This is a genomic window from Ruegeria sp. CDSC054 (genome assembly GCF_059610645.1).
Map to the genome: position 1 here is coordinate 1 of NZ_JBXWOA010000016.1, position 84,190 is coordinate 84,190.

Below are 84,190 nucleotides of genomic sequence, written 5' to 3' on the forward strand. Positions count from 1 at the left end.
CTTCAACTGGGTAATGCCGTTCGCTACCCAGGCGCTAGCACCACAAAGGTCAATGGTCAAAAGTTTGCAACAGATCCTTCGAACTGGCCCCGCGTCTGAAGGCCATCGCCCGACAAAAGCTGGCCTTACCGAATTCCGCAATGCGGGGACAACTGCCCAACCTGCTACCGATCCTGTCCGGCACTGTTGACTGGGCCGAGATCGAAAGACAGTACGACGAAATGGTCAAATACGCTTCGGCCATGCAGCACGGCACGGCCGATCCGGAAGCTATCCTGCGTCGTTTCGCCCGCGCTGATGTGATGCATCCAACTTATAAGGCTCTCGCTGAGCTCGGGCGAGCGATCAAGACCATCTTTCTATGTCGTTATCTTCGATCCGAGGATTTCCGCCGCGAGATTCATGAAGGGCTGAATGTGGTGGAGAACTGGAACAGCGCCAATGGTTTCGTGTTCTTTGGCAAAGGCGGCGAGATTTCCAGCAACCGGATTGCCGATCAGGAAATCTCCGCCCATGCTTTGCATCTGCTTCAGGCATCCCTTGTCTATGTAAACACGCGCATGGTGCAATCCGTGTTGTCAGAACCGGGATGGGCAACCCGCCTGTCTGAGCGGGATTACCACGGTCTCACGCCACTGATCTATTCCCACATCAATCCCTATGGCCGGTTCGATGTTGACCTACACAAGCGGATCGACTTCGGAGCAATGGCCGCCTGATCCGTGCGTCACAAAAGGGTACACCCGCAGGAGACAGGGTGATGTGGCACGCCAAGATGTCACAAATGAGTAGTCAACAGCATATTGTTACATTATCAGAGTGGGAACCACCCTAATGTGACAATTTGCTATGCCCAAGATTGGATATGCTCGCGTCAGCTCATCAAGCCAGGATCTTGATATCCAGAAAGCCACGCTGAGAGCAGCAGGCTGTGAGATCGTTCGATCCGAAACAGTCTCTGGTGCTTCCCGTGATGACCGTTCTGAATTGGCTACAGTGATAGAATTTCTGCGCGAAGGGGATGAGCTGGTTGTGCATCGCCTAGATCGCCTCGGTCGTTCCACGCGTGACGTGCTGAACTTGGTATATGAGCTGGACGCCAAGGGCGCATCACTTCGTGTTCTTGAACCGGACGTAACCACCGCCGGAGATATGGGTCGCATGGTCATCACCGTTCTCGGTATGGTCGCCGATATGGAGCTGAAGTTTATCCGCGACCGTCAGCGTGCTGGGATCGACACCGCCAAAGGTAAAGGTGTCTACAAGGGGCGGCGGAAATCCGTAGATGATGAGGAAATCCGGCGATTGGCGAGCGAGGGCACCGCAAAAGCCCAGATCGCGCGTGAACTAGGGATTTCAAGAATGACCGTATACCGGGCGCTTGCTGATACAGACGTCTGAACCAGCCCTTCGCGTTTCGCGCGGTGGAAGTCTTCGGATCGAAGATACCGGCCAAGGAAGTTGGATTTGACGCAAGAGTTATACGATGCGGCAAACGAGATTTCGGAAGGGGTCAACTTGAGCGACAAAACCGTGTTCCTTCAGGGTGATTCAACAGACCTTTCTTTTCCCGACAGCCATTTCGATGGTGCGGTTCCAGTTCACGTCGCTATGAACGTCCCGGAAAAGGCTACGGTCTATGCCGAGGCGCGACGTTTTCTCAAATCCGGCGCAAGGTTTAGAATTTATGACATTTTGCAGGGAGAAGGCGGTGAGTTTTGTATCCGGCACCTTAGGCTTCAGAACCTTCGATCAGTCATCTCGCGACACCCGAGGAAATGTCCACGCATCTATTGGCCGCTGGTTTCAAAATTCTGAGTGAAGCGGACTGAACTTTGGAAAGTCACAGCTGGCTCAAGGAAAGAGCCGAAGCACCGAAGTCTGACAAACGACTTCTGGTGACGATCCAGCTATTGTTCGGAGCCGTTCGCGGGGAAATGACAAAGAACCAACTCCGGGGCTTCATGAATGCCGGATGCTAACCTGTTCCTTAATTTGTGAAGCCTAATCAACCGTTTCCGCATTGTCTGTTTCTCAGAAACTGAAAAACCTGCTGGTGAATATCCTGCGTGGATGGCTCCTGCATAGCCAGACATTGATCCACGTGGTCATTGCGTCCACGCTTCAATGGCGTAGTCTCTTTTCACCCGAATTGGCGTAGTTGTCCCATGATAGACAATCATCAAAGCCTGCCCCAAGAGCCCGCCGATAGAATAACAAAACCCTTCGCACGCTTCCTAGAGATCCAAGCGGCCGCGAGTGGGCTCCTGTTCCTGGCTGTTCTGCTGGCTTTGGCGCTGGCAAACTCGCCTTGGCAAGAAGGCTTCCTGGGCTTCTGGAAGACCCCTATTGGCCTGACATTCGGTTCGTTCGATTTCACCCGCTCGCTGCGACACTGGATCAACGACGGGCTGATGACCCTCTTCTTTTTCGTGCTTTCTCTGGAGCTCAAGCGCGAGATCGTACTGGGCGAATTGCAAAACCCGCGACAGGCCGCCCTGCCGTTCGCGGGCGCTTTGGGCGGCATGGTGGTGCCGGTCGCGCTCTATCATTTGTTGATGTCCGGGCAGCCCGGGGCGCACGGCTGGGGAACCGTGATGGCAACCGATACGGCGTTCGTGATTGGGTGCCTGGCGCTTTTCGGAAGGCGGATCCCGTCCACCTTGCGTCTGTTCCTTCTTTCTCTGGCCATTTTTGACGATATCGGCGCAATTCTCGTAGTCGCCTTCGGTTACGGGGAAGCGTTGAACTGGTCGGCGCTCGGTTTGGGTCTGCTGGGAATTGGTATCGTCGCAGGCGCCTCGCGCGTCGGGATCAGAAGTGTCCCGGTTTATTTTCTGCTCGGTGCGGCAGTCTGGCTATGCATCGACGCCTCCGGCGTTCACGCGACCATCGCAGGGGTCATTCTGGGCCTTATGACGCCGACGCGCATATGGGTAAGCGATGCCCGGCTGCATGCAATCCTTGGGCGCCTACGCGCCGTTCCGGCCGGCTATCGGCAGCAGGGAGGTACCGCAACCCGCCATAACCTGCGTCAAGCAAGCAGAGCGGTCACGGAGGCACTCTCGCCAGTCGAACGGCTCGAGACAATGCTGCACCCTTGGGTCGGCTTTGCAATCATGCCGATCTTCGCGCTGGCAAATGCCGGCATCACGGTTCAGGGTGCCGATTTCGAACAACCGGTCTCCTTAGCGATAATTGTCGGCCTGGTGTTAGGAAAACCGATCGGCGTCTTCGGGTTCAGCTGGCTAGCTGTCCGATTGGGCCTGGCAGTGTTAGCGCCGGGCCTGTCGGGGCCGTTAATTCTGGCCGGCTCGTTTCTAACTGGTATCGGTTTCACGATGTCGCTGTTCATAGCGGGTTTGGCCTTCGATCCGGCGACGCTGAATGCCGCAAAGCTTGGAATTCTCTCAGGATCAGCTATTGCCGCAACGGTCGGGATCCTCATGCTGCTCCTGCTGACAATTCATGCAGCGCGCGCAAAATGCGCTACAAGTACCGCAGATCAAGACCGGATACCCTAGAATGGGAAGAATACCGGGATCACCCCGACCACGGCTGCGCCGACGATAAGATTCATCGGAACGCCGATCCTGAGGAAGTCGGAAAACCTGTAGTTCCCTGCGCCATATACCAATGTGTTGGTCTGATAGCCGACCGGAGTGGCGAAACTTGCACTTGCGCCAAACATCACAGCGACGACGAACGGCTTTGCGTCGACACCGAGTTGTTCCGCAACACCGATCGCGAGAGGTGTAACGACGACGGCAACGGCGTTGTTGGTAACCGCCTCGGTGAGCGCCGAAGACAGTATGTAGATCGCAGCGAGCGTAACAATTAGGGGCAACTCTACGAGAGTCGGCACCAATGTCTCCACGATCAGGTTGACAGCTCCTGCATTCTGCATACCGCTTCCGACGATTAGCATGGAAAAGATCAGCACAAGGACGCTGGCGTCGATGGACGCCCAGGCTTCGCCGCTGTCGATGCACCGGAGCACGAGGATGGCAGCGACCGCGACAAGGGCAAGCACGCTGATCTCGGCGAACCCGGCTGCGGCGAGCGCCACAACCGCGAAAAGCGCGAACAGAGCTAGCGGCGCTTTCCCGCGGCGGAAGGCGCGCCCCCCGGCATCTGTGATCGCGGCAAGATCGCCCGCCTCGGTCATTCGGGCAAAGCCTTCAGGCGTTCCTTCCAAAAGCAGTGTATCGGCGGGGCGCAAAAGCGCCGTCGACAGGTCGGGTCCAAGCACTTCCCCATGTCGGTGGGCGCCAAGAACACGCATGCCGTATCGGTGCCCCATGGCAAGCTGGGCAATGCGCACTCCGCGGCTTCGGCGTGAAAGCGTCACGATAGCTTCGGCGACGATCAGCTCCGAGGTGTTTTCGGCCTCTGGCCCCTGGCGCAACCCGACTTCGATCCCTTCAAGTTTCCTGAGGGTGAGCAGTTCTGATGTCGCAACCTTGGCAATGATCCTGTCGCCCGGTTCGAGTATGTGTTCACTCAATCCCTCTCTCTTGACTCCAGACCGCGCACGGATGCCGACGATTTCAACACCTCTTCGGCTGAGGGCGGCGATTTCATGAATCGTTCGACCAATATTCGGGTAGTCCTCTTGCGGGCGTACCTCGGTCAAAAAAGTCGCTTTATCGTCGCCGCCCTGTTCCGCAATATCCTTTCGGTCCGGCAGTAGGACAGGTCCAAGCAGGAGGAGCGCCACACCGCCTGTGGCCGCGGCCACCAGACCGACCGGTGTGATCTCGAAAATTGAAAACGGTTCCAAGCCAGACGCCTGGGAAACGCCGTCCACCAGAAGGTTGGTCGACGTGCCGATCAGAGTACACGTCCCGCCCAGGACGGACATGTAGGATAGCGGAATCAACAGGCGTGTCGCGGCAAAGCCCAGGCTCTGCGCCAAACGAATGGCCACCGGTATGAGGACGATGACGACCGGCGTGTTGTTAATCAGACCCGAGGCGACTAGCGTCGCGATGAGAAACGCCGCTATACCGGCGACCGGGCGCTTGCTCCCTGCGGCGACAACCTTGTTCGCAAGTGCGTCGAGAAACCCGGTTCGGACCAGCGCGCCGCTGATTACGAACATCGCGGCGATCGTTATGGGTGCAGGGTTCGAAAACACTGCCAGAACTTCATTCGTGGGGACAAACCCCAATACGACAAACAGCGCGGCGGCCCCCGCAGCGGTTACGTCCGGTTCGAAGCGCTCGGAAAGAAATGCTGCGAACAGAAGGATGACAATTGCGAGCGCAAGATAGGGTTCATAGTCGGCCATGAGCTCAATCTGTCCGCCCTCCTTCATTCATACCTTTGCCGCTGACGATATGCCGGTCGCAGCATCCACCTTCCTGAATAGAGCGACAACTGAATAATCAGCCCAATTGTCCCGACAATACTGGCTCAGAAAGAAACCCTACTGACGCAGATGTGGCCGTCCGTGGAGCAACAAATGTCCTATTGAGGTGCTCCCAGTTTCCTATCCAACGCACCAATTCACTGACCAGTGGCAATATTACGCAAGGCTCAGGTGGGAAGTGCCCGGGCCTCTGCAAACGACAGCAATCTGCGGCTTTTCTCATCCCAAAGGTGCAGTCGCGCGCAGCGGAAGCTTTCCCAAAGCGTAATGCGTCTGGTCTGTGCCAGGACGTCGTGATCCTTGACCACGTCGTGTAAACGGTAAAACGGGATGCGGCTGGCCAGGTGATGCACATGGTGGACTCCGATGTTCCCGGTGATCCAGCGCAGGATGCCGGGCAGAGCGTAGTGCGAACTGCCGTGAAGGGACGCGTCCCGGATGTTCCAGTCTTCCTCGTGCCGCCAGCTGGTTTCCTCAAACTGATGCTGCACGTAGAAAAACCACATGCCGGCTATTGCGGCCAGAAGCATCGTCGGCAGGAAGACGAACAGCATTACCTCCCAACCGCCCAGCAAGACAATCACTGTCAGAGTGAGGCCTATGGCAACATTTGTCGCCATCGCACTCAACCAGTAGCGCCAGCCGGACCGCATCAGGTGTACTGGCAGCCGGTTGTGCAGGAAGAACGTGTAGAACGGCACCACCCCGAACAGGAAAACCGGATGGCGTAACAGGCGGTAAAGCGTACGATCGGGCCATCCCTTCCCGCGGTACTCCCTGACTGTCAGCACCGGCAGGTCTCCGATGCCCCGCCGGTCCAGGTTTCCGCTCGTGGCGTGGTGGATCGCGTGGGTCTTGCGCCAGACGTCGTAGGGTGTCAGCGTGATAACGCCGATCACGCGACCGATCCAATCGCACAGACGCCGGTCGCGGAACAGGGAACCATGCCCGCAGTCGTGCTGGATTATGAACAGCCGGAGCAGGAAGGCTGCATTCGCCAACGCGAGAGCCAGTGCCAACGCGGTGCTGATCGAGAGCACCCACCAGGCAACCGCCCATATTGCCACGAAAGGCGCGAGCGTGACCGTCAGTTCGAAAATACTGCGAGAGGGGATTGGCTGCCGGTACTTCATCAGGGTTCGTGTCCAGTCTGATGCGGTCAGCCGCGCCTCTTCCTGTCTTGGACCGGTTACACCGGAGGGGTATCCCGCGCTGGGTGCCCCGCCCGTGACGGGCAAGGGTCCTGGCTGGACCCGCGCTTGCCGCGCGGTCGAGGCAGATCCGGCAGTCTGCATGTCGGTTTGGATGCTACCGTCTTGGTGGCCCATGCTACCCGGCATGTCCTGCTGGTCGGGCTGTTGGCCCCGTGCGTTATTCGAGTTGGACGAAAACGGCATGGGCGATATCTATCTCGCTGAAATTATGTGTCATCCCGGCGGCCTCCGAACGGAGTTCCCGCTAGCAATGATCCGGTTGATGAGAACCGCCACGGACCGATGCGCCTCTATCTCTCCATCAGTTACAGCCGCGGTTTCATGCGTCTTTGCAGCATCGCGAAGGATACCCATGATCTCACGTTCTGCGAGAAGCTTGTGATCGTTCATCGCCAGCAGCATCGACTCGCAGATTGCGAGGGCCGCCATTCCCGAGAAGTCCTGTTCGCTACGCATTTTGTGACTTCCTTCCAGGTAACGGTTAAAGTAACGCGCGACCGGGCGGCCTCGCTTATCACAAGCATCTTCGCAGAAAAAAGGCTATGTTGGGCTAACCGAAAGCAGTCTCTGCACGATTGCGCCTGGAGCTTTTCCGGCTTGTGAGGCCCCGATGACAGATATCTTTGAAAGCCCGCTGACACGGAAGCTGCAAGTCTTCGTCGCCTTGTCTGACGATGAATTGGACGTTTTGAAGCGTTTGCATCTGCGCCGCCGTTCCTTCACCGCGGGGCGTGATCTTGTGCATCAGGGGCAGTCGGATCAGGCCGCTTACATTCTGGCCGCTGGTTGGGTGTGTTCCTACAAGCTTCAGCCGGATGGAACCCGACAGATCGTAGACTTCCAGATACCAGGGGATTTTCTTGGATTGCGCAGCGTCCTTCTGCGCACCTCCGACCACAGTTTCGAACCGGTCACGGACATTCAGGCGGTGGAGGTTCTGGGGGGCGACCTTCTGGAAGCATTCGAGAAAACGCCTCGCCTGGCGGCAGCCGTTCTCTGGGCAGCATCACGGGACGAAGCCATGGTCGTCGAACACCTCGTTGGGGTTGGCCGACGCGCCGCAGATTCGCGCATGGCGCATTTCTTCTTGGAACTGGCGGAACGGCTGAGGTTGGTCGGAATGGGGAGCAAGAAAGGATTCGCTTGCCCTTTGACGCAGTACCATCTTGCTGATGCACTCGGCTTAAGCGCCATCCATGTGAACCGTGTTTTGAGGCAGCTTCGCGAAAAACGGCTGCTGACCTTTCAGGACGGCCGCGTGACGTTCGACGACTATGACGGATTGGTGGCCATTTCAGGTTTCGATACGGCGTATCTGGATCAGACCGGCTCACTTTTGAAATGAAGGAGGCCGCCCTTCGCTAAACTTGGGCGGCCTGATTTTCTTCTAAGACGAGATAAGTCAGTAATAAGACGAGATAAGTCAGATAATCTCTTCTGCAGCCGCGTTGAGTTCCCTGTCCGTCTCGTCGTAGTTATTCGCCTCGTGCGCTTTCTCGGCAGCCTGGTAGTGTTCCAGCGCCCGATCCTTTCTGGGACCGGCAGGTGCTTTGTCACAAGCTGCTTTGACCGAGGTCATCTTCTCGGTGACATTGGTTTGTTCAGGCGTCATTAGAATGTCCTTTCCTGGACATTCCGAGAATAGGAAACGCTGGGCAATGCGGCTCGTTTCAAGAACCGCACGCTTCACGCGCTTCTATTTTGCTCGGAAATGAGTGCCGCCGGAGATTCGGCAGGCACGAAGCCATGTACTCATCTTCTCCGCCCCGCAATACTGACGCAGGTTAGCTTGGGATAAAGCCACACCGCGTGGGTAATGATCTGAGGGGGAAATCGGTGACGCTTGTAGCTGATGGATGTTGAATTCATCAATGTCACCTACGTCCAAATCATATCATCGGCAACCGAACGACGGTTAACGTGACGACACCGTTCAGACCTACCGGATTTTCATAATTTCTTGGGGTCAGACTTGACCTGTTCCGGGCCGATGAAGGCAGGTTTGAGTTTGGGTTCGACTTCTGAGTCTTCAGCAGCCTTCGAATTCAGCAACGCTGCCGCTCTGATCGTCAGATCCTTGAAAGACACGCTTTTTCCTTTGATTGCCAACAAGTATTTCGAACTCGCGATGGAACATAAAATTCACTTGTGGCTAGTGCACATATAGGTGTTGGAGACCCGATTTACTATGGGCTACCAAGAGATCGGTTCCTCTATCGTGATTTGATGCTGCCTCAATTTGAGCTCATCGGCCTATATCACCGTTGGATGCACACGATCCGGTTCTATCACAGCTCCGTTCCAAGTTGTTTCACTGACAAAGACCTTTTCGACATCGGTCGCGTTCATCGCCCTCATGAGCGCACCGTAGTTCAACTGACACCTGATTTCGGCCCCAACCTGCAAAGCGCATTTGGAGGTTTCAGTGACAGTGTGATCACTCGTCGCGCCGACAAATGTGATGTCCGTAGGAAAGCTCAGCCCGCCAACATTCGTGTCCTGCAGCCCGACAGCAAGAACCGAACGGGACTTGCTGGAACTATCCTGCACAAGACGCAACGCCAAAAGAGCCGGATCAATCAGACGCAAGGGAAAGGGCCTTGTCTTGAACTTTGTTTCGATCACCTCGACCACAAGAGTGAACGCATCTGTATGAAGCCCATCTATCTGCTCGCCGGAAACGGGATCGGTGCCCAACAGGATCGCCTCGCCCAGGCGCAGTTCGTTGATACGCCCCTTTGTCGGTAGATCCAAAGCCCAAGGTAAATTGGCGGAACTGCCTCCTGATACGGTCTCAAGAAATGGGCCGCAAGCGCCCTCGATTTCGTATGCGAGCGTCGTTACGACATCCATTGCATCAGCGTTTGGAGCAATGTTGCCCAGGCAGGCGAAGTTGGCACCAATACCTTTGAGAGCTACGCCAGGCATCTTCATCACCAATGTCGCGATACGCTCAAGATCTTCTGGCATTATCCCATCGCGCATATCTCCCATCTCAATCATCAAGATAACGCCATGCACCTCGCCATTGCGTAGCGCGACTGCGGAAAGTTCCGCGATAACGTCAATCTCTGTATTGTAACTGGTTTCACAGGTCTCGATGATTTGATCGATTTCGCTCAGCAAAGGAGAGCGGATCATGGATATTGGGCAGATGATGCCGGCGCAACGCATGCGCTTTACGTTCGCGACCCGGGCATCGGCCAACTGGGAAACGCCGCTTTCTAGCATGGCATGGGCGACGGCTGGGTCACCGCAAACAGCCTTTGTCACGCCTGTCACACTGATCCCGTGCGAAGCAAGACGGTCCACCAGAAAGCGCGTATTCTGGCGGATCTTGCACAAGTCGATTTCGATCCGCGGCGTCGTCATTCGGCAACCACACGCGGCAATGGCCGCAACTGGGGATAGGCAGAAAGAACCAACTCTGCCAAGTGCGCCGCTGGTCGGAGCAGAGCGTCAGTCACTGGGAGACAGAAGTTGCGTGAAAAGCCCCTGATGGCTGTTTCCACCTCGGTGTTCGTCATTCCTTCATGATTGAGCGTGACACCAATCACTTTCGTTTTGGCGAAAGCTTCGATAAGTTTTATCTCGAGGCGCGGATCGGGCATCGGCATGTTGGGAAAATCGCAACGGTGGGTCCGTTTGGGGGCGTGTTGCAGAATGACGGCGTGTGGCTGGCTACCGCGAAGAATGAATGCTGATGTGCAGAAAGCCGGATGGCTGAGCGCGCCTTGGCCTTCAATTAGGATGACATCTGGTTGTTCCTTTTCGGATGCCGCAACAATGACACGCTCAAGCTCGCCACAGCAGAACTGAGGCGGCACTGCATCCAAGGCAATACCATACTTGGCTCCCTGCATCACGCCGGTCTGACCGGTTCCGACCAAAACCGTCTTGATCCCCCGTTCATTCAGGGCATTCGCCAGCAAAGTTGCCGTGGTCCGCTTTCCGATTGCGCAATCAGTGCCCAACACAGCGATACGGATCGCTTCAACATCTGCAACGCAGCCGTCAAACAGACGCATGTTCTTGCTAGGTTGCGGCTTCCGAATGTCCCGAATGGTAACACATCCAAACTGGGCGGCTGAGCCAATTTCGAGATCGTCGCCGAGATATTCGTGTAGCCCACTGACGATATTCATGCCTGACGAAATCGCGTCCAGAACAACGCCTCTGTCTGCCGTGGACAATGTACCACTGGACGGTGCCATTCCATAGATCAGAGTGTCTGGGGCTACCGCTTCGTGAGCGATGGCCGCGCTAAGATCGCCATGCACTGGAATGCCGTTGTCGATACCATCGAGAACCTCGCCGCTGTCACGCCCTTCTAGAGTGCTGTCAATTACTGACAGAACACGAAAGACCTGCGAAAACCGGACTAGACCGTTTGCAGTCTTGCCGTCAGTCTTGCCGAAATTCCCTTCACAATAGACGGTGGCGGTTGGAGCGTCATAAGAGATTATCTTAGGAGGGTTATCTGGACAAATTGAGAGTTCCATCGGCGGCGCCTGTGCTGCTCTTGCGACCGGTCTCTTCATTTGCGCTAAATGATCTTCCGTTTTCATGTCTGTTCCTTTCTATGTCGAGCCAAACCCGGGACAATGAAGCCACCAGGGTCAACGAAGTGACGCCTGATTTGGGATCAGCAGGCTTCGCGTTAGTTGTTCAGAACGCAAACGCCCTTTGATCGCTGGAAATTTCGGTGGCACTCCCAGCGGTTTCCGGCCCTGTCCAAGTGGGCGTTGGCCGGTAAGTCTATGAAAACGCATCCACTGGCAGTTTCCGCATACCCGCGGTCACATTTCCAACCTTGTCCATGGGAGGCATCGTCAAAGTAAGCGTTCTCGGGAACAATAACCGGTTCACAAGCGCCAACTCGCTGGAAGTACCCGCGCTCGCATGTCCAGGGTTGCCCATAAGACGATCCATTCAGAAAGGCATTGGCTGGTACCATGATTGGGGCACAAATCTCACCTTCGGCCCGATAGCCCCGATTGCAAACCCAAACATCACCATAAGACTCGCCCGACAGGTACCCGTTGTCAGGTACTGCAACTTCCAGGCAAGTCTCGTCAATTTTCACGAAGCCGCGCAGGCACCGCCAACTTTTTCCTGAAGAGGCGAGATATCCGCCTTCGGGTACGGGTACTTCGACACAAGCCAGGCCATTTTCTTCTAGAAATCCATGCAAACAATCCCAGCCCCTGCCATAGGTCCTGTTTGTTGCGTAAGCATTCTGAGGGACTATAATGGCGACGCAAAGGTCGTCTTCGATCCGGTAGGATCGGTCGCATTCCCATCCGTCCCCGTAACTCCTGGAGTGTGCATTCTCAGGCATGAGGGCGTCTGCAGATTGTGCGAACACAGGGAATGCGAATGACGCGAAGATACCAGCCAGAATGTACATTCTTACCGAAAGCCGTTCTGACGGTTTCTTTTTGGGCAATTTTCTAGGTGTCATAACTGGCTCCCTTCTGACCTAATGGCATCGGCTTTTATTCTTGGGTTTCAGTTGCCCTGTTAAGGTCCTGTTGGGTGCGCCACGACTCAGGCCGTTCGTCTCGTAGTGGTGGCACGTCTTCGTTCTCGATAGTTTGGATAGGGTGTCCCGTCAGTTCCGCTGATTGAACGGCCATCGTCATCACAAAAGACAGCTTCTGCAGCGCCATTTCAGCCAACGGTTTTGGTGTGGCATGTTTCATCCCTTTTCCACCGTGTTTTCCGCGCGTTCCGGCGGCTTGTCGACGTCAAGGCCGGCAAGACAAGCTTGAGCGATGTCACGGTCCGGAACATCCGTGCCCGGAATGGTTGCCCAGCCTGTCTCCATGACGGCATCGCGGCGTTTGTAGGTTGTGGCTTTTCGAATAGTGTCAATATGTGCAACCCGATCCGGATCCACGCGTGCCATATCGAGGCAGACCGGCACCATCGCCGCTATGACTTGGTTTCGAGCCATCGCCGTCGCTCTGGTATCTGCGGTTCCGCCAGTCACCCAACCGCCCCATGAAAATCCAACCACACCGACAAAGACCGCACCGATCACGGCCCCATAGATGCTAGGTTTCAGCCATTCAGGAGTGTTCATTTCGAATCCTCCAGCGGAGAAAGCGCCGCCTCGCTATCATTTTTCAGTCTGGGTCAATGCGCCGGTCCCGGCGCAGCGCCGTTTCTAGGTCTTTCTCGGTAATTGGACGCTGTTCGGTGCGACCAATCTGGCTCCCTTTCCCATGGACGACCGAGTAGGTCGCAGTCCGGCGAAAGGCCTCAAAGCTGAGGCTTTGCAAAAGCTCTTCTTCGACGACGATTTCATATTCGCCTGCGGCCAGCTCGTCCGAGTAGCCCGGCAATACAAACGCATTGGCAAAAGTCACCATCGATCTCGACGATCGCGTGCTCATCCCCGACCTCCAGACTGTCTGCGGGTCTTTCCCGCGCCATTGTCACTCACCACCAGATTCCAGGGGCTACATGGTCGAACGAACTCCCTCCTTGTATCTCATGATCATTCGACGGGCGCTGACGCATGTTAGTCTCGGCCACCGGAATGCAATCTACCGAAGGCCCCTGGACCGCCAACTGGACTGACCTGTGTAAGGGCACCGCGACGAGCGATCGCGTAAAATTGGTTAAATCTGAAAATGCTCCACCTGTGTGCGTCCAGAACTTCGTTTTGCCCGGTGCGTACTGGTCAAGAGCTGACCGTCAATAAAAGAGGAGAATAAAGATGGCTGAAAACAAAGCACTGGGTACTCGCCCACCTGAATTCGAACGCTTTCTCTATGCACCTGTCGGCGAAGACCGGAACGGATATGTCGTGACGGTTCTCTCGGCGCTTGCACGTCTTGGCCTCGATCCCTGGAACGAAACCGCCGAACTCGTGAAGTTGCGGCGGGAAGAAGCCTGCGCGCGGCTTGAGATCCTCCTTTCGAAATTCAGGGACGTTCCCGAGCTAAAGCAGGACCACAATGCCGTCGCGCAGGAATTGAGCCTGTTGCTTCCGGAAAGCCCACGAGTAACTCCTCTGACGCGGGTGAGCTCGACAGTTGCCAATGGTCGCTTGGTGTCCAGCGGTGCAATCTGGACGATACTCGCGATCGTCTTCGTCCTGATACAAATGCTGTTCATCAATTCGCCAGGATCAGACGAATGACCTCTGCCCATCAAGCGCCCGTGGACCACCGGCGATCGATTGAGAGACCTGAGGTCACGTCGGCGATCGAAGACGCGTTCCTTTGGAGCCTTGAGGAGAGGTTCTGGACTAGTGGTCTAGATAGCGCGCGCGCGACGACTGCACAGAACGCCGTCATGATCTTTCCCTTTCCGCCCGGCATCCTTCAAGGCGAACAGGTCTGGGACCACTTGCAACGGAATACAGGCTGGCGATCTGTTGTGATGACCGACCGCAATACGACGCTTCGCGGCAGCATTGCAATGCTCGCGTATCGCGTTTCGGCCGAGAAGGCCGGCGTGCCGATCTATGAGGCACTCTGCGCGTCCACATATTTGCAAGATGAGGACAATTGGCTTAGGATTTCGCACCAGCAAACACCCGTGATCCCGACTGAATTGCTCACCAAATTCGTTTGGTCCTGATCCGTCCAATCCGCGGGCTGAAACAAGGTTTGCAGATCGGCGACAGTTGATAGAGATGAAGAAAATAACTGCTGGTACGACCTGTGCAGGTTTTAAATGCCTTGTCATGTTCGAGCACCGGCGCAGTGCAATCTGTGGGCGTCGATCTCGCAGATTTCGGGCATGTCCTCCTCCTTTCCTGAAGGAGTGTGTTTGCATCGGGTCCAAAGCACCAGCCACTGCGCATTGTGAAAGGAAAAACCAATATGTTGATACTCGATTTCCTTTCGGTCTTTCTGATAGCTGCCCAAATATTGGCTTTGTACCTAATCGCCTCAGATTTGATGATGAACAACACGCCGGTCGTCATTGTCTTAATCCCGGTGGCCATTCGATTGGCGCGAAGCCTCATTTTTTGCCGCAACACGCCTGCTGATCCCGCAATCATACATGGCGGTTCTTGGAGGAACTTGCACACTTATCGGGAATACAACCAATTTGCTGGTTGATGGTGTGCCGCAGGCATCGGGAATCGAGCCCCTTTCAATTTTCGAAATTATTCCGGTCGGTTTGGTTGCGGCAGCCACGGGCGGTTTGGCATTACTCATGCTCGGGCCTTTTCTTTTGCCCGATCGCGGGGATATTGCACGACTGGGCGCAGACAATGAAACAGCCTTCTTCACAGAGCTTCGTCCGTGGGAGGATTATCTGGGCGTGGGTCAGCGCATGGGCGGAATTTTTGACCTGAACCGGCGAGGCATGGAGATCATTGGTGTCCGGTCGCGATCCGGGGTAAAGCGCGATCGCCTGAATGAGCACGTTCTCGAGCCAAGTGACAAGATCATTGCCAAGGTGACGACATCGGAACTCCTCACCCTCCGTAGGATCGAAAGTAGCGAAGTTAGTTTGCGTCAAGGACCAGTCCCCGAGACCGTCATCGACCTGATAGTCGCTGAGGCTATCGTTACCCTTTCCCGTCGAAGTCGTGGTGTGCGAATTTGCCCAACTCGCTATGGCATGCGCGTTATTGGCGCCCACCGGCACGGGGAAACAATTGGACCTGACTTGTCAACGGCACTCCTGCGTCCGGCTGATACGCTGCTTTTGGAGGGAACACTTGAAGGCTTTGCGCAGATGACCGAGGCTGGCGATCTCGCAGCGATCACGGATGCCGGAGGCCGCGCTTTCCGCCGCGAGAAAGCGCCGCTCGCTCTCCTGGCGCGGTGTGTGGTCGTGGTCCTTGCAGCCGCTAGGATAGCCGAGGTCAGTGTGCTTGCTCTCATCGCCATTGCGACCATCCTCGTATTGCGGTGCATCGACAGCAACGAGGCCTGGAGTTCCATCGACGCAGGTGTTCTTGTCCTGATCTTCTCAATGTTGATTGTGGGGATAGGTCTTCAAAACTCTGGGGCCGTTGGCCTGATCGTCAAAAGCGTAACCCCGGCACTAGACGGAATGCCTCCAATTGTAACGCTTGCTGCGGTCTACCTATTGTCCTTGGTGCTGACCGAAGCAGTCACCAATAACGCTGTTGCCGTCGTGGTGACCCCGTTCGCAATCGGCCCTGCCGAATAGTACGGCATTGACCTGCGGCCCTTTGTTGTTGCGGTGATACTTGGGGCGAGTACAAACTTTGCTACGCCTGTTGGCTACCAGACTAATACCTTGGCATAGTGTTTCAATGTCGTCGCCTTTTTGGACCTTCAGGCGCTTTGTCCCAAGCGGCCTTGACGGAGGCCATGTGCTTGACGGTGTGGTTTTCCAGACTCTGGTCTTCATCATTCATTGGAATGTCCTTTCCTGGACGGTCCGAGAATAAGAAGCACGAGACTCATACAGCCCTTTTGGGGAGCTCCATGTTCCCCGCGCCCCTCAGGTACTCAAAAAAAATGCCAACCAAATACACAGCGGACACATGTCACCTAACGGATTTCAGAGCGCCTTCGTACTGACGCAGGTTAGCCCGCTTGAGCCAGATAAAAGATCCGCGCAAGCATCAGAGCGCCCATGAGTGCAATCAGCATCCAATAAATCGGGATCTGCCTCTTCCCAAGGTTCGAGTTCTAGCCTTGCAAGGGCCGAAAGTACCGTAACAGCATTGCCCTTCCGATCCTCACCAACGAAAGCTAGCAAAAACCGATCGAACTCAGGGCTATGCGGGTAAAGAATGCCACCTGCGGGCATCACCATTTCCTCCTTTTCAGTGCTTTCGGACCTTGGGAGCGAACGTGCCGACTGACCGAGGCCTCCTCTGGCAAGATCAAAATGTTTCGGATTGTTTCGATCATACCTGCATCGTCTGGAGCACGCGCTGACGCAGATCAGCCGGTGTCCAAACCTCTGAAGTCAAGCATCAGGGCAGCTCCAAGGTTCGCCGGCACGGCCCGGGTCCCAGCGGCGCTAACATGGGTCAGCGCGCATCGCCCGGTTCTGGGATAATGTATGATGACCGCAAATGCAGGCTACCTCTCTGCAATCAGGATACGGCAGCCCTTGCAGCGCGGAAGGCACGTATACATCGCGGAGACCGGGGATGGCGCTGCGTTCAATCAGATCCACCGTGACCTTCCCGCGCCCGTTTACCCTATCCGGATATTCGGACGAGCTGCCTGCCGGTGAATACGAAGTATTGGTTGAGGAAGAACTTATCGAGACGCTGAGTTTCACGGAATACCGCAGAACAGCGATTTTCCTGACTATAAACGGCAAGGGGCGTTCGCTGGGCCGAACAGAAATGCGGCCAATTACCTGGACCGACCTGGAAACGGCACTTAGCCGCGGCATTCAATATGACATCTGACGATAGCGAGGCGGCGCTTTGCCGCTGGAGGAACTACAATGAACACTCCCGAATGGCTTAAACCCGGCCTCTACGGCGCCGTCATCGGCGCGGTACTTGTTAGTGTAGCTGGATTTTCTTGGGGCGGCTGGGTAACCGGCCGAACCTCGAACGACAGGTCCGTGGCTATGGCCCGTGAACATGTTGCCACCGCATTGGTGCCTGTCTGTCTGGACATGGCCCGATCCGATCCGGAACGGGCTGCCAAGATGGCGGCGATCCGGGCAGCCTCTACCTTCCGGCAGCGAGAGGCCCTCATGACGGCTGGCTGGGCGACGGTACCAGGCACAGAGACCCCGAACCGGGACATCGCGCAAGCCTGCCTTGCAGCCCTTGACGTAAACAAGTCACCGGAGCGTCCGGAAAACACGATCAATGAAGGATGAGCAGCGCCATGTCACCACCTCTGCCTGAAACAACCGATCTTGAACGGCGCGTTCTAGCCCATGAACGGGTTCTCCAGTCGCTCATTGCTTACATGTCGCACACGGAACCGCGTTTTGTTGAGCACCTTAAGAAGCGTTTTGTTGAGCCGATGGCCATGGTGCGGCACGAGCATGACCACCGGAACGCGGATGATTACGCGGAGGAGTTTATTCGCGCCGTGATGGCCCTTGGAGAAACGCAATTGCCAAAGGCGGCGAGCTCCAGCGTACTCGTTAAGCCATTGCACCAACCGGAAAAGAGACAAACTTCGACACACCCCTATTATCCCACTGCGCAAGCTGATCGTGTCCGTGTCAGAGAGAGGAATGGGATCTGGGAGGTCAAGGTGGATGGCGTATTCCACGGGGACTACCACGACAAGGGCAATGCTCTGGCAGCCGCAGCCTTGGCCCGCTTGTCGCTTTGATGAGAGGACTTCTCCTATGAACGAGCTAGTCAGAAAGTCAATTGCGGTTTTCGCCCGGCCTTTCAGTGTGCCTGGCTTCGACGAGACGCTTCCGGCAGGAGAGTACGATATTGAAACGGAACTGTCTTCACCGCCCGACCATCTGCACCCGGAAGTCTGGAAAGCATCTGTAGCGGTGAGACTGCATTCTCGGTCATCCCACCCCGGCCTGGCGAGAACCTTGACCGTTTCACTGGCCGACCTCGATGACGCCCTGGCAAAGGACAAGCTGACCGGAAAAGATCTGGCAGAACTTTTCCTGGAAGAGATGCTCGCAGACCCGATGGTTCGGCTGGTGATGGAGGCCGACGGTGTTTCCGAGATGCAGCTTCGGCATCTCTACGCGGGCGGGCGCGCATCTCAGGCGGACAAAGAGGCACGGGATGCGGATACAACAGGTACATCGCCACAAGAAAACTCACAAATACAGGCTGCGGAGAACGAAGGAATGCCGACACAGAGGGAATAAGACACGTGGATCTACCCCGCCGACCGCCAGGGTCTGCGCCGGGTGCCGGTTCGCACGAGCAAGGGAGAAAACGATATGCCCGACCAGAACGGCGGCCCGGAAGACCGTGGGCCATGGCAAAGCAAACAGAAGAGCAATCCTCCCGAGATTGACGATCTTCTTCGTCAAGGCCGCGACCGCCTGAGCGGATTACTCCCTGAAGGGCGGCCGCCTCTGAGAGGGGTACTGGTTGCAGGAGCGATAGTCTTGGCGGCGGTTGCAGCCTGGTCTTCTTATTACACAGTCCCGAGCGACTCGGTCGCCGTTGTCCAGCGTTTTGGCAAATACACTGCTGAGGTTTCGCCTGGCCTGCATTTCAAATTCCCGTTTGGCATCGACGTTGCCACACTGGTGCCCGTGAAACGGCAACTGAAGCAGGAATTCGGATTCACCACGCCGGGCAGGAGTGATCCCTTCCAAAGCCCGTCAGACGGCCGACGTGAAACCGAAATGGTCACGGGAGATCTGAACGCCGCGCTTGTGGAATGGGTGGTGCAATACCGGATCTCGGATCCCCTGAAGTTTCTGTTCGAGGTACGCGAGCCAAGCGCGACTTTGCGTTACGTCTCTGAGTCGGTGATGCGCGAGGTCGTTGGAGACCGCACGGTTGACGAGGTCATCACCATCGGCCGGCAAGAGATCGAGAGCGAGGCACTTTTTAAGATGCAGGCTCTGTCCACGAAATACGCCATGGGCATCAGTATCGACCAGGTGCAGCTGAAGAACATCAACCCGCCGGGGCCTGTTCAGGCGTCATTCAATGAGGTCAACCAGGCACAGCAGGAAAAGGAACGCCTGATCAACGAGGCGCGCCGCGAGTACAACAAAGTCATTCCGCTGGCCGAGGGCGAGAAAGATCAGCGGATTCGAGAGGCTGACGGTTATCGCCTGAAACGCATCAACGAGGCGGAAGGCGACGCTGCGCGGTTCACCGCGCTTTTGGCCGAATACGTCAAGGCACCAGAGGTCACGAGGCGGCGGATATACATAGAAACCCTCCAGGATGTTCTGCCCACAATCCTGTCAAAAATCATTGTCGAAGGATCGACTACGAGCATCCTGCCGCTTTTGAACCTGGACAGGCTTCAGGAGGACCCGTCATGAGCATCAGACTGGGTCTCATTGCAGGGATTGCGGCTGCAGTTGGCGTGATTGCCTCCGGTTCCCTCTACACAGTTGGCGAAGTCGAACAGGCCATTATCACCCAATTCGGCAAACCCGTGGGAGAACCAGTTATAACGGCCGGCTTAAAGCTAAAGCTGCCCATCGTTCAGGAAGTCAACCGGATCGACCGCCGGGTTCTTGAGTGGGATGGCAATCCGTCCGACATGCCCACCAAGGACAAGCTCTACATTTCCGTCGATCTTTTCGCCCGCTGGAAAATCACCGACCCGTTGCAATATTTCCTGCGGCTGCGCGATGAGCGCAGCGCGCAATCCCGACTAGACGATATTCTCGGCAGCGAAACCCGCAATGCCGTCGCCAAACACGAGTTGATAGAGATTATCCGGACTACGAAAGGCCGGATCCCGCTGCGGGACACGCTTCTAACCGATGAGGAGCGTGCGCAGGACATAGGTTCTCTGGTTCCTATCCAGAAAGGCCGCGCACTTGTAGAACAGGAGATTTTCGCAGCCGCCTCAGAGAAGGTTCGTGTATTTGGGATCGAGCTTCTCGATATCCGTTTCAAGCGGATCAATTACAATGAGAGTGTGCGTCCGAAGATCTATGACCGCATGATCTCCGAGCGTCGCCAGATCGCTGAACGTTTTCTTTCCGAAGGCAATGGCGAAGCCGCGCGAATTCGCGGCAACCGGGTTCGCGATCTGAACAAGATACAATCCGAAGCGTATCGCGCCGTCGAGGAAATCCGCGGCGTGGCTGACGCCTCGGCGGCTGCGATCTACGCAAAAGCCTACAACATCGACGCCCAAGCAGCCGAATTCTATGCGTTTACCCGGACAATGCAGGCCTACAAGGACATGATTTCAGGCGGAACGACGCTGGTCCTGACAACCGATAGCGAACTTTTCAGGTTTCTGAGAGGAATGGAGGCCGGAGAGCCGTCTGGAAGTACATCTCCTCCCCCTCCCGGCCTGACGGCTGCGGCCGAACGCTGATGAATCGGAGGACAAAGAGATGACGGAAGAACCGGTGGATTTGGACGAAACGCGAAGCGCCGAACGCCAGATTGCGACCGACACCCGATGCCGCAAACGCGGTGTTTGGGAGCAAACGTCATCCACACCATCCGCGTTTAATAGGTTCAAAGTTTTGGGTTTTCGGCACGTGCATCCGCCGCAAACGCAAAAGTCCAGTTTGTCCGTTGAAATCACCTCGCGTCTTATCGGTACGCTTGGGGCACAACGAATGGCAACTGGTTTACATGTTCACTATTTGTTTTTCATGACGCCCAAATATGCACGCTCGGGTCGGTTGGGCCAATAAAGAAAAACGTTGCGCCTTGTGGCGGAATTTGACCGACTGTCCCGCGAATAGCGGATTGGCCCGCAAATCGTGAGTTCAGCCCGATTGATTAGACGTTTTGCACAGATAATCTCTGGTTACAGGAACAACCATCTGACCTCGGCTTAGCTGAAACTGAAATACAACCAAGCCCTGTTCCGAAAAGGCCATCTCGGATACGATCAGATAGTATCGCCACATTCGCAGAAACCGATCATCGTAGAGGTCGCGGATCGATTCCAGATTGGCCTCGAACTTTTCCTGCCAACATTGAAGCGTTCGCGCGTAGTGGCCGCGCCAGACTTCAACATCTGTGGTCACCAAGTCCTGCTTTTCAATCTCCTTCATGGCTTCGGACATTGATGGTGCATATCCGCCGGGAAAAATGTATTTGTGAATCCATGGCGACGTTCGACCGGGTGCGGTGGATCGACCGATTGTATGCACCAATGCGACGCCATCCGGTTTCAGATTCTCACGCAGTTTGCGAAAAAATGTTGGATATTGGGGCCGACCAACATGCTCCATCATTCCGACCACAACGATACGATCAAATTCTTCGTCGACCTCTCGATAGTCGATCAGGCGAAATTCGACCATATTCCCGACACCGGCCGCTTCGGCTCTGCTTTTTGCATATTCCAACTGCACTTTGGACAAGGTCACACCAACCACCTTCGCTCCATAGTCTCGCGCCATGGTAATTGACATGCCGCCCCAACCACAGCCGATATCCATCACTGTCATTCCTGGTTCGATTAAGAGCTTCTTGGCTATGTGCGCCTTCTTTGCTACCTGGGCCTCTTCGATGCTTTGCACCGGATCTGAGAAATAGGCGCAGGTATATTGAAGGTCTTGGTCAAGAAAAAGTTCATAGAGATCAGCGGAAAGGTCATAATGATGTTCGACATTTCTGCGCGCGATATGAACGGGATTATACTGTGCGATACGTCTAAGTGACTTGCGCAGCCCTGTGACCGACGTGCCGTAACGCCCACCACCATAGTTGTTCGCATTGCGCACAATTAGCGAAACAAAGCCGCGTAAATCGTTTTGCGAAATTGTGAGAGTCTCATCCATATAGGCTTCGCCCAAGGCGAGATCGCCGTTCATTACCAATTTGCGCGGAAGCGCTTTGTCGTGGAGGGTTATGGCTGAACTGGGCCCTTTTCCGCGGCCATAGGTGCTGCAACGCCCATCCGGCCAAGTCACCGCAAGCTCACCTTCTTGGATGATCTTGGTCAAAAGGCGGTCAAGCAATGACACCCACAATGTGACGTCCTCCAATGCTTCCACGATTAGACTACACTCCATGGCAATCGCACAAGTTGAAGGAGCAAGTTATGTCCGCTTAGTGTCCGCAGAGCGGTCGGTCGTGCGCGTAGATAACGCCACATTGAATAGGTAGGTTCCCAAATACTCGCCGATGATCGCCGCGCGAGCACAATCGAAAAGGCACCCTGTGCTGAATTCCTGGCGCATGGACCGGATTTAACTGCGTGTTCGCGGCAATTGGATGCGCCTTTATCGAACTGTCGATAAAGCAGGTGACAGGGAACACCCATGATTTCGTGCTGCCTGAGCGATGGAACGGTCTCGCAGCAACCAAGTTCTTTGCCAAAGCGTTGTAGTCAATCGGAAGCACTGGCAAAACCGTAATCGATAAGAGCGGAGCCAACGCAGCAGGTATTTCAAGAAGTGAACAGGAACTTGAGGCGATTTGGTTGCCCGGTTAAAGTACAGACAATAAGGTCGAAACTCCTGAATAGACTGATCGAGCAAGAACATCAGTTCAAAATACAGCGTGTTCGGCGCATGTGTGGGTTCAAATCTTTCGCATCTGCGTCCGCTAACTTGGATGGCATTGAAGTCGTCTATATGATCCGAATGAAGCAGCTCTCTAGCGCTACAACTTTGGGCTTTCGGTTGTTTGGTGTGATCGCTGGATAAATGTGTCCAGCATGTCGTTAACTCTGGCCGTTCTAAAAGTTTGCAACACAACCGTTCAGCACCCGAAAGAGCGACGATTGCAGATAGTTTTCGAGTGAGAGGTCTGTTTTCGATTGTTTTTATTGGGTCATCCAAGTGCGGCGAAAATTTCACGAGAAAATTCGACGCGAAGCTGCTTTCAATCAGTCCAACATGCAGAAAATTCTGCAACGATGGTTGAATTCATCGAGCCCACTTCTGGTCCTGATGAGTTAACGCGACAGGAACGGCCCATGATGTCTGACCCAACAGAGTTTGCAGGAATAGCGGCACTCTCGATCTATGAGGCACCATCGCTCTCCTTGAATAATCAAAAATTGCTTCCGGAACGCCAAGCCGCGAGGGAATTACGCGCCGCGGTGACGGCTCACGAAAACGCTCCAACAATAGGATTGGAAACAAAATGCCATCAGGCCGTTGCTGACTTGATTAACGCGATCATAGTCACCAAAAACACGGTTCGATGTTTGTGACACCGCGCGGTAGTGGTTTGACTCCCGACCTTTGAAGTGGACCCGAAAAAGAATCCGCCACCGCTCCCGCCCGAATGAAACTCGCCCGATCAGCACGCCTCCGTCCAGTGCTGTTCTGCTCGGCAAACCTTAAAAAGGAGTGCTTCGAAGCCGTTCACTTAGCGTCGCCTTTTCGACGAAGACGAAAAGACCATGGACCAGACGGTCTTTTCCGACGCAGCAGACCATCATCCAATCCTTGTCTCAGGGAGTTCCCGACATGTCCGCCAAAGACGTCAAATTCAGTGCTGATGCGCGCAGCCGAATGCTAACAGGGATCAACATGCTGGCGAACACCGTCAGGATCACTCTTGGTCCAAAAGGTCGAAACGTCATTTTGGACAGATCCCACGGTGCCCCGCGTATCACCAAGGACGGCGTTACTGTTGCCAAAGAATTCGAGCTTCCGGATCACTTTGAAAACATGGGAGCCCAGATGGTGAAGGAAGTCGCGTCCCGCACCAACGAAGAGGCTGGCGACGGCACAACCACTGCTACCGTACTGGCTCAGGCGATCGTCAAGGAAGGGATGAAGGCCGTTGCCGCTGGCATGAATCCGATGGATCTGAAGCGAGGTATTGAACAAGCCGTCCGGGTCGTCGCCGCAAAGATCAAGGACCTGTCCCGACCGGTTGGCGACAGTGTCGAAATTGCGAAGGTAGGGGCCATCTCCGCCAACGGAGATATAGCGATTGGCCGTCAGATCGCCCATGCGATGGCTGCGGTCGGCACTGAAGGCGTAATCACGGTTGAAGAGAGCAAGGGATTGGAGACCGAAACCGAAGTGGTCGAAGGTATGAATTTCGATCGCGGTTACCTTAGCCCATATTTCATAACAAATGTGGTCAAGATGAGCGTAGAGCTGGAAGACTGCGTTATACTGTTCCACGAGAGCAAGTTGTCGTCTCTTGCCGACATGGTGCCGTTCCTCGAAGCAGTCATGGAAGCCGAAAAGCAGCTTCTGGTTGTTGCCGAGGACGTGGAGGGCGATGCGCTGGCCATGCTTGTGGTCAACAAGCTTCGTGGTGGATTGAAAGTTGCCGCCGTGAAGGCGCCTGGGTTTGGGGATAGCCGCAGGGAGATGCTGGAGGATCTCGCGATCCTGACGGGCGGTCAAGTGATCTCGACCGATTTGGGGGCCAAGCTTGAAACCGTCACGCTGGACATGCTCGGTGCCGCAAAGAAAGTCGTCATCTCAAAGGACGATACGACCGTCATTGATGGCGCTGGCGACAAATCAGCAATCACTTCACGGGTCGCCCAGATTCGCTCCCAAATCGAAGATACGACGTCCGACTACGAACGGGAAAAGCTGCAGAGTCGTCTTGCTAAACTGACAGGCGGGGTCGCCATCATCCGGGTCGGAGGGGCCACGGAGATTGAGGTAACGGAACGCAAAGACCGGGTTGACGACGCGTTGAACGCCACTCGCGCGGCGGTTCAGGAAGGTGTTGTTCCAGGCGGTGGTGTTGCGCTGCTCCATTCAGACAAAGCGCTTGCGACCCTTAAAGGTGCCAACTCCGACCAGGATGCCGGCATCAGGATCGTCCGGCGATCAATCCAGGCACCGCTGCGCCAGATTGTCGAAAATGCCGGCGTGGACGGATCGGTCGTCGCGGCAAAGATCATCGAAAGCGAAAACCCATCCTTCGGGTTCGACGCTCAAACGGAAACTTATGTCGACATGCTGACAGCGGGGATCATTGACCCCACCAAAGTTGTCCGGGTTGCTCTGGAAGATGCGGCGTCGATTGCAAGCCTTCTGATCACAACCGAGGCGATGGTCGCACAAAAACCCAACAGGTCTGGAACTGCATCAGATTTGGGACCCTTGAGGGCGTGACGCAGGTCTTTTGACCCAACGACGGGACCACCTCAATGCAGTCGGTCGATTTGTAACATGCAAACGTATTGAGAGAAACCAACCTGAAAGGAATTTAGATGTCAAAAGGTGACAAGAGGCGCGGCAACCGCGAAGTTAAAAAGCCAAAGAAACCAAAGGAAAAAATCGTGGCGACGGCCGATTTCACAAAGGGTCAGAGGCCGGTCAGGATCGGGAATAAGAAAAAGTAATTTTCATAGTCGCAAGACGAAGATTGAACCACAGCAGTGCGTGCAGGATTCGCGTCGTTAGGAAGGGATGGAGACATGGGCAATAGCCGCAACTCCGGCCCATGGTGTCCGAAGGCCATTGGAGCGCCGCTTTGGCATGCTTCGCAATTTGGTTTCCGAAGTTTCTGATCTATACCCGGATTGATTCATAACTCACTATAACGATGCGTTCGGTTTCGTCCCAGAGCGCGAGGCTTGAGAAGCGCAAGCTATCGCGGAGAGTGATGCGCCGGGTGTTGGCAAGGACGTCATGACCTCGAAGGACCTCGGGAAGACGATAGAACGGGATACGGCTGGCCAGATTATGAACATGGTGAACTCCGGTATTCCCGGTGATCCAGCGCAGCATTCCGGGCAGTGCATAGTGTGAACTGCCTTCAAGCGCCGCATCCAGAATGCTCCAATCATTTTCCCGCTGCCAACTGGTATCCTCGAACTGGTGCTGCAGGTAAAAGAACCACATACCAGCAATTGCAGCGAGGAGCATCGTCGGTAGAAACACGAACAACAGGACGTCCAAGTATCCGGCCGCGTGATCTAAGATCGGCGCGAGAAGTTACCGCTGACAATAATCTCGTTGATCAATTTGGCGACTGCCGAATGGGTTTCTAGCTCTAATTCCGAACCATTGGCACACTCGTGGGTCACGGCAGCATCGCGCAAAACCCCGACGATCTCACGTTCCTGAAGAAGATTGAGATCGTTTAAGGCAAGTAGAAGAGCCTCGCAGATCGAGAGTGCAGCCATGCCTGCGGGATCTTGGTGGTCTGACATTGGGGTCATTCCTTTTAAAGTCATTGGATTCGTGACCAGGCGAGGTGGTGATGGTTTTTCTATTGTCATATGAGTTTTGGTATTTTGGACTGATCGAAAGTAGCCTCAATACCAAATTCTTCGTAGAGTCTTTGCAGGCTCGGGGAAATCCAACGATGAACACCAACACCAGCCCGCTAACACAGAAACTCTCGGCATTTGTTGCCTTGGCAGAGGCGGAACTGGCCGTTTTGGAACAATTGCACCAGCGGAGGAGAACCTTTGAGGCTGGCCGAGATCTTGTTCATCAGGGACAATCGGAACAGGCTGCCTATATCCTCGCCGCAGGCTGGGTTGTTTCATATAAGATTCAGCCTGACGGATCACGCCAAATCGTCGATTTCCAGATTCCTGGGGATTTCCTTGGGCTGCGCAGCGTTTTGTTGCACACTTCAGACCATGGCATTGAGCCGATTGTTGATATCGAAGCCGCCGAGGTTCTGGTGAGTGATCTTTTGCAAGCCTTCGCAGAGACACCTCGGCTGGCCACTGCAGTTTTATGGGCCGTGTCACGCGACGAAGCGATGGTTGTCGAACATCTTGTCGGGCTTGGGCGGCGTGATGCGGATGCGCGCATGGCACATTTCCTACTGGAACTGGGAGTCAGGCTGTCGCTTGTGGGGATGGGCAGCAAGAAAGGCTATGCCTGCCCGCTCACACAGTACCATCTTGCCGATGCACTGGGATTGAGCGCCATTCACGTCAACCGCGTCCTGCGCAAACTCAGGGAGGACGAGTTGGTTACATTTCGGGATGGGTTTGTGACGTTCAATAACTATGAGGGTCTGGTTAAACTGGCGGATTTCGATCCAGCGTATCTGGATCAGAAGCGGCCGCTTCTGGCCTGATTGGGTCCCACAATCTGGTTTTGGACGATCCTGCTTGCATCTCCAACGCGTGACGTTACATCAGCGCCCGACTGGCTTCCTTGAGTTTCTTGTGAGCCTCTTCGTCATTTTCGGCTTCATGGGCACTTTCAGCGGCCTGATAGTGTTTCAATGCCGTCGCCTTTTTGGGGCCTTCAGGCGCTTTGTCCCAGGCGGCCTTGACGGAGGCCATGTGCTTGACGGCGTGGTTTTCCTGACTCTGGTCTTCATCATTCATTGGAATGTCCTTTCCTGGACGGTCCGAGAATAAGAAGCACGAGACTCATACAGCCCTTTTGGGGAGCTCCATGTTCCCCGCGCCCCTCAGATACTCAAAAAAAATGCCAACCAAATACACAGCGGACACATGTTACCTAACGGGTTTCAGAGCGCCTTCGTACTGACGCAGGTTAGCCCGCTTGAGCGAGATAAAAGATCCGCGCAAGTATCAGAGCGCCCATGAGTTAAATCAGCATCCAATAGATCGGGACCCGGGGGCCGGTATACTTTATTGTCTCAGGCAATTTCGAAACGCGATGCGACACGCGCTTAGGTAACAAGGCCACCAACTTTGTCGCCACGCTGCCGCTCGCATGATCAAGCGTGGGTACATCTCTGACTGTCGAAAGATGTGCTTTCAGCCGGGCATGCGCTGCATCCCGGCCCAGAAGTGTAAGCTCACGAGCCTCGGTCCAAGGCTCGAGCCCGAGACGCGCAAGGGCTGACAAAACCGTGACTGTTGCACCGGTTTTGTCTTCACCCACTTCTGCAAGCAGGAAAGGGTCGTAGTCGGAGCCATCCGGGCGAAGAACATCTGATACAGACATGATTTTTCCTTTCGGGCTGGGGGAGCGGCGCTCGACAAAAATCGTTGGGACAAAGATACCGATCAACGCGTTGGATACCGCATTCAATATTGCTTGATTGCTGCAAGGCGCAAAGACTTGCATCTGCCTGGATGCGCCACCTTCTAGCCCCGATTGTCGGGGGTGAGGTAGTTGCACACATCCTGACAGTAAAGAACCTGATGGGTACTAACTTCGATCAGCATAAAGCCCGTGGGTTGGGAATAATATAGCCCTAAGTGCTGTGACTTGACGGGGCATCTGGACTGATGCGGCCGACCATGGTCGGTGCCGGAAATCCAGCGATCAATTCAACGGAGGTATGGGATGCTCACGCGTTCGATCAGGTCAAAGGTGACGTTCACCAATGCCTTCAGGTTGGGAAACAGCGACATCGTGTTTCCGGCTGGCGCGTATGAAATTCTCTTCGAGGAGGAGTTGCTGCAAGGCGTCAGCTTTGAGGCTTACCGACGCACCGCGACCTACTTAATGGTCAGGGGTCGAGGGAGTCATGTCGGTCAAACAACGATGCACATGACAACACAAAAGGATCTGGAGCACGCCATTGCCTGCGACTAGGCCCGTTGTGAAACAATTCAACATAGCGAAGCGGCGCTTTCTCCGCTGGAGGACTTGATATGACCAATCCTGAATGGCTGAAACCCGGTATGTATGGCGCACTGCTCGGCGCGGTGTTTGTCGGTGTCGTTGGATTCTCTTGGGGCGGCTGGATGACTGGCGGAAGCGCGAACAAGTTGGCAAGCGAAATGGCGCGGGACCAGGTGATCGCGGCGCTCGTGCCAATTTGCCACGACATGTCCCGCACGGATAATCAGCGTTTAGCAAAGCTCGCAACGATCCAGGCTGCCACGTCGTACAAGCGACGCGACGCCGTGATGGATGCGGGTTGGGCAACCATGCCTGGTTCCGATTCTCCGAACCGCGATCTCGCCAAAGCGTGCATAGAAGGGCTGAACCTTGATGCATCTTAATATGATTGCGTCAAGGCCGCCCTCGTCAATTCACACTGGTTTGCTACGGTAAGTGGGATGTTTGGATTGCAACTAGAAAGCGACCATGGAACCTATTCGACCCTTGATGTTAGAAAGTGGGATACCGATGCAAGCAGTCTGAAATTTCCCTCAAGTACAATCTACCGCGGCGCAACAAGCGATCACACCGGCTCAGCCAAACTCACCGGGCCCGTCAGGCGCGAAATGAAAATAGGCATGAACTACAACGCTCTTATTGGGGGCAATAAACGCGCCGGATGTCGCGAGAATTCGACTATGCAAGGAAAACTTGCCAAAACTAACGGGGATAGCGAAGCCTGCCTAAATTTGAAGTTGTTGTAACTTCTCAAATAGCGCTCCGCGGTCCGATACCGAGCGTCATGTGCTGATTTGCTTGGCAACGCGCCGTAGTAAATCGGCCCTTCAAACCCCATATACTGATAGGCTACGTGCGAATTTTCGGGTCTGACCGACGCACCGAGGTCTCAGTGGAAAATCCGAAATCGATTGGGATCATGTCTTTCAATGACCTGGCTATTAGGTCTGCCGTCCTGCTGAACCGTCGAATAAGGAAACCGACAATCAGGGCGGCAAAGGCCGGTTCAGCCAATCTCGAAAAACCCCGAGAGTCGCGCCGGAACGGGCTGGCGAGCCCTACCTGGCCCTTAATCGAAAGGACCACCGCAATGGATGACCAATTCAGCAAGACCATCGCAGTTTTCGACTGGCCATTCACAGTGCCCGGTTTCGCAGAAACGCTCCCCGCCGGCGAGTATGAAATCGAGACCGAACTCACCTCGCCTCCGGATCACCAAGACCCGGAAGCTTGGAAGGCCTCGGTTGTTGTCCACCTGCATCCACGCATTTCCCATCCGGGATTAACCCGGAGCCTAACCGTTTCATTGATTGATCTCGACAATGCCCGCGCGAAGGACAAGCTTTCAGGAAGAGAGCTGTCTGATGTTTTTCTGGAAGAAATGCTGGCAGACCCAATGGTGCAGCTTGTGATGCAGGCCGACGGGGTATCCGAGGCCCAATTGCGCCATCTTTACTCGGGATCGCGGACAACGCGGGAGAATATCGATCTCGTTGACCAAAGTCCCAAAGACGATACCCCGCAAGTTTTTTCGCAGGACAGCTCTGAAATTCAGAACGCCGAAAATGAAGGGATGCCATGCCAACAGTCCACTTCGCCTATGCCCGAATGAAGTTGAAGAAGCGAATGCCTGAATCAACGAAACGCGAGGAACTGATGCAAAAGAAGAAGGAATTCATCGTCTCGGACCCGCCAAAGCGTGCGCTTGCAGATGCGCCAAAGGAACGGTTCTGCTTGCGCTGCAAATCCTCTTTCTGGAGCGAAGGTTTTGGCGAACGCATCTGTTCCCGCTGCAAGGCCACCTCTGCTTGGCGCGCGGCCGTGCCGGAAGGCGTCAGTCAAGGTCGCCGCTCTGGCGGCCGGTCGTGATAGATCCCTTGATTGTTTTTAGGGCTGCCTGGCGTCGTTGTCCGAGATAATGCGAAAGCCCCCTTCGTCCGCGGTGCCTACCTATCACAACGCACGGATCTCGCCCGCGCAGCGAATGGCCGGTTTGATGGGCTGCGATGCAGCATTTAGGTCGGCTGACCGGCGGCAGCTATGGGCCGTCCATGACCGGCAAATTGGTGTCTTGGTTGGGAATGCTGTGACGCCTCCGATGTCGGTAGAGAGCCCATTTGGGGAGCGGATTTGTCGGCGCTGCAAAGGACTGAACGCTTGGCGAAACGGTGTGTCGGTTAGACCTGGGTTAGCTCGGCGTCGTTAATTTCTGACAACAGTGCAACCGCCCAAGCTTGATCATATTTCAGGCGATGTTATTGGTGTATAAGACCTCTTCACCCTGATTTTCCGTACCAGCCCATCGGTTAGCTTAATCTTTTCAAGATCGTGCAACTCTTCGGGGGATCAAGGCTTGTTTGATGCTCCCCAGCAGCCCATCTATACTGGGCTAACGTTTTTCTTTTTCGACCTGCTGTCTCCCAAAATCGGCGTTCAGTCTTTCGATTCAGACCGACCACGCCGAGCCGTCGCAATAGTGCGGGCGGCTGATATTAGGAGACTTACACCATGGCAAATGGCACCGTGAAATGGTTCAACTCAACCAAAGGTTTCGGCTTCATTGAACCGGAAAATGGCAAGAACGACGTATTCGTACATATTTCGGCGCTTGAGCGGTCCGGCATCAGTGAACTTCAGGATGGCCAGAAGGTCACTTTTGATTTGGAATCTGGTCGTGACGGGCGCGATAACGCCGCTAACTTGGCGCTGGCCTAAACGTTTTATGGGCACCCTTATGGGTGCCCGTTTGGACATTTAAGTCCGATGAGAGATCGGAGGGCCACCAGGTTGCAACCTCAGGATTGGACTAGAGTTCTCGCGCAATACCGCGCACCGAACACCGGACGCAGTGTCTTCGAATTGACAATCACTGTTATACCTTTTGTTGTGTTATGGGTCGCTGCGTGGCATGCATTGTCCATTAGCGTTTGGATCTCCACTTCGCTGGCAATATTGAATGCCGCCTTCCTGGTCCGCTTGTTCATAATCATGCACGATTGCGGTCATGGGGCGTTTTTCAAAAGCCGTGTACTTTGCAATTGGACAGGCCGGTTTCTGGGTGTTCTGGCGCTCACACCATATGATGTCTGGCGCCAAACCCATGCAATTCACCATTCTTCAACCGGTAATCTGGATCGGCGCGGTATCGGAGACTTACCGACCTTGACTGTCGACGAATATGTGAACCGGAAGTGGATCGGACGCGCCTTGTATCGATTGGTTCGACACCCATTGTTCATGTTTGGCGTCGTCCCAATCTATACGTTTTTTATCCTATATCGGCTGCCCGTCGGATTAATGCATGCTGGCTGGCAGTATTGGCTAAGCGCAATGGCGACAAACGTTGTGATAGCTACTGTTTTGGGTGGAGTCTATTGGGTCGGAGGTGTGGATGCACTGTTGTTTGTGTTTCTCCCCACAATGATTTTAGCTGCTTCAATCGGTGTCTGGCTTTTCTACATCCAGCATCAATTCGAGCACACAACCTGGGAACACGAAGAGCAGTGGAAACTACAGCATGCAGCATTCTATGGCAGCTCTCACTATGCCCTACCTGGTCCTCTACGCTGGTTCACTGCGAATATAGGTGTGCACCATGTTCATCACATGGCCAGCCGGATACCTTTTTACAGACTTGATGAAGTGCTGCGCGATCACGGTGAACTCGCCGATTGTCAGCGCATTACGCTCTATGAAAGCCTGCACTGTGCGCGGCTGCACCTTTGGGACGAAAGCCGTCAACGCCTGCTGACATTTTCTGAGGCGTTATCGCACGCCAAAACTGCATAACTTTCAATGTAGTCTGGCGCGCACGAGGTATGCTTCGATTGTATCCTCACTAAGTGCTCGAACGGCCTTTAGACGGTGGAGATCGGTCAGAGCCCTCATTACCTGTTCTTTGTGATGCAGCGAATGTCGGCTTCAGAGTGGCATGCTAATGAGGCTACATAAGTGGTCACGAATTTGCCGATACACAAGGCGAATGCCAGATTGAAACAATTTCTTTCATCGGCATCCTGGGACTTGGAAAAAGTGTTAGGCCGATGAACGTTGTAATACCGTCGCCAAGTGGTTATGTTAAGTCCACTAAAGTTCTGGTTTTCTGCGGCCTGGGCGTATCGCCTGCTAGAGTGAACTAAGTTCTTCCATCATGAAAATTCAGCTGTCACGTCCTCTACTTGGATCTGATGTTTGGGAAGGTTGCCGATGTTTTCGCGCACAACCACATCGCTTGTGACGTTTGTCGATCCGTTTGTGGTGATCAGACGCACCGAAGGCTTGCCAAAGAACCACAACGCAACTGTTGATCAATTGAAATTCCAGCAGCCCGAACTGCGCCTATCGGTCATCACGCCCTGGGTATGGCGCGGGCTCGAGATCAAGGTTGCGCAAAAAGACACAAAACAGCGAGGCGGCGCTTTCTCCGCCAGAGGATCTAAAATGACATTTCCAGAATGGACGAAACCAGGCATCTACGGTGCTTTGTGTGGTGCGATTGCGGTCTCAATCCTTGGCTTTACCTGGGGCGGGTGGACAACCAGCGGTGGCGCTCAAGAATTGGCGAAGGACCATGCAAGCGAAGAAGTGACGCTCGCGATGGTGCCGGTTTGCCTGAACAGGTCAGCTGCTGACCCCAAGCGCGAAGAAATAATCGTAACCCTCCAAGAGGCCTCTGGCTTCAGTCGCCGCAAGGCTATGATGGATACGGGTTGGGCTACGTTGCCGGGGTCGGAAACGCCAAGCCGTGACCTTGCAGATGCCTGTATCGCGGGGCTTGAGCTGGATGGATCATAACTCAAAGGCAATGCCGCAACTCTGTCAGGCGATCTGGGGAGCGCATCCGTCACCAGGCATTCAGATGATTGCGGCTCTGATTGTGCTCCCAATCTGTGCTCTGCTTCTGTTTTCAACGCCTGCATATGCTCAATCCACATCGCAACCTGTGCCTGAAAATGCCACTGCAAAGAGCTACGGTGACGGCTGGAAATGTAACGCCGGGTATAGGCTGAGTGGCGATGTCTGCGCCGTTGTCATAGTGCCAGCAAATGCGTATCCGACCAACCGCACCTATGGCTCTGGTTGGGAATGTCTTCATGGGTTTCGCAAGAAGGATGACACGGCCTGTGTTGCGGTGATTGTACCTGATGGCGGGTTTCTTGATCCATCAGGTGAGCGCTGGCATTGCTCTCGCGGTTTTCTCAAAATCGACGACACATGCCAAGAAATTGTCGTACCCGCAAACGCTTACCTGGCAGCTACTACCTATGGGCCAGCGTGGAAATGCAAACGGGGGTTCGAAGCATCGGACGACCTTTGCGTCGCTATTGAAGTCCCGGCCAACGCGTATCTGAATTCATCAGGATACGGTCGACCCTGGACATGCGAACGTGGGTACTTTGCACAAGATGGGTCGTGCGCGCCCGTTGTGATCCCTGAACATGCCTTCTTTGACGATGCAAGTTACGGAACGGGATGGAAGTGCGAGCGGGGATACGCTGCCTCAGGTGCGAGCTGTGACGTAATAGACCTTCCTGCGAATGCCCATCTCGACAGGTCCGGAAACCGGTGGGACTGCAACAAGAATTTCAAGTTATCTAAGGGACTTTGCATTCTCGATAACTGAGCGTGCGGCACGATATTCTCGACTTCATTACCCAATGGTGACGGCAGCGTTGCCTTCGGTGTCGACCACAAAAAGGAAACATCATGAAAACCGACTTTAGCGCGGCTAACACTATCCGTCGTCCCGTCAGCGGTGCACAAGCGCCGCCATTGACCAGCGATGAACCCATAAGATCAATCTCTACCACTAAGATCGTCTCGCCACCAACTGCGATTGTCTATTGCCAAGGTAACTTCGCCAACATTGATGGCAAAACTGCTAATGGCCTTGTTCGTCATTCAGAGGCCTACAGGATCCTGTCTGTCATCGATAGCAACCACGACGGCGAAGACAGCGGGCAGATTCTTGACGATGCAGTAAACCACATTCCGGTCTTTAGAAGTTTGGACGCTGCTGTCGCCCATGAAACCGTCATCCCAGATACCCTCATTTACGGAATGGCACCATCTACGGGGAGACTCTCATCGACAGATCGCGACGTTGTTCTCGATGCGATTTCACTTGGTATGAACATCGTCAGTGGATTGCATGAGTATTTGAGCGATGATCTCGAAATCGGGTCTTTTGCAGTCGAACGCAAAGTCACCATTCGAGATATTCGAAAACCTAAACCCAGCAAGGATATGCGCCTGTTCGACGGAAGTATTGCAGGAGTGAAGGCACTGCGCATAGCGGTTCTTGGAACCGATTGCGCCATTGGAAAACGGACAACAGCAACCGTATTGGCCCGCGCCTTGAACGCAAGGGGCATCAAGACTGTTCTTGTTGGTACGGGCCAGACGGGTTTGATGCAGGGCGCAAAATATGGAGTGGCAATGGATGCCGTGCCGCCGCAGTTCTGTTGCGGCGAGCTTGAAGGTGCGATTGTTGACGCTTCCGAGGCTGAACAACCCGATGTCATTTTGATTGAAGGTCAAGGAGCGTTGAGCCATCCGGCGTTCTGCACATCCGCCTTTATCCTGCGGGGCAGCCAGCCGGACGCCGTGATCCTTCAACACGCTCCAAAGCGCGCGCATCGCTGTGATTTTCCCAATATGCCAATGCCCAAGCCTGCAAGTGAGATTGCCCTCATCGAAGCGTTTGCTGACACAAAAGTCATCGGCGTCACGCTCAATCACGAGGGGATGTCTGAGGCCGAGATTACCGACACTATCGCCGCACAGTCACAAATGCTCGGGTTACCCGTAACGGATGTGCTCAGCCGGCCGGCATCGCATTTGCTTGCAATGGTTGTCGCCGCCTATCCTGGGTTGCATCAACCCACGCCTGTGGCTGCGATATGAGTACACCCCGCATTGAGGTGCATCTGAGCAAGATACGCCACAATGCAAAGACTGTGATCGGGCGCCTCAAGACACGCGGCATCAGCGTCACCGGTGTGACCAAAGCGGTGTGCGGGCATCCAACCATCGCTCGGGCCATGCTGGACGGTGGCGCTGTGGGACTTGCAGAAGCGCGTCTTAGCAACGTTCGGAAGTTACGCAATGCGGGCATGACATGCCCGATCACCTTGATCCGTACACCAATGCTGAGCCAGGTCGATCAGGTCGTCCAGTACTGTGAGGCAAGCTACAACACAGAAATCCTCGTGATTACCGCTCTAGCCGCCGCCGCGATCCGGAAGGACTGCATTCACGGCATTATCCTGATGGTTGAGATGGGCGATCTGCGCGAAGGGATCATGCCAAAGTACCTCGGCGCAATTGCGCAGCAAGTGGTGGATATGCCGGGTGTCGCGCTAAATGGCATCGGAGCGAACTTCGCATGCCTGAGTGGAATTGCCCCGAATGCAGCAGACATGGACGCCTTGTCTGTCTTGGCGAATGACACAGAGGGGCAGTGTGGCCCCTTCCTTCAGACGGTATCTGGCGGTAACTCGGCCAACCTTCCTTGGGCCTTCAGTGGGCACCCAGCTGGTCGCATCAACGATTTAAGGCTGGGGGAAGCAATACTTCTGGGCGTTGATCCGGTTTCCGGAGATCAGATAGGCGGGATGTATACGGATGCCTTTACGCTTGTCGCCGAGGTCATTGAAACAGGGTCCAAACCTTCATCTTACCCTCAGAGCATCTGCGACCCGGTATTCAAAAGACTTCACCTTGTTCCAAAAAGTAGACAGAGCACACAATTAGTTCTCGCCATTGGTCAGCAAGATACGGACGTTTTGGGGCTTTCTATGCCTCCCAGAAACAGACTCATCGGTGCAACAAGCGACCATCTTGTCATCGGCACACCCCATTCGACACAAAACGTAGGATCGGAAATGAGATTCCAAATGAACTATAGTGCGTTGATGAAAGCTATGTCCGCTCCTGACGTTCAGACAAAGCTGCTCCATCGCAGTCCTTTACGACACGCGCGTGTCCCTCAAGGACCAGGCAATCACCTGGCATCAATTTGAAATACTCAACTGACAAATGCGCCGTTGAAAACGGATAGGAGAGTAACCATTGGCAAAGCAGAAAAAAACAACTGCCTTCAATGCACACGTTCCCAAGGCGGAAACGCCGATGGACAAAACAACGCGGGTCGTTAGGGAAATGGTCAACGAAGAAGCAGAGCAAAGACAGATCAAGAACGCTCGGCTTCGCAAAACTCGGCTCGAAAGGGATGCGACGACTCCATCTGAAGCCTGTCCGCCGAAGCCCGCCAAAAAGCGGTGACAGGATCGTTGGACCTCCTCTCCGCGCGACTTGATTGAGCGAAACACAAACAAAGTGGCTAGCGAGCACTGTTTATCTCATGCATCAGTAGCGCCCGTACTCGTTTCAAGGATATTGCCATGACACTCTCAGATGAGAGCTCAGAAAAAGTTCACTACATCTGTCAAACATATGTGGAACGGAAGCCAGGACGCGGAGGGCAAGGAAGCTTGAAAATTGGCAAGCAATTTGAATACTCCACGGCAGCGGAAGCACAAAACAGAGCAGAAAGAGAAGCGCAATCCGACGATTGCGCTGGCGCCGATGCCTACATGGTCAGTGAAGATCCGAACAGTGGCGAAGTCGGGTCGCCAAGTTTCCTCATTAGGCTTGGCAACGTCCCGGAATTTGATGAGTTTTAGATATTTTGGACGTGGGTTTTGCAAAGAAACTGGGCCATGAATACCAGAAAAAACGGTCATTGGTGCAAGCGCAGCGAAAGCTACTTTTGTCCGCAATGTGTGAGTTCGAGCAGCGCCAAAATTTGCACTTGCAGCGAATGACCGGAATGTGGGCTGCGACCGCAGAATGCCAGCAGGGTGCCGAATGTCTCTTATGGGCCGTTCGTGAAGTGTCATATAGTCATACTGCACTCCTTGAGAGCGAGAACGACTTGCCAAGACCCATTCGACCCGCAAAAACTAGGTTGCGTAGGTGTCGACCTGGCAGCAGGGGCTGAGAAAATCCGACAGATGTAGGGCGCCGAGAGTTGGACACGTTGAACAGATTTGGGCATCTTAATGTGCCGCCGAACGGCCCTTTTCGCTTTATTGCGTTGGATGTCGAAACGGCGGGAAAGACTATTAGTAGCATCTGCCAGATCGGACTTTGTTTCGTCAGCGACGCTGGTTTTATGCAAACCTATTCTGTCCTGATTGACCCCGAGGGACCGTTTGAGGCTTTCAATACTGAGCTCCACGGGATTTCCGCCGAAACCGTGATTGGGGCTGGAACATTCCCAACGGTCTATGCGTCCTTGTTTGAAGTCCTGAACACGCACAACCTTGTGCAACACAGTACGTTTGATGAGAAGGCGATGACGGCTGCTTGCGCCCGGTATGGCCTGCCAATGATCACGTCGCATTGGACGAATAGCGTCACGATTGCCCGCCAAGCATGGCCTTCATTGAAGGGCGCCGGTGGGCACGGGCTGGTAAATCTTAAAAAACATCTCGGACTTGAGTTTCACCACCATGACGCTGGAGAGGACGCCCGTGCCTCGGCTTCTGTGATTCTAAAGGCGGAAGAGGTTTTAGGGGCGCCGCTGTCCTATCTCACGACCAACCGCCAGTTGACCTTCCCGTTCATAAATCGATCTGAGAGATAAGGGTTGGCGAAGCTGCGTTGCGACGAGTGAGGACATCGGCAAGGTCCGGATTACATAGGCTCAATCGTTAGATATTGCTCTTGCAACAGCGTTGGTACTGATCCCAATAAAGAGACTTCGCTACCGCGAACGAACGACGGCTCCCGTTTGAGGTCAACCAATTGATCCGTTTCTTGCGCTTTCAGCTCATGTAGCTCGACACCCGCAAGAACCGGGTCGCGCTTTACTCGCATCATTCCTTAGGTGATTGGCATGCAAATATTGAAAGGCATGACCATGGAACTAGAAAATAAAACCATCATCATTACCGGTGCGAGCAGCGGGATCGGCGCTGCTGCCGCACTTTTGTTTGCCTCGGAAGGGGCGAATGTTGTGTTGGGTGCCCGCCGGGAAGCTCAGCTGAACACACTTGTCGGGCAGATTACCCAGAGCAATGGGCGCGCTGTGTGTCTTGCGGGCGACGTGACGGACGAAACATACTCCAAGGATCTTGTTGATCTGGCGAAACGGCAATTTGGCGGCCTTGATGGCGCATTTAACAATGCGGGCATTATGGGTGAGATGGGTCCAGTTCACGAAATGGATTCACGCAACTGGCAGTCGGTTCTTGCAACAAACCTGACCAGTGCGTTCTTCGCGGCAAAAGCGCAGATTCCGGCAATGGAGGAACGCGGCGGCGGGTCTATTGTCTTCACTGGAACTTTTGTTGGTTTCAGCAATGGGGGCATGCCCGGCATGGGGGCCTATGCCGCATCAAAGGCTGGACTGATTGGGCTCGTACAGTCTTTGGCATCTGATCATGCGGCCAAGGGGGTCCGTATCAACACTATTTTGCCGGGTGGTACTAAAACCGACATGGCCGGCGATGATCCTGCGACGCACGATTTCATTGCCAGCTTACATCCCCTGAAACGCATGGCAGAGCCAAAGGAGATTGCCCAATCTGCTATGTTCTTGCTGTCAAACCGGGCAAGCTTCGTGACAGGTTCTCCGGTTGCCGTTGACGGCGGTATGGCAACTCGGCTGCTTTGAATATCTGCCGTTGGTTGCTGGGTAACTAACGGCGGTTGGGGAAGCTGCATCGCGGCGTGATGGAGCGTGATGATTTTCGGCTTTCGGCAGATCCATACTTCTCATCGACAGCAAGGCGACAGGGATGCCGCGCCGAATCTGAAGACCGCAAAGAGCCCAAATGGGTATTTAACGGTCGACTGCGATTTAGCGTAGCATCAGATAGGCACCGGCTAGAAGCAGGAAGGCTGCTGCAATCCGTGATGAATCGATGCTCCTGACAGAGGCATCAAATAAACCAAAATGATCAATAAGCAATCCCACTAGAAGCTGACCTACAACAACCAAAGCAATCGCTGACGTGGCTCCCAGTTTTGGAACAGTTTGACTTAGCGTCAGATACAGAACCACGCCGAATAGACCACTGCCCAACATATACCAAGGTAAGTGCTTCCATTCGCTAATGTTTTCTCCGCCGCGGGCGATCAACAATGCAAGTGACGCGACAGCCCCACCGAAGTGAACGATGAAACTTCCAGCAGCCCCGCCTATACGATTGCCCATGGAGCCAGCGATTTGAGCTTGCGCACCAACAGCGAAGCCACCTGCGAGACCTAATCCTACAATCAGTAGAGTTTCGAACATGAGCACCTCAATTTTTGGAGTTGGGGCGAACGTACTCACCTTCGCCAATATGCGCGAGTGTAAATCCCGACGGCGGCTTTGTCCGGAGGCTGTGTGAAAACTCTGGCCGTCCCGCGGAATAGGCCAAAAACACCCTTTATGTGCGTCTCTCGCGCTTCTGAAAGAGCTTTTGCACAGGTGTTGAAAACGAGCGCGACGAGAGAGATCATGGTCCGGAGTTTTTACACACCCTCTCAGCGGTCCCGACCTCCAAACTGATCGCGATATTGCGGGTGCAGCTAAAGTCCGGACTGCGGGCTGCGACCGCAGCATCTGAAGACCGTGCTCAAGGTCAGCTCCGGGCCGCCAGCGAGATCCGACTGAAGTGGGGCAGGGGAAATTCTGCTCTGCCTCCGAGGTTGGAAGTGAGCCCAAAAAGTAAGTTTGTTGCGACACCGTCAATGTTTGTCCTTGGCTTCAGTATCCGATGCAAAAGAGCCATTCACAGACCACTAGGACGCGTTTTCCGGAACTCCCAATGCTCGCAAATCGTCTAACCAGCGGTTGTGGAACTGTTTGTCGGTGAACGGAGCTGATTTCGCTTCTTCAATATCGTATTCGGGATTATCAGCTAGAAACTCGCCCATCATGGTGCGGGCTTCGTCATCCCGTCCCAACCGCAACAAGATCGGAGCAAGGGTACGTCTGAGGCGATCCGGAACCCCGTTCATCTTCTCGATTGAAGCCAGCGCGCCTTCGTAGTCCTCTGCAAAGTATTGGGCCCAACCCAAATTCCACAGATACCAGTCTGGATGATGTGGGTTGAGGCGTATTGCAGCCTTCATCCGGTCAACGGCTTCAGCTGCCTTTCCACTGTAAATCAGAGGATCAATGGAATCTGCCAGTACCTGAGCGGAGTTCGGGTTTAACGATATCGCCTTCTCGTAAAGTGATGCGGCCTTCTCAAGATCGCCACTTTGCACTGTAACACTTGCCAAAACCTGATGCGCTTTGAAATTGAATGGCTCCAGTTTTATCGCCTTTCTGGCCATTTCAAATGCGAGAGCCAAAGATTCTTCGCGAGAAGTAATTTCAGTCCACCCCCAGCGGTAGCCGAAGTTATGGGCCCATGCGAGTTCGATGTATGCGCTGGCAAAATTAGGGTCGAGCTCGATTGCCTTCTCGCTCAGCTCCATCGCAAGAATGTTACCTTCTTTCGTGAATGTGAACGCCTGTTCCTGCGCACGCTTAAAAAGCTCGTATGCATTCAAGTTGTCTGTGGGTTGGTGTTCTAACCGGTCATACTCAGCCAGATCTATGTTTTCGTTAAGGGTCAGAGCGATCGTTCGCGTGACTTCGTCCTGGACAGCAAATATATCCTCAAGGCTGCGGTCGTAGTTTTCTGCCCAAAGATGCTTGCCATTTGTTGCGTCTATCAATTGCGCTGTGACCCGCAACTTGTCCCCTAAAATTTGGACACTGCCTTCGACAACGTAGCGAACGCCTAGTTCTTCGGCCACTTGTTGGACCTTTACCGGTTGGTCCTTGTAGGTAAACGTCGAATTGCGTGAGATTACGAAAAAGTCGACAAACCGAGAGAGCGCGGTGATGATGTTTTCGCTGAAGCTGTCGCTGAGGTAATCATGTTCCGGGTCGCTGTTCAAATTGTCAAACGCCAGTACGGCAATAGACGGTTTGCCGGTTGGTGAGACAGTAGAGAGATCCGGCGATTGGTTCGAAGTGTTCCAAGTTTGCCAAAAGACCATCCCCCCGATCACGACTGCAGCCGCGACCACAACAGCGACCAACCATGAGCAACGTGCTGGTTCTACGGGTCGGGTAATAGTGGTAACGAGAGCCGTTGCTTTGTCATCAAGCAACAGGCTGAAAACACGTATAGGTTCTGCGATGTTCTTGACCTCGCGCAGTCCAAGGTCTTCGATGTTGAGGTCGAGTTTGTCCTTTACCTGGTCAAATACACTGGTCGTCAAAAAGATACCATCGGGCACAGCCAAACCTTCTAGCCGCGAAGCGACATTTACACCGTCCCCGTAGATGTCATCATCCTCCACGACGATATCGCCAACGTTGATCCCGATACGGTAGTGTATCTGGTTCTTTTCCAGGACGTCCTTGTTTTTCAACCCGATGAAATGTTGAAACTCTATCGCGCATTGTACCGCTTCAACGGCGCTGGCAAATTCGATCAATAAACCATCGCCCATCAATTTGACGATGCGCCCTTTGCGGGCTGAAACGATAGGTTCTATCAGATCTTCGCGATGTGCCTTAATGGACTCCAGCGTGCCTGTTTCATCTTCTCGGATGAGGCGGCTATATCCCACTACGTCTGCAGCAACTATCGCCGTGAGGCGTCGTTCCAATGCCAAACCTCCCTAGCTCAAACAACAAGTTAGCCAAAAAGGCGAATCTAATCCAGATTCGAGATGACTGGTTGCATCTCACCAGAGAAAGCCGTCACGGCTGATTTGGTCGGAAACGACTGGTTTGTGGATGTGTCGCAAACTCTGGGGTCTAGTTGACGAGTATGCCTGATCTAAGGTTTGTACGCGTCGAATTGTTTTCGAACAGGTTATTTGAGCATGATCTCATTGAAGGGCTGTCATTTTCCCAAGGATGCAGTTTTTTACGCTGTTTACTTCTATCTGCGGTACACGGTGTCTTATCGTGACTTGGAAGAGATCATGGCTGAGCGCGGTGTGCGAGTTGACCATGCCACATTGAATAGGTGGGTTGTGAAATACTCGCCGATCGTCGCAGCTCGTGCGCAATCAAAGAAGCGTCCAACGCTGAGTTCATGGCGCATGGACGAGACCTACATTCGTGTTCGCGGCAAATGGATGTACCTCTACCGGGCCGTCGACAAGGCCGGAAATACCCTTGATTTCATGCTGTCCGAACGCAGGAACCGTCCAGCAGCCGCCATGTTCTTCGCCAAAGCGCTGTCTTCAAATGGAATCCCGAGCAAGATCGTCATCGACAAAAGTGGCGCCAACGCGGCGGGCATTCGAGAAGTGAACAAAATCCTTAATCGGTTTGGCTGCCCAGCCAAAATCCAAACGGTCAGGTCCAAGTATCTGAATAACCTGATCGAACAGGATCATCGATTTATCAAGCGTCGCGTACGGCACATGTGTGGGTTCAAATCGTTCAGATCCGCATCAGCTACTTTGGACGGCATCGAGGTCGCCAACATGATCCGAAAACAGCAATTCCCCAGCACTACGACATCTGGCTTCCGGCTATTTGCAGAGATCGTAGGATAAGTTTGTCTGATAAGTCGCTGTCGCTGGCCGCTCCAAAAATTTGCGACACATCCGGATTTTCTCTTAGATCAGGCCGCCAACTGGCCCAAAACTTCTGGCGACGGAAATTGCCTCAGGCGAACCACTTTCAACCAGGCTAAGCCAATAACGTAGCTAAGCTAAGGTAAATAAAATGGTGCGGCTCTTTCAGTCGCTCCACTTCCGGTTCTATCTTCATTACCGAGTGTTGGCTTGCTTTGCTTTGAGTGTTTTGAAGAAGCGTCAGAAGAACTGCATTCAACGGTTCGATTGGATGGCTTCTCTGCAAAGAATTTTTTTGACTGGAACCGCTTTTGACCAAGGTTTTTTTGAAAGCCAAACAATCCTAGAACAAACTGGTGCGTACGAACGAATTTACTAGCGTTTGGGTCCTCTTTTGCGTCTTCTGTTTCGATTTTTTTCATTGAGACTGGCTCCTGTGTCAGACCGCCTTCCCGATGGTAACACCGTTTCGTTGCTCTGGTGCTTAAAAAAGTGCTCCTTTTGACGACTCGTTAGTCAGCGATTTCGTTGACCAACCGTGTCTCCAGCAACTGTCCATTCCTGTACAAGACGGGGTAGGCAATGGAGGCGATGTGACTGTTAAATTCCCGGAATGCCCGCAATGTTTCGAGATGAATATCGCTGGTCTCGAGGCTTTCTGTTGTCCCGTGCTGCAAGCGGCGGAGGTGCCGTTTGCGGCTGTCCCGCTCCACGCGTTTAATCTCGGTTTTTTCAAGGCTGAGAAGCCGTGCGCTTTCCAGATCGTCAGAAATCAGCACATTTGATGCCAGCTTCATGTTGGCCAGAATACCCTCGTGCATCTGAACAAGTTCCGACCAGCCTTCCTGCGAAAATGTGGATCCCTTGGCGCGCATTTCACCTGCCAAAACGGCCAGGCGCTTTGCGACAACATCGCCCGCCGTTTCAAGCCGGATCGCAAACTCCATAAGGTCACGTGCGGTCTTTGCATCCTGTTTTTCATATCGTTCTGGGGGTATAGCGGCAACAAAAGCGCGTATGCCCGACAGGCAGCGGTTTACATCCTCGTCAATGGCCTGAACCGCACGAATCTGATCCTTGTTGCCGCTGCGGTACAGTTCCAGGGAAGGACGGAACATGGTCTCAATAAGGTCGCTCATCCTCAGCAGCTCACGCTTGAGGCTCGGCAGGGCCTGGCTGGGGTTGGAAACGTTTTCCAAGTCCAGTGCGCTGACTGGTCGCGCAGGCTGCGAGTTCTGTTCTTTCTTCTGATCCGGCAGTAGACCTTCGAACATTCCCTGCAGCCGCCCGCAAAATGGAAGGGCCAGAACCAGCAGTGACAGGTTGAACGCAAGATGCACATTGACCAGCATCTGGCCCCCTTGCGGGTCCCCCAATAGTCCGGTTCGCAAAGCGAGGTTTGCTGCAAACAAGGTCGCCAAAGCCCAACTGCCCCGCAGCGCTAGATTGGCATATGGTATGCGCCGGGCAGTAACGGGCATCCCACGCGTCAGCCAGACCGGAATGAAGGCCGAGCCAAAATTCGCCCCAAAGACCAATGACATACCGGCGGCAAACGGGATTGCACCAATCTGTACAAGCGTCACGCACATAAGGATGGCCGCGACCGACGAATGCATGACAAAGGCCAGCGCACCGCCGACAAGGAAGGCGGTAATATAGTCGCGGGCCAGGTAGTCGGCTACGGCGGGCAAAAATGCGCTGTCGCGGATGGGGTCCATCGCCTCGCGCAGGAACCTGAGCGAGATCAGGATAAAGGCCACGCCCATCAGGATGCGCCCAAGCTGGCGGGCTTTCTTGGCTTCGGTTTTTACGAACAGATAGCCGCCAATTGCCAGTAGCAGCGGCACAAGCCAGTCCATCCGGAAGGACAGGATTTGAATGATCAACGCCGAGCCCAGATCGCCACCCAGCACAATCGCCAGCCCGGCCGGAAAATTGAGCATCCCGCTGGCCGCAAAGCCCGAAGTCAACAGTGCCACCGCGGCTGAGCTTTGCAACACAATCGCCATCATCACGCCCACCAGTGAAGCATGCATATAATTACGCTGCTGCGTCATCACTCGCTGGAACGACGCGCCATAGCTGCGTTCTATCCCGGTACGAACCATGCGGACTGCGTACAGCAGCAGCATGGTTGCCCCGGCCAGACTGATCAGGAAGGTGACAATTGCCATACTTCACTCCAATTTCAAACTTGGCTCAGTTCACCGCGGTTTTCGTGCGATTGCCCAAAAAATCAACCTTCTTCGACCACGACACCGCCGGCGCGTGTTCCAGTTGAATTTACAGCACTCCTTTCGGCAATGCTCCGGTCCGTGAGGGCGGAGCATTGCCCCATTGTCCGACATTGCGTGGCGGATGCGGCTCGGCTGATCAAATCTCGTCCTCGATTGCAGCAACCACGATGTCGATGGCCTGGTCCAACTCCACTTGGGAAATTGTCAGCGGCGGCGACAGGGTCAACACGCATCCCTGGCTGATCTTGTAGCTCAGCCCCGCTTCGAGACAGGCATAATAGATCCGTTCCGCGCGTGCATTTCCAGGGGTCTTGGTAACGCGGTCCTCGACAATCTCGATCCCGAACATGAGGCCACGGCCTCGGATGTCGCCGATGATGGGAACATTCTGGAGCGCATCCATCAGGCGGCCCATCGCGTGTTCGCCCAATTTCGACGCACGCTCGACCAATCCCTCATCTTCGATAATCTGCAGCGTGGTTAATGCGGCGCGAGCGGTGACAGGGTTCTTTTCGTGTGTGTAATGCCCGATAGCAAAATCGCCGCAAACATCCAAATTTTTGCGGGCGATGCAGGCGGCGATGGGAAGGATACCTCCGCCCAGTGATTTGCCGATGGTGACAATATCGGGGACGATCTCGTCATGTTGGAACGAGAACATTTGTCCGGTCTTGCCCAAGCCGGTCGGAATCTCGTCCAAGATCAGCAATGCACCATGGCGGTCGCAGATTTCGCGCACCCGCTTCCAGAAACCAGGCGGCGGCACGATGGGCACAGCACGCATCGCCTCGGCCACCACGGCACAGATGTCGCCTTCGCGCTCTAGTACATAGTCGATCATGTTGGCACAGGCTTCCGCGCTGGCCTCAAGCGTTGTATGCCCATATGGGCAACGGGTGGGGTGGAATGGGGCCACATGCTCGGTTCCCGGCAACAATGGACCAGCAATATGGCTGCGGAACGTGGCCTCGCCGCCAACGCTTGCTGCGCCAAAACCGGCACCATGGAAGGCGTCCCAGAAGCTGAGCGTCTTGAAGCGGCCCGTTGCGGCGCGGGCGATCTTGAGCGCGACTTCATTGGCGTCCGAGCCGCCGGTGGTGAACAGTGCCTTGCCTAGATCACCCGGGGTAATCGCCACCAGCTTTTCGGCCAGTTCCACCGCCGGGTCATTGGTGAAACGGCGCGGGGCAAAGGGCAGGTCGTCCAGTTGATCCTTGATCGCCTGCACTAACCGAGGATGGCCATAGCCGATGTGATGCACCGAGTTGCCATGGAAATCCATGTAGCGGCGGCCATCCATGTCTTCGATCCAGATCCCTTCTGCTTTGGCAATCGTGCTAACGCAGGGGCTGGACAAGGATTGATGCAGGAACACATCCGCGTCGCGTTTTAGCAGTGGCGACGATTTGGGTCCGATAGACTTCTTCAGCCAAGTACTGCGGGCTTCCGAAGTATTCGATTCCCCTTCGGTATGGACAATCTGTGGCATATCCGTTCCTCGCTGTCGCTTCGTAAAAGATGCGGACCCTGAAAGGTCCGCCAGTAGGGGGAGGAATTTTGAAGCCCCGCCCGCTAACGGGAAGGGCAGGAATGTCAGCCGGGCCAGGGCAGGGAATATGTTTTGACGTTTGTGAAGAACTTCATCGCTTCGATGACACCTTCCTTAACGCCGTTGCCGCTGTCCTTGATGCCGCCAAAGGGCGACATTTCGATCCGGTAACCCGGTTGTTCCCAAATGTTGCAGGTGCCCACATCCAACCCGTTGATATAGGAAATTGCGCGATTCAGATCGTTTGTACACACACCCGAGGACAGGCCAAATTCCGTCGAGTTCGAAATGGCCATCACCTCTTCATCATTGTCGGGAACACGCACGATGGGGACGATCGGGCCAAAGGTTTCTTCCATTACCAGTTCGCTGCTATGCGGTACTTTGTCGATCACGATGGGTGGCAGCAGCGCGCCCTGACGACCAGGGTGATAGAGGATTTCCGCGCCCTCCTTCTCAGCCTGATAGACGCGGTTTTCAAAGACTTCCGCCGCCTTGTCGTGGATCACGCAGCCAAGTTCGGTTTCAGGATCCCGCGGATCGCCAAACTTGATCTTCTTGGCTTTTTCCAAAACCAGCGGCACGAACTTGTCCGCGACACTTTCCTGAACCAGTATCCGCTTGACCGCCGTACAGCGTTGGCCGGAGTTGCCGGTCGCGCCCGAAACCGCAATTGTTGCCGCCTTGTCCAGATCAGCGTCGCTGAGGTCATTGAGAATAATTAGGGGGTCGTTACCGCCGAGTTCCAGCGCCTGGCGTTTGTAAACTCCCTTTTCGGCAATCATCTTGCCGACCGGCACACCGCCGGTGAAGGTGATGATGTCAATATGCTCGTTGGTGATCATTTCATCGCCGATGTCGCCAGGCCAGCCGGTGACAACCTGGAACATCTCGGGCGGCAATCCCGCTTCATAAAGAATGTCGGCTAAGGTCAGCGCCGTCAGCGGAGTGAGTTCTGTCGGTTTGCAGACCATGCAGTTGTTAGTCGCAATAGATGGAGCAATTTTGTGGCTGACCATGTTCAGTGGGTGGTTGAACGGGGTAATCGCACTAATCGCCTTCACCGGCTCTCGCGTCGTGAAAATTTTGCGTGCCTTGCCGTTATGGGTCAGATCGCAAGAAAAAATCTCACCATCATCCTTCAGCGCCTCGGCGGCGGCGAACTGGTAAACATCCTGCGCGCGTTTAGTTTCGTAGATTGCATGCTGGTGGCAAATGCCCAGTTCCAGCGTCAGCCATTTGGCAAGGTAATCACGCTTTTCCCCGATCAGCTCACCCGCGCGCTGCAGGATCTGGCTGCGTTCATACCGGGTGAGTTTCGGCTTGTAGTTCGCCGCAATCTCGAAGGCCTTGCGTGCATGTTCAGCAGTTCCGGCCGGGACATGACCCACCACCTCGTTGGTATAGGGGTAGAGCACCGGAACGGTTTCGTCGGTAAAGACAATTTCACCTCCGATCCGCATCCCTTCGTTTCGTATTTCGGTATTCGACATGGTTTGATCTTTCATGATTTACTGTGCCGCTGCTGTAGTTGCATAGAAAAAGGCATCGAAGTTGCGCAACACCGGCTGGTTCGGCAAATCGATGACGCGGTTTACGATGAAGGGCACCTCTTGCTCGGTCAAACCGCCATGGCTGCGCAGTGGCTCTTTCAGGGCCGCCAGATCATGACGATGCTCGGATGTGCCGATGCAGATGTTTTCGCCGGAGACCATCACGATGTCGCCAATCCGGTCGCCAGGCAGTTCGAATTGCTCGATGGCTTCGGCCTTGGTCAGAACATGGGTAATCCCCTCGGTCGCTCTGAGTTTGGCGATGATATCGTCCTGATCCGAACCTTCGGGCAGATAGGCAGTGGCGAACGAGCCCAACGCGCCGTGATGCACCACGTATGGGTCGGTAATCGGCAGGATGACCCGCGCTGCGTCCTTACCAAGCCATTCGTCCATCAGATCCTGTGCGTAGACAACGGCGGGGGACCCATCAGCCAGATGCTTGGGCTTCATGCCATGATCGGCGGTCACAACGATGGCGGCTCCCAGCTCGTCAAGCTCGCCCAGATAGCGGTCAAACATGGCATAGAAATCAAGTGCACCCTGCTGTTCGGGGGCGAACTTGTGCTGAATATAGTCGGTGGTCGACAGATACATCACGTCGGGTTTGAACTCTTTCAGCAGCTTGACGCCGGCGGCGAATACAAACTCGGACAGTTCGGCCGAATAGACCTCAGGGACGTCCATGCCCAGCCATTTGCTTGCATTGTCGATGCCGTGCTCGGCCATAGTCGTCTCGCCCGAGCGTTCCGAAGAAAAGGCAACGGCGCGTCCTTCGTCAAATTTCAACCCGGCACCGAGCAAGGCGCGCAGCTTGTCCTTGGCGGTAACCATGGCAACGCGGAATCCAGCATCGTAGAACTGCGAGAAAATGGTCGGCGCGCGCAAGAAGCGCACGTCGTTCATCATGACCTCTTCACCGCTGTCAGGGTCGATCAAATAGTTGCCGCAGATACCGTGCACGATAGGCGGCCGGCCGGTGGCGATCGACAGATTGTTGGGATTGGTGAAGGAGGGGATCACGGAATGTGCCAGCCGATCAGTGCCTTCTTCTCGCATCCGCTTAAGGTTGGGCATCAGGCCCTTTGCAATTGCAACTTCCAGATATTCCGGCTCGCATCCATCCAGGCAGATGGCGATTGCGGGCACTTTTGGCGTCGGATAGACGCGCTCGTTTGCTTCAACAGGTGTTTGGATAGTCATCTTATTATGTTCCTTGATAGTTAAGCTGCCAGTTTGGCGCGTTCTTCCAATGCCCGGAGGGGGGGTGCAGCGCTTGTGACACCCATCTCCTCCAATGATTCTTTTGCTGCGTTTACTACTTTGCGCATGACGTGTTCGTCCATTTGACCGATACATCCGACGCGAAAGCTGTCGACCACCGTCAGCTTGCCTGGGTAGATGATGAAACCCTTGGATTTCATAAGAGTGTAGAACTGATCGAATACGAATTTCTCGTCCGCCGGGCAGAAGAAGGTGACGATAATTGGGCTGAGCCAGCGACTGTCCAGCAGTGTTTCAAAACCCAGCTCGCGCATTCCCGCGACCATGACATCGCGGTTGCGGGTGTACCTACCGCCGCGGCCCGGAACACCTCCTTCGGCGGAATGCGCCCTGAGTGCCTCGATGAATGCCGCCACCACATGGGTGGGAGGGGTGAACCGCCATTGACCGGTCTTGTTCATATGCGCCCATTGCGCGTGTACGTCCAGGCTCAGCGAATGGCTGTTGCCCTCCGCGGCCTCAAGCTCGGATTTTCGGGCGACGATAAAACCGAAACCGGGCACGCCCTCGATGCATTTATTGGCGGAGGATACCATGGCCTCGTACCGGATCTCGCTCGGTTTCAGCTCGACGGCGCCGAAGGCCGACATCGAGTCAACTAATAGCTTGCGCCCGGCGGCATAGGTGACCTCGGAAATCTCTTCAACGGGGTTCAGAATGCCCGAACTGGTTTCACAGTGAATCGCAACCACATGCGTGATGTCGGGGTCATCGGCAAGAATGCGGGCAACTTCGTCGCCGCGCGGCGGCAGGTAATCGCCCTTGTCCAGAACTACATGCGCTCGATCCAGGTATTCCAGGGTCTTTGCGGAGCGTTGCCCATAGGCACCATTTGCTAATACCAGCGCCCTGCCATCGCGCGGAATGAATGATGCAAGCATCGCTTCGACCGAAAACGAACCACTGCCCTGCATCGGGACACAGTCGAAATCATCAGCTCCCTCGCCAAGCAAAGCCAGCAGGCTGGATCGCACCTCTTGCGTCATGGCGCGAAAATCGTCATCCCAACTGCCCCAATCCTTTAACATGGCCTCTTTTACGGCATAGGATGTCGTCAAAGGACCGGGCGTCAGAAGGTAAGGTTCACCGAGGCGCGGTTGTTCGATTTTGGGATTGGAAGGCGTCATAACCAGGCTCCAGAAAAGTATTTTCAAGAACACAATTGCAGCAAACGTTTCTATATGTGAAATTGCAAATATCAATCTAATTATAAGCACAGCCTATGGGCTGACTTCGGAGGAGCTCCATGCGACACAGCCAGCTCAAAGCCTTTCACTATGTAGCCAAGCATGGGGGATTTTCGCGTGCTGCAGAGGCTCTTTTTCTGACGCAGCCGGCAATTTCGGAGCAGGTGCGAAAGCTGGAACAGGATCACGATTTGTTGTTGTTCCAGCGCGAGCGCAAACGTGTGACCTTGACCCCCGACGGCGAGCAGCTTTACCGATATACCAAGCAATATTTTGAGATCGAAAGCCAGATCGAGGACTACCTCTCTGAGACCAAGGCTGTGGTCGATGGAGAGTTACGCATCATCGCCGACTCCGCGCACCACATGACGGCCTTTCTGGGTCCCTTTCAGAAAAAAAACCCAAATGTCACGATCACCGTGCGCTCGGGGAATAGCGAGGAGATTCTGGAAGAGCTCAGGGCGTATAACGCGGAAATTGGCGTAGTAGGCAGCCTTTCTCCGGGCAAAGATATGGATGTCTTGAGTCTTGGTTCTACTGAGATCGTGGCCTTTGCCGCACAGGGTGTTCTTTTGGCATCGAAACCGACGCTGTCGCTAGAAGAGTTGTCAAATCTACCGCTTATATTCCGCGAAACAGGGTCGAAAACGCGCCAGAAACTGGAAGATGAGGCCAAAAAACACGGGATCACGCTGAAACCAGCGATTGTAGCGGAAGGGCGCGAGGCGATAAGGGAACTTGTGGCCTCCGGCGCAGGTATCGGTTTTGTCTCGCAGGCGGAATATGGCCATGATGACCGTCTCCGGCAAATCAAGCTTAAAGGCATCAACCTGCAGATGGGCGAGAGCATCATATCGCTGTCGCAGAGGCGCGAAGTGAAGATCATCCGCGCCTTCACAGATTTTGCGCAGCGTACCTTGGAAGAAAACCCCGCCAACGATTGATTAGCGGGGCTTGGTATCAATGGTGGCAGCTAGCGACTTCGCCAGCCTTGAGTGCGTTTTAGAATTCCTTTGGACGCAATCAGGTGAATAATCCGCGCCGTTGCGTTGGTGTAAAAGATCATCATGCCCATCGCCGCAGCCGGTGCGATATCTCCGGCATCATCCATGTTCAGCACCGCGATAGATGCCAGCGTCGTTTTAGGTGAGTAGAGGAACACGACCGCCGAAACGGTCGTCATCGCATTGACAAACAAATAGATTGATATGTCCAGAACAGCTGGAAGACATACCGGAACTGTCACTCGTGCAAATAGCTTCATTGTTGGCTGCTTGAGCGAGGATGATACCGACTCAAATTCTCTGTCCATCTGCTTTAACGCGGTCACACCCGTTAGGTGTGACACCGTATAAAAGTGAGTCACCGTACAGATCACCAAAATCGCCATCGTTCCGTAGATCCCGTTCAGGGGATTGGACGGGCTGTTAAAAAAGAAGATGTAGGAAAGGCCTAGCACCATGCCCGGGATTGCCATAGGCAGCATCGCGAACATCTGAAAGATTGATCGACCTGTTCTGAACCCGTTCGACTTTTCAACCAGATATGCACCAAAGAAGACGACTGAAGTACCGATCACCGCCGTCAAAAGCGCCAGCTTGATCGAGTTAATGTAGGAGCCCCAACCGCCACCATCCATCTTGTTGAAATCGTAGTTCTTCAGGCTCAGGCTCAGGTCGTAGGGCCAAAACTTGATTAGCGCTGCGAATTGGCACACAGCCAGCAGCCCAACGATGAACAAACCGATCAGACAGCAATAGACTAGAAAGAACCGATCTGCCTTTCGATTTGGGGTTGGCTGGTACGGGACCGACCGGGCCGACAATAAGGCAACCTGCTTTGATTGCACCATGCGGTCGATCGCGAACGCCAGGATTGCCGGGATCACCAGAACGACCGAGACTACGGCACCCATTTCAAAGTTCTGCTGGCCGATCACCTGCTTGTAGATATCAACCGCCAGAACGTTGAACTGACCTCCAATAACTTTTGGCAGACCAAAATCAGTTATGACCAGATTAAATACGACGAAAGCGGCAGAGATCAGACCATATCGCGCGCCAGGAACGGTGACCGTCCAAAAAGTACGCCACGGCGTCGAACGCAGGCTGACTGCAGCTTCGTATAGTCGTGCATCAGAGATCGCCAGCGCCGTTGAAATGATCAGGAAGGCGTGCGGGAAGGTGAAGAACACCGAGCCTATTACAATGCCAATCGGACCATAGATACTGGCGCCGAACAGCAACTCTTTTATCATGCCCTGATTGCCGAACAGATAGACCAGCGCGATCCCGGGCAACAGCGAAGGCACCAGGATCGGAGCCATCGCAATCAGACGAAACACACCCTTGAACCGCATGCAACTCCGGTTCAGCGCATAAGCGAACCAGAACGCCAAAGTTACTGTGACAATGGTGCTAATTACAGAAATCCAAAGGGAGTTCTTGATAGAATTGAACAGTGCCGGGGTTGAGAAGTAGTTGACGAAATTTTCCAAGCCTCGCGATTGAACTGGCCTCAGCTGAACCCGCCGGAACTGATTGGAATCGAGCGTGACCCAATCCGTATTGTCCTGCAGCGTAGAACCGACAAGAAACCGCCCGGTGTCGCTCGTGTTACGGATTTGGTACATGACCGGACTGCGAAAGCTGAAATCGGGAAAAAGCTCGGTTACTGATAGCCGCCCGTCTGAGCCGGTAGACAGTTCGGTGCCGGAAAAAGCCCCGATTTGTTCGTTCAGTGCGTCGCCCGACAGAATGGTTCCGTCGAACTGGCCTGCGTCATCACTGACTTGGAACTCGTATTGCGACAACTCCATCCGATAGGTGGAGAAGGATTTAGAGAGCATCGTGTAAAGCGGCAGGACCAACGTCGCGACCAGATAGAGCGCGATCACGATCATGCTGCCGCGCATCAGGATGTCATCCCTGCTGAGCTTGGGTTTGATGTCAGGCCCGGCTGGAAGGGTACCCGGGTTGATTGAAATCTCGCTCATGCTGCTGTCTCCGGAACATCAAAGGCCATCAGCCGGTTTTCGGGTAGCTCAATCACCATGGTCCGACCCTCTTCCAGTTCTAGACGGCGCACGGCATTGATCGAAAAATCCGCGATCAGTTCCGAAGATCCAAATCGCTCGTTACTTAAGCGGCAGCGCCAGAACGAACCGAGGAATTCCATTTCATCAAGAGTGACGTCAATGCAATTCCTGTTGCCGCCGGTATCGAGATAACCAGCCTCATGCGGAATGATATCTTCCGGCCGGATTGCTGCAATCGCCGGCATACCGTCGTTGAAATTGTGGCCAAGGCACGCAAAGGTCTTTTCGCCGACGCTCAGTCGACCACCTTTGGTGACCTGTGATTGGATCTGGTTCATTTCTCCGATGAAGTCCGCCACGAACAAGTTAGCAGGCTCGCGGTAGATTTCTGTGGGTGATCCCACTTGTTCAATAACCCCATGATTCATGACAACGATCCGGTCCGCCATGGCCAGAGCTTCTTCCTGATCATGTGTCACCATCACGGTGGTTACGCCCAGTTTGCGCTGTAACTCCTTGATCTCATGCCGCAGGTGAACACGCACTTTGGCGTCCAGTGCCGACAGGGGTTCGTCCAGCAGCAACAGGCCGGGGTTGGTTGCGATGGCACGGGCCAATGCAATCCTTTGCTGCTGACCTCCTGACAACTGCGCAGGGTATTTCTTGCCCTGGTCCGGCAGTCCAACCAGATTCAAGAGTTCGTTTACACGAACCGCGATATCCGACTTGCTGCGGCCCGTGTTTTCAAGGCCGAAGGCGATGTTCTTTTCAATCGTCAGATTTGGGAACAGCGCATAGGATTGAAACACAATCCCGAAATCACGCTCGGACGGGGGCAGATTGGAGACGTCTTTGCCATCTTGCATGACCGTACCTTTGGTCTGCAAATCCAATCCGGCGATTGCACGCAGAAGAGTGGTTTTCCCACAGCCGGACGGACCGAGGAAACAAATGAATTCGCCTTCGTTGATTTCAAGGGAGATATCCTTGAGCGCTAGAAAGCTGCCGAACGCTTTCCACAAATTCTGGATGCTGAGATACAGTTCACCGGGTGGTGTTTTCTGAAGCACGGGAGAGGTCCTCACATCTGCACCTCGGGCACGGCCGAAACTGGCCAGTCTGATCCGGGTGAGTAAGTTGTTTGTTGGGGAACAAGAGCATGGTGTGCAGGAGGGGCACAAAAGCCCCTCCTGCTAATGGGATTACTTCGCTTCCGACTTTCCGTCATAGCGAGACTGCCATTCCTTCAATATTGCCGCGCGATTGTTGGCAGCAAACTCAAAGTCATTTTCGATCATTGCATCCAGAAGACCCTCGGGGAAGTGCTCAACTGGTTTTGCAACACCCGGATAGGCCACGACTGCATAACCGGTATTATACATTTCGTTGGCCTCTTTGGTGACCGTGAAATCAACCAGCTTCTGCGCGGCCTCGAGATTTGCGGTACCAGCAACAATTGCGGTTGCTTCCATGTCCCACCCTACGCCCTCAGAAGGTACGATGACCTCAAGAGGTGCTCCGTCTGCTTTGGACTTGGCCCCACGGAAGGCAAAGGAAATGCCAATTGGGATCTCGCCTGCGGCCGCCAGTTTGCAGGGTTTAGAACCTGAATGGGTGTACCGCGCGATGTTCTCATGCAATGCATCCATATAATCCCAACCGCCATCTTCGCCGAACATCTGAAGCCAGCTTGAAACATCAAGGAAGCCGGTCCCTGATGAATTCGGGTTCGGCATGATGACCTGATCCTTATACATCGGGTCGGTGAGGTCCTTCCAGGATGTCGGCGGTGTCAGCCCGGCCTTTTCGGCCTCGACTGTGTTGTAGCAAACCGAAGCAACCCAGGCATCCATGCCAACCCAGGCCGGAGGATTGTCGCCATCAACAAACTTCACATCCAGTTCTTCAACGCCAGCCGGCGCGTAAGGTTCCAGCATACCCTCCGACTTGAGCAAAAGCAGCGACGTGGCCGCCAGACCCCAGACGACGTCTGCCTGAGGGTTGTCCCGTTCTGCCAGCAATTTGGCGGTGATGATCCCGGTCGAGTCGCGAACCCAGTTAATCTTGATGTCAGGGTTGCTTTGGTTGAACGTCTCGGCGTATCGGGCCAGATCTTCCGCCTCGACTGCGGTGTAAACAGTCAGTTCTGTTTCTGATGCTGCTACCGTCGCGGTCAGCGTGCCGACAGCAAGAGCGGTAAGAAGTGATGTTGCGTGTCTCATTGTTATCCTCTGTTGGTGATTTTTGGAATGGTTCGCCATTCTCGTGCGGCGTTCTCATTCAGATTAGTGCCAACAGTTTGACAGATATTCTTTTCAAGAAAAATCGATTATACCTTCAACATCATAAGCCAACCTTATGGAAGAACTGTCGTCGACCCCAGGATTGTTGTGATCGGTTCTAAATTTGCAGTGGTACGTTTTAAACGTTTGAAATCAGTGCTTTGATTGTGTTTAGTGCTGCCCTGTCTTAACGCCGCCGGCACGCACAAGCGTTTGTGCAAAGGTGGGATCGGCATTAATCATGCGGTGGTCCAGCATCTTGCGGGTCAGGTGAAGCAGCGTTGGCGTGTTTTCGGGCCGCTCTGCGTTGGACATTTCTTCGCCATCCTCGTCCATGCCAAAGAGTACCTGCGGCAGCCCCGCGCCAAACTCGACCAGACGGTGTTTTTTTGTGCGCAAAATGCCCAGATTTGCCTGTCGAGAGGTCAGGCCTAGCTCAACCATCCACGACGTCGGCTTTACCGGATTGCCAAAATCGAATTCGGAAAAGCTGTGTGTAGCGCCTTCCGTTTCGGTGTCAGCCAAAATACCAAGCAAGCTTCGCCCGTTCATTGAAGAGGGGATTTCCGAACCCACTCTTTTGAGAATGGTGACGGGTATATCAATGGATTCCGTGAACCCGGAATGCACTCGCCCGTGCATATCAGGACGCGCGGGATCGCGCACAATCAAGGGCACATGATAGGCGGCATCATGGAACGTGCCTTTCCCCCACAGCCCGTAGTCGCCGAGCATCTCGCCGTGATCTGCGGTGACGATCAGAACGGTATTGTCCCACAGACCGGAGGTCCTGAGCCAGTCTAATACGCGCCCGATATGATGATCGACCTCCGTTGCTAGAGCCAGATACAGCGATCTCAGCTGGGCGATGGTTTCCGGATCATTCTTCAGATCGGGGAAGCCGACAACCATGCTTGAGATCGGTTGTTTATCCTGCGCCGGGGCAAGGAAAGGGTGCCAGTGTCGGTCTCCCAATGGATCGCGGGTTGAACGCGGCGGGGGCATATCCTGTGGATCGTATAGCGTATTGTAGGGTGCAGGCGCCACAAACGGAGGGTGCGGCCGAATATAGTTCAGCGTGGCAAACCATGTGGATTCAGCATCCTGCATCTTCGACAGGAACTGATCCGACAGAAACGCCGTATCGCTTTGTTCAGCCGGATACAAAGCCGGATCGCCGACGTTCGGGCCGTTGGGTCGATAGGTGTCGGGGTAGGGGGGTAGCTCAACGCCCCGCTGCGACAAATGCGAAAGCCAGGCGTCAACATCCGATTCCATACGCATTCTCACCACCTCCTCAAAGCCCGGAAGCAACTCCTCGTAGCTTTCAAGCCTTGGGTCATCGAGGGGTAGAACCCGGGGATCGTGGGTCGTGTCGGAATACCCAAACATACGTGGAACGTACCCAGCCTTCCGCATAGCACGCGCCAAATTCGGGGTATCGTGCCGGAGCGGCGTGCCGTTTCGGACTGCCCGGTGATTGAAAGCATATTGCCCGGTGAACAGCGATACCCGGCTGGGGCCGCAAGGAATTGTGACGGCAAAATGGTTGGCAAAGCTAACGGCGCTTTTCTGAAGTCGTCGCAGGTTGGGCAACTGCGCCACCCGGCCGAGTCCATCCTGCCCCAGAAGATCATAGCGGAACTGATCGATGACGATCAGCAATACATTCGGGCGTGTATCTGTGTTCTCTGTCTGCAAATCCCCCTCCTAACCCCTCAACTTGCCATCGCCAGAGCTACAATCCCGATCGCCACGATGCTCGCAGCCAGAAGCCTGTTGGATTTTGGCCCTTCGCCAAACCACATGACGCCAATAATCGACGCAAAGATAACGGAACTTTCTCTGAGCGCTGACACCACGCCCAATGGCGCGATTGTCTTCGCATAAAGTACAAGCCCATAAGCCACGCCCGAAATGACACCGCCTGCGAGGCCGGCCCAGACATAACGTCTGGGTAGAGACACGACACGCTGCCACCTGGTAGTGAAGATGAAACCTGCCACAAATATCTCGGCCACGAACAGTGTTGCGATGTACCCCAGTGTGTTCTCGGATAACCGGATGGCAATACCATCCACAAGTGAATAGGACGCAATCATCAAGCCAGTGCCAAAGGCGGCTGCTACGGCGATCCAGTTTGTGTGTCTGCCTAATCCTGCAAGGGACAGGCACCCAATACCCAATGAGATAAAGATAATGCCGATCCATGCGACGGGTGGTAGAATTTCGCCCGCGAACAGTATCGCGCCCAAAGCGACCAGAACCGGTGTCATTCCGCGTGAGATTGGGTAGACCACCGATAGGTCGCCATGTTTGTAGGCGGTGTTCAGAAACCAGTAGTACCCCCAGTGGATCAGGGTGGAGCCAACGATAAAGGGAAAAGCCGCCCAGACCGGCAAGCCAGTGAATGGTATTACAAACATCGCTGGTATCGCATGGCCAAGCGAAATCAGCCCCAGAACAATGGCTTTGTCCGGCGCGCCTTTGACAACGGCATTCCAAAGCGCGTGCAGAAATGCAGCGGTCAAAACAATGAAAAGCGCGTCAATTGTCATTAGAACCTGACGAAATGTGGTGAACGCCTGCGACGCATCAAGTTTCGAACCTTGGGGCGTTCAACCGGGCGCGTTCGCACGCGGGTGATTGCCCGAACCTTTGTTTGTACTTCTGCGACAGCGTGGCATTGGACCCAAATCCGCAGGCCAAGGCAACCTCGGTCAGCGTCAGATTGGTGAATCTGACAATTGCCTGGGCCTTTTCCAACCGTTCCTCCAGGTAGTAGGCTTTTGGGGTAAGTCCTGTGGCTGCTACAAATTTCCTTTCAAGTTGGCGCACCGAAATTCCTACTTCCTCAGCAATGCCCTTTATCTGGAGTGGTTCTTCCAGATTATACCGAAACAGTTCTATGGCCTTGTCAACAACAATGTCGCCGGTAAAGCCGTCATCGACTCGGGCGATGTCGTGTGCGCAAGCGATACACCTGCCGAAATTCGGTCTGTAGCTCAGGAATTTCCGGTTTAGCCGGGGCTGTTCCTGCGGAGTAAGTGTGTCGCTTGTAGTCTTGGACAGCAGGTTGAGCAGAGAGAACCCTGAACCTGCAGACCATATCGCTCCACTAGCGTGGCTATCGCTAGATGCGGGCGAGATATCTGGGAACTGTTCTTGCAGTGCACTTAATAATGAGGACGAGGCAGCGACATCCAAGCCGCAGAGAAGCCCGGTACGTGCCAGTGGGACCAACGCCGCCTCAACTGCGCCCAGAACCCGGCCCGCCCTGAGCTGCGAACGCGCCACGCGGCCAAGATGGTTTTGTTGATCAGGAGGCAGGGCCGGTCCTCCGAGCAAAAACAGATAGCCACATCGCGCCGCGTCGTCATCGATGCGGCTGGTGCTCAAATTTACTCCGCAATCGCTCTGCACATCAGCGCCAGCAAACGACAGAACCGAGACTCTGAGCCGTTTGTCAGGGGCAAGTTGGTTCGCGGTCTTCAGATAGGCCAACCCCACCGAAAGCTGATCCAGAGGCAATCCATCCCAGCACAAAAAGCCGATGTCGTTGACACGCGTCGTGTCGAGTTCGATGACCGAACAGTGTTTCATCAGTTTCTATGCCATTTGGGTGCCATCAGAGACTAACCGTCCGTTTTAGGCCGTTCGCCTTTTGCATCGTAAGGGGTTCGTAAATGAGCCGTTGCAGACAACCGGGTTCCGGCAAGGTCGATTTCGAATGCCCCGCTTCGGATGTATTCCGCCGTAACCCGCTGCGGCGCGTCCAACTGGCACAGCGCGACCGCTGCACCCAGCGTGTGACCATAGGCAGCCGAACGGACCTCACCGACTTCGACCCCATTGCACAACACGGCCTCACCGCCCCACAGCTGCGGAGCACCACCTTCCAGCACCAGTTGCACGATCCGGGTTTTCAGATGGCCGGGGTCCGCTTTTGCGGCTAGCAGTGCCTCTTTCCCGATGAAGCCGCCAGGCTTGTCATAGTCCACGGCAAAGTTCAGACCAGCCTGGATCGGCGTGATGTCCGGGGTCAACTCGCGGCTCCAGGCGCGGAAGCCTTTCTCGATCCGCAGGCCTTCCAGCGCATAGTATCCCGCATCGCGAATACCATACTCGGCCCCGGCGCGCATCAGGTCTTCGTAAACGCCAACTGTGAATTCAACCGGAACCACCAATTCCCAGCCCAATTCGCCGACATAGGTCATGCGATTGGCCAGAACCGTTGCATAGCCCAGATCGATTTCCTGAACGGTGGCAAACGGGAAGGCTGCGTTCGACAGGTCCGCTTTCGTCAGCTTCTTCAAGACATCACGCGACTTTGGCCCCATGACCGACAGCACCGACCATGCAGCCGTCACATCCGTCAGGAAAACATGGGCATCATCGCTAAAATTCTTGCGTATCCAATCCGCGTCGTGAATGGTTTGGGCTGATCCCGTGATCAGCATAAACTCTTGCGCTTTCACTCGCAGAACTGTCAGGTCGGATTCATACCCCCCACGTTCATTTAGCAAGCCTGTGTACACTGTCTGGCCCACGGGCACGTCAACATTTGCTGCGCAGATTCTGTTCAACTCGCTGCAAGCATCGCGTCCTTGCACCAGCAATTTCGAGAACGAGCTTTGGTCAAACAGCGTTACTGCTTCGCGAGTGGCCTTGTGTTCTTTACCAGCATTGTCATGCCAATTCTGACGACCGAAACTATATTCGATCTCGGCTTTTTCACCGTCTTCGGCAAAATAGTTCACCCGCTCCCAGCCCATTTTTGACCCGAATACGGCGTTCTTCGCTGCCAGTCGGTCATACAGGGCCGAGCGGCGGAAGGGGCGAGCCGTGTCTAGTTCCCGGTTGGGCCAAGGCATCGCGTAATGCAGGCCCAGTGTTTCCTTGACCCGGTCATGCAGCCAAGTCTTGTTGTTGTTGAAATTCGCAAACCGCCGGATATCCACCGCAAACAAGTCCGAGGTCGGAGCGCCTTCGACAATCCACTCAGCCAGCGCCCGTCCGGCACCTCCTGCGCTGGCGATGCCCATGCTGTTGAAGCCCGCGCCGACAAAGAAATTCTTCAGCTCGGGCGCTTCACCCAAAAGATAATTGTTGTCGGGCGTAAAGCTTTCAGGTCCGTTATAGAATTGCCGCACGCCTGTCTCGGCCATGCTGGGCACTCGGGTGAGTGCGTTTTCCATGAGAATTTCAAACTGGTCCCAGTCATCCTCCAGAAGCTGGAAGAAGAAGTTGTCTGGTATGCCGTCCATACCCCAAGGCTTGGCGTCCGGCTCAAAGCCGCCCATGACCAGACCGCCTGTCTCTTCCTTGAAATAAATATAGCCATCTGGATCGCGCAGAACGGGCAGGTCGGGCTTCACACCTTCGATCTGCTCGGTCACGATGTAGTAGTGTTCGGCAGAGTGCAGAGGCACGTTGACGCCGCACATCTTGCCCAGTTGACGTGCCCACTGTCCACCGCAGTTCACCACGATCTCGGCATTGATCGTGCCCTGATCGGTGACCACACCGGTGACGGTGCCATCTTTGGTCAGAATGTCAGTGACCTTCATTCCTTCGATCACCTTCGCGCCACCCATGCGCGCGCCTTTGGCCAGAGACTGGGTCAGATCAGTTGGGTTGGCCTTACCGTCACCGGGCATCCACAGCCCGCCTTTGACGTCGTCCACCTGCATCACCGGCCATTTGTCCTGCGCCTCCTGCGGGGTGATAACCTGGACCTCGACCCCCTGCGCCCGCGCGGCAGCAGCGGTGCGCATCAGCATAGTCATGCGATCGTCGGTCCGTGCCACTGTGACCGAGCCGCATTCCATCCAGCCGGTGGCGAGTCCAGTCTCGGCCTCAAGCTGTGAATACAGCTCGGTCGAATAGCGGATCAGGTTGGTCATCGCGGGCTGGCTGCGCAGCTGACCGACGAGGCCCGCTGCATGCCAGGTTGTGCCGCAACTCAATTGGCCCTGTTCCAGCAGCACAACATCTCGATGCCCCATCTTCGTCAGGTGATACGCGACCGAGCAGCCAACGATACCGCCCCCCACGATGACAAATTGCGCGCTTTGCGGAAGTTGGATGTCGGCCATTGCGTTGCTCTGTACAAGAGGAATCGGGTTTGCACCCACCTTATTGCTACTTTGCAAATCTTGGCAATATTTTTCTTTTCTTGGCGTTAAACGCTGACAACATCAACGGGTTGGTCTCTAATCACTTCCGAAATGCCTTTAGGTAAATCGCCGTCAACCACTAGAGTTACATCCCCAGGCAGTGGTTTCATCGCAACTTGCCCCACCACATCGAATTTGCTGCTGTCCGCCAATAGGAACGGGCGCTGCGACCGCTCTATCATCATGTGTCGCAGGTTTGCGCCTTCCAGCGAAAAATCGGTGAGCAAGGTCCGAGCACTAATCCCACCAACTCCGATCAGTGCAAATTCTGCATTGTATCGGGAAAGGTGGTCCAGCGTGTCCAAACCCATTGTAGCATTCTCCGAAAAATCTAACCGCCCGCCCAGCAAGGTGACCTCTTCTGCCGCTGGCGCAAGTACCGAGGCTATGGTTAAATCGTTGGTATAAATTGCTAAATGTTGGCGAATGGTCGCCAGAGCTTGCGCTGCCGCGAGTGTCGTCGAGCCGCTGTCAATGATTACACTCGCTCCGTCTGGAATTATGCTAGCAACGTAATTGCCAATACGCTCTTTGCCTTCTCGATTGGTTTGAGTGCGGTCAACCATGGGAGGTTCGTGCGTACGCACACTGGTCGCTCCGCCGCGTACCTGGTTGAGTTTGTTTTCCTGCGCCAGTTGCTCAATATCCTTGCGAACAGTTTCCCGCGATACGCCGAGCCGTTCGGTCAGGGCTCGGATTGAAACTGCGGGTTGACGCGAAACTTCTTCGAGGATTATTGCATGTCGTTCTGATGGTAGCATAGGTTGATCTTCCGGCTCAGGTCTGCGTAACTTTGCCAAGTTTCGCAAACAGCGTCCAGCCCGGTTCAATACAGACGAGTGTGTTTCGGTGCCAGCTCAACGAAGCCAGTCGCGTTGCGGAAGGCCTGGCTGCCGCTCTGATTAACGGGTGTAGGCCGAACTAGGTTTAGAATGTACCCCGACTACAGTCCAATACCCGTAAGAGAAATTATGATAAATTTGCGCGAGTCCCATCCACGCATTCCGATTTTTCTATCCAGGGACTTCTCCAGACGAGCTTTCCTCGATCTCGTGGACATCACGTTCTGCTGGGTTCATTGGCATCCGAACACAATATTAGTCAGAGCAGATTGCTCCGGCAGGGCTCATCAAGGAACGCTCAGCAAATTGTGGCGACTTCGTAACAACCGATGCAACTGACCGCACTCAATTGTGCTCGGCAGTGATCATGTCTTTGAACTGAGACACTGTTTCTTGCGGAACACCGGCCGCTTCGAAGATAGCGGCGGCAAAGCTGACCGGCGCTGTACCGGCTGCGGTAACAACACTGCGTGAGGAAACGGCCGCTTCGCTTTGAACGTAACTCGATGCTCCACCATACCCAACAGCGTTCTTGATCAAGAATTCCCCATCATTCGAAGTATGGGGTACGGAATTCAGCAATCCCGATCGGGCCAGAGCCAGGGTTCCACCGCAAATTCCGCCGACAGGAACGCCGTTTTCGTACTGAGCCACAAGCAGATCTGAAATGTCCGGTGCGGCCTCAGAGTCCCACACGGTTCCACCAATGACTGCCACTACATCCGGTTGCCACGCGGCGAGTTCTCCATTGGATACGATAACGGTCATTCCTCCCATCGAGCTCAATTGCCCGGGAATTGGGGAAAAATACGCAACGTCGAGCCCGTAAAAGGAGCCGCCGATTCCGCCAATCATTGCGTATTCCCAGTCCGCGAAATCATCTGTGAGTATCAATGCGACTTTCGCCATTTTGGTTATACCTCCTGAGGATCCCGCTCTAGAACATATAGGGAACATTCCGGATGTGCAATGTTACTGGTTAACGAAAGCCCGCCGTCTTCCGATGTGTTTGTCAGGGCAACCGTCAGGCATTTTGCCGATGAGTAGAAAGCACCTATTCTGGGAAAATATGTAAAATCGAATTATTGGAGAAAAGTTATGCCCGTGCCCCAGATTGTGACCATCGTCGGTTATATGACAGTCCCCGAAGCTCACGCAGATGCATTTCGAAAAAACTGTGCTGACATGATTGAATTGCGCAGTCAGGAATCTGGCCATTTGGCGTCGGCCTACAGTTTCAGTGCCGACGGAACGGTGGTGTCCCGTGAAGATTATGACAGCGCAGATGCGGTAATCCGCCATATGGAACTGGGCAGCCACATCTTTGGAAGCACGCAAAGCCTGGTCAGTATCACCGGGGTCGAATTACATGGTCCTGCCGCTGAACTTGAAAAACTGCGCGACCTGTTCAGCGGAATTTCTCCTGGTTTCTTTGTAACCGAGTTCGGGTTTCGGCGGTAGCCGGGCTTGGAAAAGGGATCTACGGCAAGTCGGTAAGGTAGAGCCAGCCCAAAGAAGGCGGCATCATCCTGCCAAAGGAAGCCTACAGAGGCTTGGCACAAACCATAGGTGCAGCACTTTGAATCCGCAGCTCAACATGTGGGTTGGTTAAACCCCCAGCCGCACGGCTGTCTGCATTTAGGATGGATGTCCAATTCAACATCGAAGCCGGAGACATTTCCAAATTTGACAAAAGCCGCATGGCTGCGACAATCGAGACATCTGTTTGCGGTAGGTGGAGACAGGTCGAATGAAGGGAAGACGACGCTTTCTGACTCGTGTGATCCCATCCACATTCTGGGCGTCCATCACAATGCGAAGCCTTTCCCGAAATGCGGAGGCAAAGACCGTCGAAGACAAGAGCTACAAAAAACTCACAACTACCGAGGCGGAAACTCTGGCGGCCTGGTGCGCGACCATCGTTTCCGGCGCCGAAGAAGCCGGAGTTGCCCGATTTGTCGACCAGAACCTGGCAGGCGATCAGGCCGCGTCCCTGTTGCTCCTCAGATACCTGGATGCCAGCGACATGGCGGGATTTTATCGCAAGGGTATCTCAGGCATTGAAAAAGAATGCCTCCACCGCTTTGGCCTGCCCTTTGTGCAGGTGACCGACGAACAACGTGTAGAAATGATCCAAGCCGCCATAGCTTCAGACATGCAGGTCTGGACCGACCCCGACCCCAATTTCTTCTATTTCATTTCGCGCAGCGACGCGGTGGATGTTGTTTATGGCACGCAGGAGGGGTTTGCGGATCTGAACATCCCCTATCTCGCGCATATTCCGCCACCTCGACCTTGGTAACAAATCCGCCGCCAGCAGAATGACCGGAGATAATGAGGCCCAATGACGAAAATCTCTAATGATAAGGTTGAAGTCGTCATCATCGGCTCTGGCATCGCCGGTAGTACAATGGCTGCAGAACTGGGTGAGGCAGGGTTTGATGTGCTGGTTCTTGAGGCCGGGCCGGAACGACAGCTATCAGACATGATCAGTTCTCAAATCTGGTCCCGGCGGCTCAGATGGGCGGGTCCGGAAGTTCGGGAGACAGGTGATCTTGTGGGAGCCGCGAACTTTGCCATGGGGTGGGGGACCGGCGGTGCAGGCTTGCATTGGTACGCAAACTGGTACCGGCTGCACCCCGACGACTTTCACGTCAGGTCTCTGTACGGGCGCAATCTGGACTGGCCCATCGGATATGATGACCTGCAACCATGGTATGACCACGCGCAATCCTATTTCGGCGTGTCGGGGGATGACGATCCCAATGCGCCGCCCGGCGAGGCTTATCCCATGCCTGCCATTTCCCTATCCAAACAGTCTCAGGCCATCAAACCCGGGTTTGATGCGGAAGGGTTGACGCTAACGACAAATACAGTGGCGGTAAACTCAGTCTCCTATAACGGCCGGGCCGCCTGCCTGCTTGATGGCTGGTGCGACGCGGGATGTCCGATCGGGGCATTGGCCAACCCGCTGGTTCTGCAATGGCCGCGGGCACAAAAGGCGGGCGTTGAGCTACGCCACAATGCCTATGCCGCACGGATTGAAACAGACCCTTCGGGATCGAAGGCGACCGCCGTCGTTTATCTTGATGAGCAGGGTCGGGAAAACCTACAACCTGCAGACATTGTCATCTCGGCCTGCCACACAATCTGGAATGCGCGGCTGCTTTTGCTGTCCGGCAATGACAAGCATCCCGATGGGCTGGGCAGTGGCAGCAAGACACTGGGGCGCTATTTTACCTCTCACGCGCTCACAACCATCCACGGGCTGTTCACGCAGGAAACAGAGCCCCATTTGGGTGTTTCGGGTGCCAACACCCTTTGCCTTGATGGCTATGATGACAAACAACCGGCAAATGATGCTTTTGGCAGCCGCGCGTGGCTTGTCGGGCAGGCAGCAAAACCCAACGACCTGTTGGGGACCGCTCTGGCCAGGCCAGAGGTGTTTGGCGATGCTCTGGACGCATATCTACATCAGGCCAGTTTGCATTACGGAAACATGACAGTGCTGTGTGAGGAAGACAGCATGCTGGAAAACCGTATCACGCTCGATCCATCAAAACTCGATCGTTATGGGTTGCCGATGGCACATGTGAGTAATTCACTGCCACGGGCAAATGCCGCCAGGTCGGAACTGGCCAAGGCGGAGGGTCTCCGCATCTTCAAGGCGGCAGGGACCAGCGATGCTTGGGCAGGCCCTCGAAACCCAATGCACATGATGGGTGGAACCATCATGGGTGACGATCCATCAGCATCTGTCACAAATTCATATGGCCAGGTACATGAGATCGACAATCTGTTTGTCGCGGGCGCAAGCCTGTTTCCCACGCCGGGCGCGATAAATCCGACGGCCACGCTGGCTGCGTTGGTGTTTCGCACGGCAGATTACATTCGCACCCACCGATCAGAGTTGCTGCCCTAAAGCGCGCTGCGCGAAGGTTGTGCGCGACCCAAACCGTCGAAGGCGTCCAGCAGAGTTTCAAACCAGCGGTGTAGTGTGCTGTCTGGAGGCCAGAACGCAGCTCGACTGACAACCCGCGCCCATTGAAATGTTCCGAACAAGATGTAGTCTGAATGGTTCTGTTGCAATCTTTTGACTATTGACGCGCTTGAATGCAGACGGTGAATGATAGCCGGTGTATTCAGTCGAGAACCTGTTCATGATTTCATTCAAAGGTGCGCAATATCCGAAGGACGTGATCCTGTTCGCCGTGTTCTTTTATGTTCGATACGGCGTGTCCTACCGTGATCTGGAGGAGATCATGCGAGAGCGAGGCGTTTCGGTGGATCACACCACACTGAACCGCTGGGTAACAAGATATTCCGGCGCGATAGCTGAGGCTGCGCGGCGACGAAAAAGATCCTGCGACCGTTCTTGGAGAATGGACGAGACTTACATCAAGGTGAAAGGTGCGTGGGTTTACCTCTATCGAGCTGTCGACAAGCACGGCAAGACGCTTGACTTCATGCTTTCGCAGCGTCGAAACAAACCCGCCGCCACCAAATTCTTCGCCCGGATGCTGGAGGTCAACGGCCTTCCGAGAAAGATTGTCATCGACAAAAGCGGAGCTAACACGGCTGGCATCAAGGCCATAAACAAGATGCTGAAAGGCTTTGGTTGCCCGATTCCCATTGAAATGGTCAGGCGGAAATACTTGAATAATATTGTGGAACAAGATCACCGTTTCATCAAAAGGCGAACCCGCCCGATGCTGGGATTCAAAGCCTTCGCATCAGCGGCGGCAACGTTGGCCGGAATTGAAGTGGCGCACATGATCCGCAAAGGTCAAATCACGCCCGGACTCTGTCCCTTTCGCCAGTTCGCTGAGCTCGCCTCTTAAACCCACTGCCGCAGCGCGATATTGTAATCCAACCAAAACTTCGCAACACAACCCTGTGAATGCCATACAAGTTCAATCATGCGCGTCGCGAAAAGTTTCCCACAGCGAAGTACCGCGTCACCAACTGCAAGGAATACAGTCAAGGTCTCCGGAGTGTCTTTGCGACACTGATTGCGAGGTGGCCATAAACTCTTGGCATTCGAGTCGCGTCAGTAAACAGGTGCCAGCCACAAACTTTGCTTGATAACGAGGGTTTAGCGCGCACGGCCGAGGTCAAGTGGCGCATTGTAGAACGATCACCCCTTTTTGCGCGCCACGACGATAAATTGGGTCATGGAGAAAAAGAAGCGCCCAACTTTTGCAAGGCTAAGCTGTTCGTCAAACCACGATTGCGCAACAGCGGGATCAACATGACCATTTGCAACAGCATATTGCTTCATGAGGTGCATCATCATGATTGCGAGGCCGTCAGGCTTCAGCTGGTGATCTGTCATTGTGAACGACAAGGCATCTTCCACATGGTCGCCGCGTGCCTTTATCAATGCGGGCAGTCTTTCCGGGACGGAACCACTCACAAAATGCTGGTTCCAGGAAGTCAGCATCTTTTGCATTCTGTCGGGCTCATCGCTGAACCAAATCAAGCTACCAAAGTGTAGATCGCTGATGACGAGGCGCCCGCCGGGTTTGACGCACCGCAGCGTGTCGGACAGTGCACCGTCTATGTCTTCGATGTACTCAAAGACCTGTACTGAGACGGCCTTGTCAGCACTCTCATCCTCAATGGGCAAACTATTTGCGGCCCCAGCACGAAACTCCACGTTCGCGTAGTCGCTGCACCGTTCTCTTGCGGCTGCTGTCATATCCTCGCTTGGGTCGATCCCGATGACATAGCCATCCGAGCCAACTGCGCGGGCCAACTCCGCTGTCAACATCCCGTTGCCACAACCGATGTCCAAAATCGTTTCACCGGGAGCCGGGCACAGCGCATCAAATGAAGCCTGTCTTCGCCGCGTCAATTCAGCTCCTTGATAGGCGATTTCAAGTAATCTCGTTGTCTCCGCGTCAAACTTAAGCAACTCTCCCCCCTTACAAAGCCCACAAGTCTACAAACCTTATCAGAAAATGGGTTATCTACGAAAAGCAGGGCGGATCATCGAGATTTGAACAACATCTACCAAAATAACTGAAGGTGCCGACTCGATCCGAAGAATTAATTAACCTCGGGAGGTAAGGACGCTTCTGCCGCTTTGTCAGACAAGCTTTTTGTCGCCGTTCGAAAGTTCGAACAACATCAATTCAGGGGATGTCGAGGCCGTTCTCCCGGCCGAAATCGGTATAGAAGCTGTCACTGCGGCATCGGTTTAAAGTGGCTTCGTCCGCTTCTCTTGGGTCGGTGCCAGGGCTTTGGACACCTGTTCCTTCTATGAAGCGGTTCACGAGATTAAAGACACCGCAAACTTGGATAGCATCGAACAGCGCACTCTCCGACCAGCCTGCCGCGTAGACCGCTTTTGCGTCGGCTTCCGTCATTCGTGATGGCGAGACGGTGAGCTTTTCAATGTATGCTAGTAACGGTTTGAGATGATCCTCGATGGGTGCCGTATCGCGGTCTTCCATCAGTGCCTCGATTGTCTCGACCTCAACGCCGTAGGATTTTGCGAAAACGATGTGCGCACCATGGCAATAGGCACAAGCATTCAAACCCGAGACATAGGCTGCAATCAACTCACGTTGGGCGACCGAGAGGTCGCTCTCGCCCCGCATCACCAAGCTTTCATACGCACAAAGCGGAGAGAGTTTATCTGGAAAGGCCTGATAGACACTTCCAAGTGTCGCGTTCTCCGGCAGAGATGGAAACAGGCGTTTCATTCAATTCTCTTTCAATCTTGTTTTGGATAACTTCGTCCCACGTGCGGAACCAACGGTGTTTACGCAACCTTAAAGCAATTCCAGGTTCCGCAAAGAGATTCTGTTGGAATACAGCGAACGGTCAATGTGCCTGACGACACCCCCGGATGTTCGTCGTTTGGTTAAAGGCAATTTCATTTGAGCAGTTCTTGTAAGTCTGCAATGTCCGGGTTAGCTCCCAAACCGGAGCTTCAAATCTAAGCGTGGTGACTTCGGTATTGCGGACTGAGTGTGAGTTCGCTGCGATTGCTCCAATGTCGGATATCAAAAAAGTTCTGCCACCTGTCGTCAGACGCTCAGGTAGTAAAGTCCTATTTACCTGCTTTCCAACACTCATGCTCTCCCTTTCACCTGGAGAGGATTGATTCAAGCCACGCACAGCGACAAAATCGGCCAGGGAGGTGAAAAGTGTTGAAAGGGAAGGCCAATCCATAAGACCACTTGGCTGTGCGATGGCGGTCTGACGTCTTCAGGAATCAAAGCCAATTCCCAGCCGATCAAGACACCTTAGGTAAAACGACCGATTTCCGGTCTGATCTTCCCAGGCCAGATCTCGTTGCGCGCGGCGGATTGCAAGGCTTCTCAGCGGCTCGGGGGGAAAGGGCACCGGGCGGCGGCGTATCATGCTCAGCGTTGTGCGTTCGGTTTGTTTGCCCTCCAGCATGTCCAGCATCGCAAGGGCCGCGAACCGCGAGGCGGTAACCCCTTGCCCGGTGAACCCCATCGCATAGGCCAACTGGCCATCAAGGGCGGTGTTGACAAAGAACGTCGTGCGGGCCGAGGTGTCGATGATCCCGCCCCAGGCATGCGAAAACTGCACGCCGTCCAGTGCCGGGAGAGCCGCCCGGAAAGTACCGGCAAGCCGGTTGAACGTTTCTGGCCGATCCTGCAGGGCGACATCGCGGTCGCTGCCATAATGATAGATAGCGTCGTACCCGCCCCAAAGGATACGGTTGTCTGCGGTTTTACGGGAATAGTGAAACTGATTGCCGCTGTCAGCGACCCCGTGCCGCCCCTCCCAGCCAATGGCGGCCAGTTGATCGGCATTTAACGGCTCAGTCACAAGCGCGTAGTCAAACACCGGGATAATCGCGGCGCGCAGGCGTTTCAGCAACGGCACGGCGGCGTTTGTGGCCAGAATTATCTGTCGCGCGGAAATGCGCGCCTTATCGGTTGCCAGCCGGATAGACGCACCCTGTTTGGGAAGCGCTGTTACCGGTGAATGCTCATATAGTTCGACACCCTTGTCGATGCAATTTTCCCGCAAGCCTGCAACCAGTTTACCGGGATTGATCAGAGCATAATTGGGCTCAAACAGGCCAGTATCATATACGGGGCTGTTCAGCTTGTCGTGCAGATCAGCGCCTTGCAAAATCTGCGTGTCATACCCGAACCGCGCAAAAACCTCCTGCGTGGCCTTCAGGCCCTGCACCTGCCATGGGGTGGCCGCGACATTAAGCTTTCCCGCGCGCTCAAACTCGGCGTCTATGCCGAAATCTGTGATATCTTGCTGAAACCCATCAAGGTTCTCGTGGCCTAGCCGGACAAGGGTTTCGGCTTCCTTCGGCCAGCGGGCAACGGCATTGGCCGCCCCATGTGAAATGCTTGGGGCGCAGAAACCACCATTGCGCCCGCTGGCGGCATTCCCGCATCTGTCGGCCTCCAGAACAACGATGTTTTTGTCCGGCCAGCGTTCGCGGGCCTTCAGCGCGCTCCACAGGCCGGTGAATCCCCCGCCGACGATCGCCAGATCACAGGTCAGATCATCCTCAAGGGATGGGTTGTCAGCCCCTGGCACATAAGAACTGGTCCAGAACGGTGTTTTGGTTAACTGATCGGGATCGCAAAAATTTTGCACCTGACAGGCTTTCTAAAAGTACTGCATGAACGGATCAGACATGTTTGCGCCCGCCTGTTTCCAGAAACCAATCGTCGGGATAAGGGTACCACCACTCATGGCGCACCGGTTTGTGATCAAGAACAACCATTTTTGAGCGCCGGAATGCATCCAACCCCTGCCGGCCCAACTCGCGCCCAAGGCCCGAGCTTTTCCACCCCCCGAACGGCAACGCATCATTGTCGATCATCGGGTTGTTGATCCAGACCATGCCCGCCTCCAACCGCTCTGACGCTTCATGTGCTTCGGCGAGGTCGGTGGTGAAAATCGAAGCGCCCAGCCCGAAGGGGCTGTTATTGGCCTGTTCCAGCGCCGCGTTAAAATCAGGCACGCGGACAATGGCAACAACCGGCCCGAAAATCTCTTGCTTTAGCAGATCCATATCCGGGCGACATCCGGTCAGAATTGTTGGTTCATAGTACCAGCCGTTGTCCAGCCCCGGTGGCACCCGCCCGCCGCATTCGACCTTTGCACCCTTGTTCACGGCATCAGCCACCAAACGCTCTACCTTGTCGCGTGCCGCCTTGCTGACCAATGGGCCTATTTCGGATTTTTCAAGCCCGTTGCCAATGCGCAGACGGCTCGTTTCCGCAACGAAAGCTCTTACAAACGCATCATGGACGGCATCCGTCACAAACAGACGCTCGGTCGAGGTGCAGACCTGACCGGACAGGTGGAATGCCCCGGTAACCGCGCCGGCGGCGGCAATGTCTAGCGGCGCATGATCTGTAACGATCATCGGGTCAGAACCGCCAGCCTCGATCACTGCCGGTTTCATCCGCGCGCCTGCGGCACCAGACACGGCCCGCCCCGCCGCCACCGAGCCGGTAAAGGCGATGGCGTGGGTCTTGTCGCTTTCCACCAGTGCCTGTCCAACCTGCGCCCCGCCGGGCAGACAGGCCACAAGGTCCGGTGGCATATCGTCAAACACCTGCATGAATTCCAGCGTTGAAAGTGTGGCCGCTTCGGCCGGTTTGATGACACAGCCATTGCCCGCCGCCAATGAGGCCGCAACCGTCCAGCACATCAGCAGGATCGGGAAATTAAACGGCATGATATGGGCCGAAACGCCGTAAGGTTCATACCGCGCATATTGCAGCGATCCGGCTTGTGTGGTGCCGGCCAGCTTACCGGCCTCATCCCGTGCCATTTCTGCGAAATACCTGAAGACGGGTGCACAGTTTGCGACCTCACCAATCGCCTCGGGGTAAGGCTTGCCCATCTCCCGGCTCATCAGAATGGCGCATTGCGTCATGTCGGTGGCCTCGATCCTGCTGGCCAGCGCGTGCAACTTCTGCGCTCGGGATTTGGCATCCACTTTTGCCCACAGTTTTTGTGCTGCATTGACCCGGGCAAGAGTGGCTTCCAGCTCCTCACCGGATACCTGGGCGCGTATACCAACCTGATCCTGAGTGGCCGGGTCGATCACTGGCACACCCGGCATTTGGCTGAGTTCGTAGGTTGGCGATAGATAATATCGCGCTGTCGTTTCACCAGGCATTCTGCGCTCCCTTCAGCGGATCATGTAGACCTTCTTGACCGTCTCGTGTACCGTGCACACCCCTTTCCAGTCCTGCGGGAAAAACGCAGCCGTATCGGGCATGATCTCGATGACATCGCCGCTTTCATGCACATAGGTACATCGCCCTTCCAGAAAGTGGCAAAATTCATCCTTCGTGACATGGCAGTCCCATTTGCCCGGCGTGCAGATCCACAAGCCGCACTCGCTTTGCCCGTCCGGCCCCTTGTGCAACAGTTTACCGGACGTGTGCGATGTGCCCTCGATCATGGTCGGAATCTCGCCCCAGTCCACCGTGTCAGTGATTTCAAGCGGCTTGTGCATCACGGGTGTTTTCATCGGCGTGTCCCCTTCAGGCTAGCATGTAGATGTTGCGGGTGGTATCGTGGATCGTGGCCTCTCCGGTCCAGCCAGCAGGGAACAGCACGCAGGTGCCCGCACTGACCTCGATCACTTCACCGCTGTCTGACACATAGGTGGCTCTTCCGGCGACGAAGTGGCAGAACTCGTCGCGCGGCACAGACAACCGCCAGCACCCCGGCGAACACAACCAGACGCCGGTTTCCGGTGAATTGTCCGGTCCTTTGTGCAAAAGCCGCCCGGTGGAATGTGACTGACCTTCGACCATATCGGGCTGTGGCCCCCAATCCAGCAGGTCATCATAGTTGGTCGCCTGATGGATATGGGGGGCCGTAGAAGACAGGTTGGTCATGCGGATGACCCTGCCAGATCAACCAGTATCCTGGCGGCTTTTTCCTGTCCGTTTTGCGATTGCATATGGGCCGAGGTTTGCTGCAACCGGTCGGCCATCGCCTTATCCGTCAGGCAGGCTTCGATCTTCGCGATTAATTCCTCGTCGGTCCATTCATAGCGATCCGAGCGGAACCCATGCCCGGTTTCCTGCACCCGCATCGCGTTGTCGTGCCCGTCCCAGACATAGGACATGATAATCGCCGGTTTGCCGAAATAGAGGCATTCGGTAAACGAGTTGTTGCCGCCATGGTGAATAACCGCATCAACCTGCGGGATCACCGAAGGCTGCGGATACCAGCCCTCGATGATGACGTTGTCGGGGATGTCTGAATACTCTTCCTTGTAGTCGCCGACATTGACCAACGCACGGTAGCGCGAGTTGGCGACAAGATCGATCAGACGCTTGAGCAGATCAGTGTCACCCGCCCCCAGAGACCCAAACGAGATATAAAGCAACGGCCCGTCATTGTTCTTTTTGAAAGTCGGCACCTCATAAGGTTCGTCCTGACGCACACAGCCTTCAAGATACTGGAACTGTGCGGGATTAAGCGGCGCGGACCGGGTGTATTTCACTTGCTCGGGGTAGAGCAGCAGGTTCATGTAGGGCGACGCTTCAAAGAATTGGCCAATCGGGTAGGCGTCTTCGCCCGTCGTTTCCAAAAAGGCGTTAAAATCGCCATGGATCGGCTTGATCACCTCGTTGAACCGGGCCCGGAACGCGGCGTGACCTGCTATATCGTCTTCGGCCATACCCGACAGATGCGGTGGAATGCTGTCATCCTCGATCTCGTTTTCCGAGCATGAGATGATGCGTACCCACGGCACGCCATACTGCTTGATCGCGGGGAACAGGATGACGTTATCAACTGAAATCACATCCGGCTTGATCTTGGCAAGAATTCCCGGCAGATCCTTTTCCGCCCATTTGGCGCTGTCGACAATCGCCTCCCAGCATTCCTTGACGTAGTTATCAATCTGGTCGATCGGCGCCTTGCGGAAATTCGGGATATGACCGTTGATAAAGTCTTCCCAAAACTTGGCCATCTGTTCAGGTGGCATCGGCTCGGACAGGTTGACCGGATGCGCTTCAAACCCATAGCCTTCGTACACCTCGATAAAACCAGGGTCGGACAGAAACACGGCCTTGTGGCCCATACGTTCCACCGCCTGGGCAATACCAACCGAGTTCAGCGCCGGGCCAAAAGCCGCTTCGGGGAAAAATGCAAAGGTTTTCTGTGTCATTGTAGTCTCCTTTGTTGTTTCAAGCCGCAAAAATGCGGGTATCCTTGGCCGACCAGCCGACGGTGACGTCATCATCAATCGACAGGGGGCGTATTTCAGCCGCATCAGCGGTCAGGCGTACCAAAACCGGTTGCGGGGATGTGGGTGTTTCCAGATGCAGGTGCAGATCAAGCCCATGATAGGCCATCGCCCGCACGGTGCCTGAAAGGCTGTTGTCATTGCCCTCGCCGCCCAAGTGAAGCCGCTCTGGCCGGATTGCCGCGACAACATCCGCCCCGTCGCTTAGGCCATCGGGAAGCTCAGCCTTGAACATCTGGCCGTTGGCGGCAAGAACTTTGCCGCCCGATACCTTTGCAGGCAGGAAATTCATGACACCGATAAAATCCGCAGCATAGCGATTGGCAGGATGCTCGTAGATTTCCCTTGGGTTGCCGCATTGCAGTAGCTGACCATCTTTCAGAATGGCAATGCGATCGGCCATGACCAGCGCTTCTTCCTGATCGTGGGTCACGACAATGAAGGTGATGCCAAACTCATCCTGGATGCGCTTCAACTCTAGCTGCATTTCGCCGCGCAGCTTCTTGTCCAGAGCGCCAAGCGGTTCATCCAGTAGCAACAGGCGGGGTCTCTTGACCAGCGCGCGGGCAAGTGCAACGCGTTGTTTCTGGCCACCTGACAACTGATCGGGTTTGCGGCCAGCAAGATGCGATAGCTGGATGATGTCCAGCATATCGGCCACCCGCGATTTGATCTCCGAGCGGGGCAGTTTTTCCATTTCAAGCCCGTAGGCGATGTTCTGTGCAACACTCATATGTGGGAACAGTGCATAGGACTGGAACATCAGGTTCACGGGCCGATGGTTCGGCTGCACATGCGAAATGTCGTGACCATCAAGATGCACGGTGCCCGCGCTTGGCATCTCGAACCCGGCGAGGATGCGCAGCAGGGTGGTTTTGCCACTACCCGAGGCACCCAGAAGCGCGAAGAACTCATTTTCCGCGATATCCAGCGACAGGCCGGCTACCGCCTGAACAGCGCCAAAGCATTTCTCGACATTGCGAAGTGACAAAAGAGGGGTGGTCATTGTCCCGGCAAACCTCCGCGGTTCAGACGTTGCGACAGCGCCAGTGCAACCACCGACAGCGTCATGACGAGGGTGGCCAGCGCATTGATCTCAGGCGTGACACCAAACCGGATCATGGCAAATATCTGCATGGGCAGGGTGATGGAATCGCGTCCCGCACCGGCGGTGAAAAAGGCGATGATGAATTCGTCCACCGATAGGGTAAAAGCCAGAAGCGCCCCCGCAATGACTGCGGGCATCATGACCGGTAGCACGATCCGCCATAATGTGACCGGGGTGGATGCGCCAAGGTCGGTGGAGGCCTCAACAATCGACCAGTCGAAGGTTTTCAGGCGTGCGCGCACCACCGAACACACAAAGGCCAGGTTGAACACCACGTGGCTGGCAATGATCGTGTGCAGGCCCATTGTGACATTCAGCATGGAAAAGAAGCTCAGAAGCGCGATGGCCAGAACAATGTCCGGGATGATCATCGGGGCAAAGATGATGGTTTCCAGAAAGCGCCCCTTGCGCCGACGGATTTCCACGCCGATTGCCAACAGGGTGCCCAGAACCGTTGCCATCAGCGTTGACACTACGGCTACGATTAGGGTGTTCAGGGCCGCGCCAAGGATCTGATCGTTGGCCAGAAGTGCGCCATACCACTTGACCGAGAACCCGGTCCAGGCCGTGGGCAACCCGCCTTCGTTGAAGGACAGGGCGAACAACACCGAAATCGGCACGTAAAGAAACGCAAACACGGCCGCAATGATCATGTACATCAGGCGAAGGTTGCTTTTCCCGGCCATCTCAGCTGCCTCCGCCACGGCCGCCAGAGGCACGTTCGGTCGCAAAGGTCTGCAATGTCAGCAGCCCCATCATGATTGCGATCAATATCATCGATAGCGCAGATCCAAACGGCCAGTCATTGGCGGTCAGGAACTGGGCATAAACAAGGTTGCCGATCATCTGGAATTGCCCACCCCCCAGCAATGCCGGGGTTACGAAGTTGCCGATCGACAGGACGAAGACAAACACGAAACCGGTGGCGATTCCCGGCACTGTCAACGGCAGGATCACCCGGCGAAACGTGGTCCAGCCTGATCCGCCCAGATCGCGTGAGGCCTCGGATATTTCTGGGTTCAGGCGCGACAGCGGCGCATAACAGGCAAGAATCACAAAGGGCAGGTAGTTATAGACCAACCCGGCCACAACGGCGCCTTCGGTATAGAGAAGTTTGGGCAGTTCTCCGTCATACCCCAAGGCGCGCGCGATACCGGTTATCAGTCCCTCGCGGTTCAGCAGCACGATCCAAGCATAAGTGCGCACCAGATAGTTTGACCAGAACGGCAGCACTGCGAAGAACAGCAGCACAGGCTGGCGCCGGCGCGGCATCGCGGCAATCGCGTAGGCCGCCGCATAACCAACGACCACCGCGATCAAAGCCGAAAGCCCGGCAATCCAGGCCGATTTGAGAAAGATACCGGCATAAAGCGGGTCAAACACCAGTGCGATGTTTTCGAGCGTAAAAGTGTATTCAATACCGCCGTAAATACCGCGCCGGAAAAACGCCAATGCCAAAATTAGCAGACACGGGATAACCATGAACGCGGTCAACCAGGCCAGCGCGGGCGACATTAGGTAGATGGGTTTGCGGTCTTTCATGGCGGCAATTTCTGTCCACGCGCCGCTGCAACGCGACGGGAGAGGTTAAACAATAGCGGAAAGGGGCACCAAGCCTTGGCGAAACGCCCCAACCTATTTGGCGATGTTAGTTCGCCGCCTTGATTTCCGAAACGATGCGCGAATAGTCTCGCTGCGCTTCACCCACATCACGAAGTTGTTCATAGGCCGTCATCTCGGACGGGCTCATGCCCATGTTCGGGAAAGTCTCAATCAGACTGGCATCCAGCCCTTCCATCGCGGCCTGATTTGGAACCTTGTACAAAATGTTCTCTGCCGCCCAGCGATGCGTTTCGGCACCCAGGATGTAATCCACGAATGCATAAGCCGCGTCTTTGTGTTCAGAGTTTTTGAGGATCACCATGGTATCAACCCACAGATCAGACCCTTCTTCAGGCACAACGTATTTGATGTCGGCGTTTTCGGCGATGCCATAGTTGCACCAGCCATCCCATGCGTGCACCAGCTCCGCTTCACCCGATACCAGTTTGGAATAGAAAGTGGTGTCGTCATAGGCCAGCAGCGTGCCCTTGGCGCTAATCAACAGGTCGCGGACCTCGGCCATTTTGTCGGCATCCGTTTCGTTAACCGAATAACCTTTGGCCAGTTGCCCTGCACCTAACAGCCAGCGATCCGTGGCTAGCATGGTGGTTTTGCCGGAGACTGCATCACTTGGTGCTAACAGGTCCATCCAACTGTCGGGCACGTCGGCCACCAGATCTGAGCGATAGCACAACCCGGTTGTGCCCCACGCATAAGGCATCGAGAACTTATTGCCCGGATCGTGGTTAAGCGTCGTTGCCTCGGCATAAAGATTGGCCGCGTTGGGCAGCTTTGCATGGTCCAGTTCCTCAGCCAGCCCGAGGTTGTGCAACACTTCGGCGAACGGCGAAGACACAAAGACCACATCATAGCCTTTGCCCTTCGAGGCAATCAGCTTGCCCATGATTTCTTCGTTGGTTGCGTGTAGCACCAGTTCAGCGGTGTTGCCGGACGCGGTGTTAAACGCCTCAACGGCATCAGGTGCCATGTAGCCATCCCAGTTGGACACAACGAGATCTTCAGCCCATGCGGCACTTGCGAAGCAGGTCAAACCCACCCCAATCAGGGCCCGGGCAGTAGGTGATTTGTGGAACATACCATTCCTCCAGTTCAATGTTGGATGATCGCAAAGCCAACGCTTCGTGATCTTAGATTCTTCAAAGCGGTTCTTGCTGACCGCCTTGGATTCAGTATTATTATGTGAAAAGATACGTCAATCTGTATTCAATGTTCTTTTTCGGGGCGTGGCTTGTTTCCCGAATTTTTTGCCCCCGAAAGGCCGAGCTGATGACCGATGCGCGTCGCAACACACGACAAAACCACCTCGAGCTAGCCCAAAAAGTGTTGAACATAGCGTTCGAACGCGGCATGAAGGCCGGCGACCACTTGCCCGAACAGGGCTTTTCCGCCGCCTGTGGTGTGTCGAGAACCCCAATCAGGTCTGCATTTAAGCTTTTGGAAGAAAACGGAGTTCTGTCATGGAAGGAGGAGGAGGGTTATTTTCTGGCAATTCAGACACGAGAAGAACAGGCCGAAGCAGTACGCAGGCTAGAAGACCTCGAAGATTCCCTAGCTAGGCGCATTCTGTCTGATCGCGCCGAGCGCCGTATCGGCGAAGTTCAGTCCGCCAGTGCCCTCGTGCGTCGTTACAAAGTCTCACGCAATACTGTACTTAATGCATTAAAAATACTATCTCGCGATGGCATTGTTACCCAATTGCCCGGCAGATCTTGGGCCTTTCAGCCAATCCTTGATTCCCCAAATTCCGTCGAAGACAGCGTTGCCTTCCGTCTGACCATGGAACCTCAGGCGATCCTGGCACCTAGGTTCACAATGGATTTCAAGCGCGCCGGGCTGCTGCGCAGCCAGATGGAAGACATCCTGAAGCTTCGTAACGGAAGCATCACCTGTTCCGGGTTCCGGGCAATTGATACAGAGTTTCACAGCTTCATCGCCGAATGTTCCGGCAACCGTTTCATCCGCGGCAGCCTGCTGACACATCACCGGTTGCGCCGGACCACCCAGAAAGATGCCTCGATACCGGATTTCCGGCTACGGCAATCGCTGGAAGAGCATCTGGAAATTCTTGAAAGCCTTGAGCGCAATCAGTTCGACCTGGCGGCGGACCAGATGGTCCTGCACCTACGCAAGTCCCGGGTGCGCCGCCCCGAAGCCGCCAACCGCGGTATTCCTCCAATGAAACGCGGGGTGCAGTCATGACATCCGGGCCAACCATTGCCCTGTTCCCCGAGGCAAGCTTTGGTGCCGCGCTGAACTGCGTCGGGATAGCTCAGGAACTGGAACGACAGGGTGCCAACCCGGTGTTTATCTGCCACCCGGGCTTCACCGGCGTGTTCGCTGAATATGGTTTCAAGGAGTATCACCTTCCTGAGCAAAGGCGCAGCAACGACACGTCAAATGAAGATTACTGGCAGGGCTTTATCAACACGCATCTACCGCACTTCAACCTGTCCGCCCTCGATCAGCTGGCAACCTACGTCGCTCCAACCTGGGAGGCGATTGTCAGCACAGCCGAAGCTGTCGAAGACGGATTAAGAGACCTCTTCAACCGGATCAAACCGGATGCAATTCTGCTCGATAACGTCATCATGTTTCCCGCTGTCGCAAACGCTGGCTGCCCCTGGGTGCGGATCGTATCCTGTGCGGAAACCGAGCTACCTGATGCCAACGTGCCACCGTATCTCTCTGGTCTGGCGCCCGATGATGTTCCGGCACGTACCGAATTCGAAAAGGCCTATGTGGACAACACCCGCGCCCCACATCGCAGGTACAACGAATTTCGCAAGGCCCGGAAACTACCGCCCCTTCCCGCAGGGATTTTTCTTGAAACGTCACCGTGGCTCAACCTGCTTCTGGCGCCTGCCTGCGTGCGGTACCAGCGCGCCGAGGTTTTGCCTGAAGGCCAGTTTGTCTTTCTCGAAGGCTGCGTGAGGGATGAAGGCCATTTCAAGTCACCGCATTTCCCCAAGGACAACGGCCCGCTGGTGTATCTCAGTTTCGGCTCTCTCGGGGCAAGTGACACACAGCTGATCGGGCGGATGATAGAGGTCTTCGCCACATTGCCGGCGCGGTTCCTGGTGAATGTGGGTGGCTTTCTGGAGGCTTATAGTCAGGTTCCTGATAACGTCATTCTGGGAAGCTGGTTTCCCCAACCTTCTGTTGTGGCCGAATGCGCCGTGATCATCCACCATGGTGGCAACAACAGCTTTTGCGAGGCTCTGTATCACGGTGTTCCGTCGCTGGTGATGCCCTATTGCTGGGATGGTCATGACAATGCGCAACGCGCCGAGGCCGTGGGCGTGGGGCGCGCAATCCATCGCGCAGACTGGGAGCCAGAAGACCTGCGGTCCCTGATTCTGGAGCTGTTGAACAATGCGCCCATGAAAACTCATCTAGCTGAAATGTCGGATGTGATGAAGAAGCACTCGGGCACGCGAAAAGCTGCAGAGGCTGTCCTGAAGGTGGCTCTTGTACCGGCTTGATGTTAGGCGACAATGCCCTTGGCACGATCAGAAATCGCTCCGGAATTTGGCAGTTTCTGATCGCCGTGCGTCTTTTCTTTGCGCAGTACCTTATGTCAGAAGCAACTGACCTGCTGACCGATTGAAAATGGGTGCTCGCAAGAAGATTGGCGCGTATCCCACGCAGTAAAAAGTCGAATCTTCCCCGTCGAAACCCAACGCCAACAAGTTTTGGTAAAATGCATTGAAGGCGCATTTGATGGTCCTTCGTCGTCAGGCTTCCCTGATTCAGAATCGTACGCTTTGCTGCCATTCGCGCCCCGCGCGGCATCCGTCAGAAAGGGCTCGGAGCGGACATTTCGTGGAATCTGCTCAATATCTGCTTTGCGGACAAAGCGGACGCCTGAAAACAGGCTGCGGCTCAGTCGTCCACACTGTTCACTAACCTATCCCTTGGAAAGGTTCACCAAGATGCTGTCAAAGCCTGCAAGGTGGCGACGGGAAGCAATCCTTGTCAGGGTGTTGCCAACGCGGTGCCCCTGGTAGAATATTCAGTAGGGAGTAAGTTCGAAACGCGGACAACGAGAGTGCTGAACAGCAAAGGGGATTGATATGTTAAAGTGGCTTTCGCTCGTATTGGGTCTGGTCGTTGTGACGCCAGTCTGCGCTGAAGAACTCGGAACTCTGACAGGGAAAGTGGACAACGAGGACGCCGTTCTGGAACTGATCGCCTCGCAGTCCGACTACCGGGGCGATGAGAATTTCGGCAGCGTTTCAATGGTGTTTTCCGCCAAGGGAACAGCGGGTGTAAAAATGCTTTTTGTCGGCTTTGAATGGAGGGACGGCACCGCCGCCGTGCCGGATATCCGCATCGTTGCCGATGACAGGTCAATGTATTTTCCACGCGAAGACGAGGAGTTCCTTCTGGAAATCGACGAAGCCAGCAAGACCGGAGAGTTTCTGTCAGTGAAGGGCCGGCTGCGGTTCATCGCGGAACACTCCAAGGACTTCGGAAGGACACGCGATCCATCCAACACACATACACTCGAAGGGTCTTTTGAGGCCACGATCGGGCCGGTTTGATGTGGTGGAACAAAGCCGTTGCCGTGCTATTGGCGTCGATCTTGTCGGCTCATGCTGCATCCGCAGAGGATGTCTGTCCGATCGAGGTTGATGGGGCAAGCTTCGTGGGTGCCTACACGCTCGCGCTTGGCGACATGTCCATCGAGGACGCTCACAGTGCTGACCGCGATTCCTGGTCCTTCTTCGTGGGCGCGGGTCAGGATGCTATCCGGCTACCGCTGACCTCTGAGTCTATGGACATCCGGATCGTGCAGGGATCAAAAGGACAACTTTATCTGACCGACGGCTATCAGGACGCGCCAATCGCGATCCGCTACGAAAGCAGCCCGTACATAACCCAGGACGTCAAAAAGTTCATTTATGAGCTTATGGCTGAATCGGACCGATTGCGGGCCGCAAAAGGGCTTGTCGCCCCGGAGGACCCGAAGCACCAAGGGTCCAAATCCGTGACCACCGGTGAAGCATATTACCTCGCGTGCCTTCCGCCCGGTCCGACGACCCTGTTCGCGAAAGGGGAGACTGAAACGGTCAGTTTTTCATATGGGCTGGCGGTGCTTTCGCATTCCAAGGAGTCGACCCTCATGTTGGGGCGGCTCAACTGGAGCGGGGTAAACGGAGTGCGCGCAACCCGCCAGGTCATCATGTTGCGTGGTCAATTCGCCGAAATGGATTATTGGTTCAAGAACTATCTACCCGCACAGTGACGCCGCTAATGGTGGCCGCAGAACTGCCGATATCCAGGCAATGGTTTCACCACGTTCCTGCACCGGGTTCGAAACCCTAACGAAATTCCACAACGGGCTAAGAGCTGTCATCTGACTACTTCAGTCAGGCTATTTTGGCTCTAATGACCGTTGAGCGGGACTTTCCAGACCTTCAACTGGTTCAAGTTTACGACCGCTTCGGCCACCTGCGGACTTTCGTTGCACACAGGCTTACTATGACAAGCAAATGCGAAACGGGCGTTTAAAGCTGCAACGAAAGGCTGGCCGCTAGTCGACGCACTGACGGATATGTTTTGCGGATTACTATCCCACTTGGAAGGCGGGATAGCGAAAGATCTCTTTTGCGACTTTACTCTACAGGTTCGAAGTCTCCAGGTTTCCAGCTCTTGTCGAACCAAGGCTCCAATGGACCGTAAAGGCGCATCATTGCGTTAAAGCTTCGGCCCGGAGCTGTTTGCGCCCAGTTGTTTTCCCAACCCTCCGGCGCTTCGGGGCCGAAATAGACGGTGTAACGGTTCTGTCGCAAACTTTGTCCCTACCTGTCAGGTCGAGTGCATTTCTGGTAGCGCGCACTAGAACTTGACAGGAGC

At 54.8% G+C, this 84,190-nt stretch carries 85 protein-coding genes and 1 pseudogene; 42 read left to right on the forward strand and 44 right to left on the reverse strand.

Annotated elements, in window-relative coordinates; translation table 11 throughout:
• Nucleotides 1-77 precede the first annotated feature (77 nt).
• The 4 genes and pseudogenes from AC2FGC_RS21195 to nhaA form a co-directional block, all read left to right on the forward strand.
• Nucleotides 78-719, forward strand: a pseudogene (locus tag AC2FGC_RS21195) (Tn3 family transposase); the annotation flags it as partial.
• 130 nt (nt 720-849) lie between these two features.
• Nucleotides 850-1,401 (forward strand): recombinase family protein, encoded by a 552-nt coding sequence (locus tag AC2FGC_RS21200; protein ID WP_299665490.1) that lies wholly within the window; start codon nt 850-852, stop codon nt 1,399-1,401.
• A 66-nt stretch (nt 1,402-1,467) separates the two neighbouring features.
• A complete protein-coding gene (locus AC2FGC_RS21205; protein WP_367180567.1) occupies nt 1,468-1,818 on the forward strand; it encodes a class I SAM-dependent methyltransferase in 351 nt (116 codons plus the stop codon).
• A 350-nt stretch (nt 1,819-2,168) separates the two neighbouring features.
• Nucleotides 2,169-3,524, forward strand: a complete 1,356-nt coding sequence (gene nhaA, locus AC2FGC_RS21210; RefSeq protein ID WP_282121140.1) for a Na+/H+ antiporter NhaA — start codon at nt 2,169-2,171, stop codon at nt 3,522-3,524.
• Here nhaA and AC2FGC_RS21215 read toward each other — a convergent pair.
• The 3 genes from AC2FGC_RS21215 to AC2FGC_RS21225 all read right to left on the reverse strand — a co-directional run bounded on the left by AC2FGC_RS21215 (nt 3,521) and on the right by AC2FGC_RS21225 (nt 7,044).
• Nucleotides 3,521-5,293, reverse strand: coding sequence for an SLC13 family permease (locus tag AC2FGC_RS21215; RefSeq protein WP_496707538.1), 1,773 nt, complete (start codon nt 5,291-5,293; stop codon nt 3,521-3,523). The genes nhaA and AC2FGC_RS21215 overlap by 4 nt on opposite strands.
• A gap of 248 nt (nt 5,294-5,541) precedes the next feature.
• The gene (locus tag AC2FGC_RS21220) at nt 5,542-6,771 is read right to left on the reverse strand and encodes a fatty acid desaturase (protein WP_496707540.1); all 1,230 of its coding nucleotides are present in this window, start codon (nt 6,769-6,771) and stop codon (nt 5,542-5,544) included.
• Nucleotides 6,772-6,801: 30 nt separating this feature from the next.
• Nucleotides 6,802-7,044, reverse strand: coding sequence for a hypothetical protein (locus AC2FGC_RS21225; protein ID WP_282121138.1), 243 nt, complete (start codon nt 7,042-7,044; stop codon nt 6,802-6,804).
• Nucleotides 7,045-7,198: 154 nt separating this feature from the next.
• Between AC2FGC_RS21225 and AC2FGC_RS21230 the strand changes: the two genes are divergently transcribed.
• Complete coding sequence (locus AC2FGC_RS21230; protein WP_496707542.1) at nt 7,199-7,933, forward strand: Crp/Fnr family transcriptional regulator; 735 nt, start codon at nt 7,199-7,201, stop codon at nt 7,931-7,933.
• A gap of 78 nt (nt 7,934-8,011) precedes the next feature.
• Here the strand turns inward: AC2FGC_RS21230 and AC2FGC_RS21235 are convergent, their stop codons facing one another.
• From AC2FGC_RS21235 to AC2FGC_RS21265, 7 genes are all read right to left on the reverse strand, one after another.
• Entirely contained in the window at nt 8,012-8,200 is a 189-nt protein-coding gene (locus tag AC2FGC_RS21235) for a hypothetical protein (protein ID WP_113788272.1), read from the reverse strand.
• 338 nt (nt 8,201-8,538) lie between these two features.
• Nucleotides 8,539-8,676 (reverse strand): hypothetical protein, encoded by a 138-nt coding sequence (locus tag AC2FGC_RS21240; protein ID WP_282121136.1) that lies wholly within the window; start codon nt 8,674-8,676, stop codon nt 8,539-8,541.
• 165 nt (nt 8,677-8,841) lie between these two features.
• The gene (locus AC2FGC_RS21245) at nt 8,842-9,960 is read right to left on the reverse strand and encodes an alanine/ornithine racemase family PLP-dependent enzyme (protein ID WP_282170941.1); all 1,119 of its coding nucleotides are present in this window, start codon (nt 9,958-9,960) and stop codon (nt 8,842-8,844) included.
• Entirely contained in the window at nt 9,957-11,090 is a 1,134-nt protein-coding gene (locus AC2FGC_RS21250; protein WP_233494631.1) for an N-acetyltransferase DgcN family protein, read from the reverse strand. Before AC2FGC_RS21250 ends, AC2FGC_RS21245 begins: the two co-directional genes overlap by 4 nt.
• A gap of 996 nt (nt 11,091-12,086) precedes the next feature.
• Nucleotides 12,087-12,293 carry a hypothetical protein gene (locus AC2FGC_RS21255; RefSeq protein ID WP_298854938.1) on the reverse strand — a complete coding sequence of 69 codons (207 nt, stop codon included), beginning with the start codon at nt 12,291-12,293 and terminating at the stop codon, nt 12,087-12,089.
• Complete coding sequence (locus AC2FGC_RS21260) at nt 12,290-12,676, reverse strand: hypothetical protein (protein ID WP_282121132.1); 387 nt, start codon at nt 12,674-12,676, stop codon at nt 12,290-12,292. The genes AC2FGC_RS21255 and AC2FGC_RS21260 overlap by 4 nt, the downstream gene beginning before the upstream one ends.
• Nucleotides 12,677-12,719: 43 nt before the next feature.
• Nucleotides 12,720-12,989: a hypothetical protein gene (locus tag AC2FGC_RS21265; protein ID WP_299665506.1), complete on the reverse strand. Its 270-nt coding sequence runs from the start codon at nt 12,987-12,989 to the stop codon at nt 12,720-12,722.
• A 326-nt stretch (nt 12,990-13,315) separates the two neighbouring features.
• On the opposite strand from AC2FGC_RS21265, the gene AC2FGC_RS21270 reads away from it, so the two are divergent.
• The 10 genes from AC2FGC_RS21270 to AC2FGC_RS21315 all read left to right on the forward strand — a co-directional run bounded on the left by AC2FGC_RS21270 (nt 13,316) and on the right by AC2FGC_RS21315 (nt 20,850).
• Complete coding sequence (locus AC2FGC_RS21270; RefSeq protein ID WP_282121130.1) at nt 13,316-13,741, forward strand: hypothetical protein; 426 nt, start codon at nt 13,316-13,318, stop codon at nt 13,739-13,741.
• Nucleotides 13,738-14,184, forward strand: a complete 447-nt coding sequence (locus AC2FGC_RS21275) for a hypothetical protein (protein ID WP_282121129.1) — start codon at nt 13,738-13,740, stop codon at nt 14,182-14,184. The genes AC2FGC_RS21270 and AC2FGC_RS21275 overlap by 4 nt, the downstream gene beginning before the upstream one ends.
• 429 nt (nt 14,185-14,613) lie before the next feature.
• Nucleotides 14,614-15,738: an SLC13 family permease gene (locus tag AC2FGC_RS21280; RefSeq protein ID WP_496737232.1), complete on the forward strand. Its 1,125-nt coding sequence runs from the start codon at nt 14,614-14,616 to the stop codon at nt 15,736-15,738.
• Nucleotides 15,739-16,696: 958 nt separating this feature from the next.
• Nucleotides 16,697-16,963, forward strand: coding sequence for a hypothetical protein (locus AC2FGC_RS21285; RefSeq protein WP_496783379.1), 267 nt, complete (start codon nt 16,697-16,699; stop codon nt 16,961-16,963).
• A gap of 38 nt (nt 16,964-17,001) precedes the next feature.
• Nucleotides 17,002-17,388: a hypothetical protein gene (locus tag AC2FGC_RS21290; RefSeq protein WP_299893133.1), complete on the forward strand. Its 387-nt coding sequence runs from the start codon at nt 17,002-17,004 to the stop codon at nt 17,386-17,388.
• Nucleotides 17,389-17,396: 8 nt separating this feature from the next.
• The gene (locus AC2FGC_RS21295) at nt 17,397-17,855 is read left to right on the forward strand and encodes a hypothetical protein (protein WP_496783381.1); all 459 of its coding nucleotides are present in this window, start codon (nt 17,397-17,399) and stop codon (nt 17,853-17,855) included.
• 16 nt (nt 17,856-17,871) lie between these two features.
• The gene (locus AC2FGC_RS21300) at nt 17,872-18,363 is read left to right on the forward strand and encodes a hypothetical protein (RefSeq protein ID WP_496783383.1); all 492 of its coding nucleotides are present in this window, start codon (nt 17,872-17,874) and stop codon (nt 18,361-18,363) included.
• Between the two features lie 75 nt (nt 18,364-18,438).
• Nucleotides 18,439-19,506 (forward strand): FtsH protease activity modulator HflK, encoded by a 1,068-nt coding sequence (gene hflK, locus AC2FGC_RS21305; RefSeq protein ID WP_496686527.1) that lies wholly within the window; start codon nt 18,439-18,441, stop codon nt 19,504-19,506.
• Nucleotides 19,503-20,522, forward strand: a complete 1,020-nt coding sequence (gene hflC / locus AC2FGC_RS21310; protein WP_010442286.1) for a protease modulator HflC — start codon at nt 19,503-19,505, stop codon at nt 20,520-20,522. The genes hflK and hflC overlap by 4 nt, the downstream gene beginning before the upstream one ends.
• Before the next feature lie 19 nt (nt 20,523-20,541).
• Nucleotides 20,542-20,850, forward strand: coding sequence for a hypothetical protein (locus AC2FGC_RS21315; RefSeq protein ID WP_496783385.1), 309 nt, complete (start codon nt 20,542-20,544; stop codon nt 20,848-20,850).
• A 75-nt stretch (nt 20,851-20,925) separates the two neighbouring features.
• On the opposite strand, the gene AC2FGC_RS21320 is transcribed toward AC2FGC_RS21315, so the two are convergent.
• On the reverse strand, nt 20,926-22,164 hold the full coding sequence (locus tag AC2FGC_RS21320; RefSeq protein ID WP_496783387.1) for a class I SAM-dependent methyltransferase: 1,239 nt from the start codon (nt 22,162-22,164) through the stop codon (nt 20,926-20,928).
• A 402-nt stretch (nt 22,165-22,566) separates the two neighbouring features.
• On the opposite strand from AC2FGC_RS21320, the gene AC2FGC_RS21325 reads away from it, so the two are divergent.
• The 3 genes from AC2FGC_RS21325 (at nt 22,567) to groL (ending at nt 25,212) form a co-directional block, all read left to right on the forward strand.
• Complete coding sequence (locus tag AC2FGC_RS21325) at nt 22,567-22,818, forward strand: DDE-type integrase/transposase/recombinase (protein WP_366524170.1); 252 nt, start codon at nt 22,567-22,569, stop codon at nt 22,816-22,818.
• Nucleotides 22,819-23,090: 272 nt separating this feature from the next.
• Nucleotides 23,091-23,330 carry a hypothetical protein gene (locus tag AC2FGC_RS21330; protein ID WP_282121193.1) on the forward strand — a complete coding sequence of 80 codons (240 nt, stop codon included), beginning with the start codon at nt 23,091-23,093 and terminating at the stop codon, nt 23,328-23,330.
• Nucleotides 23,331-23,589: 259 nt separating this feature from the next.
• Entirely contained in the window at nt 23,590-25,212 is a 1,623-nt protein-coding gene (gene groL / locus AC2FGC_RS21335; protein ID WP_496707552.1) for a chaperonin GroEL, read from the forward strand.
• 399 nt (nt 25,213-25,611) lie between these two features.
• Here the strand turns inward: groL and AC2FGC_RS21340 are convergent, their stop codons facing one another.
• Together AC2FGC_RS21340 and AC2FGC_RS21345 are read right to left on the reverse strand one after the other, a co-directional pair.
• Nucleotides 25,612-26,001: a fatty acid desaturase gene (locus tag AC2FGC_RS21340; protein ID WP_496737249.1), complete on the reverse strand. Its 390-nt coding sequence runs from the start codon at nt 25,999-26,001 to the stop codon at nt 25,612-25,614.
• A gap of 17 nt (nt 26,002-26,018) precedes the next feature.
• Nucleotides 26,019-26,255, reverse strand: coding sequence for a hypothetical protein (locus tag AC2FGC_RS21345; RefSeq protein ID WP_299664513.1), 237 nt, complete (start codon nt 26,253-26,255; stop codon nt 26,019-26,021).
• A 155-nt stretch (nt 26,256-26,410) separates the two neighbouring features.
• Here AC2FGC_RS21345 and AC2FGC_RS21350 point away from each other — a divergent pair, with 155 nt between their 5' ends.
• Nucleotides 26,411-27,142 (forward strand): Crp/Fnr family transcriptional regulator, encoded by a 732-nt coding sequence (locus tag AC2FGC_RS21350; RefSeq protein WP_496707556.1) that lies wholly within the window; start codon nt 26,411-26,413, stop codon nt 27,140-27,142.
• 55 nt (nt 27,143-27,197) lie between these two features.
• On the opposite strand, the gene AC2FGC_RS21355 is transcribed toward AC2FGC_RS21350, so the two are convergent.
• Nucleotides 27,198-27,398, reverse strand: coding sequence for a hypothetical protein (locus tag AC2FGC_RS21355; protein WP_496707558.1), 201 nt, complete (start codon nt 27,396-27,398; stop codon nt 27,198-27,200).
• Nucleotides 27,399-27,624: 226 nt separating this feature from the next.
• Nucleotides 27,625-27,987 carry a hypothetical protein gene (locus AC2FGC_RS21360; protein ID WP_496783389.1) on the reverse strand — a complete coding sequence of 121 codons (363 nt, stop codon included), beginning with the start codon at nt 27,985-27,987 and terminating at the stop codon, nt 27,625-27,627.
• Nucleotides 27,988-28,332: 345 nt separating this feature from the next.
• On the opposite strand from AC2FGC_RS21360, the gene AC2FGC_RS21365 reads away from it, so the two are divergent.
• The 13 genes from AC2FGC_RS21365 (at nt 28,333) to AC2FGC_RS21425 (ending at nt 39,298) form a co-directional block, all read left to right on the forward strand.
• Complete coding sequence (locus AC2FGC_RS21365) at nt 28,333-28,584, forward strand: hypothetical protein (protein ID WP_282121187.1); 252 nt, start codon at nt 28,333-28,335, stop codon at nt 28,582-28,584.
• Between the two features lie 59 nt (nt 28,585-28,643).
• Nucleotides 28,644-28,997 carry a hypothetical protein gene (locus AC2FGC_RS21370; RefSeq protein ID WP_176865328.1) on the forward strand — a complete coding sequence of 118 codons (354 nt, stop codon included), beginning with the start codon at nt 28,644-28,646 and terminating at the stop codon, nt 28,995-28,997.
• Nucleotides 28,998-29,704: 707 nt separating this feature from the next.
• Nucleotides 29,705-30,226, forward strand: a complete 522-nt coding sequence (locus AC2FGC_RS21375; protein ID WP_496783391.1) for a hypothetical protein — start codon at nt 29,705-29,707, stop codon at nt 30,224-30,226.
• Between the two features lie 14 nt (nt 30,227-30,240).
• Nucleotides 30,241-30,483, forward strand: a complete 243-nt coding sequence (locus AC2FGC_RS21380) for a hypothetical protein (protein WP_299664525.1) — start codon at nt 30,241-30,243, stop codon at nt 30,481-30,483.
• 639 nt (nt 30,484-31,122) lie between these two features.
• The gene (locus AC2FGC_RS21385) at nt 31,123-31,329 is read left to right on the forward strand and encodes a cold-shock protein (protein ID WP_496770095.1); all 207 of its coding nucleotides are present in this window, start codon (nt 31,123-31,125) and stop codon (nt 31,327-31,329) included.
• A gap of 48 nt (nt 31,330-31,377) precedes the next feature.
• The gene (locus tag AC2FGC_RS21390; RefSeq protein ID WP_496783393.1) at nt 31,378-32,403 is read left to right on the forward strand and encodes a fatty acid desaturase; all 1,026 of its coding nucleotides are present in this window, start codon (nt 31,378-31,380) and stop codon (nt 32,401-32,403) included.
• A 417-nt stretch (nt 32,404-32,820) separates the two neighbouring features.
• On the forward strand, nt 32,821-33,408 hold the full coding sequence (locus tag AC2FGC_RS21395) for a hypothetical protein (RefSeq protein ID WP_496770090.1): 588 nt from the start codon (nt 32,821-32,823) through the stop codon (nt 33,406-33,408).
• Between the two features lie 912 nt (nt 33,409-34,320).
• Complete coding sequence (locus tag AC2FGC_RS21400) at nt 34,321-35,520, forward strand: N-acetyltransferase DgcN family protein (RefSeq protein ID WP_496770088.1); 1,200 nt, start codon at nt 34,321-34,323, stop codon at nt 35,518-35,520.
• Nucleotides 35,517-36,638: an alanine/ornithine racemase family PLP-dependent enzyme gene (locus AC2FGC_RS21405; RefSeq protein WP_496770086.1), complete on the forward strand. Its 1,122-nt coding sequence runs from the start codon at nt 35,517-35,519 to the stop codon at nt 36,636-36,638. Before AC2FGC_RS21400 ends, AC2FGC_RS21405 begins: the two co-directional genes overlap by 4 nt.
• 49 nt (nt 36,639-36,687) lie before the next feature.
• Complete coding sequence (locus AC2FGC_RS21410) at nt 36,688-36,900, forward strand: hypothetical protein (RefSeq protein ID WP_496770083.1); 213 nt, start codon at nt 36,688-36,690, stop codon at nt 36,898-36,900.
• 119 nt (nt 36,901-37,019) lie between these two features.
• Nucleotides 37,020-37,301, forward strand: coding sequence for a hypothetical protein (locus AC2FGC_RS21415; protein WP_282154323.1), 282 nt, complete (start codon nt 37,020-37,022; stop codon nt 37,299-37,301).
• A gap of 356 nt (nt 37,302-37,657) precedes the next feature.
• Nucleotides 37,658-38,266, forward strand: coding sequence for an exonuclease domain-containing protein (locus AC2FGC_RS21420; RefSeq protein ID WP_496783432.1), 609 nt, complete (start codon nt 37,658-37,660; stop codon nt 38,264-38,266).
• Between the two features lie 276 nt (nt 38,267-38,542).
• Nucleotides 38,543-39,298, forward strand: coding sequence for an SDR family oxidoreductase (locus tag AC2FGC_RS21425; RefSeq protein WP_496783433.1), 756 nt, complete (start codon nt 38,543-38,545; stop codon nt 39,296-39,298).
• Nucleotides 39,299-39,484: 186 nt separating this feature from the next.
• Here the strand turns inward: AC2FGC_RS21425 and AC2FGC_RS21430 are convergent, their stop codons facing one another.
• On the reverse strand, nt 39,485-39,922 hold the full coding sequence (locus AC2FGC_RS21430) for a DMT family transporter (protein ID WP_496783394.1): 438 nt from the start codon (nt 39,920-39,922) through the stop codon (nt 39,485-39,487).
• A gap of 491 nt (nt 39,923-40,413) precedes the next feature.
• Nucleotides 40,414-42,285 (reverse strand): adenylate/guanylate cyclase domain-containing protein, encoded by a 1,872-nt coding sequence (locus AC2FGC_RS21435; RefSeq protein ID WP_496737760.1) that lies wholly within the window; start codon nt 42,283-42,285, stop codon nt 40,414-40,416.
• Between the two features lie 219 nt (nt 42,286-42,504).
• Between AC2FGC_RS21435 and AC2FGC_RS21440 the strand changes: the two genes are divergently transcribed.
• The gene (locus tag AC2FGC_RS21440; protein ID WP_496783396.1) at nt 42,505-43,188 is read left to right on the forward strand and encodes an IS6 family transposase; all 684 of its coding nucleotides are present in this window, start codon (nt 42,505-42,507) and stop codon (nt 43,186-43,188) included.
• Nucleotides 43,189-43,346: 158 nt separating this feature from the next.
• Here the strand turns inward: AC2FGC_RS21440 and AC2FGC_RS21445 are convergent, their stop codons facing one another.
• The 6 genes from AC2FGC_RS21445 to AC2FGC_RS21470 all read right to left on the reverse strand — a co-directional run bounded on the left by AC2FGC_RS21445 (nt 43,347) and on the right by AC2FGC_RS21470 (nt 50,962).
• Nucleotides 43,347-43,631, reverse strand: coding sequence for a hypothetical protein (locus tag AC2FGC_RS21445; RefSeq protein WP_496737683.1), 285 nt, complete (start codon nt 43,629-43,631; stop codon nt 43,347-43,349).
• 90 nt (nt 43,632-43,721) lie between these two features.
• The gene (locus tag AC2FGC_RS21450; RefSeq protein WP_496783398.1) at nt 43,722-45,386 is read right to left on the reverse strand and encodes a Na/Pi cotransporter family protein; all 1,665 of its coding nucleotides are present in this window, start codon (nt 45,384-45,386) and stop codon (nt 43,722-43,724) included.
• A gap of 199 nt (nt 45,387-45,585) precedes the next feature.
• Entirely contained in the window at nt 45,586-46,938 is a 1,353-nt protein-coding gene (gene pbfA / locus AC2FGC_RS21455; protein WP_496737685.1) for a (R)-1-hydroxy-2-aminoethylphosphonate ammonia-lyase, read from the reverse strand.
• Between the two features lie 104 nt (nt 46,939-47,042).
• Nucleotides 47,043-48,506 (reverse strand): phosphonoacetaldehyde dehydrogenase, encoded by a 1,464-nt coding sequence (gene phnY, locus AC2FGC_RS21460; protein ID WP_496783400.1) that lies wholly within the window; start codon nt 48,504-48,506, stop codon nt 47,043-47,045.
• Between the two features lie 3 nt (nt 48,507-48,509).
• Complete coding sequence (gene phnA / locus AC2FGC_RS21465) at nt 48,510-49,754, reverse strand: phosphonoacetate hydrolase (protein WP_176865297.1); 1,245 nt, start codon at nt 49,752-49,754, stop codon at nt 48,510-48,512.
• Between the two features lie 20 nt (nt 49,755-49,774).
• Entirely contained in the window at nt 49,775-50,962 is a 1,188-nt protein-coding gene (locus tag AC2FGC_RS21470; RefSeq protein ID WP_496783402.1) for a 2-aminoethylphosphonate--pyruvate transaminase, read from the reverse strand.
• Between the two features lie 119 nt (nt 50,963-51,081).
• Between AC2FGC_RS21470 and AC2FGC_RS21475 the strand changes: the two genes are divergently transcribed.
• Nucleotides 51,082-51,966 carry a LysR substrate-binding domain-containing protein gene (locus AC2FGC_RS21475; protein WP_496737689.1) on the forward strand — a complete coding sequence of 295 codons (885 nt, stop codon included), beginning with the start codon at nt 51,082-51,084 and terminating at the stop codon, nt 51,964-51,966.
• 29 nt (nt 51,967-51,995) lie between these two features.
• Here AC2FGC_RS21475 and AC2FGC_RS21480 read toward each other — a convergent pair whose 3' ends face one another.
• The 9 genes from AC2FGC_RS21480 to AC2FGC_RS21520 all read right to left on the reverse strand — a co-directional run bounded on the left by AC2FGC_RS21480 (nt 51,996) and on the right by AC2FGC_RS21520 (nt 64,271).
• Nucleotides 51,996-54,017 (reverse strand): putative 2-aminoethylphosphonate ABC transporter permease subunit, encoded by a 2,022-nt coding sequence (locus tag AC2FGC_RS21480; protein WP_496783404.1) that lies wholly within the window; start codon nt 54,015-54,017, stop codon nt 51,996-51,998.
• A complete protein-coding gene (locus tag AC2FGC_RS21485; RefSeq protein WP_496737690.1) occupies nt 54,014-55,129 on the reverse strand; it encodes a putative 2-aminoethylphosphonate ABC transporter ATP-binding protein in 1,116 nt (371 codons plus the stop codon). The genes AC2FGC_RS21480 and AC2FGC_RS21485 overlap by 4 nt, the downstream gene beginning before the upstream one ends.
• Nucleotides 55,130-55,261: 132 nt before the next feature.
• A complete protein-coding gene (locus tag AC2FGC_RS21490) occupies nt 55,262-56,281 on the reverse strand; it encodes a putative 2-aminoethylphosphonate ABC transporter substrate-binding protein (protein ID WP_176865287.1) in 1,020 nt (339 codons plus the stop codon).
• Nucleotides 56,282-56,512: 231 nt separating this feature from the next.
• Entirely contained in the window at nt 56,513-58,042 is a 1,530-nt protein-coding gene (locus tag AC2FGC_RS21495; RefSeq protein WP_496737691.1) for a sulfatase-like hydrolase/transferase, read from the reverse strand.
• Between the two features lie 17 nt (nt 58,043-58,059).
• Nucleotides 58,060-58,899 (reverse strand): EamA family transporter, encoded by an 840-nt coding sequence (locus AC2FGC_RS21500; protein ID WP_496783406.1) that lies wholly within the window; start codon nt 58,897-58,899, stop codon nt 58,060-58,062.
• Nucleotides 58,900-58,936: 37 nt separating this feature from the next.
• Nucleotides 58,937-59,944, reverse strand: coding sequence for a GlxA family transcriptional regulator (locus tag AC2FGC_RS21505; protein ID WP_496737693.1), 1,008 nt, complete (start codon nt 59,942-59,944; stop codon nt 58,937-58,939).
• A 32-nt stretch (nt 59,945-59,976) separates the two neighbouring features.
• Nucleotides 59,977-62,439 (reverse strand): GcvT family protein, encoded by a 2,463-nt coding sequence (locus AC2FGC_RS21510; RefSeq protein ID WP_496783408.1) that lies wholly within the window; start codon nt 62,437-62,439, stop codon nt 59,977-59,979.
• Between the two features lie 86 nt (nt 62,440-62,525).
• Nucleotides 62,526-63,281: a DeoR/GlpR family DNA-binding transcription regulator gene (locus AC2FGC_RS21515; protein ID WP_496783410.1), complete on the reverse strand. Its 756-nt coding sequence runs from the start codon at nt 63,279-63,281 to the stop codon at nt 62,526-62,528.
• 426 nt (nt 63,282-63,707) lie between these two features.
• Nucleotides 63,708-64,271 carry a DJ-1/PfpI family protein gene (locus tag AC2FGC_RS21520; protein ID WP_496783412.1) on the reverse strand — a complete coding sequence of 188 codons (564 nt, stop codon included), beginning with the start codon at nt 64,269-64,271 and terminating at the stop codon, nt 63,708-63,710.
• A gap of 189 nt (nt 64,272-64,460) precedes the next feature.
• Here AC2FGC_RS21520 and AC2FGC_RS21525 point away from each other — a divergent pair, with 189 nt between their 5' ends.
• The 4 genes from AC2FGC_RS21525 (at nt 64,461) to AC2FGC_RS21540 (ending at nt 68,203) form a co-directional block, all read left to right on the forward strand.
• Entirely contained in the window at nt 64,461-64,823 is a 363-nt protein-coding gene (locus tag AC2FGC_RS21525; RefSeq protein ID WP_496783414.1) for an antibiotic biosynthesis monooxygenase, read from the forward strand.
• Nucleotides 64,824-65,112: 289 nt separating this feature from the next.
• Complete coding sequence (locus tag AC2FGC_RS21530) at nt 65,113-65,664, forward strand: gluconate 2-dehydrogenase subunit 3 family protein (RefSeq protein ID WP_496783416.1); 552 nt, start codon at nt 65,113-65,115, stop codon at nt 65,662-65,664.
• A 42-nt stretch (nt 65,665-65,706) separates the two neighbouring features.
• Entirely contained in the window at nt 65,707-67,284 is a 1,578-nt protein-coding gene (locus tag AC2FGC_RS21535; protein ID WP_496783418.1) for a GMC oxidoreductase, read from the forward strand.
• Between the two features lie 238 nt (nt 67,285-67,522).
• Nucleotides 67,523-68,203 (forward strand): IS6 family transposase, encoded by a 681-nt coding sequence (locus tag AC2FGC_RS21540; protein ID WP_496783419.1) that lies wholly within the window; start codon nt 67,523-67,525, stop codon nt 68,201-68,203.
• A gap of 296 nt (nt 68,204-68,499) precedes the next feature.
• Here the strand turns inward: AC2FGC_RS21540 and AC2FGC_RS21545 are convergent, their stop codons facing one another.
• From AC2FGC_RS21545 to AC2FGC_RS21595, 11 genes are all read right to left on the reverse strand, one after another.
• Entirely contained in the window at nt 68,500-69,279 is a 780-nt protein-coding gene (locus AC2FGC_RS21545; RefSeq protein WP_496783421.1) for a methyltransferase domain-containing protein, read from the reverse strand.
• 220 nt (nt 69,280-69,499) lie between these two features.
• The gene (locus AC2FGC_RS21550) at nt 69,500-70,072 is read right to left on the reverse strand and encodes a carboxymuconolactone decarboxylase family protein (RefSeq protein ID WP_496783423.1); all 573 of its coding nucleotides are present in this window, start codon (nt 70,070-70,072) and stop codon (nt 69,500-69,502) included.
• 508 nt (nt 70,073-70,580) lie between these two features.
• Entirely contained in the window at nt 70,581-71,969 is a 1,389-nt protein-coding gene (locus tag AC2FGC_RS21555; protein WP_281973938.1) for an NAD(P)/FAD-dependent oxidoreductase, read from the reverse strand.
• Between the two features lie 34 nt (nt 71,970-72,003).
• Nucleotides 72,004-73,509 (reverse strand): aldehyde dehydrogenase family protein, encoded by a 1,506-nt coding sequence (locus AC2FGC_RS21560; RefSeq protein ID WP_281973939.1) that lies wholly within the window; start codon nt 73,507-73,509, stop codon nt 72,004-72,006.
• A gap of 12 nt (nt 73,510-73,521) precedes the next feature.
• On the reverse strand, nt 73,522-73,866 hold the full coding sequence (locus AC2FGC_RS21565) for a cupin domain-containing protein (protein WP_281973940.1): 345 nt from the start codon (nt 73,864-73,866) through the stop codon (nt 73,522-73,524).
• A gap of 13 nt (nt 73,867-73,879) precedes the next feature.
• Complete coding sequence (locus tag AC2FGC_RS21570; RefSeq protein ID WP_281973941.1) at nt 73,880-74,239, reverse strand: cupin domain-containing protein; 360 nt, start codon at nt 74,237-74,239, stop codon at nt 73,880-73,882.
• The gene (locus AC2FGC_RS21575; RefSeq protein WP_281973942.1) at nt 74,236-75,522 is read right to left on the reverse strand and encodes a nucleotide disphospho-sugar-binding domain-containing protein; all 1,287 of its coding nucleotides are present in this window, start codon (nt 75,520-75,522) and stop codon (nt 74,236-74,238) included. Before AC2FGC_RS21575 ends, AC2FGC_RS21570 begins: the two co-directional genes overlap by 4 nt.
• A 19-nt stretch (nt 75,523-75,541) precedes the next feature.
• Nucleotides 75,542-76,606 carry an ABC transporter ATP-binding protein gene (locus AC2FGC_RS21580; protein WP_281973943.1) on the reverse strand — a complete coding sequence of 355 codons (1,065 nt, stop codon included), beginning with the start codon at nt 76,604-76,606 and terminating at the stop codon, nt 75,542-75,544.
• The gene (locus tag AC2FGC_RS21585; protein ID WP_281973944.1) at nt 76,603-77,394 is read right to left on the reverse strand and encodes an ABC transporter permease; all 792 of its coding nucleotides are present in this window, start codon (nt 77,392-77,394) and stop codon (nt 76,603-76,605) included. The genes AC2FGC_RS21580 and AC2FGC_RS21585 overlap by 4 nt, the downstream gene beginning before the upstream one ends.
• A 1-nt stretch (nt 77,395) precedes the next feature.
• Nucleotides 77,396-78,250 carry an ABC transporter permease gene (locus AC2FGC_RS21590; protein WP_281973945.1) on the reverse strand — a complete coding sequence of 285 codons (855 nt, stop codon included), beginning with the start codon at nt 78,248-78,250 and terminating at the stop codon, nt 77,396-77,398.
• Between the two features lie 106 nt (nt 78,251-78,356).
• Nucleotides 78,357-79,406 carry a polyamine ABC transporter substrate-binding protein gene (locus tag AC2FGC_RS21595; protein ID WP_281973946.1) on the reverse strand — a complete coding sequence of 350 codons (1,050 nt, stop codon included), beginning with the start codon at nt 79,404-79,406 and terminating at the stop codon, nt 78,357-78,359.
• Between the two features lie 191 nt (nt 79,407-79,597).
• Between AC2FGC_RS21595 and AC2FGC_RS21600 the strand changes: the two genes are divergently transcribed.
• From AC2FGC_RS21600 to AC2FGC_RS21615, 4 genes are all read left to right on the forward strand, one after another.
• Nucleotides 79,598-80,530: an FCD domain-containing protein gene (locus tag AC2FGC_RS21600; RefSeq protein WP_281973947.1), complete on the forward strand. Its 933-nt coding sequence runs from the start codon at nt 79,598-79,600 to the stop codon at nt 80,528-80,530.
• Complete coding sequence (locus AC2FGC_RS21605; RefSeq protein ID WP_496783425.1) at nt 80,527-81,813, forward strand: glycosyltransferase; 1,287 nt, start codon at nt 80,527-80,529, stop codon at nt 81,811-81,813. Before AC2FGC_RS21600 ends, AC2FGC_RS21605 begins: the two co-directional genes overlap by 4 nt.
• A gap of 591 nt (nt 81,814-82,404) precedes the next feature.
• Nucleotides 82,405-82,875, forward strand: coding sequence for a hypothetical protein (locus AC2FGC_RS21610; RefSeq protein WP_496783428.1), 471 nt, complete (start codon nt 82,405-82,407; stop codon nt 82,873-82,875).
• Nucleotides 82,875-83,579: a hypothetical protein gene (locus tag AC2FGC_RS21615; RefSeq protein WP_496781159.1), complete on the forward strand. Its 705-nt coding sequence runs from the start codon at nt 82,875-82,877 to the stop codon at nt 83,577-83,579. The genes AC2FGC_RS21610 and AC2FGC_RS21615 overlap by 1 nt, the downstream gene beginning before the upstream one ends.
• Before the next feature lie 370 nt (nt 83,580-83,949).
• Here the strand turns inward: AC2FGC_RS21615 and AC2FGC_RS21620 are convergent, their stop codons facing one another.
• Nucleotides 83,950-84,126, reverse strand: coding sequence for a DUF1214 domain-containing protein (locus AC2FGC_RS21620; protein WP_496783430.1), 177 nt, complete (start codon nt 84,124-84,126; stop codon nt 83,950-83,952).
• Nucleotides 84,127-84,190 lie beyond the last annotated feature (64 nt).

Bases quoted from the DNA above. Each gene is read 5' to 3' on its own strand.
- AC2FGC_RS21200 (WP_299665490.1), top strand. From the start codon at position 850: ATGCCCAAGATTGGATATGCTCGCGTCAGCTCATCAAGCCAGGATCTT.
- nhaA (WP_282121140.1), top strand. From the start codon at position 2,169: ATGATAGACAATCATCAAAGCCTGCCCCAAGAGCCCGCCGATAGAATA.
- AC2FGC_RS21215 (WP_496707538.1), bottom strand. From the start codon at position 5,293: ATGGCCGACTATGAACCCTATCTTGCGCTCGCAATTGTCATCCTTCTG.
- AC2FGC_RS21220 (WP_496707540.1), bottom strand. From the start codon at position 6,771: ATGCCGTTTTCGTCCAACTCGAATAACGCACGGGGCCAACAGCCCGAC.
- AC2FGC_RS21225 (WP_282121138.1), bottom strand. From the start codon at position 7,044: ATGCGTAGCGAACAGGACTTCTCGGGAATGGCGGCCCTCGCAATCTGC.
- AC2FGC_RS21230 (WP_496707542.1), top strand. From the start codon at position 7,199: ATGACAGATATCTTTGAAAGCCCGCTGACACGGAAGCTGCAAGTCTTC.
- AC2FGC_RS21235 (WP_113788272.1), bottom strand. From the start codon at position 8,200: ATGACGCCTGAACAAACCAATGTCACCGAGAAGATGACCTCGGTCAAA.
- AC2FGC_RS21245 (WP_282170941.1), bottom strand. From the start codon at position 9,960: ATGACGACGCCGCGGATCGAAATCGACTTGTGCAAGATCCGCCAGAAT.
- AC2FGC_RS21250 (WP_233494631.1), bottom strand. From the start codon at position 11,090: ATGGAACTCTCAATTTGTCCAGATAACCCTCCTAAGATAATCTCTTAT.
- AC2FGC_RS21255 (WP_298854938.1), bottom strand. From the start codon at position 12,293: ATGAAACATGCCACACCAAAACCGTTGGCTGAAATGGCGCTGCAGAAG.
- AC2FGC_RS21260 (WP_282121132.1), bottom strand. From the start codon at position 12,676: ATGAACACTCCTGAATGGCTGAAACCTAGCATCTATGGGGCCGTGATC.
- AC2FGC_RS21265 (WP_299665506.1), bottom strand. From the start codon at position 12,989: ATGAGCACGCGATCGTCGAGATCGATGGTGACTTTTGCCAATGCGTTT.
- AC2FGC_RS21270 (WP_282121130.1), top strand. From the start codon at position 13,316: ATGGCTGAAAACAAAGCACTGGGTACTCGCCCACCTGAATTCGAACGC.
- AC2FGC_RS21275 (WP_282121129.1), top strand. From the start codon at position 13,738: ATGACCTCTGCCCATCAAGCGCCCGTGGACCACCGGCGATCGATTGAG.
- AC2FGC_RS21280 (WP_496737232.1), top strand. From the start codon at position 14,614: ATGGCGGTTCTTGGAGGAACTTGCACACTTATCGGGAATACAACCAAT.
- AC2FGC_RS21285 (WP_496783379.1), top strand. From the start codon at position 16,697: ATGGCGCTGCGTTCAATCAGATCCACCGTGACCTTCCCGCGCCCGTTT.
- AC2FGC_RS21290 (WP_299893133.1), top strand. From the start codon at position 17,002: ATGAACACTCCCGAATGGCTTAAACCCGGCCTCTACGGCGCCGTCATC.
- AC2FGC_RS21295 (WP_496783381.1), top strand. From the start codon at position 17,397: ATGTCACCACCTCTGCCTGAAACAACCGATCTTGAACGGCGCGTTCTA.
- AC2FGC_RS21300 (WP_496783383.1), top strand. From the start codon at position 17,872: ATGAACGAGCTAGTCAGAAAGTCAATTGCGGTTTTCGCCCGGCCTTTC.
- hflK (WP_496686527.1), top strand. From the start codon at position 18,439: ATGCCCGACCAGAACGGCGGCCCGGAAGACCGTGGGCCATGGCAAAGC.
- hflC (WP_010442286.1), top strand. From the start codon at position 19,503: ATGAGCATCAGACTGGGTCTCATTGCAGGGATTGCGGCTGCAGTTGGC.
- AC2FGC_RS21315 (WP_496783385.1), top strand. From the start codon at position 20,542: ATGACGGAAGAACCGGTGGATTTGGACGAAACGCGAAGCGCCGAACGC.
- AC2FGC_RS21330 (WP_282121193.1), top strand. From the start codon at position 23,091: ATGATGTCTGACCCAACAGAGTTTGCAGGAATAGCGGCACTCTCGATC.
- groL (WP_496707552.1), top strand. From the start codon at position 23,590: ATGTCCGCCAAAGACGTCAAATTCAGTGCTGATGCGCGCAGCCGAATG.
- AC2FGC_RS21345 (WP_299664513.1), bottom strand. From the start codon at position 26,255: ATGTCAGACCACCAAGATCCCGCAGGCATGGCTGCACTCTCGATCTGC.
- AC2FGC_RS21350 (WP_496707556.1), top strand. From the start codon at position 26,411: ATGAACACCAACACCAGCCCGCTAACACAGAAACTCTCGGCATTTGTT.
- AC2FGC_RS21355 (WP_496707558.1), bottom strand. From the start codon at position 27,398: ATGAATGATGAAGACCAGAGTCAGGAAAACCACGCCGTCAAGCACATG.
- AC2FGC_RS21360 (WP_496783389.1), bottom strand. From the start codon at position 27,987: ATGTCTGTATCAGATGTTCTTCGCCCGGATGGCTCCGACTACGACCCT.
- AC2FGC_RS21365 (WP_282121187.1), top strand. From the start codon at position 28,333: ATGCTCACGCGTTCGATCAGGTCAAAGGTGACGTTCACCAATGCCTTC.
- AC2FGC_RS21370 (WP_176865328.1), top strand. From the start codon at position 28,644: ATGACCAATCCTGAATGGCTGAAACCCGGTATGTATGGCGCACTGCTC.
- AC2FGC_RS21375 (WP_496783391.1), top strand. From the start codon at position 29,705: ATGGATGACCAATTCAGCAAGACCATCGCAGTTTTCGACTGGCCATTC.
- AC2FGC_RS21380 (WP_299664525.1), top strand. From the start codon at position 30,241: ATGCCTGAATCAACGAAACGCGAGGAACTGATGCAAAAGAAGAAGGAA.
- AC2FGC_RS21385 (WP_496770095.1), top strand. From the start codon at position 31,123: ATGGCAAATGGCACCGTGAAATGGTTCAACTCAACCAAAGGTTTCGGC.
- AC2FGC_RS21390 (WP_496783393.1), top strand. From the start codon at position 31,378: ATGAGAGATCGGAGGGCCACCAGGTTGCAACCTCAGGATTGGACTAGA.
- AC2FGC_RS21395 (WP_496770090.1), top strand. From the start codon at position 32,821: ATGTTTTCGCGCACAACCACATCGCTTGTGACGTTTGTCGATCCGTTT.
- AC2FGC_RS21400 (WP_496770088.1), top strand. From the start codon at position 34,321: ATGAAAACCGACTTTAGCGCGGCTAACACTATCCGTCGTCCCGTCAGC.
- AC2FGC_RS21405 (WP_496770086.1), top strand. From the start codon at position 35,517: ATGAGTACACCCCGCATTGAGGTGCATCTGAGCAAGATACGCCACAAT.
- AC2FGC_RS21415 (WP_282154323.1), top strand. From the start codon at position 37,020: ATGACACTCTCAGATGAGAGCTCAGAAAAAGTTCACTACATCTGTCAA.
- AC2FGC_RS21425 (WP_496783433.1), top strand. From the start codon at position 38,543: ATGGAACTAGAAAATAAAACCATCATCATTACCGGTGCGAGCAGCGGG.
- AC2FGC_RS21430 (WP_496783394.1), bottom strand. From the start codon at position 39,922: ATGTTCGAAACTCTACTGATTGTAGGATTAGGTCTCGCAGGTGGCTTC.
- AC2FGC_RS21440 (WP_496783396.1), top strand. From the start codon at position 42,505: ATGATCTCATTGAAGGGCTGTCATTTTCCCAAGGATGCAGTTTTTTAC.
- AC2FGC_RS21445 (WP_496737683.1), bottom strand. From the start codon at position 43,631: ATGAAAAAAATCGAAACAGAAGACGCAAAAGAGGACCCAAACGCTAGT.
- AC2FGC_RS21450 (WP_496783398.1), bottom strand. From the start codon at position 45,386: ATGGCAATTGTCACCTTCCTGATCAGTCTGGCCGGGGCAACCATGCTG.
- pbfA (WP_496737685.1), bottom strand. From the start codon at position 46,938: ATGCCACAGATTGTCCATACCGAAGGGGAATCGAATACTTCGGAAGCC.
- phnY (WP_496783400.1), bottom strand. From the start codon at position 48,506: ATGAAAGATCAAACCATGTCGAATACCGAAATACGAAACGAAGGGATG.
- phnA (WP_176865297.1), bottom strand. From the start codon at position 49,754: ATGACTATCCAAACACCTGTTGAAGCAAACGAGCGCGTCTATCCGACG.
- AC2FGC_RS21470 (WP_496783402.1), bottom strand. From the start codon at position 50,962: ATGACGCCTTCCAATCCCAAAATCGAACAACCGCGCCTCGGTGAACCT.
- AC2FGC_RS21475 (WP_496737689.1), top strand. From the start codon at position 51,082: ATGCGACACAGCCAGCTCAAAGCCTTTCACTATGTAGCCAAGCATGGG.
- AC2FGC_RS21480 (WP_496783404.1), bottom strand. From the start codon at position 54,017: ATGAGCGAGATTTCAATCAACCCGGGTACCCTTCCAGCCGGGCCTGAC.
- AC2FGC_RS21490 (WP_176865287.1), bottom strand. From the start codon at position 56,281: ATGAGACACGCAACATCACTTCTTACCGCTCTTGCTGTCGGCACGCTG.
- AC2FGC_RS21500 (WP_496783406.1), bottom strand. From the start codon at position 58,899: ATGACAATTGACGCGCTTTTCATTGTTTTGACCGCTGCATTTCTGCAC.
- AC2FGC_RS21505 (WP_496737693.1), bottom strand. From the start codon at position 59,944: ATGAAACACTGTTCGGTCATCGAACTCGACACGACGCGTGTCAACGAC.
- AC2FGC_RS21510 (WP_496783408.1), bottom strand. From the start codon at position 62,439: ATGGCCGACATCCAACTTCCGCAAAGCGCGCAATTTGTCATCGTGGGG.
- AC2FGC_RS21515 (WP_496783410.1), bottom strand. From the start codon at position 63,281: ATGCTACCATCAGAACGACATGCAATAATCCTCGAAGAAGTTTCGCGT.
- AC2FGC_RS21520 (WP_496783412.1), bottom strand. From the start codon at position 64,271: ATGGCGAAAGTCGCATTGATACTCACAGATGATTTCGCGGACTGGGAA.
- AC2FGC_RS21525 (WP_496783414.1), top strand. From the start codon at position 64,461: ATGCCCGTGCCCCAGATTGTGACCATCGTCGGTTATATGACAGTCCCC.
- AC2FGC_RS21530 (WP_496783416.1), top strand. From the start codon at position 65,113: ATGAAGGGAAGACGACGCTTTCTGACTCGTGTGATCCCATCCACATTC.
- AC2FGC_RS21535 (WP_496783418.1), top strand. From the start codon at position 65,707: ATGACGAAAATCTCTAATGATAAGGTTGAAGTCGTCATCATCGGCTCT.
- AC2FGC_RS21540 (WP_496783419.1), top strand. From the start codon at position 67,523: ATGATTTCATTCAAAGGTGCGCAATATCCGAAGGACGTGATCCTGTTC.
- AC2FGC_RS21550 (WP_496783423.1), bottom strand. From the start codon at position 70,072: ATGAAACGCCTGTTTCCATCTCTGCCGGAGAACGCGACACTTGGAAGT.
- AC2FGC_RS21560 (WP_281973939.1), bottom strand. From the start codon at position 73,509: ATGCCTGGTGAAACGACAGCGCGATATTATCTATCGCCAACCTACGAA.
- AC2FGC_RS21565 (WP_281973940.1), bottom strand. From the start codon at position 73,866: ATGAAAACACCCGTGATGCACAAGCCGCTTGAAATCACTGACACGGTG.
- AC2FGC_RS21570 (WP_281973941.1), bottom strand. From the start codon at position 74,239: ATGACCAACCTGTCTTCTACGGCCCCCCATATCCATCAGGCGACCAAC.
- AC2FGC_RS21575 (WP_281973942.1), bottom strand. From the start codon at position 75,522: ATGACACAGAAAACCTTTGCATTTTTCCCCGAAGCGGCTTTTGGCCCG.
- AC2FGC_RS21580 (WP_281973943.1), bottom strand. From the start codon at position 76,606: ATGACCACCCCTCTTTTGTCACTTCGCAATGTCGAGAAATGCTTTGGC.
- AC2FGC_RS21585 (WP_281973944.1), bottom strand. From the start codon at position 77,394: ATGGCCGGGAAAAGCAACCTTCGCCTGATGTACATGATCATTGCGGCC.
- AC2FGC_RS21590 (WP_281973945.1), bottom strand. From the start codon at position 78,250: ATGAAAGACCGCAAACCCATCTACCTAATGTCGCCCGCGCTGGCCTGG.
- AC2FGC_RS21595 (WP_281973946.1), bottom strand. From the start codon at position 79,406: ATGTTCCACAAATCACCTACTGCCCGGGCCCTGATTGGGGTGGGTTTG.
- AC2FGC_RS21600 (WP_281973947.1), top strand. From the start codon at position 79,598: ATGACCGATGCGCGTCGCAACACACGACAAAACCACCTCGAGCTAGCC.
- AC2FGC_RS21605 (WP_496783425.1), top strand. From the start codon at position 80,527: ATGACATCCGGGCCAACCATTGCCCTGTTCCCCGAGGCAAGCTTTGGT.
- AC2FGC_RS21610 (WP_496783428.1), top strand. From the start codon at position 82,405: ATGTTAAAGTGGCTTTCGCTCGTATTGGGTCTGGTCGTTGTGACGCCA.
- AC2FGC_RS21615 (WP_496781159.1), top strand. From the start codon at position 82,875: ATGTGGTGGAACAAAGCCGTTGCCGTGCTATTGGCGTCGATCTTGTCG.